We start from the raw sequence: 114469 nt of genomic DNA on the forward strand, positions 1-114469 counted from the left end.
CGGCGGCTCGCCCCATGCCTCCAGCATCCCGTCGCGCAGCTCGGGCGCCAGCTTGTCGAACCAGGCGCGGTAGTCGGCGAGCGGCACGCGCGCGGGCGCCGACGCCAACTGGTCCTCGGTGAGCCACTCGACGTCGTGGCCGCCCGCCTCGATGAGCCGGTGGATCAGCTCGTCACCGTTGTCGGGGTAGCCGTGGACTCCGTAACCGGCCTCGCGCAGCGCGTCCAGGACGCGGACGGCGGAGGCCGGCGTGTCGAGGCCCACCGCGTTGCCGACCCGCGAGTGCTTGGTCGGGTAGGCCGTGAAGACGACGGCGAGCTTCTTCTCGCCGTTCGGCTTGTGGCCGAGACGCGCGTGGCGTACGGCGATTCCGGCGACGCGCGCGGCCCGCTCGGGGTCGGCCGCGTACACCGGGACGCCGTCGGGGCCCTCCTCCTTGAAGGAGAACGGCACGGTCACGATCCGGCCGTCGAACTCGGGGATCGCGACCTGCATCGCCGCGTCCATCGGCGACAGGGCGGCGTCCGACGCCTCCCAGGCCGCCTTCGACGACGTGAGGCAAAGACCCTGCAGGACGGGGATGTCGAGGTCGGCGAGCGCGCCGATGTCCCAGGCCTCCTCGTCGCCGCCCGCGGACGCCTGCGAGGCGTGCGTGCCGCCCGCCGCGAGCACGGTCGCGACCAGGGTGTCGGCCTCGCCGAGCAGCTCGTACAGGCCGGGGTCGGCGCCGCGCAGCGAACCGCAGTACACCGGAAGGGCGTTGACGCCGCGCGCCTCGATCGCGTCGCACAGCGTGTCCACGAACGCGGTGTTCCCGGACAGCTCGTGGGCGCGGTAGAAGAGCACGCCGACCGTCGGGCGGCCCTCGACGCGGGCACGGCGGCCGTGCACCCCGTATTCGGGCATCTTCTGCGGCTCGGCGCTGTGCCGCTCCTGCGTGCTCCCGGCCCGGCCGTGCCCGCCCCGCAGCACGTCCTGGACGAGGAAGCGGGCCAGCTCGACGAGGTTGCCGGGACCGCCCTCGACGAGATAGCGCAGCGCCTCGGCCACGGCGCCCGCGTGCACGGTCGACTCGGCCATCAGCTCCGCGTCCGGGACGCTCTCGCCGCCGAGCAGGACCGTCGGTACGCCGGACGCCTTCAGCGCCGCGAGCCCGTCCTCCCAGGCGCGCTTGCCGCCGAGGAGCCGTACGACGGCGATGTCCACGCCGTCGAGCAGCTCCGGCAGCTCGCTCTGCACGTCCACGCGGGTCGGGTTCCCGATCCGGTAGGGGGCGCCGGAGGCCCGGGCCGCCAGCAGATCGGTATCTGCGGTCGACAACAACAACACTGTGCTCATGCGGGCGCTCCCGGTGGAATGAAAGGCAGTCCTGACGGAGCGCCGGACTCGATGAGCCGCCACAGCGCGTCCGTGTCCGCGTGTTCTTCGATCAGATCGCCGAGCCGGTCGAGCTGCTCCTCGCGCAGCGCGCCGAACGACGTGTCGGGCGCCGGTACGAAACGGCGGCCCGCGGCGGCCGCGACCTCGCGCAGGAACGCCCGGCGGAAGCCGTCCGCCTCCAGCGAGCCGTGCCAGTGCGTGCCCCAGACGGAGCCGACGCGGCATCCGTCCAAGAAGGCTTCTCCGCCGGTGACCTCGGCGACCCCGTGATGGATCTCGTAACCGTCGACGCGCTCGCCGAGCGCCTCGCCGACGGGCCGGGCGAGGGTCTTCTCGCGCTCGAACCGCACCCGTACGGGCAGCAGTCCGAGCCCGTCCACGGCGCCCAGGCGCGACTCGACGTCGTCCTCGATGCGCTCGCCGAGCACCTGGAAGCCGCCGCAGATCCCGAGGACCGGCCGGCCCTCGGCGGCCCGGCGCGCGAGGGCGTCGGCGAGGCCGCGCTCGCGCAGCCACTGAAGTGCCTTGACGGTGCCGCGCGTTCCCGGCACGACGACCAGGTCCGCGTCGACGAGCTCCTCGGCCCGGTCGACGAACCGCACGACGACGCCCGGCTCCGCGGCCAGGGCGTCCACGTCGGTGAAGTTCGACATCAGCGGGACGGCGCAGACGGCGACGCGCAACACGTCCTCGCCGACCGGGGCCGCGGTCTGCGACTCGCGCACGGAACCGCGCAGCGACACGCGCAGCCCGTCCTCCTCGTCGATGCCGAGGCCGTGCTGGAAGGGGAGAACCCCGTACGTGGGGCGCCCGGTCAGATCCTTGAGCATGTCGAGGCCGGGCTCGAGGAGCGAGACGTCCCCGCGGAACTTGTTGACCAGATAGCCGGCCAGCAGCTCCTGGTCCTCGGGAGCGAGCAGCGCCGTCGTGCCGAAGAACGACGCGAAGACGCCGCCGCGGTCGATGTCGCCGACCACGAGCACGGGCAGCCGCGCGGCCCGGGCGATCCCCATGTTGACGATGTCGGTGCGGCGCAGGTTGATCTCGGCGGGAGAGCCCGCCCCTTCACAGATCACGGCGTCATAGCTGCCCCGGAGTTCCTCCAGGCATCCCACGACGGTGTCCAGAAGTGCCGCCTGCCGTCCCCCGTGCAGCGCCTTCCCGGGGGACGACCCCCCGGACCCCCCGAAGAACCCCCGGGCACTCAACTCGCCCACCGGCTTGCCCATGAGCACCACCTGGCTGCTCCGGTCACTGCCCGGCTTCAGCAGCACGGGGTTCATCAGGGCGCTCGGCTCGACGCGGGCGGCCTGCGCCTGCATGGCCTGCGCCCGCCCGATCTCGGCGCCCTCGCGCGTCACGAAGGAGTTGAGGGACATGTTCTGCCCCTTGAACGGCGCGACCTTCACCCCCTGCCGCACCAGCCACCGGCAGATCCCCGCGGTGACGACGCTCTTCCCGGCATCGGACGTGGTCCCTGCCACCAGCAGTCCGCCACCACTCACGACTTTCCCCTCCGCAACAGTGCCCGCCCCGCGACACACACGCCGAGGGCCAGCCAGCTCACGCGCCGCGAGAGCCGCGCCGCCCGCTCGACGTCGGCGGTCTCCACGGCCCGGCCCGACGCGTTCAGTACGGGCCGGTGCTCGACCCGCCCGCCGTACGACAACGTGCCCCCGAGCCGCACTCCGAGCGCCCCCGCGAACGAGGCCTCGACGACACCGGCGTTGGGGCTCGGGTGCAGCCGCGCGTCCTCGCGCCACGCCGTGAGCGCGCCGCGCGGACGGCCGCCCGCGACAGCGGCGAGCACGCCGGTCAGCCGCGCCCCCGGCCAGCCCGCCACGTCGTCGAGGCGCGCGGAGGCCCAGCCGTAGCGGCGGTACCTGGCCGACTTGTGCCCGACCATGGCGTCCAGCGTGTTCACGGCGCGGAACGCGACGAGCCCGGGGATGCCGGCGACGGCGCCCCACACGAGCGCGCCCACGACGGCGTCGGAGGTGTTCTCGGCGACGGACTCGACGACGGCCCGCGCGATCCCGTCCGCGTCCAGGGCCTGCGGGTCGCGCCCGCACAGATGCGGCAGCCGCTCGCGCGCCGCGTCCACGTCACCGGCGGCCAGCGCGCCCCCGATGGCGCGCGCCTCGCGGCCCAGCGACGTACCGCCGACGACCGCCCAGGTGGCGGCGGCGGTCAGCGCGATGGAGGCGGCGGGGGAGCGGCGCACGGCGCGCGCGGCGAGGCCACCGGCGACGGCGGCGCCTCCGGCGCACACAGCGGTGTGCACGGCGCCCCACCCGCGGTGGTCACGCCACAGCACGCGCTCGACGGCGCCCGCGGCCCGCCCGAACGCGGCGACCGGATGCCCGCGGCGCGGATCGCCGATCAGGAGGTCACCGAGGAGTCCGGCGGCGCTGCCGTACGCGAAGACGCGCTCGGCCCGCACGGTCAGCCCGCCGCTACGGCGAGGGGAACCCTTGTACTCGTTCTCGGCGGGAGCACCCGCAACTGGCAGCCGCGCATGGCGATATGTCCTCACTCAGGGTGTCCACGCCCTGGTTGGAAGAGACCGGCGGCGAGAGTTCCTGGCTCGCGGGGATCACTCCCCGGTGACAGTGGCGGGACCGCGCCGGATTCGCACCGGCTTCCTCTCCTGCTGCCGTAGATGGCCCCGGAAGTCCACCACGCCCCGCGAACGCCCGTCAACTTGCCGTTGACCTGCGAAGGGAGAGTGTGCTGAGGCCCACACGAAGCGGGGTGCGGGACGCCTTCGCGTCCCGCACCCCGCACTCCTGCCGGTTACCTCCGGTCAGGCGACGATCAGGAAGATCCCGTACCCGACGGCCGCCGCGCACAGGGCGAAGCAGGCGTACGCGCCGGAGACGGCCAGCGCCGCCGAGTTGCCCTGGGCCGCCGCCGACTCCCGCTTGGTGAGGCCGACGATGCCGAGGGTGAACAGGCCCACGAGGGCCACCGTGATCACGAGGCTGACTCCGAACACGGAGCCGAGTGCTGCCCAGTCGATGTGCATAGCGCTGCTGCTTCCTTAGACCGTGGCCGGGCGCGCGGGCTCCGCCGAGGGCGGGGCGGGCGAGGCGGGGATGGTGGTCTTCACGTCGGTGGCCAGGTCCGCGACCGTGCCGGCGGGCGGCGGGGTGACGGCCGCGATCGCGGTGGTCACGACGCCGGCGGGCTCGTCCGGGACGTCGACGCCGTCGATGTCGTCGTCCGTGACGTTCGTGTGGTCGATCGAGTTGCGCCGGGACAGCGCCCAGATGGTGCCCGCGCCGGCGATCAGGAGCAGCGCGGTGACGGCGACGCCCCACGAGCCCTGCTTGGTGAGGAACTCGGCGCCCGCGCCGACCAGACCGGCGGCCGGCAGGGTCAGGCCCCAGGCGATGAACATGCGGGTCGCGGTCGACCAGCGGACGACGCCGCCCTTGCGGCCGAGGCCCGAGCCCATGACGGCGCCGGAGCAGACCTGCGTCGTGGAGAGCGAGAAGCCGATGTGTGAGGAGGCGAGGATCGCGGTCGCGGCGCTGGTCTGGGCGGCGAAGCCCTGCTGCGGCGCGAGGTCCGTGAGGCCCTTGCCCATGGTGCGGATGATGCGCCAGCCGCCGAGGTAGGTGCCGAGCGCGATGGCCGCACCGGCCGAGACGATGACCCACATCGGGGGGTTGGCGCCGGGGCTGAGGACGCCGCCCGTGATCAGGGCGAGCGTGATGATGCCCATCGTCTTCTGCGCGTCGTTCGTGCCGTGCGCCAGCGAGACCAGGCCCGCGGAGGCGATCTGCCCGGCGCGGTAGCCCTTGGCGGTCGCCTTCTGGTCGGTCTTGCTGCCTATCCGGTACGTGAGCCGGGTGGCCAGCATCGCGGCGATGCCCGCCACGAGCGGCGCGGCGACGGCCGGGAGCAGGATCTTCGTGACGACGGTGCCGCCGTTGATCGACGACCAGCCCATCGACATCACGGCGGCGCCGATGAGGCCGCCGAAGAGCGCGTGGGACGAGCTGGAGGGGAGGCCCACCAGCCAGGTCAGGAGATTCCAGAGGATGGCGCCCACCAGCGCCGCGAAGATGACCTCGGTCTTGAGTCCGTCCTCGTTGATGATGCCGCCGGAGATCGTCTTGGCGACCTCCACGGAGAGGAAGGCTCCGACGAGGTTCAGCACGGCGGACATGGCCACCGCCGTCTTGGGCTTGAGAGCGCCGGTCGAGATGGTGGTGGCCATCGCGTTGGCTGTGTCGTGGAAACCGTTCGTGAAGTCGAACACGAGAGCGGTAACGATCACGATCCCGAGGAGAAGCGTGATGTGTTCCATTTACCCAGGCTTCTGTTGGACGTCAGTGGCTCGGCGACCGTAGGCAATCTGAGTGAACGGAAGATGAACTGGGGCGGGCGGTGCGGTGACTCGAAGCGGAGTGCCGCCACTCCGTTGGAAACGGGGTGGCGGCGCGGGGTCGTTCGCGAAGCGGAACGGTGGCTCAATCAAGCGGAAGTAAGCCTTCCGCTAGCCGCGGGCGAACCTCCGCAACTGCGTCTGTGAACCGTTGAAGAGATTCTGGTCACCCGGCAGTCCGCCGCTGTTGTCGTACTGCCAGAACGTCCAGTACGACCAGCCCGACGGCAGCGCCCCGGCGGACTCGTCGTAGCGGGCGAGCCATAGCGCGTGGTTGCCCGCGAAGGCCGTGCTGTTGCCCGTGCAGTTCTTCCACCAGCGGTAATTGGTGTAGATCACCGGCCGGCGGCCCGTCCTGCGCCGCACCTCGTCGCTGAACGACCTGATCCAGGAGATCATCTTCCCCTTGCTCAGGCCGTAGCACTTCTTCGAGCTGTACGGGTTGTACTCGATGTCGAGCGCCGGCGGCAGCGTCCAGCCGTCCGCCCGCCACCCGCCCCCGTTGCGCACGAAGTACGAGGCCTGCGTCCGGCCGGACGACTTGTTCGGGAGCGCGAAGTGGTACGCGCCGCGGATGATGCCCGCGCTGCGCGCTCCGTTGTACTGCCGGCTGAAGTAGGGATTGCGGTAGGTGGTGGACTCGGTCGCCTTGACGTAGACGAACCGTGCGCCCTTGCTCTTGGCCTTCTGCCAGTCGACGTTCTTCTGGTGCGACGAGACGTCGTGCCCCTTGGTGCCGCCCGCCGCGGACGCCGGAGCCTGTGCGAGAGCGGTCCCCCCGAACGTCAGGGCGGCGAGTGATGTCGCGGCCGCGATGTGCGCGCGGCGACGGGACGGTTTGTGACCACGAGCCATATTTCCCCCCGGAATGGCGACGTGCATGACAAATCCCACCGGAGGCTACCGGAAGATCCCTCTGAGCCCGTCGGTCTCCAGCCAATCGTTTCCAGGCGGGCATTCATGCCCATTCGTGCGCTTCCGGACTCCTCGGATCCGCACTGAAGTGCCCAGGCGCCACGATCCGCGCGGGCCCGCCGAGCGGCTGGCAGGATGCGGGCATGGCGCAGGAACCGGGCGAGGCAGGGCAGGGCGCGGACGGACTCGCGCAGGCGTGGAGCGCGCTCGTGGCGACGGCCCGGCGCACCGTCACCGACGGACTCGTCGTCGGGACCTCGGGAAACGTCTCGGTGCGCATCGGCGACACCGTCCTCGTCACGCCCAGCGGGGTCCCCTACGACGAGCTCGCCCCGGACGACCTCGTCGCCGTCGGCCTCGACGGCGGGCAGCGTGCCGGAACCCTGACCCCGACCAGCGAACTCCCGATGCATCTGGCGGTCTACCGCGCGACGCCCGCCCGTGCCGTCGTCCACACCCACGCGGTCCACGCCACCGCCGTCTCCACCCTCGTGCCCGAGCTCCCGCTCATCCACTACATGGCCGCGGCCCTCGGCGGACCCGTCCGGGTTGCCCCCTATGCGACGTACGGCACCGAGCGGTTGGCCGAGAACGTGCTCGACGCTCTCAAGGGGCGGACAGGCTGCCTGCTCCAGAACCACGGCACCCTCACCTACGGCGACACCCTCGCCGCCGCCTACGACCGCACGGCCCAGCTCGAATGGCTGTGCCGCGTCTGGCTCACCGCGAGCGCCCATCCCCACCACACGCCGACGCTCCTCACCCGCGACCAGGTGCGCGAGGTGGAGGAGAAGCTGCGGGGGTACGGGCAGCCGGGCTGAACCGGCATCCGGCGGCCCCCGGCCTCGCCCCACTGGCCGGTCGGAGCCCGGGCGCGGACACTGGGACGGTGCGCACCGCCAGAGCGACGGCCGCTGCCGTCACCGCAGTCATCGGTGCCGGCGCGGCCGCGATCGCGGCCGGCCGGTTCGCCAGCGATGCCGCCCTCAAGGCGCCCGCGGGCAGGCCCCTGCCCACCGAGCCACGCCTGACCGTCCACGCCACCGCCGCGGGCCAGATCACGCTCACCCGCGACCTGGCCTCCCTGCGCCCGGGCACGTACGGCCTGAGCGGCGACGGATTCCACGCCGTGGTCGGGCCCGTACTCGAGTCCGCCCCGCACGCGGCGGACGCCGTCGTACGCCGCCTGGAGCGCGTCACCCACGGCTCCCTCGAACCCGGCGCCAAGGCATGGCTCACCCCCCAGGTCCACATCGGCGACCCCAAGGCGGCACTCGGCCTCGACCACGCCGACATCGACATCCCCGGCGAACTGGGTGCGCTCCCCGCCTGGTTCGTCCCCGGCGCCCGCGACACCTGGATCATCACCGTCCACGGCCTGGGCACCACGCGCGAGCACCCCATGGTCCTCATGGACTTCCTGCACCGCCACCGCTTCCCCGTGCTGGACCTCGCCTACCGCGGCGACCTCGGCGCCCCCCGCTCCCCGGACGGCCTCGGCCACCTCGGCGAGACGGAGTGGCGCGACCTGGACGCCGCGATCCGCTATGCCGTGCGCTACGGCGCGCAACGCGTCATCGTGCACGGCTGGTCGACCGGCGCCGCCATGGCCCTGCACGCGGCGGCCCATTCCGCTTTGCGGGACCGCATCTCCGGGCTCGTCCTCGACTCACCCGTCCTCGCCTGGGACGTGACGCTGCGTGCCCTCGCCGAGGCCCGCCGCATCCCCCGGCCCCTGCTCCCCCTCGCGGTCCGCGCCGCCCAGGGCCGCACCGGGCTGCACGGCGACCGCCTCGACACCGCCGCCCACCCCGAGGCGCTCAAGGTGCCCACGCTCCTGATGCACGGCCCCGACGACGAGATCGCCCCCTGGGCCCTGTCCCGCGAACTGGCCGCCCGGCGCCCCGACTTGGTCTCGCTGCACACGGTGGACAACGCCCCGCACGGAGCCATGTGGAACGCCGACCCGCAGACGTACGAGGAGACGCTCCGCCGCTTCCTCACCCCCCTCATGTAGCTCCGCACGGCTCCGTCATACGCACGGGACAGATGTGCAGGAAGGCCCGCGTAGACCCCCGGCGCACGCCGGTCCGCGGACCCTCCCGCGGCGCCCGCAAAGAGCCCCGAAACGATTCCGTTTGGGTTTTCGGACCGTCAACCGGAAGACTGCCCCCGTGACGTCCCGTATCCCGCGCGACTCCAGGCTCCGACTCGTCCGCCCGCGCACCCTCGCCGCCGCCCCCGTGCGGACCGACGGAGTGGTGACCCAGGCACGCCCGCCCCGCCCGGCGCCCCGCCCGCCGGAGGGCACCCCACCCCCGGCGGAACTGGCCCGCATGGCCCGCCGCGGCCTCGCCGACGCCGTCCGCGTGGCCCGCTGGGCCGACGCCGTCCTCAGCCCCGGCAGCGGCCACGGCACCCCCGACGGCAGGGGCGCCCTGTCCCCACCCACCGCCGAACGCGCGGCGGCCGACCTGGACCTGACCCCGCGACAGGTCCGCGCGGACTGGGACACCGCACGCCTCGCGGGCCTCGTCGAGGTGCACGGCGACAGCGCGCGCCCCGGCTGGCGCCTGCGCGCCTGGGACCGTGACGACACCGCCGTGCTGCGCGGCTGGGTCGCGCTCTTCGACGCCTGGTCCCTGGCCCACCCCGCCGACAAGAGCCTGGAGGCCGCCGCGGTCGCCGAGGTCGTCGAGGCGATGCCCCAGGTGCTCTCCCTCCTCCAGCTCTCGGCCGGCCCGGTCCCCGTACCGCAGCTCCTCGATCTGCTCGGCCAGCGCGTCGAGGAACTGCGCACGGAACGCTGCGAGATCCCCTACGGCCCGCAGCCCGAGCCCACCGACACCGCGACCGCCACCACCGGCACCACCCTCCCCCCGCTCCTCGACTGGGCCCTGCACGGCCTCGCCGCCGTCGGTGCCCTCACCTACGCCGACAGCCAGGCCACCCTCACGCCGCTCGGCAGCTGGGCGGTCTGGGTCAAGCTGGAGCAGATCTGCGTGGCCGCCCAGTCCCCGGCGGGCAACATCGAGCAGTCCGCCGATGCCATGCTCAGAGGCTGCGCACGGCTGCGCCCGAACGCGGCCCGCGCCGAATACCGCGCCTGGCTCGCCGCCCGCCCCGTCGGCAGCGCCGTCACCGAGCTGATCGCCGCCGCCCGCGGCGAGGACGCCCTGCTGCGCGGGCTCGCATTCGAGGCCCTGCGCGTCGTCGGAGCCCCCGCCGAGCCCGTCGTCCGGGCCGTCGCCGACGAGCCGCCCCTGCGCCCCTACGCGCTGCTGTGGCTCGCCGAGTACGAGGGAGCCGATCCCGAGGACGTCCACATGGTGCTGACCCGCGAGGAGACGACCTGGCTGTGGGTGGACACCGCGGCGGCCGTCGCGGACCACGGCGAGGCCCAGCTCCTCGTACGCCACCTGGAGTCCGCCGTGCAGCCCACCGTGCCGGCCCTCCTCGACGAGGTCCGGGCGGCCGGGCACCCGCGCACTGTCCAGGTCCTCGTCGCGCTGGCCGCCGCGCACCCGGACCCGGCGCTCGCCAAGGCCGTCCGCCGGGCCGCCTTCCAGGTGCACACCGGAGGCGCGTGACGCCGCGCCCCTGCGATCAGGCCGGTATCTGCGGCGCGTACGTCCCGAAGCTCCACACGTTGCCCTCGGCGTCCTTGGCCATGTAGTCCCGGGAGCCGTAGTCCTGGTCCGTCGGGGGCATCAGGATCTCCACGCCGTGCTCGACGGCCCGGCGGTGATGGGCGTCGACGTCGTCCACGACGACATAGATCCCGGTCGGGCCCGCGCCCTTCATGGCCTCGTCGAAGCGGCCGCCGCGGCCCTTCGAGCCGAGCATCACCGCGCCGTTCCCGTAGGTCAGCTCGGCGTGCATCACCGAGCCGCCCTCGCCCTCGTGCACGGCCGCGGCGGTGAAGCCGAACGCCGAGGTCAGCTGCTCGATCGCGGCCTTCGCGTCGGCGTACAGCAAGGACGGGTAGAAACTCGCGCGCCCCTCCCCCTTCGTACCGCTCACTGTGCTCACTCCTTCTTCGCCGGTCGGGACTGTGCTGCCGAATCCAGACTGGCACCCGGCACTGACAATCCGCCCGGCGAGCCGGCCGCGCTCACCGGAACGTGTTGCACCGCGCCATGTCGCCGGTGCGGTAGCCCTCGTAGAACCACTCCTGGCGCTGCTGGGCCGAGCCGTGCGTCCAGGACTCGGGCGTCACCCGGCCCTGGAACTTCTCCTGGATCCGGTCGTCGCCGACGGCGGCCGCCGCGTCCAGGCCGTCGCGGATGTCCGCGTCGGTGAGGTTCGTGATCAGCGGCTTGCCCGTCTTGTCGTCGGGCGTCGTCGTCGCGTGGTGCGCCCACACCCCTGCGTAGCAGTCCGCCTGGAGCTCGACCCGCACCGCGTTGCTGTTCTGGCCCGTACGCCCGTCCTGGGAGCGCTGGAGCGTCCCCATCAGGTTCTGGACGTGGTGTCCGTACTCGTGCGCCACCACGTACGCCTGCGCGAAGGGTCCGCCGCTGGAGCCGAACTTGGTGCGCAGGTCGTTGAAGAAGCCCAGGTCCAGATAGACCTTGCGGTCGCCCGGGCAGTAGAACGGCCCGACCGCCGAGGTCGCCGTGCCGCACGCCGTCTGGACCTGGCCGGTGAAGAACACGGTCTGCGCGGGGGAGTAGGTGCCCCTGCGGTCGCGGAACTCCTGACGCCAGTAGTCCTGGACGCTGTTGACGACCGCCACGATGCGGCAGTCCTCCTTGCTGTTCGCGTCCTGGCCCGTACGGCAGTCCTGGCTCACCTGGGCCGCGGACGAGACGGTGGTGTCGGGTTCGCCGCCGCCGGAGGACAGGCCGAATTCGTCGGTGCCGAAGAAGAGGCCGACCAGAAGGGCGAGCAGCCCCGCGAGGCCGCCGCCGATGGTCCGCCGGCCGCCGGGGACCCGGCGCCTGTCCTGGACCTCGGAGGTGTCCAGGTCGGCGTCGTCGTCGAACTGCATGGCCGCACCGCCCTCTGCCGCACGTCAGGGGCGGCGGCCGCCGCCCAACGCCCACTATCAGACACTTCGTGGCGGTCTGCCCCTCGGCCCCGGAACAGCACGGCGGAAACCTGTTTGCATCGTCCCGTTAGACTTGGCCCATGGCCATTCTCCGCACGCACTAGACGGCTCATCGCCCTCAGTAGCCCTTCCGCCGTCCATTCCCTGCTCAGGAGTCTGTCCGTGATCACCGCTTCGGCCATCGAGTTGCGCGCCGGCGCTCGCATCCTCATCGAGAACGCCACCTTCCGTATCGCCAAGGGCGACCGCATCGGCCTGGTCGGACGCAACGGCGCTGGCAAGACGACCCTCACCAAGTGCCTCGCCGGTGAGGGCACCCCGGCCGGCGGCACGATCGCCCGCTCCGGAGAGGTCGGCTACCTCCCGCAGGATCCCCGCACCGGCGACCTCGACGTCCTGGCCCGCGACCGCATCCTGTCCGCGCGCGGCCTGGACACGCTGATCCAGAAGATGCGGGACAACGAGCAGCGCATCGCCAACGGCACGGGCGCCACGCGCGCGAAGGCCCTCAAGCAGTACGAGCGCCAGGAGACGGAGTTCCTCACCAAGGGCGGATACGCCGCCGAGGCCGAGGCCGCCACCATCGCCGCCGCGCTCAACCTGCCCGACCGCGTGCTCGGACAGCCCCTGCACACGCTCTCCGGCGGTCAGCGCCGCCGTATCGAGCTGGCCCGCATCCTCTTCTCGGACGCCGACACCCTGCTCCTCGACGAGCCCACGAACCACCTCGACGCCGACTCCATCGTCTGGCTGCGCGACTACCTCAGGACGTACCGCGGCGGCTTCATCGTGATCTCCCATGACGTCGACCTCGTCGAGACGGTCGTCAACAAGGTGTTCTACCTGGACGCGAACCGCTCCCAGATCGACGTCTACAACATGGGCTGGAAGCTCTACCAGCAGCAGCGCGAGGCCGACGAGAAGCGCCGCAAGCGCGAGCGCCAGAACGCCGAGAAGAAGGCCGCGGCCCTCAACTCCCAGGCCGACAAGATGCGCGCCAAGGCGACCAAGACCGTCGCCGCGCAGAACATGGCCAAGCGCGCCGACCGGCTGCTCGCCGGGCTCGACGCGGTCCGCGTCTCCGACAAGGTCGCCAAGCTGCGCTTCCCCGAGCCCTCCCCGTGCGGCAAGACACCGCTGATGGCCGAGGGCCTGTCGAAGTCGTACGGCTCCCTGGAGATCTTCACCGACGTCGACCTGGCCATCGACAAGGGCTCGCGCGTCGTCATCCTCGGCCTCAACGGCGCCGGCAAGACCACCCTGCTCAAGCTGCTCGGCGGCGCCGAGAAGCCGGACACCGGCGAGATCATCGAGGGCCACGGCCTCAAGCTCGGCTACTACGCGCAGGAGCACGAGACCCTCGACCCCGAGCGCACGGTCCTGGAGAACATGCGCTCCGCCGCCCCCGACCTGGACCTGGTCGAGGTGCGCAAGACGCTGGGCTCGTTCCTGTTCTCCGGGGACGACGTCGACAAGCCGGCCGGTGTCCTGTCCGGCGGCGAGAAGACCCGCCTCGCGCTCGCGACGCTCGTCGTGTCCTCCGCGAACGTGCTGCTCCTCGACGAGCCCACCAACAACCTCGACCCGGCCAGCCGCGAGGAGATCCTCGGCGCGCTGCGCACCTACAAGGGCGCCGTCGTCCTCGTCACCCACGACGAGGGCGCCGTGGACGCGCTCCAGCCGGAGCGGATCATCCTGCTGCCCGACGGCGTCGAGGACCTCTGGGGCCAGGACTACGCGGATCTGGTCAGCCTCGCCTGACCCGCCCGCGTCCGCTTCTGCGCCCCCTTCCGGGCGCGCACGATCACGGTCGGCCGTCAGCACGGCTTGATCGAAAGCCTGATCCACTCGGTATGGATCATTCGGCCGATCCGTGATCCATCATCTGAGTGAGATCTCCTCGTACCGCGGTGTGTCCTACACGCATTTTGTCGCCGCACCCCCGCCGGGGTCCTTGTGCCGCCTGGCAAGGCGCTGACCTGGCCCTTCGCGGGGAACCCCGTTTCCGGCCCCGCCCGGGTGCGCCCGGAACCTTCCGTTCCACTCGTGTCGGCCGCTTCCCGACCGCACAAGCTCGTCGTACGGACCTTGCCGAATGGGTGGCCAGGAAGCCCGGGAGGGGTGATCATGAGAAGTCCAGAGCGCACTTCCCATGAGGAGGCACGGGTGGCCGAGACTCTGAAGAAGGGCAGCCGGGTAACCGGCGCCGCGCGCGACAAGCTCGCGGCAGACCTGAAGAAGAAGTACGACTCCGGTGCGAGCATCCGAGCGCTGGCCGAGGAAACCGGCCGCTCGTATGGGTTCGTGCACCGGATGCTCAGTGAGTCGGGAGTCACGCTGCGAGGTCGCGGCGGGGCTACACGCGGCAAGAAGGCGACCGCGGCCGGCTGACCCGGGCAGTGCACAGGCTTCGATGGTGACCACCCGGTCGGTCCGCCGACCGGCCGGTTGGTTACTGTGCAGTAGTTTCGAGGGCGTCGAAACGTCCTCGACCGACTGCGCACACCATCGGAGGCACACATGGCTTCGCCCGACAGCGGATCCGGCTCGCTCGCGCCGGTACTCGACAAGGACGGGGTCCGCCTCACCGTCGACGGCTCCATCGCCACGGTGACGCTGACCAACCCGGACAAGCGCAACGCCCAAAGTCCCGCTCTGTGGCGGGCGTTGGCCGACGCCGGGAAGTCCCTGCCGGGCAGCGTGCGCGTCGTCGTACTGCGCGCGGAGGGACTCTCGTTCTCCGCGGGCCTCGACCGTCAGGCGTTCACGCCCGAGGGTTTCGACGGCGAGCCGTCCTTCATCGACCTGGCGCGCGGCTCCGACGACGTGCTCGACGACACCATCGCCGAGTACCAGGAGGCGTTCACCTGGTGGCGGCGCAGCGACCTCATCACGGTCGCCGCGGTGCAGGGACACGCGATCGGTGCCGGCTTCCAGCTCGCCCTCGCCTGCGATCTGCGGATCGCGGCCGAGGACGTGCAGTTCTCCATGCGCGAAACCAGCCTCGGTCTGGTGCCCGACCTCACCGGCACGCACCCCCTCGTCTCCCTCGTGGGATACGCGCGCGCCCTGGAGATCTGCGTCACCGGCCGCTACGTCCACGCCGACGAGGCCGGCCGCATCGGCCTGGCCAACCTCGTCGTGCCCGCCGACCAGCTCGACGCCGCCGCGCACGACCTCGCCGGCGCACTCGTCGCCGCGCCCCGCGACGCCGTCATCGAGACCAAGGCCCTGCTCCAGGGCGTCTCCGGACGCTCGTACGAGGAGCAGCGCACCGCCGAGCGCGCCGCACAGGGACGCCGGCTCCGGGACCTCGCGGGCCTCGGCGACTGACGCGACCCACGCATGCCCCGGGCCGGACGGCCCTCAGCTCACGGCGGTCACCAGAACGGCCACTGACGGATCATCCGCCAGGGCCTCGGTGACCGCCGTCCGCACGTCCCGCGCCACATCGAGCACCCGCCGCCCGCCCGACACGGCCAGTTCGATCCGCACATGGCGGCGCGGCAGCGTGGCCGCACCCTCGGGACGCTCCCCGATGTGCACCGCGCGCCCCAGGCCGCCCAGCGAACCGGTCAGCCGCGCCACCCCCGGCACGGAGAGCGCGGCCTGTCCGGCCCGTTCCTCGTCACTGTCGGCCTTCGCCTGCCCGCCGTCCGCGATATCTGGCTCTGAATGTCCTGGGGCGGCCTCGGCTTCCGGGCCGTCGTCGAGCAGCGCCGTCACCCGCAGGTCCACCTCCGCCACCGCGAGCCCGAGCCCGTCGGACGCCGCGCCGCTCAGAGCCGCCCGCAGCCGGGACGCGGCCGTGGGCAGCGGTTCGTCCGGCGCCGCCGCACACTCCGCGACAATCCTCAGCGGCCCCGGCGGCAGGGCACTCGGCGGCGCGGGCACCGCGGACTCGTAAGAACCGTCGGGGTCGGCGAGCTCGACGCGCAGGCTTCCCAGCCGCACCCCGTGCACCGATTGGACTGCCTGGCGCAACGCCGACCGCGCCGCCGACTCGGCCAGCCAGCACCCGTCTCGCGGCCCTCCGAGCGGTACCAGCCTGCCGAGTCCGAGCTGGTGCCGTACTGCCTGCGTCCATCGGTCAGCGCTCATTGCCCCAGCCTGCCGTATCCCTGGCGCGCGACCGGGCAACCGCACTTAGTGTGGGCGAAAGAGCAGTGACTCCCAGAGAACGGCCTGAGAGAACCTCTTCGAAAGGGACGACCCGCGATGAGCGACACCGTAGAGAAGCCGGGCGAAGCGACCGGGGGCAGGACCAGTGTGACCAAGCGGGGCGGGGGATCCGCCGGGGCGCGAGGGCGCACCACCATCGCCGACGGTGTGGTGGAGAAGATCGCCGGCCTCGCGGCGCGGGACGTCATGGGCGTGCACGCGATGGGCAGCGGCCTGTCCCGCACCTTCGGAGCCGTACGCGACCGGGTGCCCGGCGGCACCAAATCCGTGTCGCGCGGGGTGAAGGCCGAGGTCGGCGAGGTACAGACGGCGCTCGACCTGGAAATCGTCGTGGAGTACGGGGTGTCGATCGCCGACGTCGCCCGCGACGTGCGCGAGAACGTGGTCGCGGCCGTCGAGCGCATGACCGGCCTCGAGGTCGTCGAGGTCAACATCGCGGTGAGCGATGTGAAGCTGCCCGACGAAGAGGACGAGGAGCCGGAGTCCCGGCTTCAGTAACCATCCGCTCGCGAGCTTGCCCTTGAGGAGGAGCGCTCGATGAACCTGGCCGTGATCGGCATGATCGCCGGAATGGCTCTCGGATTCGCCGGATACTTCGGCGGCTTCGGGGCCTTCCTGCTGGTGGCGGCGCTCGGCGCCGTCGGCTTCGTCGCCGGCCGGTTCCTCGAGGGGGACCTGGAACCCGGCGACTTCTTCCGCACGCGCGGCGACCGGCGGCGGTGACCGGTGGCGACGCAGGTCGCGCCCGCCGAGCGCGGCGCGACCCGGATCGCCGACCGGGTCGTCGCGAAGATCGCCGCACAGGCGGCGCGTGAGGCGCTCCCCGCCGTTCCCACGGGCGGCAGCGCCCCGCACGCCACCGTCTCCGTGCGCCACGACATCGCCCATGTGCGCATCAGTCTCGAGCTGGACTACCCCGGCGACATCGGGACGCAGTGCGGTGCCGTGCGTCGCCAAGTCGCTGAGCGGGTAAAGGCGTTGGCGGGGATGGAGGTGCCCGAGGTGGCCGTCCAGGTGGAGCGGCTGCACTCGGAGCACGATCGCGGCGCGGCACAGCGGAGGATCCGATGAGCGAGCCCACACAGCCCCTGCCCGTCGTCGAACGCGGGCAGGGCGAGCTCGACCAGTTCGGCCAGTCGGGGTCTGCGGCCACGTACAAGGCGCTGCCCACGCCGGAGGGCGGGCACGGCAACGGCCGCTTCTGGTCGCCGCGCCGTATCCCCGCCGCACTGGTCGCGGTCGTCCTCCTCGGTGCCGCCGGGATTCTGCTGTACGACATCGCCGCCGTGCGCGCCGGTCACTCCGCGATGCACTGGCGGCGCGCCCTCGCCCGTGAGCTCGCCGAGCGGCCCCTGGACAACGTGTGGGTGCTGGTCGGCGCCGGGGTGGCCGTCGCGCTCGGGCTGTGGCTGATCGTGCTCGCCGCGACGCCCGGCCTTCGCGCCGTCCTGCCGATGCGCCGCACCCACACCGACGTACGCGCCGGACTGCACCGCGACGCGGCCGCCATGGTCCTGCGCGACCGGGCCATGGAGGTGGCGGGTGTGCAGTCCGTACGCGTCCGGATGAAGCGCTCCAAGGTCGAGGTGCGGGCCCTCTCGCACTTCCGTCAACTCGACGACGTGCGCGCCGACTTGGACACCGTGATCGGCGAGGCCGTCAAGGGTCTCGGTCTCACCTCCACGCCCGGCCTCTCCGTGCACGTGGCGCGGCCCGGAAAGAAGGGATGAGCCCCGTGCTCAGGACCGTGAACCGGGTCGTCGTCGGCCTCGCCGGACTGATCCTCGTCGTGATCGGAGGGTCCGTACTCGCCGTCGGACTCGGCGCGCCCCCGCCGTCCTGGTGGATCTACGACGGCCGGCACGACGTGCTGCTGAGCAAGGCGGACCGCTACCGGTGGCGCGACGACGGCTGGTGGTGGCCGGTCGTCATCGCCGCGCTCGCCGTCTGCGTGCTGCTCGCCCTGTGGTGGCTGGTCGCCCAGCTGCGCCGGCGCCGGCTCACCGAGGTCCTCGTCGACACCGGGGACGGCGAGGGTGCGCTGCTGCGCGGCCGCGCGCTCGAAGGGGTCCTCGCCAGTGAGGCGGAGTCGCTCGACGGCGTGGAGCGCGCCGGGGTCGTGCTGACCGGGCGGCGCTCTTCACCCCAGGTACGCATGGGCCTGCTCCTCGAACCGCACGCGGAGCCGGGAGCGGCGCTCCAGCAGATCAGCGAGGAGGCCCTGGGGCACGCGCGGGACTCCGCCGGGCTCGCCGCCCTGCCGGCCGAGGTGCGGCTCCGCGCGGTGAAGCACCGCGCGGAGCGCGTGAGCTGACCCCGTGACTCAGAGCCCGTGACTCAGACCCCGTGACTCAGAGCCCGACTGCTCAGAAGCCGTGTCGGGAGCCGCCATCCACCGGGAGCATCACGCCCGTGAGGTACGACGCGGCGGGCGAGAGGAAGAACGCGGCGGCGCGGCCGAACTCCTCCGGCCGGCCGTAACGGCGCAGCGGGATGCGCGCCTCGTTGGCGGCGCGGGTCGCCTCCGGGTCGGCGGACAGGCCGTCGAGCTCGCGGACCCGGTCCGTGTCGATGCGTGCCGGGAGCAGCCCGACGACGCGGATGCCGCGCGGACCCAGCTCGTCCGCGAGGGACTTCGCGAAGCCGGCGAGCCCGGGCCGCAGACCGTTGGAGATGGTCAGGCCGGGGATCGGCTCGTGTACGGAGCCGGAGAGCACGAAGCCGATGACACCGCCCTCACCGAGCTCGGCCGCGGCCGAGCGGGCGAGCCGCACGGCGCCGAGGAAGACCGACTCGAAAGCCGACTCCCACTGCTCGTCGGTGTTGTCCGCCAGGAAGCCGGGGGCCGGCCCGCCGACGCTGATCAGTACGCCGTCGAAGCCGCCGAAGTTCTCGCGCGCGGCCTCGATCAGGCGCCGCGCGACGTCGGGGTCGGCGTTGTCGGCGGCGACGCCCACGGCGTTCTCGCCGAGCGCTTCGGCGGCCTCGGCCACCCGCTTCTCGTCCCGCCCGGTGATGATCACCTTCGCGCCGTCGGCGACGAGCTCACGCGCGGCGGCGTTGCCCAGGCCACGGGTGGCTCCGGTGACGACGTAGACACGGTCCTTCAGTCCAAGATCCATGGGTCCTATCCTGCCTCGCCGGTCCCGAACAGCGTGAGGGCGGTCCCCACCAGGCCGATATGGCTGAACGCCTGCGGGAAGTTCCCGAGCTGGCGCCCCGACAGGGGGTCGTACTCCTCGGCGAGCAGCCCCAGGTCGTTGCCGACCCCGCAGAGCTTGTCGAACAGCTCGCGGGCCTCCTGCGTACGGCCCGTCAGATGCAGCGCGTCGGCGAGCCAGAACGAGCAGACGAGGAACGTGCCCTCGCGGCCGGGGAGGCCGTCGAGGCCGCTCGCCTCGGCGCTGTAGCGGCGCACGAAGCCGTCGTGGGAGAGCTCGTCGCGGACCGCCTTGACGGTGCCGACGACGCGCGGGTCGTCGGGCGGCAGGAAGCCGACGCGGGGAATGAGCAGCAGCGAGGCGTCGAGCGAGGTCGAGCCGTAGTACTGGGTGAACGTGTTGCGTTCCGGGTCGTATCCGCGCGCCAGCACGTCACGGTGGATGTCGTCGCGCAGCCGCCTTATGGCGTCGAGATCGCCCAAAAGACCGGGCTCGTCCTCCAGGGCGCTGACGATACGGTCGGCGGCCACCCATGCCATCACCTTGGAGTGCACGAAGTGCCGGCGCGGGCCGCGGACCTCCCAGATTCCCTGGTCGGGCTGGCGCCACGCGGTGCTCAGAAACCCCACGAGGGCCAGCTGCAGCCGCCATGCGTGCGGTTCGGACGGCATGCCCGCTTTCCGCGCCAGGGCGAGCGAGTCGATCACTTCCCCGTACACGTCGAGCTGGAGCTGGTGCGCGGCGTCGTTGCCCGAGCGTACGGGGACGGAGTGGCTGTATCCGGCCAGCCACGGGAGTTCGATCTCGGGCAGCCGGCGCTCGCCCGAGAGTCCGTACATGATCTGCAGGTCCGCGGGATCGCCCGCGACCGCGCGCAGCAGCCAGTCACGCCACGCCTCGGCCTCGTCCAGATAGCCCGCCGACACGAGCGCGCCCAGCGTGAGCGTCGAGTCGCGCAGCCAGCAGTAGCGGTAGTCCCAGTTGCGCACGCCACCGAGCTCCTCCGGCAGCGATGTCGTCGGCGCGGCGACGACCCCGCCGGTCGGCTCGAACGTGAGCGCCTTCAGGGTGAGCAGGGAGCGCAGGACCGCGTCCTTGTGCGGGCCCTCGTAGCGGCACTGCGCCGACCACTCCTCCCACTCCTCCTGGGAGCGGCGCAGGGACTCGAACGGGTCGATGAGGCCCGGGCGCGGCTCGTGCGACGGGTGCCAGGTCAGCACGAACGCGACGGACTCACCCTCCTCGACGGTGAACTCGGAGTGCGTGGTGAGGTCCTTGCCCCAAGTGTGCACGGGGGGTTCGCTGCGCAGCCACATCGAGTCGGGCCCCGCGACGGCCACGCGGTGGCCGTCGGACCTGCGCACCCACGGCACGATCGACCCGTAGTCGAAGCGCAGACGCAGCGTGCTGCGCATCGTGACGCGGCCTCTGAGTCCCTCGACGAGGCGTACGAGGTCGGGGGCCTTGTCGCGCTGCGGCATCAGGTCGGTGACCCGGACACTGCCCTCGTCGGTGTCCCATTCCGAGTCGAGGATCAGGGTGCCGGGGCGGTAGGAGCGGCGCCTGCAGTCGCCCCCGTCCTTCGGGCCGAGCTGCCAGTGGCCGTTGTCCTCCTTGCCCACGAGCGCCGCGAAACACGCCGCCGAGTCGAAGCGCGGGAGGCAGAGCCAGTCGACGGAGCCGGCACGGGAGATGAGGGCGGCCGTCTGCTGGTCGCCGATGAGCGCGTAGTCCTCAAGGGGTCGGTGCACGTGAGCCGGGTTCCCGGCGGACGGGGCCGCCAATCCCACCGGGGGCCGGGCGGGTGAGGGCGAATGCGCGTGCGGTGGTGGCCCGGGCCTACACGGTGGCGGGCTCGGGGCCCGCCGGGGTCTCTTCCGCCGTCGCCGCCTCGGCGCGGTCGCGGCGCTCGCGCCGGACAAGGACGACGAAGCCGACGGGCACGGCCGCGGCGAACAGCCACCACTGGACCGCGTACGCCATGTGTGGCCCGATGTCGCTGTGGTTGGGCGTCGGAATCAGCTGGGGGGTGTTGTGCTTCGGCTGGGGCGACGTCTGCTCGATGAAGCCGCCGAGGACCTGCTTGCCGAGCGCCTTGGCCTGCTGGCCGCTGCTGATCAGCATGATCTGACGGTCCGGCAGGCCCTTGATGTCCTTGATGCCGCTCGCGGCGGTCGTCTCGTCGGCCATGAGGCGGCCGGTGACGGTGATCTCGCCGCGCGCGGGCGCCGGGATCTTCGGGAACGCGGTCTGCGCGCCGTCGGCCGGGATCCAGCCGCGGTTGACCAGGAGCACCTTGCCGTCGTCGAGGACGAACGGGGTCAGGACATGGAAGCCGACCTCGTCGTCGGTGTTCGTACGGCGCCGCACGACGACCTCGTGCGCGGTGTCGAACGTCCCCTTCGCGGAGACCCTGCGGTGGATCTCGGCCTTGGGAACGGGCTTCCCGGGGGAGGTGAGCTGCTCGGCGGGCAGCGGCTTCGCGGCGAGCGCGGCACCGATCTGGTCGTTCTGCGCGACGCGGTGCTCGTGACGGTGCAGCTGCCAGAAGCCCAGCTCGATCATCGTGGGGATGAGGAGAAGGGTGATGAGGGTGAGGATCACCCACTGCCGGGACAACAGGAAGCGGTACACCCCACGACCGTACAACTCGGTCGTGGGGCGACATCACGGGGGTGTGCCCGGTGGGTCAGACCTTGTCGACGATCCCCACCTTCCCCTCCGCGCGGGAGCAGTGCGCCCCGCAGTACCAGTGCCCGTCGACCTCTACTCCCTGCCCGACGATGCGGCACCGGCAGTGCTCGCAGATCGGTGCCATGCGGTGGATGGCGCAGGAGAAACAGTCGAAGACGTGCACCGCGCCCTGCGCGTGCACCTCGAAGGACATTCCGTAGTCGTTTCCGCAGACCTCACAACGTGCCATGCGCCACAGGGTGGGCGTCGCGGTCGCGCGGGGCGAGCGGTGGGCGGGCGAGTCGCCGCGCAATCACCCGTCTGACGCCGGGGCCACGTCCCGCAGGAGCTGACCGAAAGCCGCCTCGTCGATGACCGGTGTCCCGTACTGCTTCGCCTTGACGGCCTTCGACGTGTAGGAGTCGGGGTCGTTCGTGACGAGGACGCTGGTGAGCCGGGACAGGCTGGTCGCGATATGCAGTCCGGCCTCGACGGCGCGGTCCTCCAGGAGTTCGCGGTCCACCGAGGTGTCTCCGGAGAACGCCACCCGCATGCCCTGCTTGAGCTGTTTGCCCGGTTCGTACCGTCCGGGGTTCGGGTACGGGCACGGCTGCCGCTTGCGCGAGGGGCGCCACGTCCCGCCGCCCCCGTACGAGGACGACGACGGGGCCGAGCCCTGGCGGCCGATCCGTGCCGCGCCGTCCGTCCACTCCGTGAGCGGCCTGCACTCGAGCAGGGGCAGACGCACCCCGCCGCTCGCGGCGGCCCGCAGGCTCGGCCGGAACGCCTCGGCGAGCACGCGCGCGTCGTCGAGGGCGTGGTGCGCGTTGCGCTGGACGACGCCGAAGTGTGCGGCGAGGGACTCCAGCTTGTGGTTGGGCAGGGGGAGTCCGAGCTCCTTGGACAGCGCGATGGTGCACAGGCGCTGGCGGACGGGGGCGGTGCTCTCCGCGCGGGCGTACTCGCGGGCGATCATCGACCAGTCGAAGACCGCGTTGTGCGCGACGAGGACGCGGCCGTCGAGCCGGGTCGCGAACTCCTCGGCGATGTCCTTGAAGAGGGGTGCGCCTTCGAGCGCGTCGTTCGTCAGGCCGTGGATCCAGACGGGTCCCGGGTCGCGCTCGGGGTTGACCAGCGTGTACCAGTGGTCCTCGACTTCGCCCCGCGCGTCGAGCCGGTAGACGGCTGCGGAGATTATCCGGTCGTCCCGGGAAAGGCCGGTGGTCTCCACGTCGACGACCGCGTATCCCTGCGGATACGTGGCCGGCCACGGAGCGGCGGACGCGGCGGTCGTCTGGTCTTCGAGCATGGTCCATGAGGATACGGGCCACGACTGACACCTCCGTCGCCCGGCCCCGCGGCTGCGTCCGTTATGTCCGCAACAGGCCTGACACCAGAGCTCTGACGGAGACGTCGAACACCTTCTCCGGGTCGGCCGGAAGGCTGAGCGCGCGGGCCAGAGTGGCGTCGCCCTCCGCCGTCCGTGCGCCCCACAGCTCCTCCTCGCCGGGCCGCTGCACGGGCGCGCGCTCGCGTTGACGCTCCACCAGGACATGGCCGACGACGTGGAACTGCACCGCCCGTACGACCCCGGCGGCGCGGGTCCCGCGCAGGCCCGCGGCGTGCACCTCGCGCACGAGGACCTGTTGTGCGGGCAGGAACATCCGTTCGGTCAGGCCGCGTTCGTGGACCATCGCGACGAGGTAGGGATGGTCGCGCAGCTGCCGGCGCAGGGCGCGGGCGACGGAGACGACACGCGCCTGCGGTGTGGCGCCGCGGGGGCGGATCTCGCCGAGGTCGGCGACGGTGCGCTCGACGAGGGCTTCGAGCAGCGACTCGCGGTTGCCGACGTGCCAGTAGATGGAGGTGACGGCGGTACCGAGCTCGGCGGCGAGCTTGCGCATCGTCAGGGACTGCGGGCCCTGCTGTTTCACCAGCTTCGAGGCGGCGGCGAGGACCTGTTCCCGGTCGAGATGTGTGCGCGTGTCTTTACCCTTCACGGAAGCTGTTGTAACTGTGTTACAGAGCATCCGCAAGTGCACGCCCGTCCACGCAAGTCCGCGCCGACGAAGGGTGGTACGACATGGCACGCATTCGATACGGAGCACGCACGGAGGCGGAGATCTCCGCCGCGCGCACCGCGAGCTCGAAGCTCCCCGACATCTGGTCCACGGGGGTGGTGGCCGTCTGGGAGAGCGACCCGGACGCGGTCGCCGCGGTACTTCCGCCCCCGCTCAAGCCCACCGAACGCCCGCTGGTGCGGGCCAACATCAGCAAGGTCGACCTGCCCGGCTACCCCCTGGGCGCCGGCTCCGTCGCCGTCGCCGCCGAGCACGGCGGCGTCGAGGGCTGGTATCCGCTCGTCATGCCGATGACGCACGAGCGCGCCCTGGTCGGCGGCCGTGAGGTCTTCGGCGAGCCCAAGAAGCTCGGCGAGGTGAGCGTCGAGCGCGACGGCCTCGTGGTGCGCGCGGTGCTCGCCCGGCACGGCATCGCCTTCGTGGAGGTGCGCGGCGCGGTGAGTGGCGCGCTGCCGCTGCCCGAGCCGGCGCTGAAGACGGATTTCTACTTCAAGTTCCTTCCCGCGGTGGATGGTTCGGGCTTCGACGTGGAGCCGGTGCTCGTGCACTGCCAGCGCAACGAGAAGGTCCGCAAGCTGGAGCGGATCATCGGGGACGTGGTCCTGCGGGAGTCGATGTACGACCCGGTCGCCGACCTGCCGGTGCGTGCCCTCGTCGAGCTCACCATCGGCGAGAAGACCACCGACCAGAAGGGCCGGGTCGTCGAACGCGTCAGCGCGCAGGCCCTGCTGCCGTACATCCACCAGCGCTACGACGACCCGCAGCAGATCCTCGACGGGCCACCCGAGGGGAGCGTCTGATGCGGCTGGAGCCGGGACAGGTCGCCGTCGTCACGGGCGCCGCGAGCGGCATCGGCCTTGCCATGGCACGGCGGTTCGCGGCCGACGGCCTGAAGGTCGTGCTCGCGGACGTCGAGGAGTCCGCCCTGGAGAAGGCCGCCGCCGGCCTGCGTGAGGACGGCGCCACCGTGCACGCGCGCGTGGTCGACGTCGGGGACCGCGGCCAGGTCTTCGCCCTCGCGGACGCGGCGTACGAGAGGTTCGGCGCCGTCCATGTCCTGTGCAACAACGCGGGCGTCGGCTCGGGCGCCGAGGGCCGCATGTGGGAGCACGAACCGAACGACTGGAAGTGGGCCTTCGCGGTCAACGTGTGGGGCGTCTTCCACGGCATCCAGGCCTTCGTGCCGCGCATGATCGAGGGAGGCGCGCCCGGCCACGTCGTCAACACGTCCTCCGGCGACGGCGGCATCGCCCCGCTGCCCACCGCCTCCGTGTACGCGGTCACCAAGGCGGCCGTCGTGACGATGACCGAGTCCCTGTACGCGCACCTGAAGGCGGAGCACGCGCGCGTGGGCGCCTCCGTGCTCTTCCCCGGACCCCACATGCTGCGCACCGGGCTGTGGGAGTCGCACCGCAACCGGCCCGAGCGGTACGCCAAGGAGAGGCCGCGCAGGACCCCGTACCGCAGCCTCGGCCAGTGGGAGTCCGCGATGAAGGAAGCGGGCCAGGAGGTGGCGTTCACGCCGGTCGAGGAGGTCGCGGACTTCGTCGCCGAGGGCATCGCGGCCGGCCGCTTCTGGCTGCTGCCCGAGAGCGAGCACAGCGACCGGCAGATCAAGGCCAGGTCCGCCTCGATGCTGGAGCGCGCGAACCCGGCGTACCTGGAGAGCTTCATTCTGGACTGAAGGGCATGTGATGACCGACCAGGATCCCTACCTGATCATCTCCTCCGACTGCCACGCCGGGCTGCCCACCGAGGAGTACCGGCCCTATCTGGACAGCCGCTTCCACCGCGCCTTCGACGAGTTCCTCGGCGAGCGGGGCGCCCGCCAGGAGGAGGCGACGCGGCTCGGCATCCGCAACGACGCGTTCGCAGCCAAATGGTTCGCCGACAACTCAGAAGGTCTGCGCGGCGGTTGGGACTCCGCGCAGCGCCTCAAGGAGCTGGACGGCGACGGAGTGGCCGCCGAGGTCGTCTTCCCCGACGCGGACGCCGTGGACAGCCGGACGGCGGCGCCTTTCGGCGTCGGGCTCGGGCTCTCGGGTGACCAGGATCCCGAGCTCGGCATGGCGGGCGCCCAGGCGCACAACCGCTGGCTCGCCGACTTCGTGTCCGAACACCCCGAACGGCACTGCGGCGTCGCCCTGTTGCCCATCACCGGCGAGGTCGAGCGCGTCGTCGCGGAGGTCCACCGCGCCAAGGAGTCCGGGCTCGGCGCGCTGATGATTCCCTCCATGTGGGTCGACAAGGCGCCCTACCACGACCGGCGTTACGACCCCGTGTGGGCCGCGGCGGCGGAGTGTGCGATGCCTGTGGTCACGCACTCCGGGGCGGCGCCCCGCCACGAGTACGGCGACCACCTCGGGATCTACGTCTCCGAAGTGACGTGGTGGCCGGCGCGACCACTGTGGTTCATGCTCTGGTCGGGCGTCTTCGAGCGCCACCCGGGCCTGAAGTTCGGCGTCGCCGAGTCGGGCTGCTGGTGGCTGCCCAACCTGCTGTGGTTCATGGACCGCCTCTACCTGGGCGCGCACGGCGGCAAGAAGCTCTCGCCGTTCGCCGAGCTCAAGCGCTCCCCGCACGAGTACCTGGACCGCCAGGTGTTCATCTGCGCCACCAACACCAAGCGCCGCGAACTCGCCCAGCGCTACGAGATCGGCGTCGACAACATCCTCTGGGGCAGCGACTTCCCGCACCCCGAGGGCACCTGGCCCGACACGCGCACGTGGCTGAAGAAGACCTTCCACGACATCCCGGTGTCGGAGACCCGGCGCATGCTGGGCCTCGCCGCCGCCGAGGTCTTCGGCTTCGACACCGGGAAGCTGGCCCCGCTGGCCGCCCGCATCGGCCCGACCCCCGCCGAACTCGGCCAGGACACCGACCAGTCGGCCGTCGAGGCCTCCTGGGCGCGCTCGCGCGAGGTGGGCCGTCACTGGCTGACCGACCACGACTTCCCCACCCTGGGGGTGAACTCATGAGCGAGCGCTACACCGTGATCTCCGCGGACTGCCACGCGGGAGCCGATCTCCTCGACTACCGGCCCTACTTGGAGTCCCGCCACCACGACGCGTTCGACGCGTGGGCGGCGAGCTACGTCAATCCGTACGCCGACCTGCTCGCGGACACCGCCGACCGCAACTGGAACTCGGACCGGCGCATCGCCGAGCTCGAACAGGACGGGATCGTCGCGGAGGTCGTCTTCCCGAACACGATCCCGCCGTTCTTCCCGTCCGCGTCCCTGATGGCCCCGGCCCCGACCCGCGAGGAGTTCACGCGGCGCTGGGCGGGGCTGCGTGCCCACAACCGCTGGCTCGCCGACTTCTGCGCCGCCGCTCCGGGGCGCAGGGCGGGCGTCTTCCAGATCCTCCTCAACGACGTCGACGAGGCCGTCAAGGAGATCAGGTGGGCGGCTGCCGCCGGGCTCAAGGGCGGCCTGCTGCTGCCCGGCACACCGCCGGGCTCGGGCCTTCCCGAGCTGTACTCGGCAGCGTACGACCCGATCTGGGCCACCTGCGCCGAGCTCGGTGTGCCGGTCAACCACCACGCGGGCTCGGCGTCCCCGCCGCTCGGCGACGAACCGGCGGCGCGCGCCGTGTTCATGGTGGAGACGACGTGGTTCTCGCACCGGGCCCTGTGGCACCTGGTGTTCGGCGGCGCGTTCCGCCGCCACCCCGGCCTGAAGCTGGTCCTCACCGAGCAGGGCTCGGGCTGGATCCCCGGGGTCCTGGACATGCTGGACTACTACCACGGGCGACTCGTGGCGGCGGCGACGCGGGCGAACACGGCGGAGTCCAAGTTCGGTGCGGGGCTGGCCGATTCGATGGGCAAGGGGCCGTCCGAGGTGTGGCGTGAGAACTGCTACGTGGGGGCCAGCTTCATGCGCCCGCACGAGGTGCCCCTGCGCGACCGCATCGGCCTCGACAAGATCATGTGGGGCAGCGACTACCCGCACGACGAGGGCACGTACCCGTACACGCGCGAAGGGCTGCGGATCGCGTACGCGGGGCTGCCGCGCGACGAGATCGCCGCGATGGTCGGCGGCAACACGGCCCGTGTCTACGGCTTCGACCTCGGTCTGCTCGACCCGATCGCGGCCCGCGTCGGACCGACCGTCCAGGAACTGGGCGAACCCCTCGACGAGGCGCCGAAGGACGCGACAAGTCCGGTGTTCGCCCGGGGAGGGTCGGTCCGGATCTGGTGACCCAGGTGCGATGCTCGTCGGGTGACTGACGATGTGCAGGACGCACCGCACGAGGAGTCCCACGGCGGCGCGCTCGGAGCGCGGCTCAACTGGCTGCGCGCCGCCGTGCTCGGCGCCAACGACGGAGTGGTGTCCACCGCCGGGCTGGTCGTCGGCGTGGCCGGCGCCACCGAGGACCGCAGCACGCTCCTGACGGCGGGCCTCGCCGGGCTGCTCGCCGGCTCCATGTCGATGGCCGCGGGGGAGTACGTCTCCGTGTCCACGCAGCGCGACTCGGAGAAGGCGGCGCTCGCGCAGGAGAGGCGGGAGCTCCGCGAGTACCCGGAAGCCGAGCTCGTGGAGCTGACGGGGCTGCTCGAGGACCGAGGGCTCAGCCCCGAAGTGGCGCGGGAGGCCGCGGAGCAGCTCACCTCGCGTGACGCGCTGCGGGCGCACGCGCGCGTGGAGCTCGGCATCGACCCCGACGACCTCACCAACCCGTGGCACGCCGCCTGGGCGAGCTTCCTCGCCTTCACCGTGGGCGCGCTGCTCCCGCTGCTCGCGATCGTCCTGCCGCCCAGCGCATGGCGGCTGCCCGTCACCGTGGTCTCCGTGCTCGCGGCGCTCGCCCTCACCGGCTGGAGCAGCGCCCGGACGGGGTCGGCGGCGGTGCGGCCCGCGGTGTGGCGGAACATGGCGGGCGGGGCGCTCGCGATGGCCGTGACGTACGGGGCGGGGTCGCTGCTGGGGGCGGCCGGGGTCTGAGCGAACGCGCGGGAACCGGCGGAGATCAATGGGGGAAGGCACCAACAACGAGAGTCTTACCACCAGTAATACTTGTCGGTAACAACGTCTAGCCGTGGCCCGTCCGTGGCTCTACGGTGCAGGCATGTCGCCGAACCTGCCCGATGTCGTGCTCTGGTCGATCCCGGCCTTCGTGCTGCTCACCGTCGTCGAGATCGTGAGCGTGCGCATCCATCCCGATGACGACGCCGCAGGCTACGAGACCAAGGACGCCGCGACGAGCATCGGCATGGGACTCGGCAGCCTCGTCTTCGACTTCCTGTGGAAGATCCCGATCGTCGCGATCTACACGGCGGTCTACGAGCTGACGCCGCTGCGCGTGCCGATCCTGTGGTGGACGATCCCGCTGATGCTCCTCGCGCAGGACTTCTTCTACTACTGGTCGCACCGCGGACACCATGTCATCCGCATCCTGTGGGCCTGCCACGTCGTGCACCACTCCAGCCGCAAGTTCAACCTGTCGACCGCGCTGCGCCAGCCGTGGACGAGCCTGACGGTGTGGCCGTTCTACCTGCCGCTCATCGCGTGCGGCGTGCACCCGGCCGCGCTCGCGTTCTGCTCTTCGGTGAACCTCGTCTACCAGTTCTGGATCCACACCGAGCGCATCGACAAGCTGCCGCGCCCCTTCGAGTTCGTCCTCAACACGCCCTCCCACCACCGCGTCCACCACGCTTCCCAGGGCGGCTACCTGGACCGTAACTTCGGCGGCATCCTGATCGTCTGGGACCGCCTCTTCGGGTCGTTCGTGGCCGAGGTCGAGCGCCCGGTGTTCGGCCTGACCAAGAACATCAGCACGTACAACCCGCTGCGGGTCGCCACGCACGAGTACGCGGCCATCGCCAGGGACCTGAAGGCGGCCGGCAGCTGGCGCGAGCGGGGCGGCAGGGTGTTCGGCGGGCCGGGGTGGCAGCCGAAGGACGGGACCGTGCCGACCCTGGCCCCCACCGCGGGCCAGACCACGGAGAAGGCCACTGAGGGCGCCGCGTGACGCCGACTCCGGCCCCGGCGCCTGGGGAGGTGCCGGCACCCGCTCGTGACCGCGCGGCCCGCCTCCTGCTCGCTGCCTTCGCGGTGGCGACCGCCGTCGACCTGATCGCCCTGCTCGCCGGGACCGGCCTCCTACACACCGTCGCCAAACCGCTCCTCATGCCGCTGCTCGCCGCGTCCGTCGTCGTGCGCGGCGGCCCGCGGCTCCTGACCGCCGCGCTGCTGTTCGGGTGGGGCGGCGACCTGCTGCTGCTCTTCGACGCCGATGTCGCGTTCCTCGCGGGCATGGGGTCCTTCGCCGCCGGGCACGTCTGCTACCTCGTGCTCTTCAAGCGCGCGGGCACGCCACGCGCGCGTGGCGGGCTGCTCGCGGCCGCGTACGGCATCGCGCTCGTGACGACCGTGGCGCTCCTGTGGCCCGACCTGCCGGCCGACATGCGCGGGCCCGTCGCCGGTTACAGCCTGCTCCTGACCGCCATGGCGTACGGCTCCTCGCGCATGGGCCGCACGGCGGGGTGGGGCGGCGCGCTCTTCCTGCTGTCGGACACGCTCATCGCGACGGGCGTCGCCGACTGGCCGCAGCTCCCGCGGCCCGACTTCTGGGTGATGCTCACCTACGTGGCCGCCCAGTACCTGCTGGCGCGCGGCGTGCTCGGACACCCCCTCGATGCGCGGGCGACACCGGCGGCGGCGTACCGTGAAAGGCGTACGACCACCTCCTGAGGCGCCCCGCACGCGATCCGTCAGCGGCGCCTGTGACCAGCACGAAGGACCCCCAGTCATGCGCGCCACCACCATCCATGCCCCGTTCGACATGCGCGTGGAGGACGTGCCGGAACCCGTCGTCCAGCTCCCCACCGACGCCGTCGTCAGGGTCCTGCGGGCCTGCATCTGCGGCAGCGACCTGTGGGCGTACCGCGGCGAGGCGGCGCGCCAGCCCGGCCAGCGCATCGGACACGAGTTCCTCGGCGTCGTCGAGGACACCGGCTCCGAGGTGACCGGCGTCCGGCGCGGCGACCTGGTCGTAGCCCCCTTCATGTGGTCGGACGGTGTCTGCGACTACTGCACCGAGGGCCTCACCACCTCCTGCGAGCACGGCGGCTTCTGGGGCGCGGTCGGTTACGACGGCGGCCAGGGCGAAGCGGTCCGCGTCCCGTACGCCGACGGCACCCTCGTCCAGCTGCCCGCCGACGCCGCCTCCGACGACCACCTCCTGACCGCGCTGCTCACGCTCTCCGACGTCATGGGCACCGGCCACCACGCCGCGCTCGGCGCCGGTGCGCGCGCGGGCGCCACGGTCGCCGTCGTCGGTGACGGCGCCGTCGGCCTGTGCGCCGTCCTCGCGGCCAAGCGGCTCGGCGCCGAGCGGATCATCGCGCTCGGCCGCCACCAGGTCCGTACCGACATCGCGCGCCGCTTCGGCGCCACCGACGTCGTCGCCGAGCGCGGGGACGCGGCGATCGAGGCCGTCCGTGAGCTGACCCGCGGTCAGGGCGCCCACGCCGTGATCGAGGCCGTCGGCACCGAGCAGTCCATGAGCACGGCCGTGAACATCACCCGTGACGGCGGCGCCATCGGCTTCGTCGGCGTGCCGCACGGCAGCGGCACCGGTCTCGACCTCAGCGTCATGTTCGACCGGAACATCGCCCTGCGGGGCGGCGTCGCGCCCGTGCGCACGTACATCCCGCAGCTGCTGCCCGACATTCTCGACGGCAAGATCGACCCGTCGCCCGTCTTCGACCTGACCGTCGGCCTCGAAGGTGTCCCGGACGGCTACAAGGCGATGGACCAGCGCACCGCGCTCAAGGTGCTCGTCACCAACTGACGCCCCGCGCGCGGGGGTTCACGACCAGCGGATCGGGAGCGGCAGCGCGGTCAGGACGGCCGACACCGCGACCACCACGCCCAGGATTGCCACCTCCGCGCGCGCGGGCGCGTACGCGGCCCCCAGGCCGCCATCGCGCTGGCGGCCCCGCGCGACCAGGGCGAGCACGGAGACGACGGCCACGAGGATCACTTTCGCCAGCAGGGCGCGCCCGTAGGCCGTCGTCACCAGCTGATCGAGGACCGTGCTCACCGGCATCCGCCGCAGCGTGCTGCACACGCCCGTAGCGGTGATGGCGGCGAGCAGAACGGCCGCCACACGCACGTAGAGCCCCAGCAGCGCGGCCCCCGCCTCAGGAGCCGTCGTACGCCAGCGGCGCAGCGTCCGCAGGACGTGCAGCAGACCGCCCACCCACAGCGCGGCACACGTCAGATGGACCAGGGTCAGGGCCGAGCCCAGGTACGCCGTGTGCTCGGCCGGCGGGTGGGTGCGCAGCGCCTCGCCCACCACGACGGCGGCCAGTGGCGCGAGTGCGGTCGCCGGGCGGCGTGAGCGGGCGCACAGGGCCGCCACCACGAAGGCGTTGACCTCAAGGAGGGCGAGGGTGCCGTCCCTGGTCCCGTAGAGCCCGGCGATGTCCAGGTCGGAGAGCGCATGCGGCACGAGGTTGCCGTTCGCCACGATCGACGCGAGTCCCAGCGCGGCCAGGAACCCCGCCCAGGGCGCGTACGCCGACCAGCTGCGCGGTCCGTCCCCGGGCGGCGCCCCGGGCACCCGCCGGGTGAGCCGCGCCGCGAACACCTCGCCCAGCTGCACACAGAGGGCGGCGAACAGGAGCGTTCGAAGGAGCGCCACGCCGGTGACCCCGGGCGCCGCCGCCTCACCCGTGCCGTCGAGGACGGCGGAGGGCCCGAGCAGGGGGATCACCGCGGCGGCGGCCACGAGGACGAGCACGGCGACGGCCCGCCCGGTGGCGGGCCGTCGGGCGTGAGGGGCGGTGTCGTCCCCGCCGGGACCGGGTGCCTCGGTGGTCGGTCGTATGGAACTCACTTCGAGATCTTCACCAGCTGTGACAGATCCGGGCAAGGCCGGGAAAACAACTGGCGCAGTGGCATTCCGCCTGAGCGGCCGGCTTCAGCCATGGCGCCACTCGGGCGAGTCGGTACCCCAAAGCCCGGACGGGCGGGCCCAGTTGACGGGCCCTCCGGCGAAACCGGCCGGCGGCAGCGCGTGGCGCAGCCGCCCCGCGGGACTGTCGGTCTCCGTGAGCCAGCGCGCCGGGTCCTCGGCGTCGTACGTCTCCGTGGCCGCGGTGGCCCCGTGCTGGAGCTCCCGCGTCAGCCAGTGCGCGGTCCGGGCGAGCGCCAGCCGCAACGCGCGCGTGCCGCCCTCGTCCAGCTGCTCGGTGACGGCGCGCAGGACGGCCGCCGCGAGGAGATAGCCCGTGCCGTGGTCCAGTGCCTGCGCGGGCAGCGCCCCCGGCCGCCCCCCGGACCCCTCGACGGCCGCGATGCCCGTGGCCACCTGCACCACGCTGTCGAAGCCGCGCCGCTCGCCCCACGGCCCGTACGCGCCCCACGCGGACAGCTGCGCCACCACGAGCCCGGGCCTGCGGGAGGCCAGCGCCCCGGGAGCGAGGCCGAACCGGTCGAGCGCGCCGGGCCGGTAGCCGGTCACGACGACGTCCGCGCCCGCGAGGAGGTCGTCGAAGGCGCGCCGGTCCGCCGCACCCGTCAGATCGAGCCGCGTGGACCGCTTCCCGAATCCGGTGTCCGCGTGGGCCTCCGGATCCTCCGGCAGCTGCGGGGCGTCGACGCGCAGCACGTCCGCGCCGAACAGCGCGAGGGTGCGGGTGGCGACGGGACCGCCGGTGACCCGCGTCAGGTCGAGGACGCGCAGCCCGGACGCGGGCAGCAGCGGGTCTCCCGTGAGCGGGGACAGCGACCGCGGCGCCGCGTCGTCGAGCCGTTCCCGGTCGAGCAGCGGCCGTCCGGCGACCGCCTCCCCTTGCGGGTGCGCGGCCCACTCCTCCATGGTCCGCAGGGCGACGGCCAGGCCACCGGCGGCATACACGGTCTCCTCTATCTCGGCGGCCGACCGCTCCGCGAACAGCGCGGCGACCCGCTCCACGGACGCGTCGTCGCCGAGCCCGAGCGCGGCCAGCAGGCGCGCGCGGTGGTGCGGATAGTTGGCGTGGGTGCGCAGCCATCCGTCCGCCGTGCGCCAGAACCGGGACAGCGGCGCGAAGTTGACCGTCGCGCGCCCGTCGATCAGCAGATGCCGCTCGCTGACGAACGCGGTGGCCAGTGCCCCGTCGTCGAGAACCACGCGCGGCAGTGGCCGCCCGGCGCGCCGCGCGGCCAGCTCGGCCGCGGCCAGCGAGCACGCGCCCACGCACGCGCGCGCCAGGTCGATCACGGGCAGCCTCGCGGGCAGTGCCCCTTCGCGTACGACGGACGCGATGTTCGAGGTCAGGGCCGGGTCGCCGCCGAGAGCCGCCCAGGCCGTCCGCGTTCCCTCACCCACCGGTGCATGTGTCATGCAGGCACTATCGCGCACGGTCCGCGGAACGAAACAGGTGGGCCGGACGCAGCCGCCCGGCCCACCTGAACTGCTCTGCTTACGCGGTTACTTGGTCACCGCGTCCAGGGCGTCGGCGATGCCGTGCCCGTAGAAGCCGTTCTTGTTCTTGCCGCCCTCGCACACCGCGTCGACCTTGCCGTCGCCGTCGATGTCGTACGGGTCGGTGCACGGCGTGGCGTCGGCCTGCGCGTACAGGAGCGCCTTCACGGCAGCCGCGGACGCGTGCGGGTGCGTCGACTTGATCAGCGCGGCGACACCGGCGACGTGCGGGGACGCCATCGACGTACCGGCCATGTAGCCCCACTTGCCGCCGGGCAGCGGGCCGAGGATCAGGCCGCTCGTGGCGGGCGGCGCCGGCGTCTGGTACGCCGTCGAGTCGCCGCCCGGGGCCGCGATGTCGATGATGCCCCGGCCGTAGTTGGAGAACGACGACTTGAGGCCCTTGGCCCCGGTCGCCGCGGTCGTGACGACACCCGGCAGCTGCGTCGGGATGTCGAAGCACTTGGACGGGTCGACGACCCGGTCGCCCGGCGTCGTGTCGTTCGGGCTCGACGGGTCGGTGATCTCGTCGGACGCCAGGTCGTAGCGCTCGTTGCCCGCCGCCGCGACGTTCACGGCGCCCTTCTTCTCCGCGTACTGCGAGGCCCGCGCGACGGCCTTCACCAGGGCCTTCTGGTCCGGGTCGTCGGTGCAGTTGAAGTACCACGGGTCGGTGTAATAGCTGTTGTTGGTGACGTCCACGCCGTGCTCGGCCGCGAACACGAAGCCGCACACCACGGCCTCCGTGTAGAAGAATCCGTCCGGGTTGCCCACCTTGATGCCCGAGACCTTCACACCGGGCGCGACACCCGTGATGCCGAGGCCGTTCTTGGCGCCCGCGATCTCACCCGCGACATGCGTGCCGTGCGGGCTCTCCGAGGCGCTGGGACGCCACGAGCCGTCTGTCGTGTCCGGCTTGCCCGACACACAGTTCGCGGACGCGCCGCGGTCGAAGTTCGGCGCGATGTCCGGGTGGGTGTCGTCGACGCCGGTGTCGATCACGGCGACGGTGACCTTGCTGCTGCCGAGCGACTTCTCGTGCGCCTTGTCCGCCTTGATGGCGGGCAGGTCCCACTGCAACGGCTCCAGCGGGTCCTGTCCGGCGGCTGCCTGGCCGGCCGTGGCGGCCAGCTGGGCGGCGGTCAGCGCCTTCGGGGTGCCGAGGTCGGCCGTGGACTGGGCGGGCAGCGGAGCGGTGCGCGTGGCACCCGCCGAGTCGACCCCGCGGGCCTTGCGGATCGTCTTCGCGAAGTCCGGGTTCGAGGAGTGCGCGACGATGACACCGATCTTGTCGTACGCGACGACGACGGTGCCGCCGGCCTTGGTGATCTCCTTCTGGACGGCGCCCGAAGCGCCGTGTCCCGAGCGCACGTTGACGACATAGCTGAGCGACGGGCCGTCCGTGGCGACCGGCGTCTGAGGGGCCTGCGGGGCCTGTCCTGCGGCCGACGCGGTGACGTTCGGCAGGAACGCGAGAGCCGTGGCCATGGCCATCCCGGCCGGGACGGCTATCGAACGGCGGATGGAGCGGGAGCGCGCGAGGGGCGCCGTCATGATGTCTCCTGGGGTCGTTGCGTTCGGGATGCGTGGAGCGGCAGGCAGCCGTAGCCACCCCAAGTGCCTCTGATGCAGGGCTGCTTGACGGTTCGCGTCCCCGTCACTTCTTGACGGCGTCGAGCGCGTCGACGATGCCGAAGCCGTAGAAGCCGTTGACGCGCTTCCCGCCCTCGCAGGTGGCGTCGACGACACCGTCGCCGTCCCCGTCGTACGGGTCCGACGGGCAGCCCGGGTTGTCGGCCTCGGCCTTGAGGAGCGCCTGGAGCTGGGCCGGAGTGGCCCTCGGGTGGGCCGACTTGAGCAGCGCGGCGACACCGGCGGCGTGCGGCGACGCCATCGACGTGCCCTGGAGGAAGCCGTACTGGCCGCCCGGCATCGTCGAGAGGATGCGGCCGTTCTTCGACGGGGTGTCCGGGAACTGGAACTTGTCGCCGCCCGGCGCCGCGATGTCGATGACACCCTTGCCGTAGCTGGAGTAGTACGACTTGGCGCCCGTCGGGCCCGAAGCGCTGACGGTGACGACGCCCGGCAGCTGCGTCGGGATGTCGAAGCACTTGTGCGGGTCGATCGTGCGGTGGACCGGCGTCGAGTCGTCGGGGCTGGAGTCGTCGACGAGCGCGTCCGAGTCCAGGTCGTCGTTGGAGTTACCGGCCGACGCCAGGTTGAGCGTGCCCTTCTTCTGGGCGTACAGCTGGGCCCGGTTGACCGCGTCGACGATGGCCTTCTGGTCCGGGTCGTCCATGCAGTTGTAGAGCCAGGGGTCCACGTAATAGCTGTTGTTGGTGACCTCGACGCCGTGGTCGGCGGCGAACACGAAGGCGCAGACCACGTTCTCCGGGTAGAACAGGCCGTCGTTGGGGTCGCTGACCTTGATGCCCGCGACCTTCACACCGGGAGCGACCCCGGCGACGCCTATGCCGTTGCGGGCCGCGGCTATCTCACCGGCGACGTGCGTGCCGTGGTAGTCCTCGGCCGGGTCGTAGGGGCGCCAGGCGCCGGGCGAGGTGTCCGCCTTGCCGCCGACACAGTTCGCGGACTGCGACGCGGAGAAGTTGGGGGCGAGGTCCGGGTGGGTGTCGTCCACGCCGGTGTCGATGACACCGACCGTGACGTTGCGGCTGCCCGGATTGATCCTCGCGGCCTGGTCGGCGCCGATCGCCCGCAGGTCCCACTGGTCGGCCTCGAGCGGCTCGGTGCCCGAAGTGGCCTGGGTAGCAAGGGACTTGGCCTGTGCCTTCGACAGGACCTGGGCGCCGCCCTCGTCCGTGGTGCCGGCGGCGACCAGCGGTGACGTACGCGTGGCGCCTGCCGACTGCACGCCCTTGACGGCGCGGATCCGCTTGCCGAAGTCCGGGGTGGACGCGTGGACGACGATCACGCCGATCCGGTCGTACGAGGCGACGACGGTCCCGCCGGCCTCGGTGATCGCCCTCTTCACGGACGCGAGGGTGCGGTGGTCCGTCCTGGTGTTCACGACGTACGCGAGTGCCCCGGCGTCGGCGGTGGCCGAACCGGCCGTGGCGGCGCGGGAGTCGGCGGGTGCGGCCGACGCGGCGCCGGGCAGGAAGCCGAGGGACGCGGTGAGCGCGAGGCCGAGCGGCAGGGTGAGCGCCAGCCGGCGTCTGGAGCGCAGATGAGCCATGGGATCTCCACATCATCCGTCGTATATGGAAAAGCCCGAACACAGTTGGTGCCCGGGCAGGTACATGACGCGTGGTGCTCGGGTGAACGTATCCCGGGTCCTCGCAGGCCAGCAATGAAATCCCAAAGAAAACGCATGACTGGGCAACGCAGTTGAACCGGTGCGCACGGTCCCCCGTGACGTTGAGCAGGGGGCATGCGCACGATCCCCGCCCCCTGTCGGATCACGCCGGGTGGCCCTACCATCGCCTCCCGGCCCAGGTGATCCAGATCACTGTGAGGTCTGAGAACCACATGTCCGTTTCACCCGCCGCACCCGCACCGCGAGGAGACTCCGTGGCCACCGATGCACCGCCACCGCAGAAAAGCGGCTCCCGCAACCAACCCGCACCGCCCTCCACGGAGGAGTTCATCGCGGAGCAGGAGAGCGCGGAGTTCGCCGAACTGCGCCACGCGCACCGCTCGTTCGCCTTTCCCCTGACCGTCGCCTTCATCGCCTGGTACCTGCTGTACGTACTGCTGTCGAACTACGCGGGCGACTTCATGGGCACCAAGCTCTTCGGCAACATCAATGTCGCGCTGGTCCTCGGCCTCGCTCAGTTCCTGACCACGTTCCTCATCGCCTGGTGGTACTCCCGCCACGCCGCCACCAAGCTCGACCCCAAGGCCGAGGCGATCAAGTCCCGGATGGAGGGCGGCGCATGAGCTCCGCAGTCACGCAGGTAATCGCCGCGGGTGAGGCGAGCGAGCACCGGCCGCTGATCATCTCCCTGTTCGCGGTGTTCGTCCTCGCCACCCTGGTGATCACCGTCTGGGCGGGCCGCCAGACGAGGAGCGCCTCCGACTTCTACGCGGGCGGGCGCCAGTTCACCGGCTTCCAGAACGGACTCGCGGTCTCCGGCGACTACATGTCCGCGGCCTCGTTCCTCGGCATCGCCGGAGCCATCGCGCTCTTCGGCTACGACGGATTCCTCTACTCCATCGGCTTCCTCGTCGCCTGGCTCGTCGCCCTGCTCCTGGTCGCCGAGCCGCTGCGCAACTCCGGCCGCTACACGATGGGCGACGTCCTCGCGTACCGGATGCGCCAGCGCCCGGTCCGCACCGCCGCCGGCACCTCCACGATCGTCGTCTCGATCTTCTACCTGCTCGCGCAGATGGCGGGCGCGGGCGTCCTCGTCTCGCTGCTCCTCGGCATCACGTCCGACGCGGGCAAGGTCGGCATCGTCGCTCTCGTCGGCGTCCTGATGATCGTGTACGTCACCATCGGCGGCATGAAGGGCACCACCTGGGTCCAGATGGTCAAGGCGGTGCTCCTGATAGCGGGCACGATACTGCTCACCTTCCTGGTCCTCCTGAAGTTCAACTTCAACGTCTCCGACCTGCTCGGCAAGGCGGCCACCAACAGCGGAAAGAGCGCCGCGTTCCTGGAGCCCGGACTCAAGTACGGCGCCACGTCGACGTCGAAGATCGACTTCATCTCGCTCGGCATCGCGCTCGTCCTCGGCACCGCCGGACTGCCGCACATCCTGATCCGCTTCTACACGGTCCCCACCGCCAAGGCCGCCCGTAAGTCCGTGAACTGGGCGATCGGCATCATCGGCGCGTTCTACCTGATGACGATCGCGCTCGGCTTCGGCGCCGCTGCCCTCATCAAGCCGGACGAGATCATCGCGTCCAACCCGGCGGGCAACACCGCGGCGCCGCTGCTCGCGCTGCACCTCGGCGGGGTCGACTCGTCGTGGGGCGCGATCCTCCTCGCGACCATCTCGGCGGTCGCCTTCGCCACGATCCTCGCGGTCGTCGCGGGCCTGACCCTCGCCTCGTCCTCCTCGTTCGCGCACGACATCTACGCGAACGTCATCAAGAAGGGCAAGGCCTCCGAGAAGCAGGAGATGAAGGCGGCCCGCTGGGCGACCGTCTTCATCGGCATCGTCTCCATCGGGCTCGGCGCACTCGCCCGCGACCTGAACGTGGCCGGCCTGGTCGCCCTCGCCTTCGCGGTCGCCGCCTCCGCCAACCTGCCGACGATCCTCTACAGCCTCTTCTGGAAGCGGTTCACCACGCAGGGCGCGCTCTGGTCGATCTACGGAGGCCTCTTCACGGCGGTCTTCCTGGTGCTGTTCTCGCCGGTCGTCTCCGGCAACCCGAAGACGTCCATGTTCAAGGGCGTCGACTTCCACTGGTTCCCGCTGGAGAACCCGGGCATCATCTCGATCCCGGTCGGCTTCATGCTCGGCTGGCTCGGCACCGTCCTGTCCAAGGAGAAGGCGGACGCCGGCAAATACGCGGAGCTCGAAGTCCGCTCCCTCACCGGTACGGGAGCCCACTGACCTCGGGATTCGGACGGCCGCGTCGCAGATCCTCGTATGGATCTACGATGCGGCCGTCCCGCTCCCGTGGGATCGGGAGCCCGCTGATGTCAGGCCCATCACGTAGGCTCGCACTATCAGATCCGCATCGGAGAGGGGGCCCACGTGCTGATCGACACTTATGGCCGAGTGGCCACCGACCTCCGCGTCTCGCTGACCGACCGGTGCAATCTCCGGTGTACGTACTGCATGCCCGAAGAGGGCCTTCAGTGGCTGGCCAAGCCCGACCTGCTCACGGACGACGAGATCGTCCGGCTCATCCGGATCGCCGTCACCCAGCTCGGCATCACGGAGGTCAGGTTCACCGGCGGCGAGCCCCTGCTGCGCCCCGGCCTCGTCGGCATCGTGGAGCAGGTGGCCCAGCTGGAGCCCCGCCCCCAGATGTCCCTGACGACGAACGGGATCGGACTCAAGCGCACCGCCGCCGCCCTCAAGCAGGCCGGCCTCGACCGGGTCAACGTCTCGCTGGACACCCTGCGCCCCGACGTCTTCAAGACGCTCACCCGGCGTGACCGCCACAAGGACGTCATCGCCGGCCTCGAAGCCGCAAGCGAAGCCGGACTCACCCCCGTCAAGGTCAACTCCGTACTGATGCCGGGGCTGAACGACGACGAGGCACCCGACCTCCTCGCCTGGGCCGTCGAGCACGACTACGAGCTGCGCTTCATCGAGCAGATGCCGCTGGACGCCCAGCACGGCTGGAAGCGCGACGGCATGATCACCGCCGGTGACATCCTCGCGTCCCTGCGCACGCGCTTCGACCTCACGGCCGAGGGCTCCGACGAGCGAGGTTCCGCCCCTGCAGAGCGCTGGCTCGTGGACGGCGGACCGCAGCGTGTCGGCGTCATCGCCTCCGTCACCCGCCCGTTCTGCTCGGCCTGTGACCGCACCCGGCTCACCGCCGACGGACAGGTGCGCACCTGCCTGTTCGCCAGTGAGGAGACGGACCTGCGCGCGGCCCTGCGCTCGGACAGCGGGGACGAGGAGATCGCCCGCATATGGAAGCTCGCCATGTGGGGCAAGAAGGCCGGCTCGGGCCTGGACGACCCGAAGTTCCTCCAGCCCGAGCGCCCGATGTCCGCGATCGGCGGCTGACCCGGGGCGCTCAGCCCTCGCGGTCCCCGGACTCCCAGTCCTTCAGCGCGACGACGTCCTTCAGGAAGCCGCGCACACCGAGGAACTGGGAGAGGTGCTCGCGGTGTTCGTCGCACGCGAGCCACGTCTTGCGCCGCTCCGGCGTGTGCAGCTTCGGGTTGTTCCAGGCGAGCACCCAGACCGCGTCGATACGGCAGCCCTTGGCGGAACAGATCGGGTTTTCGTCACTCACAGGTACCGCCCCAAACACTTACGCGCCCAAACAAAGGCGACGCCGAGCAGCCACGGGGGGAGCTGCCCGGCGTCGGTCCGTCGCTCCGACGGGGGATGCGGAGCGCGTACGAAGTATGTCATGGGGGACCGGCCGCCCGGCACCGGAACTACATGATTGATCTGAGCTTTTCTTGAGCTTTGCGGATCGCCGGTGGTCAGCCGCGGTCACCCAAGTGCTCGCGCCGCTCCTCGTCGTGCGCACCGGTGTTGTCCTTCGGAACGGATTCCGCGGGGGCGGTGGCGGCGGGCGGTGCGAGCATCGGCCGCATCGGCGCGGTGACGAACGTCGACGGCAGTGAAGGGACGTTCTCCCGGCCCGCGTTGGCGATGACCACGGCGACGTAGGGGAGCAGCAGACCGAGCACCAGGGCCACGATCGCGACCGGGCGTTCCACGTTCCACAGGGCCGCGCCGAGGATCACGGCGAGAGTGCGGACCGACATCGAGATGACATAGCGGCGCTGCCTGCCGCGGACGTCGTCGGCGAGGCCCTGCCTCGCCCCGGTGATCCGGAAGACCTCACTGCTGCTCTGCTTCCGCATCACATTCCACCGCCTGCCTGCCATGCCGGACTCTCCCCGGTCCGGACTGCCTCCACGGTACGCCCGGCTTCCTCCGTGTTCGAGACCGGGGCGGGCCCGTCCTGCGCGTACTTGCTGCGCCGTACCGCGTATGGATGCGCCCGACATGCGCCGTATGGCGGACAAGCCGAGACTGGGCGCAGATGCGCACAGAGCGCCACAGAGGAGGCGACGACATGAGCTGGTTGTGGGCGATCATCGTGGGTCTGGTGCTCGGACTGATCGCGAAGGCGATCCTTCCGGGCAAGCAGCAGATCCCTCTGTGGCTGACGGTGGTCTTCGGGATCATCGGCAGCGTCTTGGGCAACTCGGTCGCCACCTGGATCGGCGTCAACGACACCAAGGGAATCGACTGGACCCGGCACCTGCTCCAACTGGCCGGAGCCGTGGTCATCGTGTGGCTGGGAGACATGGCCTGGGTGGCCATGCGAGGCAACAAACAGCGAGCCTGACACAGCCGGAAGGGCGGCCCCGCACCAGGTGCGGGGCCGCCCTTCCGGCTGTGATTTCAGTCCTGCGCGCTCAGGTGCCGACGACCTCGATCGCCGCCAGGTTCTTCTTGCCGCGGCGCAGCACGAGCCAGCGCCCGTGCAGCAGCTCGTCCGCGGTCGGCACCGCGTCCTCGGCGGCGACCTTCACGTTGTTCACGTACGCGCCGCCCTCCTTCACCGTGCGCCGGGCGGCCGACTTGCTCGCCACGAGGCCGACCTCGGCGAGCAGGTCCACGACCGGGCCGAGCGTGTCGACCTTCGCGTGCGGCAGCTCGGAGAGCGCGGCCGCGAGGGTCGCCTCGTCCAGCTCACCCAGGTCGCCCTGCCCGAACAGCGCCTTGGACGCGGCGATGACGGCGGCGCACTGGTCGGCGCCGTGCACCAGCGTCGTCAGCTCCTCGGCGAGGGCCCGCTGAGCGGCGCGCGCCTGCGGCCGCTCCTCGGTGACCTTCTCCAGCTCCTCCAGCTCCTCGCGGGACTTGAAGGACAGGATCCGCATGTACGTCGAGATGTCCCGGTCGTCCACGTTCAGCCAGAACTGGTAGAACGCGTACGGCGTCGTCATCTCCGGGTCCAGCCAGACGGCGCCGCTCTCGGACTTGCCGAACTTGGTGCCGTCCGCCTTCACCATCAGAGGCGTCGCCAGCGCGTGCACCACGGCGTCCGGCTCCATGCGGTGGATCAGGTCGATGCCCGCGGTGAGGTTGCCCCACTGGTCGCTGCCGCCCTGCTGGAGCGTGCAGCCGTAACGCCGGTACAGCTCCAGGAAGTCCATGCCCTGCAGGAGCTGGTAGCTGAACTCCGTGTAGCTGATGCCCTCCTGGGACTCCAGGCGGCGGGCCACGGAGTCCTTGGTGAGCATCTTGTTGACGCGGAAGTGCTTGCCGATGTCACGCAGGAACTCGATCGCGGACAGGCCCGCGGTCCAGTCCAGGTTGTTCACCATCGTCGCGGCGTTCTCGCCCTCGAAGGACAGGAACGGCTCGATCTGGGAGCGCAGCCGGGACACCCAGTTCGCGACGGTCTCCGGGTCGTTCAGCGTCCGCTCGGCGGTCGGCCGGGGGTCACCGATCTGGCCGGTGGCCCCGCCCACGAGCGCCAGCGGACGGTGACCCGCCTGCTGGAGCCTGCGGACGGTGAGCACCTGGACCAGGTGGCCGACGTGCAGGGAGGCCGCGGTCGGGTCGAAGCCGCAATAGAACGTGACGGGACCGTCCGCGAGCGCCTTGCGCAGTGCATCTTCGTCGGTGGACAGGGAGAAGAGTCCCCGCCACTTCAGCTCGTCGACGATGTCCGTCACGGTCGTGTGTCTCCTTGAACAGTGCTGATGGGTCAAACAGTGCTGGTGAGTACTCGCCAGTGTATGGGCGAGTCTATGGGGGTCAGACGCCCTGGCTGACCGAGCTCATGTTGAAGTCCGGCACCCGCAGGGCCGGCATGGCCGCCCTGGTGAACCAGTCGCCCCACTCCCTGGGCAGCGTTTTTTCCGTCCGCCCGGCCTCCACCGCGCGCCCCAGCAGGTCGACGGGCGACTCGTTGAACCGGAAGTTGTTCACCTCGCCCACCACCTCGCCGTCCTCCACGAGGTACACCCCGTCCCGGGTCAGACCGGTCAGGAGAAGTGTCGCCGGATCGACCTCGCGGATGTACCAGAGGCAGGTCAGGAGCAGCCCGCGCCCGGTGGCCGCGACCATCTCGTCCAGGGAGCGGTCCTCGCCCCCGTCCAGGATCAGGTTGTCGATCGCCGGCGCCACCGGGAGGCCGGTGAGGCCCGCGCTGTGCCGGGTCGTCGTCAGATGGGCCAGCTCGCCCTCGCGCACCCAGTCCGTCGCCGTCAGCGGAAGACCGTTGTCGAAGACGGAGGCGCTGTCGCCCGAGGCATGGGCGAGGACGAACGGCGCCGACTCCAGGCCCGGCTCGTTCGGGTCGCTGCGCAGCGTCAGCGGCAGCTCCGTCAGCCGCTCGCCGACGCGCGTGCCGCCGCCGGGCTTGCTGAAGACGGTCCGGCCCTCGGCGGCGTCCCGGGCCGCGGCCGACCACAGTTGGTAGATCAGCAGATCGGCGACCGCGGTCGGCGGCAGCAGCGTCTCGTAGCGGCCGGCGGGCAGCTCGATGCGGCGGCGCGCCCAGTCGAGGCGCTGCGCCAGCTCGGCGTCCAGCGCGCCCGGGTCGACGTCCTTGAAGTCGCGCGTCGAGCGTCCGGCCCACGCGGAACGCGTCCGGTCCGGCGACTTCGCGTTCATCTCCAGCGTCCCGTTCGGCTGGTCGTGCCGCAGGCGCAGGCCCGTCGACGTACCGAGATAGCTGGATACGAGCTCGTGGTTGGCGAAGCCGTACAACTCGCGGCCGCCGGCCCGGGCGCGGGCGAACGACTCGCCGAGGGCGGGCGCGAAGTCCGCGAAGACGGCCGACGAGGTTTCGGCGGGCGCGTCCGTGAAGTCGCCGGAGTGCGGCACTCCGGACACCAGCGGCCCGGCGTCCTCCGCGGGCGCCGCGTCCCGAGCCGCGGCCTCGGCGGCCCGCACCAGGGGTTCGAGGTCGGCCGCGGTCACTCCCGACCGCGAGACGACTCCCGAGGCCGTGCCCTCCTTGCCGTCGACCGTCGCGATGACGGTGAGGGTGCGCCCGCGCGTCACACCGTTCGTCGTGAGCGCGTTGCCCGCCCAGCGCAGATTCGCGGTGGACGTCTCGTCGGCGATGACCACGCAGCCGTCCGCCGAGGACAGCGCGAGGGCACGCTCGACGATCTCGTGCGGCTTGTTCGTCCGAGGGCTCATCGACCGGCCTCCTGCGTGGTGTTCAGAATGTTCACGCCCTTGAACAGGGCGGACGGGCAGCCGTGCGACACCGCCGCGACCTGCCCCGGCTGGGCCTTTCCGCAGTTGAACGCACCGCCCAGCACGTACGTCTGCGGGCCGCCGACCGCCGCCATCGAACCCCAGAAGTCGGTGGTCGTGGCCTGGTAGGCGACATCGCGCAGCTGTCCGGCGAGCCGTCCGTTCTCGATGCGGTAGAACCGCTGCCCCGTGAACTGGAAGTTGTAGCGCTGCATGTCGATCGACCAGGACCGGTCGCCGACGACGTAGATCCCGCGGTCGACGCCCCCGATCAGGTCCTCGGTCGACAGGCCGCCCGGGTCCGGCTGCAGCGACACGTTCGCCATGCGCTGGACGGGCACATGGCCGGGGGAGTCCGCGTAGGCGCACCCGTTCGACCGGTCGAAGCCCGTCAGCTTCGCGATACGGCGGTCCAGCTGATAGCCGACGAGCGTCCCGTCCCTGACCAGGTCCCAGGACTGCCCGGCCACGCCCTCGTCGTCGTACCCGATGGTCGCGAGGCCGTGCTCGGCGGTGCGGTCACCCGTCACGTTCATGATCTCGGAGCCGTACTTGAGCTTCCCGAGCTGGTCGAACGTGGCGAAGGAAGTGCCCGCGTACGCCGCCTCGTAGCCGAGCGCACGGTCCAGCTCGGTCGCGTGGCCGATCGACTCGTGGATGGTCAGCCACAGGTTGGACGGGTCGACCACGAGGTCGTACAGGCCGGCCTCGACGCTGGGCGCCCGCATCTTCTCGGCGAGCAGCTCCGGGATCTCGGCCAGCTCGCGGTCCCAGTCCCAGCCGGTCCCGGTGAGGTACTCCCAGCCGCGGCCCACCGGCGGCGCAAGGGTCCGCATCGAGTCGAACTCGCCGCTCGTCCCGTCCACGGCGACGGCCGTCAGCTGCGGATGCAGCCGGACGCGCTGCTGCGTCGTCACCGTCCCCGCCGTGTCGGCGTAGAACTTGTTCTCGTGCACGGTGAGGAGTGAGGCGTCCACATGGTCGACGCCGTCCGCCCCGAGCAGCCGCGCACTCCAGTCGGCGAGCAGCCCCGCCTTCTCCTCGTCCGGCACGCGGAACGGATCGATCTCGTACGAGGACACCCACGTCCGGTCCTCGTGCACCGGCTCGGCGGCCAGCTCCACTCTCTCGTCCGAACCCGCGGCCTTGATCACCTGAGCAGACAGCTTCGCCATCGCGACGGCCTGCGACGCCACCTTCGCGGCCGCGTCCATCGTCAGATCCACGCCCGATGCGAAGCCCCATGTGCCGCCGTGCACGACGCGCACCGCGTACCCCAGGTCCGTGGTGTCCGACGAGCCCGCGGGCCGCGCGTCCCGCAGCCGCCGTTCCGCGCTGCGCACCCGCTCCAGGCGGAAGTCCGCGTGGTCGGCGCCGAGAGCCCGCGCGCGGGCCAGCGCGGCATCGGCGAGGGCCCGCAGCGGCAGCGCCGTGAAGGCTTCATCGATCGAATGGGGCACGGATGTTCTCCCTGCTGTCGGAGACGCTGTCGTCAGCGCTGTCAGGAGCCTCGGGCACCGGCCGCTCCCGGGTGCGGGCACGAGCCAGCCCCGATCATGTCGCGTCGGCGGCCCCGCGGCCACACCTTTCTGTAGGGACCCGACAGCGACTCTCCTGCGCCACTGTCGGTGGTCGATTCTCCGTATCCAGGGCGGTACCGATAGGTTTTCGAGGTACCAGACCGCTATGGAAAGGGTGATCCGTTGAGCCGCTCGGTTCTCGTCACCGGAGGAAACCGGGGCATCGGCCTCGCCATCGCCCGTGCATTCGCCGACGCCGGCGACAAGGTCGCGATCACATACCGCTCGGGCGACGCGGCCGAGCTGGAGAAGGCCGGCTTCCTCGCCGTCAAGTGCGACATCACCGACAGTGAGCAGGTGGAGCAGGCCTACAAGGAGATCGAGGAGAAGCACGGTCCCGTCGAGGTCCTCGTGGCCAACGCCGGCGTCACCAAGGACCAGCTCCTCATGCGCATGTCCGAGGACGACTTCACGTCGGTCCTCGACACCAACCTCACCGGCACCTTCCGCGTCGTGAAGCGTGCCAACCGCGGCATGCTGCGAGCCAAGAAGGGCCGCGTCGTGCTGATCTCCTCCGTGGTCGGCCTCCTCGGCTCCGCGGGACAGGCGAACTACGCCGCGTCGAAGGCGGGTCTGGTCGGTTTCGCGCGCTCCCTCGCCCGTGAGCTCGGGTCGCGCAACCTCACTTTCAACGTCGTCGCGCCCGGTTTCGTCGACACCGACATGACCAAGGCGCTCACCGACGAGCAGCGCGAGGGCATCGTGAAGCAGGTGCCGCTGGGCCGTTACGCGCAGCCGGAGGAGATCGCCGCGACGGTGCGGTTCCTCGCCTCGGACGACGCCTCGTACATCACTGGAGCCGTCATTCCCGTTGACGGCGGACTGGGAATGGGTCACTGAACACCATGGCTGGAATCCTCGAGGGCAAGAAGATCCTCATCACCGGTGTGCTGATGGAGTCCTCCATCGCCTTCCACACCGCGAAGCTGGCCCAGGAGCAGGGCGCGGAGATCATCCTCACCGCGTGGCCGCGGCCGACGCTCACCGAGCGCATCGCCAAGAAGCTGCCCCAGCCCGACAAGGTCAAGGTCCTGGAGCTCGACGTCTCGAACGACGAGCACCTCGCGCGCCTGGAGGGCCAGGTCCGTGAGCACCTCGGCGACCGGCTCGACGGCGTCGTGCACTCCATCGGTTTCGCGCCGCAGGACGCGCTCGGCGGCAACTTCCTGAACACGCCGTTCGAGTCCGTGGCCACCGCCATGCACGTCTCCGCCTTCTCCCTGAAGTCGCTGACCACCGCGCTGCTGCCGCTGATGACCGAGGGCGGTTCCGTCGTCGGCCTCACCTTCGACGCGCAGTTCGCCTGGCCGCAGTACGACTGGATGGGCCCGGCCAAGGCCGCGCTGGAGGCCACCAGCCGCTACATGGCGCGTGACCTGGGCAAGCAGGACATCCGCTGCAACCTGATCTCGGCGGGCCCGCTCGGCTCCATGGCCGCCAAGTCCATCCCGGGCTTCAGCGACCTGGCCGCCGTCTGGGACAGCCGCTCCCCGCTGGAGTGGGACCTCAAGGACCCGGAGCCGGCCGGCAAGGGCATCGTCGCCCTCCTGAGCGACTGGTTCCCGAAGACCACCGGCGAGATCATCCACGTCGACGGCGGTCTGCACGCGATCGGCGCCTGATCACCCGTACGTGGCCGACGCCCCGTTCCCCGCAGCGCGCGGGGGGCGGGGCGTCACCCGTTCGGCCCACTGGCCGGGCGGGCGCGACGGGTGAGCGCGCAGGCTGAGAAGGCGTTCGTTCCCCCTCTCCCGTACGGCCGAGGAGGTCCCCTTGTGCGCCTTTCCCAGCGCGGTACCCCGGTACTCGCAGCCCTCGTACTCCTCTTCGCGGTGCCGTACGACGCCGCTTCCCACCCCGTCCGGACCGCGCCCCACGCGCGCGTGCCGGACAGCGGGGACGACCGCAGGACCGAACCCTTCGGAGCGGACTGCCGGGTGACTGTCGCCGGTTCGGACGTGACGGCGTACTGCCACAACCCGTATCCGGCGACCGACGCGGTCAGCCTCCACGTCGAGTGCGACCGCTGGTGGGACATAGACAGCGACGGCGGGCAGGTCCCGGCCGAGGCAGCCGAGACCGTGCGGCTCACCGGCCGGTGCTGGAAAGAGGTCCGCTCGGCCTGGATCAGCCACGCCAAGGTCGACAGCTGAGCGCTGGGCCCCGGCTCGGGTTTCTCCTCAGTGCCTGCCGGGCCGGCCCGGCAGGCACAGGAACGGATAGCGTGCCGCCTCCGCCGCGGCGGCCTCCGCGTCACCCACGCGGATCGCGTCGAGCAGACCCGCGTGGTCCATGTGGTTCTCGGGCCTCAGCTCATCGCCCACGTCCACGCGCAGGACGTCCCGCAGGACCTCGCCGAGGTCCGCGTACATCGCTGTCATGACGTCGTTGTGGGACGCGGCCACGACCGCCAGGTGGAAGGTCGCGTCGGCGGCCACGAACGCCTCCGCGTCGCCCGACGCCCACGTGTCCTCCCGGCGCACCATCAGCGCGTCGAGCTGCTTGAGATCGCGCTCCGTACGGCGTTGTGCGGCGAGGCTCGCGGCGCTGGACTCCAGGGTCGAACGCAGCTCTGCGATGTGCCGGGGGTCGGCGTCGGCGAACCTGCGCTGCATCACGCCCGCCAGCTCGCTGGTGGCGACGACGTAGGTGCCCGAGCCCTGCCGGATGTCGAGCAGGCCGTTGTGGGCGAGCGCGCGCACGGCCTCGCGCACCGTGTTGCGCGCGACGCCGAGCTGCTCGACCAGCTCGGGCTCGGTCGGGATGCGGGAGCCCACCGGCCACTCGCCCGACGAGATCTGGGCGCGCAGCCCGGCGATGACCTGTTCGGAGAGAGCCGAGCGCCTGGGGGAGGTCAGCGGCATGACGGTCCTTGGTTCGATGACTGGGGCGGGCGGGGAACGGGCGCGGGCGGTGCGTCGCGCCAAGTGTGACGCAAACCGATTGGACAGCCAATCATCCCATGATTCTAAGATGGGGTCATGGCCAGTGAGGAAACCCCGACGATGACGCAGACCCCGATACGTACTGAGAGCGCACCCGAAGCGAAAACAGCCCCCACGCGCGCGTGGGCCGTGCGCCTGATGATCGTGGGCATCGTCCTCGCGGCTCTGAACCTGCGCCCCGCCATCACCAGCCTCGGCGCCCTCCTCGAAGAGGTGCGCGACGGGCTCGGCATGAGCGGCAGCGTCGCCGGCCTCCTCACCTCCGTACCCCCGCTCTGTTTCGCGATCTTCGGAGTGATGGCGCCCCGGCTCGCCCGCCGCTTCGGTCCCGGCGCCGTGGTGTGCGCCGGCATGGCCGCGATCGCCGCCGGTCTGGTCATCCGCCCGTTCACCGGCAGCACCGTCGGCTTCCTCGTCGCCAGCGCCCTCGCCCTCATGGGCATCGCGGTCAGCAACGTCCTCATGCCGGTGATCGTCAAGCGCTGGTTCCCCGACCGCGTGGGCTCCATGACCGGCCTCTACTCGATGGCCCTCGCGCTCGGCACCTCCCTCGCGGCGGCCGTGACCGTGCCCATGACTGACGCGCTCGGCGGCAGCTGGAAGACCGGACTCGCCCTCTGGGCCGCGCTCGCCGTGGCCGCCGTCGTCCCGTGGGTCCCGCTCGCACGCGAACGGAGCACCGAGGGCGGCAACACCGCCGGCACTCCGCAGCGGGACGACGGCCTGCGCATCACCCGCAGCCGCACCGCCTGGGCGCTCGCCGTCTTCTTCGGCCTCCAGGCCACCGCGGCCTACATCACCATGGGCTGGATGGCGCAGATCTTCCGCGACGCCGGCGTCTCCGCGGGCACCGCGGGCGTGCTGCTCGCCGTCACCATGGCGATGGGCGTACCGCTCGCCTTCGTCATCCCGCGCCTCGCCACGCGCCTGCCCAGCCAGGGCCCCATCGTGATCGCCCTCGGCGTGTGCGGTCTCGCCGGTTACGCGGGCCTCTACTTCGCCCCGTCCGGCGGCGCCTGGGCGTGGGCCGTCCTCCTCGGCATCTCCAACTGCGCCTTCCCGCTCGCCCTGACGATGGTCGGCATGCGGGCGCGGACCGGGACGGGCGTCGCCAAGCTCTCCGCCTTCGCCCAGAGCACCGGCTATCTGATCTCGATCCCCGGCCCGCTGCTCGTCGGTGTGCTCTACCAGCACAGCGGCGGCTGGGGCGTCCCGATCGCGCTCATGGCGGCGCTGATGGTGCCGCAGATCGTGGTGGGCGTCATCGCGGGACGCAACCGTACGGTCGAGGACGAGGCCGCTCCGGCAGCGGCGGTCTGACATCGGCCCATGGCCCACCCCGGCTCCGCGAGCCGGGGCAAAGGGTGCGAGACTGACCGCATGTCGCCTGTGCTCGACCCGAACCCCCAGAACGGCCAGAAGAAGCTCCTCATCGTGCTCGGCTCGATGCTGGCCATCACCGTGATCATCGCGGTCATCGCCTCGATCGCCTCACCGTGACCATGGCCGCCATCGTGGTTGTCGCCTCACCGTGACAGCGGTCCCCGGCCTGTTCGCGGCCGGGGTCGGTGGTGCTAGCACCCCCAACCCCTAGGGGGTCAGTGTCAGGGTCAACTGGGTGGATCACCGGATGGGTTGAGGGCCCGACCTTCCGTAAATTCGAGATGTGACCGCGAGCACCGCGGACCACGGCACCGAGCATCTCGAGGACCCCGGAGGCGTCATGTCGGCCCCTACGCACACCAGGCCCCACCCGGCCCCAGCGGGCGGCGTCGACGTCAGGCTCCCGTGGTGGGCGATCGCCCTGCCCGCGATCACCTTCGCCGTGCTCCTGCTCCTGATCATCAACCCGGCCGACGCCCACGCCGCGACCGGCGACCCGGCGGTCGGCCAGCTCCTCGACCGCATCCAGCAGGCGGTGCTGCACACAGCCCCGTGAGCAGGCCGCACGGCGCGTCACCCGTGCCGGTCGAGCCCGTCAACTCCCTGCGCCCCGTGGCCGGTTTCATGCGAAGCTGGGACCCATGAGCGTCGCAGAACCCCGCAGGATTGTCCTTTTCCGGCATGCGAAGGCGGACTGGCCCCAGGTCTCCGACCACGAGAGGCCGCTCGCCGAGAGGGGCCGAAAGGACGCCCCCGTCGCCGGCCGCAAGCTCGCCGACTCCGGTATCGACCTGGACCTGGCCCTGTGCTCGACCGCCGCGAGGACCCGCGAGACGTGGAAGCTCGCCGTCCACGAGCTGCCCCACCGGCCCAGGACGGTGTACGAGGAGCGGATCTACGAGGCCTCGCCCGGTGAGCTCATCGCCGTGCTGAACGAGACCCCGGACGACGTGCGGAGCGCGGTGCTGGTCGGCCACAACCCCGGGATCCAGGGCCTCGCCGAGATCCTCTCCGGGCAGGTCGAGGGCGACGCGGGGGAGCGGATGGCCCGGCGCGGCTTCCCGACCTCCGCCTTCGCGGTCCTGTCCTTCACCGGCTCCTGGAAGTCCCTCGAACCGGGCACCGCCACCCTCATCGACTACTGGGCACCGTCCAAGTGACCCGTCGGCCGGCGGCCGGACCCTGATACGCCGACGGGCCCCGGTACCGCATGGGTACCGGGGCCCGCCGCCGCATCCGTAACTGTCCGCGTCGACCGGAGTCAGTCGTCGTGGGCGTCCGCCGCCTCGACCTCTTCACGGGTGATGCCGAGGAGGTAGAGAACGGTGTCGAGGAACGGCACGTTCACCGCGGTGTGCGCGGCCTCGCGGACCACGGGCTTCGCGTTGAAGGCCACGCCGAGCCCCGCCGCGTTCAGCATGTCCAGATCGTTGGCGCCGTCACCGATCGCCACGGTCTGCGCGAGCGGCACCCCGGCCTCCGCGGCGAACCGGCGCAGCAGCCGCGCCTTGCCCGCGCGGTCCACGATCTCGCCGGTGACCCGGCCGGTCAGCTTGCCGTCGACGATCTCCAGGGTGTTGGCCTGGGCGAAGTCGAGCCCGAGCCGGTCCTGCAGATCGTCCGTGACCTGGGTGAACCCGCCCGAGACGACGCCCACTTGATAGCCGAGCCGCTTCAGCGTGCGGATCAGGGTCCGCGCGCCGGGCGTGAGCCGCACCTCGGTGCGGACCTTGTCGACGACCGACGCGTCGAGCCCGGCGAGCAGCGCGACCCGCGCGTGCAGCGACTGCTCGAAGTCCAGCTCGCCGCGCATCGCCGACGCGGTGACCTCGGCGACCTTGTCCTCGCAGCCCGCGTGCGCCGCGAAGAGCTCGATGACCTCGTCCTGGATGAGGGTCGAGTCGACGTCCATCACGACGAGGCGCTGGGCGCGCCGGTGCAGCCCGGCCGCGACGACCGCGACATCGACGCCGAGCGCCGCCGACTCCGTCGCGAGCGCGGTGCGCAGGGGCTCGGTCTCGGCGCCGGAAACGGCGAACTCGACTGCGGTGACGGGGTACTTCGCGAGCCGGAAGATACGGTCGATGTTGCCGCCGGTGCCGGTGATCCTGGCGGCGATGGCGGCCGTCGTCTCCGCGGTCAGCGGGTGGCCGAGCACGGTGACGAGGGAGCGGCCGAGCCCGCGCGGACGGTTGTCGCCGATGCCCGAGATGATCTCGGCCTGCATCCGCATGGACTCCGCCCAGCTGTGGACGGTGGACCGCAGATCGCCCTCGAGACCGGGGGGCGGCTCCGTCACCAGGGCGCACAGCACGATGCGTCCCCGGGTGACGACCTGCTCGATGTCGACGACATCGACGGAGTAGGCGGCGAGGGTGTCGAAGAGCCCGGCGGTGATGCCGGGGCGGTCCTTGCCGAATATCTTGACGAGGAGCGTCGGGACGTCGTCCGGAACTGCGACCGGGACATCAGCGGGGTGGCGGGGCTGCGAAGCACTCATGGTGGTCCCACGTTATCCGGCCCGCGTCGCGCGGCGCGGCGGTGGTCCGCGTGGCGGACATGTGCGACGCGCACTCCGACCGGCCGGTTCGCCGTCCACCGCCCGCACTCGGCTCAGCGGCGCGGGCCCCTGCGCGGTGGCGGCGGCCCTTCTTCCTCCGGCGGCGATGGCGACGACGGCGACGGCGACGGCGCGTGCGGAAGTGGTGGTGGGGGAGGAGGCGGTGGCGGCACGGGCCATCCGCCCTTGCCGGACCCGGACCCGGGCCGCCCCCGCGGACGAGGCGGCACCGGGGGCCTGACCGGCCCCACCATCGTCGGCGCCCCGTACAAATCGTCCGGCAGATCATCCGGCCGATCGCCCGCCCGTTCGTCCGACGGCTTCAGATAAGGGTTGGTCCCGTCCGGCGCCCCCCGGTACGGAGTACTCGGCCGATACGGCCCTGCCTCCTGAGGCGGGACGGGCCGGACGGCACCGCCCACCGGCGCCCCGCCCTCCACCCGCCCCTCCGGCTCCACGCCGCCCCCGCCCAGCGCAGCCGGAGCGGCTCGCCGCCCCGCCGCCCCCGCCCCGTGAGCGAGCAGCGCCCCCACCGCTCCCGCCCCCGCCCCCCAAGCGGCCCCGAGCAGCAGTGCCATGCCGAGATGTCCGTGCAGCTCGATCCCGGCCCCGAAGGCGTCGAAGCCGAGTACGGACAGCGAGGCGTCCGCCGATACGTCCGTCAGCCGCACGAGCAGCGGCAGGCCGAGCGCCGTGACGGCCCCGAGCCGCAGCGCGCACCTCCCGGCGAAGCCGACGACCCCCATCGGCGGCGACCCGGGCCCGCCGGTCACCGCAGGTGTCCGCACGGCGGTCAGCACGCCCGCGAGCACCATCATCAGAACCATCGCGAAGGCCAACAGCCATACCCTGCCGTCCAGTTCGGCAAGACGGCTCAGAGTCACCGGCTCGTTCGCGCGCATCCGCAGCAGTTCGTCGACCGGATGGGGAAGGGCCTGCGCGAGTGCGCCCGTCGCCTTGCCGTCCCAGGGGACGAAGAGGCCGAGGGGAATGCCCAGCCACACCCCGTTGGGCGCCCCGAGCAGCGCGGCGCCCACGATCCGCCGCGGATGGTCGTCGCCGATCACCGCGTACGCCGCCGCCGCGAGCCCTGCGGCGACAGCCACCAGTAACACCGTGACCAGCGACGAAGCAGCGGGACGGACCACCCGGTGCACCGCGTCCAGGGAGCGCGGGAGCGGAGTACGTCGCGACGCGAGCAGCGCGATCAGCAGGACGCCGATCACCCACGCGGCGCCGCCCAGCAGTGAGGCCCCGGTCTCGACGGTGAACCCGACGGTCGCCTTCGCGTCCACGAGGCCGCCGATGTGGTCCGGCAGGAGCCCTCCGAGGTCGAGGCCGCCCGGCAGCTTGTCCTTGATGCCGCCCGGCAGATCCCCGTCCGGTATCCGGTCGAGCCCGAGCTTCCCGCCGTCAATCGTGATGAGGTCGTGACCAGCCCAGGCGAGCCCTGCGAGCATCGCCAGAAACAGCGCGACCACGCTCCCCACGCGCGCCGCGAGTTCGGCCGGCGTGACCTCAACTCCCGCCCCACGCAGGGAACGCAGGAAGAGCCGGCTGAGCAGCAGCGCGCCCGTGAGAGCCACGCCGAGCGGCGCGATATCGATCGCGGTGTGGGGCCTGTGCGCCCTCCAGTCCAAAGGCTGAGACGTCTCCCGACGGCGTGACTTTCCCACCTGCCCCAAGTACCACCACAGCGGCCGTCATCGGGCCGAGCGGGCCCGCGGAATCCGCACCGAGCAGATGGAGGCCGGCCGCGGCGACCGCCGCCATCCCGATGAACGCCCAGCTCACGGAGGCGACCGCGGAGAGCAGTACGTCGCCCCAGCGCACGCCCTCGCGCCCGCTCCGCCGCACAACGGTCTCCATCAGGGCCCCCGATCCGTACGGTGATGTATCGGATGTCCCATTCGCGCATGATCCGTAGGCACTTGTGGGTGCTTACTACTCTCCGGGGCTGTTTCTGCGCCGTCAACGGGGCGGGCGCGAGGGCGCGTAGACAGTCTTCACAAGGCCCGCCGCAAGGCCCGACTTTCGGTCAGGGGGCTCCGCCTGAAATAGTTCCCCACGAAGTTCGACATCCCTAGACTCCCCAAGATGGGGGCTAGCTCGGGGGACAACTCAGTGGGGCATGGAGTGCCGGAACTCGTACTGGAATTGAATGGAAGGACCTGGACGCTCGACCCGTCCAGGCCATACACCCTCGGACGTGATCCGCAGGGGGACGTCGCGATCGACGATGCCAGGGTGTCCTGGCGACACGCCACGATCAGCTGGGGCGGCCGGAGTTGGGTCATCGAGGACCACGGCTCCACCAACGGCACGTTCGTGCAGGGCCAGCGGATCCATCAGATGGAGATCGGCCCGGGCTCGACGCTGCACCTCGGCAACGCGACGGACGGTCCGCGGGTCAACCTCTCGGGCAGCGCCTCCGGCGCGGCCGTGCCCGCGGCCCAGCAGGCCCAGCAGCAGGCCCACCCGCAGCAGGCACCGGTCCAGAAGCAGCAGGGCGGTGACCCCGGCTGGGCGCACAACGCGCCGCCGCAGCAGCAGGTGCCCGCCCAGCAGAGCTGGCAGCAGCCGCAGCAGGCGCAGAACATCCCGCCCCAGCAGGGGCCCGGCGGTGTCGCGGGGGCTCCGCCGGTCTACGGCGACCGCAGCCCCACCACGTTCCACCAGCTGGCCCTCGGCCGTGTGATGCGGATCGGCCGTGCGCTCGAGAACGAACTGGTGGTCTCCGACCTCCAGGTCTCGCGCCTGCACGCCGAGTTCCACGCGACGCCCGACGGCCGCTACGAGATCCGCGACCTCGGCTCGCACAACGGCACGTACGTCAACGGTATGCCGATCGCCAAGGGCGGCTCCGGGCTGCTCGGCCCGAACGACATCGTCGGCGTCGGCCACTCGACGTTCCGCCTCGTCGGCGACCGCCTCGAGGAGTTCGTCGACACCGGTGAGGTCTCCTTCTCCGCCCGTCATCTGACGGTGACGGTCGACGGCGGCAAGGACATCCTCAAGGACGTCTCCTTCGGCGTCCCGGAGAAGTCGCTCATCGCGGTCATCGGCCCCTCGGGTTCCGGCAAGTCCACCCTGCTCAAGGCGCTCACCGGCTACCGGCCCGCCAACAAGGGCGACGTGCTCTACGACAACCGGAACCTGTACAAGCAGTTCGCCGAGCTGCGCCAGCGCATCGGTCTGGTCCCGCAGGACGACATCCTGCACAAAGAACTGACCGTCAAGAAGGCCCTCAAGTACGCGGCCAAGCTGCGCTTCCCCTCGGACACCAGCGAGCAGGAGCGCGAGCAGCGCATCGACGAGGTACTGCGCGAGCTCAAGCTGGACATCCACAAGGAGAAGAAGGTCACCTCCCTCTCCGGTGGCCAGCGCAAGCGCGTCTCCGTCGCCCTGGAGCTGCTCACCAAGCCGTCGCTGATCTTCCTGGACGAGCCGACCTCCGGTCTCGACCCGGGCATGGACCGCGACGTCATGCAGCTCCTGCGCGGCCTCGCCGACGACGGCCGCACGGTCCTCGTCGTCACGCACTCGGTCGCCGAGCTGGCGATCTGCGACAAGCTCCTGGTGATGGCGCCCGGCGGTTCGGTGGCGTACTTCGGTCCGCCCGAGGAGGCCCTGAACTTCTTCGGCTACAGCACCTGGGCCGACGTCTTCTCCGCCTTCGAGAACTACCGCGACTACGACTGGGCGGGCCGCTGGAAGGGCTCGCAGCACTACCAGATGTACGCCGCGGACATCGACGCCGTCGCCGCACAGTCCGTACACATGCCGCCACCGCAGGCGATGAAGCCGCCCAAGCCGCAGGGCTGGGGCTCGCAGCTGTGGACCCTGATCCGCCGCTACACGTCGGTGATCGCGTCCGACAAGGGCTTCCTGGGCCTGATGGTGATCCTGCCGGCGGTCCTCGGCGTGGTCAGCACGGTGATCCCGGCCGACTTCGGCCTGGCCCCACCCAAGCCGCCGTCCCGGTTCAACGGCGACGCCGGCACGATCATGCTGATCCTCGCGGTCGGCATGTGCTTCTCGGGCGCGGCCAACTCCGTACGTGAGCTGATCAAGGAACGCGTCATCTACGAACGGGAGCGGGCCACCGGCCTCTCCCGCTCGGCGTACCTGATGTCGAAGGTGATCGTCCTCGGCGTCGTCACGGCCATCCAGGGCGTGATCATCTGCGCCATCGGCTTCTTCCCGCGCGACCTGCCCGCCGAGGGCCTGATGATGCCGCCGGCCGTCGAGCTGTGCATCGTGATCATCGCGCTGGGCTTCACGTCGATGATGTTCGGCCTGGTCATCTCCTCGCTGGTGAAGACCGCCGAGAAGACGATGCCGCTCCTGGTCATGTTCGCGATCGTCCAGGTCGTCTTCACCGGCATCCTGTTCCAGGTGTACGGCTCGCCGGGCCTGGAGCAGTTCGCGTGGCTGATGCCGTCGCGCTGGGCCATCGCCGGCGCCGGTTCGACGCTGGACCTCGCGCACCTCATGCCGCCGTGGGACCAGGCGCACCCGAACGACCTGGACCCGCTGTGGGAGCACTCGGTGAGTCAGTGGGGCATCAACCTCGCGATCCTGATCGCGCTCGGTGTCATCTGCGGCTTCGCGGTCGCGCGCCTGCTGCGCCGCCACGAGCCCGAGGTCATGCGCAAGTAGCGTGACCCGCGCACGGATGAAGGGCGGCACCCCGCACGGGGTGCCGCCCTTCGGCGTTCACAGAGACCCTGAGGTCCAGGGAGAGTCTCAGTAAGCGCTGTTCACGTTGTCCATCGAGCCGTACTTGTCCGCGGCGTAGTTCGCGGCAGCGGTGATGTTGGCGACCGGGTCGTAGATGTTCCACGAGGTACCGGGGACGTGGTACGCGGTGAAGGTCGGCGGGATGACCTGCAGCAGACCCTTCGAGGGGATGCCGTTGATCGCGTTGATGTCCCAGTTGTTGATCGCCTTCGGGTTGCCGGAGGACTCGCGGATGATGTTGCGGTGCAGACCCTCGTAGGAGCCGGGTATGCCCTTGGACTTCATGATGTCCAGGGACTGGCGGATCCAGCCGTCCAGGTTGTTCGCGTAGACGGGCTTGCGGGCGGCGGCGCGGCTGGCGGCCTCCTTGACCGCACGGTACTTCTCGGTCTTTGCCTTGGCCTCGGCCTTTGCGGCTGCGTCGACCTTGGCCGCGGCGCTCTGCGCGGCCTTCAGCTTCGCGGCCGCGTTCTTGGCCTGCTGGTCGGCGGTGGCCAGCTGGTTGGTGACGCTGGCGTGCACGTCCTTGATCTGGGGCTTGCCGGCGGCCACCTCGAAGGCGACCGGAGCCGCCGAAATCGTCTCGGCCTCCGCGTTGGAATTGCCCGGCACCAGCGTGAACGCGAGGGCAGCGGCGCCGAGCGTGGCGATACCGGCGATCGAGTACTTGTGGGTCTTCGTCAGGGGACTATGACCGGAGAAGCTGAGCTTGGACATGGAGGACCTCTTCGAATCGGGGAAGTCGCTCACCGGTCCAAAGCAGGACCGCTCATGTTTCGGTCATGAACGCTGTGGGTACAGGCCCACGCTGTCGAGCAACGAGAGCCATTGTTAGCGGCCGCAAAATCCCGTCGCAACGATGTGACGTACGAAGCCAGGTAGTGGATCAGGCCCCCCGTCGAGGTCCGTTTCGCCCCTCCTGCCCCGGCGTCGCCGCCCACAGCTCATTCCTAGCCGCCTTCGTACGTGACGTGCGTCCTATGCGCGGGCTCACATCGGGCACGCAGCAAACTCACCTAGCGTTGCCATTGCAACGCACTGTGTGACCGGATTCGTCAGGAAGTATCAGGTGGACGTCCCCGAACTCATGCCACAGGTAAAAATGTCCCAATGCTTCCGCATATGTGCTGGTAATTGCCTCGGCTCCTGCTACGGCCTCCAGCATCAGCACGTGCGATGCCTCCGGCTCGTGCAGCCCGGTCAGGAGGCCGTCCACCACCCGCACCCCCCGCTCGGGCGTCACCACGAGGTCCGTCCAGCCCGAGGCCGCCCGCACCACCCCGTCGGACCCCGCGGCCGACTCCACGGCCCGTACGGCCGTCGTACCGACCGCCACCACCCGCCCGCCCCCGGCCCTCGCCGCGTTGATCAGCCGTGCCGACGCCTCCGGCACCTCGAACCGCTCCGGATACGGCGGCTCGTGCGACTCCGCCGACGCCACCCCCGTATGCAGCGTGATCGGCGCGAACTGCACCCCCCTGCTGACGAGCTCCGCCACGAGCCGCGCCGTGAACGGACGCGCCGCACTCGGCATCTCCGCACTGCCCGCCCCGTCGGCGTACGGCAGCGCGAACACCGTCTGATAGACGGAGAGCGGCTGATCGCGCTCCGTATAGGAGTAGCGGATGGGTCTGCCGTGGCGCCGCAGCAGCGCGGGCACGTCCCCCGCGACCCGCACCCACCACAACCGCGCCCCGCCGCCCGCCGGCGGCTCCTCCCAGATGAGACGTACGCCCCCGGGGAGCACAGCCACCGTCCCCTCCGGACCGCCCGCACGCGGGCGCGTGGTGCCATGCCCGTCCGGGTCCCGCAACTCGACGGCCCAGCGACCGTCATCGCCACGCGTGGAGAAGTGCACCACCACGCGCGCGTGCCCGATCCGCCCGTCGACCGCCGCGGCCAGCGTCGGTGACGTATTGACCACGAGCAGATCCCCGGCCCGCAGCTCACCCGGAAGCTCGGCGAAGTCCCGGTGCGTGACGTCCGTGCCGCGCGAGACGAGCAGCCGCACCGCGTCCCGGTCCAGGCCGGGCCCACGCTGCTCCGCCGGCACCCGGGCCGAAAGCTCCGCCGGCACCCGCACCGCGACCGTCATCGTGCCTCCAGAAGAAGAGAGGGGGCGGCATACCGCCCGCTGTCCGGCCGCTCGTCGAGCAGCCGCAGGAACGCCGGCACCACCGTCTCCGGCAGCGGCCGGTCCGAGTCGTCGTCGAGGGGCGCCGCCGCCCGATAGAGATCCGTGCGCATATCGCCCGGATCCACCGCCCACACCCGCAGCCCCGGCTCCTCCACCGCGAGGACCGCCGACAGCTGGTCGAGCGCGGCCTTCGAAGCGCCGTAACCGCCCCACGTCTCGTACGCCTCCGCCGACGCGTCCGAGCTCACCGACACGACCGCGCCCCCGGCAGACCCGCGCAGCAGCGGCAGCGCCTCCTGCACCAGGCCGAGCGCCGCCACGACATTGACCTCAAGGGCACGCCGCAGCCCCTCCACCGGCAGGGCATCAAGACGCACCAGCGGCTCGGCCCCCAGCGCGCTCGCGTTGTTCACCACCAGATCGAGACCCCCGAGACCGCGCGCCGCGGCCACCAGCTCCGCGCGGTGCGCCGTATCCGTGACATCCCCGGGCAGCGCCTCCACCCTCGTCCCGTACCTCCCCGCCTCGTCCGCCGCCTCCCGCAGCACCGCCCCGGACCTGGCGTCGAGCACCAGATCCCAGCCGCGCCGCGCGAGAGCCACGGCGAGCGCGCGACCGAACCCCTTCGAAGCCCCCGTGATGATCGCCACCGGCATGACATCCGTCCCCTCGGGCCCGTCGGGCCGCCCTATTGCCTACGTGCTTCGATCCGCCTCCAACGTAGGAACCGACCTGCCCCCGGCGCCTCGTCCGCGGGCCGCACCTCACGAGGGCCCTTCGCCCTACGTCCACCGGACCAGAAGGCGGCCGCCACAGGCCCGATACGCACTGTCACACCCCGCCGGTACCTTGAGGTCATGAGTCACGGCCCACGATCCGGCCTCTCCGCGGTGAGTTCCGCGCTGCTGGCCATGAGCAGACACCTCGAGGTGCGCGACGTCCTCAAGACGATCGTCGCGTCGGCCCGCGAGCTGCTCGACGCCGAGTACGCGGCCCTCGGAGTGCCGGACGACCACGGAGGCTTCGCCCAGTTCGTCGTCGACGGTGTGAGCGACGCGCAGTGGAAGGCCATCGGCCCGCTCCCGCGCCAGCACGGCATCCTCGCCGCGATGCTGCGCGACGCGAAGACCGAGCGCCTGGGCGACGTGCGCGAGGACCCGCGCTTCGAGGGCTGGCCGTCCGCGCACCCCGACATGTCGGACTTCCTCGGCCTGCCCATCCGGGACGGGGACGAGGTCATCGGCGCCCTCTTCCTCGCCAACAAGAAGTGCCCGAAGCCGCAAGGGGGTTGCGGCTTCACCCTGGAGGACGAGGAGTTGCTGACGATCCTCGCCCAGCACGCGGCCATCGCCCTGACGAACGCCCGTCTGTACGAGCGCAGCCGCGAGCTCACCATCGCCGAGGAGCGCTCGCGCCTCGCCCATGAACTGCACGACGCCGTAAGCCAGAAGCTCTTCTCCCTGCGCCTGACCGCCCAGGCCGCCGCGGCCCTCGTCGACCGCGACCCGTCCCGCGCCAAGGGCGAGTTGCAGCATGTGGCCGAGCTGGCCGCCGAAGCCGCGGACGAACTGCGCGCCGCGGTGGTCGAGTTGCGCCCCGCAGCGCTCGACGAGGACGGCCTGATCGCCACGCTGCGCACGCAGATCCAGGTCCTCGACCGCGCCCACTCGGCCCATGTCACCTTCGACTGCGGCGGCATCCGTGCCCTGCCCGCCGCCCAGGAGGAGGCCATGCTCCGCGTCGCCCAGGAGGCGCTGCACAACGCGCTGCGCCACTCGGGAGCCGAGCACGTCCGCGTGACGCTCGACAAGCGAGGCCCCGGAGCCGTCCTGCGCGTCACCGACGACGGCAGCGGCTTCGAACCCAAGGCAGTCCGGCACGCGGGACGCCACCTCGGCCTGGTCTCGATGCGCGACCGGTCCAGTGGCGTCGGCGGCCGTCTGACGGTGGAATCGGAGCCCGGCAAGGGCACCACGATCGAGATGGAGGTCCCCGGTGGCTGACAACAGGATCCGGGTGCTGCTGGTCGACGACCACCAGGTCGTCCGCCGGGGGCTGCGCACGTTCCTCGAGGTCCAGGACGACATCGAGGTCGTGGGGGAGGCGTCCGACGGCGCCGAGGGCGTCGCCCTCACCGAGGAGCTGAAGCCCGACGTCGTCCTGATGGACGTCAAGATGCCCGTCATGGACGGCGTGGAGGCCCTGCGCAAGCTGCGCGAGCTCGCCAACCCCGCGCGCGTGCTCATCGTCACCAGCTTCACCGAGCAGCGCACCGTGGTCCCCGCCCTGCGCGCGGGCGCCGCCGGGTATGTCTACAAGGACATCGACCCGGACGCCCTGGCCGGCGCCATCCGCTCGGTGCACGCCGGACATGTGCTGCTCCAGCCGGAGGTGGCCGGCGCCCTGCTCTCGCAGGAGGAGGCCAATGGCGGGCAGGGGAGAGGAAATTCCCTGACCGAGCGGGAGCGCGAGGTGCTCGGCCTGATCGCGGACGGCCGCTCGAACCGCGAGATCGCCCGCGCCCTCGTCCTCTCCGAGAAGACGGTCAAGACCCATGTGTCCAACATCCTGATGAAGCTCGACCTGGCGGACCGCACCCAGGCCGCCCTGTGGGCCGTACGCCATGGGGCGGCCGGCTGAACCGTGCCGCGGCTGCGGGACGGTGTGCGGCTCCGCCGGGCCGGACGAGAGGGGACGGCAATTCGGATGGTTCCGCTCCGGGCCGAGATTCATACTGTCGTGTGTATGTCCCCCGGATGGCGCATCCTGCGCGAGGCTCCGGCGTTCTCCAGTGCGTGCTGCGGCGGCTCGTCGCAGTGATCGCCTAGGAGGGTCAAGAAGTGAAGAAGCTGAAGAGGGTCGCGGCCGTATCGATGGTTGCCGGTGGGCTCGTCGCCGCCGGTGCCGGTATGGCCTCCGCCACCGACGCGCACGCGGACGGCCAGGCTGTGCACTCGCCGGGCGTCGTCTCCGGGAACGTGATCCAGGCTCCGGTCCACGTCCCGGTCAACGTCGTCGGCAACACCGTGAACGTCATCGGTGTGCTCAACCCGGCCTTCGGCAACCTCGGCGTCAACCACTGACGTACGCCTCAGGTCCACCAGTGACCACCGGCCCCCGGGTATCCCCGGGGGCCGGTCCCGTTTCCGGCCCGCCGGGGGCCAGCTGATCCGTACGTGCGCACCGCCGTGGCTGGAGGAATGCTTCTCACGAACATCGCCAAGAAGGCCGCCCCGACCTTCGCCGTCGAGAGTCTCGCCGCGGGCGCTTGTGTCGGAGCCGCTTTCGCGGACGCGGACGCCGACGGCCAGGCAGCCAACTCCCCGGGTGTGGGCTCGGGCAACCCGGTCCAGGTCCCGGTCAACGCCACCGGAAACAGCGTCAACGTGATCGGCCTGCTGAATCCGACGTTCGGCAACGCCTCCGAGAACAGCTGACACACCCCCAGGAAGGGCCCCACGGACACGGATCCGCGGGGCCTTTCCGGCGAGTTACGCGACTCCGGAGCGGCCTGAGCCGCGGGGCCCCCAACTCAGGCTCGTGTTACGCCGCTACCGAGCTCCGGCGCTCCGGCGTCCCCGGCTCCGGCGCTCCGGCGCGCATCTCGCTCCCGCGCACCGACGCTCTGCGCCCCGTCCCAACGCACACCCGCACCTCACCGCCCCCCGCGCTCCCGCTCCTCCACGAACGCGTTGTACGCCGCGACCTGCGCCCGACGGGCCGTCCGCTCCACCGGACGCAGCGCCTCCGACCGCGCCGCCATCTCCGAGGCACTCATGGCCCCGCCGTGCCCGCTCTCGTACGCCACCGAGATCAGCAGCCCGACGCGCTGTGCCAGCTCCAACACCCTTACCGCGCGCGGCGGATAACCCGGCGCGAGGACCTCGCGCCCCCGCTCCGCCCGCGCCCGGTACGCGTCCACCGCCGCCTCGGCCACCGGCCCCGACCCGGCCACGTCGAGCCGCGAGAGCACAGCCGTGGCGTCCCGCAGCGCCTCCGCGAGCTCCCGCTCGGCCTCACCGAGCGAGGGCACATCCGCAGGGGGCGCCTCCCGCACGGGAAGGCAGTGCCACAGGACGTCGACATGGACGTCGCCGGCGGGCCCGGCCTCGTACACCTCGGGCACGAGCCCGAGCGCGGCCCCCTGGCACACGACGGCCTCCTCCGCGTCGAGGGCGCGCGCGTTGAACTCGGGAGGACCGCTCAGGCCCAGCGGATGGCCGGGCGCGGGCAGCGCCACCCGCAGCCCCGTCGCCCCCAGCGTGCGCAGCCGCCCCAGGGCGAGCGTCAGCCCCACCGGCGCCGACTCGCCCGGCAGCCCCTCCACCCGGTGCACCGCATCCTCACCGACTATGGCGAGCGCAGCGTCATCAGGAGCAACAAACCCGGCCAAAAGGGAATTTCCCCATGAGGCCAGCCGACCTGAACGTGGTTCCGAAAGCATGGGCTCCACCCTAAAGACCGGCCGATGGATTGGACCGGTCGACCGGTGGCGTAGGTTTTCCCATGGGGATGCGTCCACAAGACGCACGCGACTGCCGAGACTGCAATGGGAGACAACGCGCTCATGAGCGATGTACTGGAGCTGGTGGACGTATCCGTGGTCCGCGAGGGCCGGGCTCTGGTGGACCAGGTCTCCTGGTCGGTCAAGGAAGGTGAGCGCTGGGTCATCCTCGGCCCGAACGGCGCCGGCAAGACGACCCTCCTGAACGTCGCCTCCAGCTACCTCTTCCCCAGCCAGGGCACCGCCACGATCCTCGGCGAGACCCTCGGCAAGCCCGGCACCGACGTCTTCGAGCTGCGTCCGCGCATCGGCGTCGCCGGCATCGCGCTCGCCGAGAAGCTCCCCAAGCGCCAGACGGTCCTGCAGACGGTCCTCACCGCCGCGTACGGCATGACCGCCGGCTGGCACGAGGACTACGAGGACATCGACGAGCAGCGCGCCCGCGCGTTCCTCGACCGCCTCGGCATGAGCGACTTCCTGGACCGCAAGTTCGGCACGCTCTCCGAGGGCGAGCGCAAGCGCACCCTGATCGCCCGCGCCCTGATGACCGACCCCGAGCTCCTCCTCCTCGACGAGCCCGCCGCCGGTCTCGACCTCGGCGGCCGCGAGGACCTCGTACGCCGCCTCGGCCGCCTCGCCCGCGACCCGATCGCCCCCTCGATGATCATGGTCACGCACCATGTCGAGGAGATCGCCCCCGGCTTCACGCACGTCCTCATGATCCGCCAGGGCAAGGTCCTCGCCGCGGGCCCGCTGGAGCTGGAGCTGACCTCCCGCAACCTCTCCCTCTGCTTCGGCCTCCCGCTCGTCGTCGAGCAGCGAGGCGAGCGCTGGAGCGCGCAGGGCCTCCCGCTCGGCTGACCCGGCGCGGGCCGCCCCCACGGCACCCTGTCCCCGGAGGTGACCCCGGTCCTACCATGACCATGTGGCAGACATCGACGCATGGGTGTGGTGGCTGATCGGGGCGGCCGCGCTCGGAATCCCCCTCGTCATCACCGCGATGCCCGAATTCGGCATGCTCTCCGCCGGCGCCGTCGCGGGCGCCGTGACCGCCGGCCTCGGCGGCGGGATGGTGATGCAGGTTCTTGTCTTCGCCGCGGTCTCGGTCGCGCTCATCGCCGTCGTACGGCCCATCGCGGCCCGCCACAGCGCCGGGCGGCCCGTGCTCGCCACCGGAATCGAGGCCCTGAAGGGCAAACAGGCCGTCGTCGTCGAACGCGTCGACGGCAGTGGTGGCCGCATCAAGCTGGCCGGAGAGATCTGGTCCGCCCGCTCACTCGACGATTCCGAGAGCTACGAGCCGGGCCGTCAGGTCGACGTCGTCGACATCGAGGGAGCCACCGCGATCGTTGTGTGATCATGGTGACTTGATCGGGGAGGTGGCACGAACTCCCCACGCTGCAGGGCCCGTTCTGACAGACTCGACCAGCAAGATCCTCAAGATCTTCCGGCGGGACCCGCCGGAACGACGACGGCACGAAGGGCACGGGAGACGCGATGTCAGCGATCATCATCGTCCTGATCATTCTGGTGGTGCTGGTCTTCATCGCCCTGATCAAGACCATTCAAGTCATCCCGCAGGCAAGCGCTGCGATCGTCGAACGCTTCGGCCGCTACACCCGCACACTGAACGCGGGCCTGAACATCGTCGTCCCGTTCATCGACTCGATCCGTAACCGCATCGACCTGCGCGAACAGGTCGTGCCCTTCCCGCCCCAGCCGGTGATCACCCAGGACAACCTGGTCGTGAACATCGACACCGTCATCTATTACCAGGTGACCGATGCCCGCGCCGCGACCTACGAGGTCGCCAGCTACATCCAGGCCATCGAGCAGCTCACCGTCACCACCCTGCGCAACATCATCGGCGGCATGGACCTTGAGCGGACCCTGACCTCCCGCGAAGAGATCAACGCGGCCCTGCGCGGCGTCCTCGACGAGGCCACCGGCAAGTGGGGCATCCGCGTCAACCGAGTCGAGCTCAAGGCGATCGAGCCGCCCACCTCCATCCAGGACTCGATGGAGAAGCAGATGCGCGCCGACCGCGACAAGCGCGCCGCGATCCTCACCGCCGAAGGTATCCGCCAGTCGCAGATCCTCACCGCCGAAGGTGAGAAGCAGTCCGCGATCCTGCGTGCCGAAGGTGAGGCCAAGGCCGCCGCCCTGCGCGCAGAGGGCGAGGCCCAGGCCATCCGTACGGTCTTCGAGTCCATCCACGCCGGCGACGCCGACCAGAAGCTCCTCGCCTACCAGTACCTCCAGATGCTCCCGAAGATCGCCGAGGGCGACGCCAACAAGCTCTGGATCGTGCCCAGCGAGATCGGCGACGCACTCAAGGGACTCTCCGGCGCCATGGGCAACTTCGGCCCGATGGGCGGCGGTTCGGCCCCCGCGGGTGCCGAGCGCCGCGAACAGCCGCCCATCGACTGACCCGCCCCGCACATGAAGAAGCCCGCCCCGGCACCCCGGAGGCGGGCTTTTCCGTGCGTCACCGCGTCCCGGGCTACGCCGCCGTACGCGCCAGCCAAGCCGGCAGCGCGTCCCGCTCGGACTGCCCGAGTGTCAGCAGCATCGCGTCGGCCGGCGTGGGCTCGAACGGCTCCCGCAGCAGCGGCATCCCCGCCTGCTCCGGAGTCCGGTCCGCCTTGCGGTGGTTGTCCTCCGCGCACGAGGCGACCGTATTCAGCCAGGAGTCCGCACCACCCCGCGACCGCGGCACCACGTGGTCCACAGTCGTCGCCCGCCGCCCGCAGTACGCGCACCGGTGCTGGTCACGCACCAGCACACCCCGCCTCGACCACGGAGCCTGTCTTCGGAAAGGCACCCGTACATACCTGCAGAGCCTGATCACCTGCGGCACCGGTATGTCCACGGCGGCCGCACGCACACGGAGTCCGGGGTGGGCCTGCTCGACGACGGCCTTGTCCTGCAGCACCAGCACGACGGCCCGGTTGAGCGTCACCGTCGACAACGGCTCGAAGCTGGCGTTCAGTACCAGCGTGTCCCGCATCTCGCCCACCTCCCGTACGTCCCCGGCCCACCCCCGTGGCGGGCTTGGATCAACTCTGGCCGGGCGCGCCGAGATGGACAACGCAATAAAAATGCCCGTCCCCGATCACTTCCATGACCGGGGACGGGCAAACAGACGATGAACGCTAGCTATCCGCGGAAGCCGCGTACTCAGCGATCACCTGCGCACGCGCCAGCGTGTGAAAGCGCAGGTTGAACCCGACGACAGCCGGCGAGGCGTCCGAGTCGGGACCCAGCTTCTCCTGATCCACCGCGTACACGGTGAAGACGTAACGGTGGGCCGGGTCACCGGGCGGCGGCGCGGCGCCCCCGAAGTCCTTCGTCCCGTAGTCGTTGCGCACCTGCACCGCACCGGCGGGCAGCCCCTCGAACTTGCCGCTGCCCGCGCCGGCCGCCAGCTCGGTCACCGCAACCGGGATGTCGAACACGGTCCAGTGCCAGAAACCACTGCCCGTAGGGGCGTCCGGGTCGAAACACGTCACCGCGAAGCTCTTCGTCTCGGCGGGGAAGCCCTCCCACCGCAGCTGCGGCGAGGTGTTCCCGGCCGCGTAGACCTGAGCGTCCTTGAGTACCGCGCCCGGCTCGAAGTCCTCGCTCGCCACCGTGAACGACGGCACCTGCGGATGGAAATCATGGGGAAGCGGCGGCCTCTTGAGGTCGGTCACGTCGGCACCTCCTGATCGGCGAAAACTCTCGGTGCCGAGCCTATGCCCTGCCCGGCCGGCGGCGGACGGCGCCGCCACCGGCCGCCGCACAGGGGTCAGAACCAGTTGCGCTTGCTGCCGACCTCGGACAGCCACTGGTGCAGATACGCCGACCAGTCCGTCCCCTGGAAGTCGTTGTGCCCGACGACGAACGACCGGAACGTGTCACTGCTCTCGCTGAAGAGCCCCGGCTTCTTGTCCATCTCCAGGACGACGTCCATCTCGCGGTCGTCCGCCACGAAGCTCAGCTCGACCTGGTTGAGCCCGCGGTACTGCTGCGGCGGGAAGAACTCGACCTCCTGGTAGAACGGCAGCTTCTGCCGCGTCCCCCGGATGTGCCCGCGCTCCATGTCGGCGTTCTTGAACCGGAAGCCCAGCCCGATGAACGCGTCCAGGATCGCCTGCTGCGACGGCAGCGGGTGCACGTTGATCGGGTCGAGGTCACCGGAGTCCACGGCGCGCGCGATCTCCAGCTCCGTCGTCACACCGATGTTCATGCCGCGCAGCTGCTGCCCGTCGATCGTGGTGACCGGCGTCTCCCACGGGATCTCGAGCCCGAACGGCACCGCGTGCACCGCGTTCGCCTGCAGCTGGAACGCCCCGCCGAGGCGCAGCTTCGTGAACTCGATGTCCTGCTTGGTCTCCTGGTCGGCGCCCTCGACCTCGACGCGCGCCTGCAGACCGACCGACAGACCCTCGATGTCCTGGTCCACGGACCCGCCCTGGATCCGCACCTCACCCTGGACGACGCCACCCGGCACCACATTGACCTCGGTCAGCACCGTCTCGACCGACGCACCGCCCGCACCGAGACTCGCCAGCAGCCGCTTGAACCCCATGACTCCACTCCTCCCCGTGCCACACCCGTGGCCCGTGTCTTCCTGTCGCGATCCTTGATCTCTACCAACGCGATAGACCGGTGACCGGTTCCGCGCGGTTCACCCTGGCAAGCAACGAAGCCCTAGGGCTACCCGTCCACGCCGATTCGCCGCACTTCTCGGTCACTTCTCCGTTGGACTACGCTCGTCCGCCATGATCGCGGCCCCTGACCGTACGCCCCTCCCACGGGAGTTCTTCGACCGGCCCGTACTGGAGGTCGCTCCCGATCTCCTCGGGCGCGTCCTCGTCCGCAACACCGCGGAAGGCCCGATAGAGCTACGCCTCACAGAGGTGGAGGCCTACGACGGCCCGAACGACCCCGGCTCCCACGCGTACCGCTCCCGCACCGCCCGCAACGACGTGATGTTCGGTCCGCCAGGACACGCCTACGTCTACTTCACCTACGGCATGTGGCACTGCCTCAACCTGGTGTGCGGCCCGGAAGGCACCGCGAGCGGAGTCCTGCTCCGCGCCGGCGAGATCACGAAGGGCGCCGACCTCACGCGCAAACGTCGACTATCGGCCCGCAACGACAAGGAACTGGCCAAAGGCCCGGCACGCCTGGCCACGGCCCTGGACGTGGACCGCGCGCTGAACGGCACAGACGTCTGCGCCTCTCCGGACTCCCCCCTCGCGATCCTCGCCGGCACCCCCACGCCACGCGACCAGGTACGGAACGGTCCCCGCACGGGCGTGGCCGGCGAGGGAGGCGTCCATCCCTGGCGCTACTGGACCGTCAACGACCCGACGGTGAGCCCATATCGGCCGCATGCGCCACGCCGCCGTTCAACTTGACTCGCCCCTGAGGGATCCGTAATGTAGCCCGAGCCGCTTGACCCGGTTACGGCAATCTGCCAGCAGCCGAAGGCGGCCAAACCACTACCTACGACTTCCCCTCAGCGGGGGCTTATTCGGCGTGCCTGCACGCCCGAATTCGAATCCGCGGGACTCGATTATGAGCCTCAAGGGAAATCCGCTAACGTAGTGGACACGCCGAAAGGCAGCCGAAAGGCAAAGGCCCCCAACGGCCACCGGAAATGAATACCGAACCGGAAACGGAACGGAAATCGGATCTGGTAGAGTTGGAAACGCAAGACCGAAGGGAAACTGCCCGGAGGAAAGCCTGAGAGATTCTCTCGGGTGAGTACAAAGGAAGCGTCCGTTCCTTGAGAACTCAACAGCGTGCCAAAAGTCAACGCCAGATTGACAACCCCGGCCCACCTTTGGTGGGTTGGAGGTTCCTTTGAAAAAGTCCTCACTCCCACACCGGGGTGAGGCGCACTAGCGAGGACGCAGTGAATCGTGGGGATTATTCCTCCCGACGGTTCCGCTCTCGTGGTGTAGTCCCGATTACGGGAAAACATTCACGGAGAGTTTGATCCTGGCTCAGGACGAACGCTGGCGGCGTGCTTAACACATGCAAGTCGAACGATGAAGCCCTTCGGGGTGGATTAGTGGCGAACGGGTGAGTAACACGTGGGCAATCTGCCCTGCACTCTGGGACAAGCCCTGGAAACGGGGTCTAATACCGGATAACACCCCCTCTCGCATGGGAGGGGGTTGAAAGCTCCGGCGGTGCAGGATGAGCCCGCGGCCTATCAGCTTGTTGGTGAGGTAGAAGCTCACCAAGGCGACGACGGGTAGCCGGCCTGAGAGGGCGACCGGCCACACTGGGACTGAGACACGGCCCAGACTCCTACGGGAGGCAGCAGTGGGGAATATTGCACAATGGGCGAAAGCCTGATGCAGCGACGCCGCGTGAGGGATGACGGCCTTCGGGTTGTAAACCTCTTTCAGCAGGGAAGAAGCGAAAGTGACGGTACCTGCAGAAGAAGCGCCGGCTAACTACGTGCCAGCAGCCGCGGTAATACGTAGGGCGCAAGCGTTGTCCGGAATTATTGGGCGTAAAGAGCTCGTAGGCGGCTTGTCACGTCGGTTGTGAAAGCCCGGGGCTTAACCCCGGGTCTGCAGTCGATACGGGCAGGCTAGAGTGTGGTAGGGGAGATCGGAATTCCTGGTGTAGCGGTGAAATGCGCAGATATCAGGAGGAACACCGGTGGCGAAGGCGGATCTCTGGGCCATTACTGACGCTGAGGAGCGAAAGCGTGGGGAGCGAACAGGATTAGATACCCTGGTAGTCCACGCCGTAAACGGTGGGAACTAGGTGTTGGCGACATTCCACGTCGTCGGTGCCGCAGCTAACGCATTAAGTTCCCCGCCTGGGGAGTACGGCCGCAAGGCTAAAACTCAAAGGAATTGACGGGGGCCCGCACAAGCAGCGGAGCATGTGGCTTAATTCGACGCAACGCGAAGAACCTTACCAAGGCTTGACATATACCGGAAAGCATCAGAGATGGTGCCCCCCTTGTGGTCGGTATACAGGTGGTGCATGGCTGTCGTCAGCTCGTGTCGTGAGATGTTGGGTTAAGTCCCGCAACGAGCGCAACCCTTGTTCTGTGTTGCCAGCATGCCCTTCGGGGTGATGGGGACTCACAGGAGACTGCCGGGGTCAACTCGGAGGAAGGTGGGGACGACGTCAAGTCATCATGCCCCTTATGTCTTGGGCTGCACACGTGCTACAATGGCAGGTACAATGAGCTGCGATGCCGCGAGGCGGAGCGAATCTCAAAAAGCCTGTCTCAGTTCGGATTGGGGTCTGCAACTCGACCCCATGAAGTCGGAGTTGCTAGTAATCGCAGATCAGCATTGCTGCGGTGAATACGTTCCCGGGCCTTGTACACACCGCCCGTCACGTCACGAAAGTCGGTAACACCCGAAGCCGGTGGCCCAACCCCCTTGTGGGGAGGGAGCTGTCGAAGGTGGGACTGGCGATTGGGACGAAGTCGTAACAAGGTAGCCGTACCGGAAGGTGCGGCTGGATCACCTCCTTTCTAAGGAGCACTTTGGCTGCCGGGTTCTGCCTGGTGGTCCAAGAGCCATTTCGTCGGCAAACGTCCGGCGGTGGTTGCTCAAGGGTGGAACGTTGACTATTCGGCGCACTCGATCATGTTTCTTCTCCTAGTACTGCCTTCGGGCGTGGAAAAGAGGAGGAAGTGGCGAGGGTGTCGGGCACGCTGTTGGGTGTCTGAAGGTACGGGCTGTGAAGCCTGTCCTTCGATGCCGACCCCGGTAAAAATCTGCTTCGGTGGGTTGTGACGGGTGGTTGGTCGTTGTTTGAGAACTGCACAGTGGACGCGAGCATCTGTGGCCAAGTTTTTAAGGGCGCACGGTGGATGCCTTGGCACCAGGAACCGATGAAGGACGTGGGAGGCCACGATAGTCCCCGGGGAGCCGTCAACCAGGCTTTGATCCGGGGGTTTCCGAATGGGGAAACCCGGCAGTCGTCATGGGCTGTCACCCGCTGCTGAACACATAGGCAGTGTGGAGGGAACGCGGGGAAGTGAAACATCTCAGTACCCGCAGGAAGAGAAAACAACCGTGATTCCGGGAGTAGTGGCGAGCGAAACTGGATGAGGCCAAACCATATGCGTGTGATACCCGGCAGGGGTTGCGCATGTGGGGTTGTGGGATCTCTCTTCTGTCGTCTGCCGGCGACAGGACGAGTCAGAAACCGTTGATGTAGGCGAAGGACATGCGAAAGGTCCGGCGTAGAGGGTAAGACCCCCGTAGTCGAAACATCAGCGGCTCGTTTGAGAGACACCCAAGTAGCACGGGGCCCGAGAAATCCCGTGTGAATCTGGCGGGACCACCCGCTAAGCCTAAATATTCCCTGGTGACCGATAGCGGATAGTACCGTGAGGGAATGGTGAAAAGTACCGCGGGAGCGGAGTGAAATAGTACCTGAAACCGTGTGCCTACAAGCCGTGGGAGCGTCGCTGTATGTGCTTGCACATGCAGTCGTGACTGCGTGCCTTTTGAAGAATGAGCCTGCGAGTTTGCGGTGCGTTGCGAGGTTAACCCGTGTGGGGAAGCCGTAGCGAAAGCGAGTCCGAATAGGGCGATTCAGTAGCGCGCTCAAGACCCGAAGCGGAGTGATCTAGCCATGGGCAGGTTGAAGCGGAGGTAAGACTTCGTGGAGGACCGAACCCACCAGGGTTGAAAACCTGGGGGATGACCTGTGGTTAGGGGTGAAAGGCCAATCAAACTCCGTGATAGCTGGTTCTCCCCGAAATGCATTTAGGTGCAGCGTCGTGTGTTTCTTGCCGGAGGTAGAGCACTGGATAGGCGATGGGCCCTACCGGGTTACTGACCTTAGCCAAACTCCGAATGCCGGTAAGTGAGAGCACGGCAGTGAGACTGTGGGGGATAAGCTCCATGGTCGAGAGGGAAACAGCCCAGAGCATCGACTAAGGCCCCTAAGCGTACGCTAAGTGGGAAAGGATGTGGAGTCGCACAGACAACCAGGAGGTTGGCTTAGAAGCAGCCACCCTTGAAAGAGTGCGTAATAGCTCACTGGTCTAGTGATTCCGCGCCGACAATGTAGCGGGGCTCAAGCGTACCGCCGAAGTCGTGTCATTGCGATATATACCCCCAACGGGGATCGTGATGGGTAGGGGAGCGTCGTGTGCCGGGTGAAGCAGCCGCGGAAGCGAGTTGTGGACGGTTCACGAGTGAGAATGCAGGCATGAGTAGCGATACACACGTGAGAAACGTGTGCGCCGATTGACTAAGGGTTCCTGGGTCAAGCTGATCTGCCCAGGGTAAGTCGGGACCTAAGGCGAGGCCGACAGGCGTAGTCGATGGATAACCGGTTGATATTCCGGTACCCGCTGTGAAGCGTCAAACATTGAATCAGGCGATGCTAAGTCCGTGAAGCCGTTCCGGACCCTTCGGGGAAAGGAAAGTGGTGGAGCCGACGGACCAGACTTGTAGTAGGTGAGTGATGGGGTGACGCAGGAAGGTAGTCCAGCCCGGGCGGTGGTTGTCCCGGGGTAAGGGTGTAGGCCGTGTGATAGGTAAATCCGTCACACATTAAGGCTGAGACCTGATGCCGAGCCGATTGTGGTGAAGTGGATGATCCTATGCTGTCGAGAAAAGCCTCTAGCGAGTTTCATGGCGGCCCGTACCCTAAACCGACTCAGGTGGTCAGGTAGAGAATACCGAGGCGTTCGGGTGAACTATGGTTAAGGAACTCGGCAAAATGCCCCCGTAACTTCGGGAGAAGGGGGCCATCACTGGTGAGGAGACTTGCTCTCCGAGCTGGGGGTGGCCGCAGAGACCAGCGAGAAGCGACTGTTTACTAAAAACACAGGTCCGTGCGAAGCCGTAAGGCGATGTATACGGACTGACGCCTGCCCGGTGCTGGAACGTTAAGGGGACCGGTTAGTGCACTTTCGGGTGTGCGAAGCTGAGAACTTAAGCGCCAGTAAACGGCGGTGGTAACTATAACCATCCTAAGGTAGCGAAATTCCTTGTCGGGTAAGTTCCGACCTGCACGAATGGCGTAACGACTTCTCGACTGTCTCAACCATAGGCCCGGTGAAATTGCACTACGAGTAAAGATGCTCGTTTCGCGCAGCAGGACGGAAAGACCCCGGGACCTTTACTACAGTTTGATATTGGTGTTCGGTTCGGCTTGTGTAGGATAGGTGGGAGACTTTGAAGCGGCCACGCCAGTGGTTGTGGAGTCGTCGTTGAAATACCACTCTGGTCGTGCTGGATGTCTAACCTGGGTCCGTGATCCGGATCAGGGACAGTGTCTGATGGGTAGTTTAACTGGGGCGGTTGCCTCCTAAAGAGTAACGGAGGCGCCCAAAGGTTCCCTCAGCCTGGTTGGTAATCAGGTGTTGAGTGTAAGTGCACAAGGGAGCTTGACTGTGAGACCGACGGGTCGAGCAGGGACGAAAGTCGGGACTAGTGATCCGGCGGTGGCTTGTGGAAGCGCCGTCGCTCAACGGATAAAAGGTACCCCGGGGATAACAGGCTGATCTTCCCCAAGAGTCCATATCGACGGGATGGTTTGGCACCTCGATGTCGGCTCGTCGCATCCTGGGGCTGGAGTCGGTCCCAAGGGTTGGGCTGTTCGCCCATTAAAGCGGTACGCGAGCTGGGTTTAGAACGTCGTGAGACAGTTCGGTCCCTATCCGCTGTGCGCGTAGGAATATTGAGAAGGGCTGTCCCTAGTACGAGAGGACCGGGACGGACGAACCTCTGGTGTGCCAGTTGTCCTGCCAAGGGCATGGCTGGTTGGCTACGTTCGGAAAGGATAACCGCTGAAAGCATCTAAGCGGGAAGCCTGCTTCGAGATGAGTATTCCCACCCCCTTGAGGGGTTAAGGCTCCCAGTAGACGACTGGGTTGATAGGCCAGATCTGGAAGCCCGGTAACGGGTGGAGGTGACTGGTACTAATAGGCCGAGGGCTTGTCCTCAGTTGCTCGCGTCCACTGTGTTTGTTCTCAGATAACGAACAGTTGTGTCGGCTGAACGGCTGCACTACTTAATTGAAGAGTGTGCTTGTTCGCTGCCTTGTTCGGGAACCCGTTTCCTTGAAACGGGACACTGATAGGGTTTCGGTGGTCATAGCGTGAGGGAAACGCCCGGTTACATTCCGAACCCGGAAGCTAAGCCTCAAAGCGCCGATGGTACTGCAGGGGGGACCCTGTGGGAGAGTAGGACGCCGCCGAACAATTTTTAGAGGACCCCTGGTCCCAGCACACACGCTGGGACCAGGGGTCCTTTTTGTTTTGTCGAGGCGCGCCGGCTACCCGGCTGCGCGAGAATGACTGCGGTACCGAAGACAGGAGTCACCCATGTCCACCAACTCTCCGGACGAGCGACCGGAACGCGACCAGCGACGCCGGGACAGTGGTGACCGGGACCGGGGCGGATACCGAGGCGGACCGCGACGCGACAACGACCGTGGCGGCTCCGCGCCCCGCCGGGACGACCGCGATCGCGGCGGCGACCGGGACCGTGGCGGCGATCGCGACCGTGGTCCCCGTCGTGACGGCGACCGTCCCCCCTTCCGTCGCGATGACCGCGGTGGCGACAACCGTGGTGGCGGTTTCCGTCGTGACGACAGCCGCGGTGGCGACAACCGTGGCGGCGGCTTCCGTCGCGACGACCGCGGTGGCGACAACCGTGGAGGTGGCGGTTACCGCCCGCGCGACGACCGCGACCGTGGTCCCCGTCGTGACGGCGACCGTCCCCCCTTCCGTCGCGATGACCGCCGTGACGACAACCGGCGAGACGACCGTCGTGACAGCGACCGCGGCGGATACCGTCCCCGCGAGGACCGTCGTGACGACCGCCGCGATGACAACCGTGGCGGCGGATTCCGCCGCGATGACCGCGGTGGTGACAACCGTGGTGGCGGTTTCCGTCGTGACGACAGCCGCGGTGGCGACAACCGTGGCGGCGGCGGTTTCCGCCGTGACGACCGTGGCGGTGACAACCGTGGTGGCGGTTTCCGCCGTGACGACAGCCGTGGTGGCGACAACCGTGGCGGTGGCGGTTTCCGTCCGCGTGACGACCGTGACCGTGGACCGCGTCGTGATGGCGACCGTCCCGGTGGCGATCGCCCCGCCTTCCGACGTGACGACCGTGGTGGCGACAACCGTGGTGGTGGGTTCCGCCGTGACGACCGTCGTGATGACCGCGGTGGTGACAGCCGTGGTGGCGGTTTCCGTCCGCGTGACGACCGTGACCGTGGACCGCGTCGTGATGGCGACCGTCCCGGTGGCGATCGCCCCGCCTTCCGACGTGACGAGCGTCGCGACACCGACCGCGGTGGGTTCCGTCCCCGTGACGACCGGCGCGATGACCGGCGCGATGACCGTCGTGACGACCGCCGCGACGACAGCCGTGGTGGCGGCTTCCGTCGCGACGACCGGCGTGATGACCGTCGTGATGACAGCCGCGGTGGTGGCTTCCGGCGCGATGACAGCCGCGGTGGTGGGTACCGGCCGCGTGACGACCGCGACCGTGGGCCGCGCCGCGACGACCGTGGTGGGCGTCCCGGCGGCTTCCGTGGGCGTGACGACCGTGGGGGCGACGACCGCCGTGGTGGCGGGCGCTACCGCGACGAGCGTGACCGCGACCGCGAGCCCATCCGTCGGCTGCCGATCCCCGAGGACGTCACCGGCGACGAGATCGACAAGGACGTGCGGCAGGAGCTCCAGAGCCTGCCGAAGGGCCTGGCCGAGGACGTCGCCAAGAACCTGGTGATGGTCGCCAAGCTGATCGACGAGGACCCCGAGCAGGCTTACGAGTACTCGAAGATCGCGCTGCGGCTCGCCTCCAGGGTCGCCGCCGTGCGCGAGGCCGCCGGCTTCGCCGCGTACGCGAACCAGAAGTACAGCGAGGCGCTCGCCGAGTTCCGCGCCGCCCGGCGCATGACCGGCAACGTCGAGCTGTGGCCCGTCATGGCGGACTGCGAGCGCGGTCTCGGGCGGCCCGAGAAGGCCCTCGACATGGCCGGTGCGCCCGAGGTGGCCAAGCTGGACAAGTCCGGACAGGTCGAGATGCGGCTCGTGGCGGCCGGTGCCCGGCGTGACATGGACCAGCTCGACGCGGCCATCGTGACGCTGCAGGGCCCCGAGCTCGCCTCGAACTCCGTACAGCCGTGGACCGCGCGTCTGCGGTACGCGTACGCCGATGCGCTGCTCGCGGCCGGTCGTAAGGACGAGGCGCGCGAGTGGTTCGCGAAGGCCGTCGAGTCCGACCGGGACGCCAGCACCGACGCGTCCGACCGGCTCGCCGAGATGGACGGGGTCGAGTTCGTCGACGCCTTCGAGGACGAGTCCGTCGAAGCGCCCGCCGCAGCCGCGGGGCCCAAGGCTCCCGCGGGTGACGACGACGAGCCCTGGGTCGAGGACGACGAGGACGTCGAAGAGTTCTACGACGAGGACGACGAGGAGTTCGAGCCCGAGAACGACAAGGGCTGAACTCGGCGCTGTGAGCGGCTGACCGACGGCCGCGCATGACGCAGCACGACGAACGGGCGGGATCCCAGTGATGGGGTCCCGCCCGTTCGTCGTATCCGCCTACGGCCTACGCGCGCGTGCCTCGCGGTCAGTCCGCGAGCGTGCGCAGCACCAGGCCGGTCGCCGGCTTCGGGCCGAACGACGTCGACTTGCGGGGCATCGTCACGCCCTGCCGTGCCAGGTCGCGGACCACTTCCTCGCGGACCGGGTGCATGAGGACCGCCGTTCCGCCGTCACGTTCCGCCTTCGCGACCGTGGCGGCCGCGTCATGGATGTACGCGATGTGCTCCGGCGCGTCCTCGGGGATGCCCCAGACATGGTCCAGGAGCGTGGAGTGCAGGACCGTCGCGTCCAGCGTGCGCCAGGCCTCCGGGCGGTCGGCAGGGATCGTACGGGCCAGGAGGTCCGGGGACGGGGCGTCCGCGAGGTGGAAGGAGCCGGCCCCGGCGAGGAGGAACGCGTTGCCGTGGGCGGCCGCGTCGGCGAGGGCGCCCAGGGCGTGCGACAGCGGACCGGGGACTTCGCGCAGGCGGAAGGAGTTCTTCAGGGCGGCCAGGGCGTCCGGGACCGCGAGGCGGTGCAGGAGGCGATGGATGGCGCGGACGCGCAACGGGTAGCGGGCCGTGTCCACGAGGAGGACCAGGCCGAAGTCCCACGGGGAGGGGGACGGCTGTTCGGAGCGCAGGCGCAGATACGTCGCCCAGCGGTGGTGGCCGTCCGCGATCAGGGCCTGGTGGTGGGCGAGGTCCGCGCGGATCTCCGCCAGCTCGGCCGGGTCGGTGACCGACCACATGCGGTGGGCGAAGCCGTCCTCCGTGGTCGTCGCGAGGAGCGGGGGGCGCTTGACCGTGCGTTCGACGACCGCGGTCGTGCCGGTCGCGTTGCCCTCGCTGCGGTAGGTGAGGAGCAGGGGTTCGAGGTTGGCGGCCGTGGCGCGCATCAGGCCCGCGCGGTCGGCGACCACGTGCGGCATGACGTCCTCGTGGGGCAGGACGACCCCTTCGGACGGCTCGGACAGGCGCAGGGCCCCGATGACGCCGCGCTGGAGGTGATCGCCGTCGCGCTGCTCGTAGACGTACAGCGCGGGTGTCTCGTCGGGGGCCAGGACGCCCTCGGAGAGCCAGAGGCGCAGGGTGTCGGCCGCGAGGGCGTTGCGGGTGTCCGGGGAGACGGCCTGCGGGAGGATCAGGCGGACGATGTTGTGCGGGTCCGCGGACTCCAGGTGGTGCAGACCGTCGGGGCGTACGACCACGTCGTACGGCGGTGACGTCACGGCGGCGAGGCTGCCCACGCGCTCGGGGACGTACCGCACACCCCTGAACGGGATCAGGTCGAGGCCGTCGCTGTCTGTCGGACCTGGGGGACCTGCAGTGTTCATTGCTGCATCGTATGTGTGTCGGTGGCATGAGCGATGATCGGGGGAGTGGGATCGAACGAGGAGCGATGTGTAATGAGCCAGACCGTCAGGACGCGGCCCGAAAGCAGTGAGCGGGCGCTGAACGAGGCGTACGACACGGCGCTGCTCGACCTCGACGGGGTGGTGTACGCGGGCGGTGACGCCATCGCGCACGCCCCCGAGTCGCTCGCTGTGGCGCGCGGCGCGGGCATGGGTCTCGCGTATGTCACGAACAACGCGCTGCGTACGCCGGACGCGGTGGCCGAGCATCTGACGGAGCTGGGAATTCCGACGGAGGCCGCGGATGTCATCACGTCGGCGCAGGCCGTGGCGCGCCTGATCAGTGAGCAAGTGCCGGACGGGTCACGGGTGTTGGTGATCGGCGGGGAGGGGCTGCGGGTCGCGCTGAGAGAGCGCGGGCTCGAGCCGGTGGACTCGGCCGACGACGAGCCGGTGGCGGTGGTGCAGGGGTATGGCGGACCCGACCTGGCCTGGGGGCGGTTCGCGGAGGCCTGTTACGCGATCGCGCGTGGCGTGCCGTGGTTCGCGTCCAATACAGACCTGACCATTCCGAGCGCGCGCGGCATCGCTCCGGGCAACGGCGCGGCGGTCGAGGTCGTCCGAATCGCGACGGGTGCGCAGCCGCAGGTGGCCGGCAAGCCGCTGCCTCCGATGCACCGCGAGACGATCCTGCGGACCGGCGCGGAGCGGCCGTTGGTGATCGGCGACCGCCTCGACACGGACATCGAGGGCGCGTTCAACGGGGAGGTGGACTCGCTGCTCGTCCTGACCGGCGTCACCGACGGCGCGCAGCTGCTCGCCGCGCCGCCCCAGCATCGGCCCACGTATGTCGACGTCGACCTGCGGGGCCTGCTCACCGGGCAGCCGGATGTCGTGGCGCAGGGGGACGGGTTCGCGTGCGGGGGCTGGCTCGCGATCGCGCGGGGCGAGCATCTCGAACTGGAGGGGGACGGCGAGGCGATCGACGGGCTGCGTGCCCTGTGCGCGGCGGCGTGGACGGCGGCCGGGGACGGGACCTGCGGGCTCGACGGGGCGAAGGCGCTGGCGCGGCTGGGCGTTTGAGGCGGCGGGGCGGGGAGGGGAGGCGTGCCGGTGGGTGCGGCTTTTCCCGCGCCTTCCCGCTTCTCTGCTTCCCCGCGCAGGTCCCGTCGGCAGCGATGCCGGTAGCGACCTCGAAGAGGATGGGGAGGGTAGGCTAACCTAACCACGTGTTGGTCGACAGTCCTCCCGAACAGCGCGCGGACACCGCCGCCGCGCCCCCGAACCGCTGGGCGATACGTACGGTCGGGCTCCTCGGAGCCGTCGTCGTACTGCTCGTACTCCTGGTCGTGAGCATCGCGATCGGGGCGAAACCCCTGTCCGTGGACCAGGTGTGGCACGGCCTGTTCGACGACACCGGGACGTTCAGCGACGTCGTGGTCGGCGAGCGGCTCGCGCGTACGCTGCTCGGGCTCCTCGCCGGTGTCGCGCTCGGACTCTCCGGCGCGGTCCTCCAGGCGCTGACCCGTAACCCGTTGGCGGACCCCGGACTCCTCGGCATCAACATGGGCGCCTCGGCGGCCGTCGTCACCGCCATCAGCTTCTTGGGCGTCAGCTCGCTGACGGGCTATGTGTGGTTCGCCTTCCTCGGGGCCGCGGCCGTGGGTGTTCTCGTCTACGTCCTCGGGGGGACCCGCAGCGCGACACCGGTGCGGCTCGCGCTCGCCGGGACCGCGATCAGCGCCGCGCTCTACGGCTATCTCCAGGCCGTGATGATCATGGACAACGCGGCGCTCGGCAAGATGCGCTTCTGGACGGTGGGTTCGCTCGTCTCCGCCGACATGTCGACGATCCGGCAGGTGCTGCCGTTCATCGCCGTCGGTACGGTGCTCGCCCTCGCGCTGGCGCGGCCGCTCAACGCCATGGCGATGGGCGATGACACGGCCCGTGCCCTCGGTGCGAACCTGAACAGGACGCGCGCGCTGTCCATGGCGGCCGCCACGCTGCTGTGCGGCGCCGCGACCGCCGCCTGCGGGCCCATCGTGTTCGTCGGTCTCATGGTGCCGCACGTCGTGCGCTCCTTCACCGGCCCCGACCTGCGCTGGATCCTGCCGTTCTCGGCCGTCCTGTCGCCCGTACTGCTGCTCGGCGCCGACGTCGTCGGCCGGCTCGTGGCACGGCCCGCCGAGATCCAGGTCGGCATCGTCACCGCGATCATCGGCGGCCCGGTCTTCATCTACCTCGTGCGCCGGCGGAAGGTCACCCAGCTGTGAAGGCGATCCGTACCCGGGGCGGTATCTCCCTGCGCCTCGACATCCGCGCGTTCGTCGTCGTCCTCGTGCTGCTGTGCGCCGCGCTCGCCGCGAGCGTCGTGCTGATCGGCACCGGCGACTTCCCCATCTCCGCCACCGACGTGATCCGTACGCTGCTCGGCAACGGTGACCCGGGGCAGGAGTTCATCGTCAACGACCTGCGGCTGCCCAGGGTCCTCGTGGGCCTCCTCGTGGGTGCGGCGCTCGCGCTCGGCGGCGCGCTCTTCCAGGCCATCTCCCGCAATCCGCTGGGCAGTCCGGACATTCTGGGCCTCGGCCAGGGTTCCACGGCCGGTGCGCTCGTCATGATCGTGCTGTTCTCGGGGGGAGCCGCCCAGGTCGCACTCGGGGCGCTCGTCGGCGGTCTGGTGACCGGGTTCGGCATCTATCTGCTCGCCTGGAAGCGCGGCGTGCACGGATACCGGCTCGTCCTGGTCGGCATCGGAATGTCCGCCATCATGACGGCGGTCAACGGCTATCTGCTGACCAAGGCCGACATCGTCGACGCCGCCCGCGCGACGGTCTGGATGACGGGATCCCTCGACGGCCGCGACTGGAAGCAGGTCTGGCCCCTGCTCGCCCTGTGCGCCGTCCTCGTACCCGTGGTCCTCACGTACGCGCGTCCGCTGCGCATGCTGGAGATGGGCGACGACGTGGCGAACGCGCTCGGGGTGCGGGTCGAGCGGACGCGGCTCGTCCTGCTCGTGGCCGCCGTGCTGCTCACCGCCGCGGCCACCGCCGCCGCGGGACCCGTCGGATTCGTCGCGCTGACCGCCCCCCAACTGGCCCGGCGGCTGACCCGCTCGCCCGGACCGAACGTCGTGGCGTCCATGTGCATGGGCGCGGCCCTGCTCGTCACCGCCGACTGGATCTCGCAGCGCGCCTTCGGCGCCGACCAGCTGCCCGTCGGAGTGGTCACCGGAGTCGTCGGCGGTGTCTATCTGCTGTGGCTCCTGGTCTCCGAGCGGAAGGCCGGCCGGATATGAGCGACAGCAACCCCAGCCAGAGCAACAAGCGGAGGAGCAACACCGTGAACCGACTGTCCGCCGAGAACGTCACCCTGGGCTACGACCAGCGTGTGATCGCGTCGGAGCTCTCGGTCGAGATCCCCGACAACTCCTTCACCGTGATCGTCGGCCCGAACGCCTGCGGCAAGTCCACGCTGCTGCGCGCGCTGTCGCGGATGCTGAGGCCCTCGTCGGGCCGGGTGCTCCTCGACGGGCAGGCCATCCAGTCGATGGCGGCGAAGAAGGTGGCGCGCACGCTCGGGCTCCTGCCCCAGTCGTCGATCGCGCCCGACGGCATCACCGTCGGCGACCTCGTCTCCCGCGGCCGCTACCCCCACCAGGGCCTGCTGCGCCAGTGGTCCAGCGAGGACGAGCGGATCGTGCAGGAGTCGATGGCCTCCACCGGAGTCGCCGAACTGGCCGATCGCTTTGTCGACGAACTGTCCGGCGGCCAGCGCCAGCGCGTATGGATCGCGATGGCGCTCGCCCAGCAGACCCCGCTGCTCCTCCTCGACGAGCCGACCACGTATCTCGACATCCAGCACCAGATCGACGTGCTCGACCTCTGCGCGGAGCTGCACGAGGAGCAGGGGCGCACGCTCGTCGCGGTCCTGCACGACCTCAACCACGCGGCCCGTTACGCCACCCACCTGATCGCCCTGCGCGGCGGCGAGGTCATCGCCGAGGGAGCGCCGGGCGACATCGTCACCGCGGGCCTCGTCGAGCGGCTCTTCGGGATGAAGTGCCAGGTCATCGATGATCCGGAGACCGGTACTCCGCTGGTGGTGCCGGCCGCGCGGAAGGCCAGGAAGGGTCTGGTGCGGGACGCGGAGGCGCCCGCGAAGGCGGTGGCTAAAGCAGCGTCCTGAGCCGCAGCAGGTCGCGGAAGCCGGCCTCCAGCCTGATCCGGCCGGAGGCCCAGGCCTTCGCGAAGTTCAGCCTGCCGTCGACCATCGCGACCAGGTCGTCGCCGGTCATCGCGAGCCGGATCTGCGCCCGGTCGGGCGGCGGTCCGTCGACCGTGTCGAGCACCTCGATCCGGCCGTTCTCGAGCCGGCCCGTGAACGTGATCTCGAGGTCCGTGACATGGCAGCTCAGAGAGCGGTCGAGCGCAGCAGCGCTGCGTACCCCGCCCTCCGCGCCCGCCAGATTGTCCGAGAGTTTGTCGAGTGCGGCACGGCACTCCTGCGTCGTCGCCATCGCGGTCGACCGTACCCCAGTGCTACGGGGTAGCGTCGTGGCATGAACGACTCTCATCCGGACCCCGACCAGGTGCCGGACCAGGCGGCCGGGGCTCCGGAGGTCCAGGACGAACCGTCGTACGAGCCTGCGGCCCCGGCCGCTCTCGGGGTCCCGCGCACCCCCACCGGCAACGTGGACGTGGACACCGGGCTCGACCGGCTCGCCGATGTCGACCACCTCACTGCCGACGGACACATCGAGGTGTACGAGGATGTACACCGGGGCCTGCGTGACGCGCTGACCGCGCTGGACGCACGCCCCGAGCCCTCACCCTTGAACCGACACAGGAGCTGAACCGAACGTGGCAGGAGTGGCACGACGCCGCCTCGACGCCGAGCTCGTCCGCCGGAAGCTCGCCCGCTCGCGCGAGCACGCGAGCCAGCTGATCGCCGCGGGGCGCGTCACGGTCGGCAGGACCACCGCGACCAAGCCCGCCACGCAGGTGGAGACGGCCGCCGCGATCGTGGTCACGCAGGACGACAGCGACCCCGACTACGTCTCGCGCGGCGGCCACAAACTCGCGGGGGCGCTCGCGGCCTTCGTGCCGCAGGGGCTCGCCGTCGAGGGACGCCGCGCGCTCGACGCGGGGGCGTCCACGGGCGGGTTCACCGACGTACTGCTGAGGGCCGGCGTCGCCCATGTCGTCGCCGTCGACGTCGGGTACGGGCAGCTCGCCTGGTCGCTGCAGAGCGATGAACGCGTCACCGTCAAGGACCGTACGAACGTACGCGAGTTGACGCTGGAGGCGATCGATGGAAAACCCGTGGACCTGGTCGTCGGAGACCTGTCCTTCATCCCGCTCGGCCTGGTGCTGCCCGCCCTCGCGCGGTGCGCGGCGCCCGACGCGGACCTGGTGCTCATGGTGAAGCCGCAGTTCGAGATCGGCAAGGAGCGGCTCGGCAGCGGCGGTGTCGTGCGGAGCCCGGAACTGCGGGCCGAGACGGTGCGCACGGTGGCCCGGCAGGCGTTCGAACTCGGCCTCGGCGTACGGGGTGTGACGGCGAGCCCGCTGCCCGGGCCGTCCGGAAACGTCGAGTATTTTCTGTGGCTCCGCGCCGGTGCGCCCGAACTCGACCCGGCGGACGTTGACCGTGCAGTGGCGGAGGGGCCGCGTTGACACAGACCCGAGCTCGAACTGTTTTCCTGCTCGCGCACACCGGGCGGCCCGCCGCCATCCGGAGTGCCGAACTCGTCGTCGAGGGGCTGCTGCGCAGCGGCATCGGCGTGCGGGTCCTGGAGTCGGAGGCGGCGGACCTGCCGCTCCCGGCGTCGGTGGAGCTCGTGAAGGAGGCGACTCCGGAGTGCCTCGACGCCTGTGAGCTGCTCGTCGTCCTCGGCGGCGACGGGACGCTGCTGCGCGGCGCCGAGTTCGCCCGCGCCTCCGGCGTCCCGATGCTCGGGGTGAACCTCGGCCGCGTCGGCTTCCTCGCCGAGGCCGAGCGCGACGACCTCGACAAGGTCGTCAACCGCGTGGTCACCAAGGCGTACGAGGTCGAGGAGCGCATGACGATCGACGTCGTCGTGCACAGCAACGGCGATGTCGTGCACCGCGACTGGGCGCTCAACGAGGCCGCCGTGCAGAAGATGTCGGCCGAGCGGATGCTCGAGGTCGTCCTGGAGATCGACGGGCGTCCCGTCACCGGCTTCGGCTGCGACGGCATCGTGTGCGCGACGCCCACCGGCTCCACGGCCTATGCGTTCTCCGCCGGCGGGCCCGTCGTGTGGCCCGAGGTCGAGGCGCTCCTCATGGTGCCGATCAGCGCGCACGCCCTGTTCGCCAAGCCGCTGGTCACGTCGCCGGACTCGGTGCTCGCCGTCGAGGTGCAGCAGCACACTCCGCACGGCGTGCTGTGGTGCGACGGGCGGCGGACCGTGGAACTGCCCGCGGGGGCGCGCGTCGAGGTGCGGCGCGGGGCGGTGCCGGTGCGGCTCGCGCGGCTGCACCACGCCTCGTTCACGGATCGACTTGTCGCCAAGTTCGCGCTGCCCGTCTCCGGCTGGCGCGGTAAGCCCCACTGAGTACGCGGGTGATCACGTCCGTACGACGGTGATCGCGCGGTGGCGCATCACCGACCGCACCGGGACACCGGTCGCGAGCAGCGTCAGCAGGAGCGTGCCCGCGACCGTCCCGGCCGCCAGGGTCCAAGGGACGTACGGCACGGGGGAGCCGAACGCCGTGTCGAGGATCGGCGCGAGCGTGACGAGCGCGATCAGGGCGCCGAGCAGCAGCGCCGTACCGGCGACGACGACGGCCTCCCACGCGGCCATGGAGCGCACCTGGCCGCGCTGGGTGCCGACCACCCGCAGCAGGGCCACATCCCGTCGCCGCTCGAACGAGATCATGGCGAGCGTGTTGGCCGCGGCGATGGCGGCGAACCCCGCGTACAGCGCCGTACCCATGTAGTCGAGCCATACTTCGCCGGTGCTGCCCGCCGAGCCCGTGCGGTGCTGCGCCGTCGTGTGCAGCGCCACCTTGGTGAGGCCGAAGCCGACGACGAGGACGAGCGGGACGACGGCGGCCGAGAAGCGGCGGGGCTGTGAGCGGACGTTGAGCATCGCGAGCCGCGCACTCGCGCCGAAGCGGCCCACGAGCGCCGAGACCAGCCAGGCCGCGGGGCCCACGATGCGCGGGCCGAGCAGGCCCACTCCCACGCAGAACAGGATCAGGACGAGGAACGCGCCCTGGCCCGCCTCTTCGGCGTCCTGCCGGGACAGCAGCACCGAGAGGAAGCACGCCCCGGCCACCGCGACCAGGCCGAGCGGTGCCCTGAGCAGGCCGAGGCGCCGTCTGCCCGCCGCCGCCTCGGACAGCGCGCGGGCGGGCCGCAGGAGCGAGAACCGCAGCGACGAGAGCAGCGCGGCGGCCGTCGACGTCACCACGGCCACCCCGAGACAGACCGGCAGCGCGACCCAGCTGAAGCGGAACGGCACCCCCGGCGGGATCAGGCCGTGCGTGACCATGCCGGAGAACCAGGCCCTGGCGAGCAGCCCGCCCGCGGCGAAACCCGCGAGCGCCGCGGGGACGGACGCGGCGAGGGCCTGCCGCGCCACAGCGCGGCGCACCTGACGCGGGCGGGCCCCGATCGCGCGCACGAGGGCGAGCTCGCGGTGCTGCTGCGTGACGGCCGTACCCATCGTCGAGACGACCACGAAAATCGACATGTAGATCGAACCGATGAGAAGGACGGCCGCGATGTCGCCGACGCCGCTCTCCGTGATGCGGTGGGGTGCGCCGGCCGGCAGTCCGTCGGTGCTCGTGGCGAGCAGCACCGTCGTCGACGCGCTCACCACCGTCGCCGCGAACAGTGCGGCGACCGCCGTGCCGACGAAGGCGGGACGGTGTGCGGTCAGGGCTGCCCTGGCCAGTCCGGTAGTCATGGGATCCAGGGTGCGGGCGCCCGGGGCGCGGGCACCATACGGCGGGCGTCCGCTCCGGCAGGGGGATATCCCCACCCTCGCGGGTGACAACGGATGACAAAAGGGCCGGACGCAGCCGCTCACGACCTGCGAATTCGGTCCATGGGGAGGGAACCGGGGCAGGGCCCGTCGCACACATGGCCCGCGACCTCGTAAGGTCGTGTCCGTGTTGGAGGAGATGCGGATACGGTCGCTCGGAGTCATCGACGACGCGGTGGTCGAGCTGTCGCCGGGATTCACCGCCGTGACCGGCGAGACCGGTGCGGGCAAGACGATGGTGGTCACCAGCCTCGGCCTGCTGCTCGGCGGGCGCGCGGACCCAGCCCTCGTGAGGATCGGCGCCAAGGCGGCGGTCGTCGAGGGCCGGATCACCGTGCCCGAGGGCACCGCGGCGATCGTGCGCGCCCAGGAGGCGGGCGCCGAGCTCGACGACGGGGCGCTGCTCATCAGCCGTACCGTCTCGGCGGAGGGGCGCTCACGGGCGCATCTCGGCGGGCGTTCGGTGCCGGTGGGCATGCTGACCGAGCTCGCCGACGAACTCGTCGCCGTGCACGGCCAGACCGACCAGCAGGGGCTGCTCAAGCTGTCCCGGCAGCGGGGGGCCCTCGACCGGTACGCGGGAGACGCGGTCGCCGTGCCGCTCACCAAGTACCAGGCCGCGTACCGTCGGCTCCGGGCCGTCAGCGCCGAGCTCGACACCATCGTCACCCGCGCGCGTGAACGCGCTCAGGAAGCCGATCTGCTGCGTTTCGGACTCGACGAGATCGCGGCCGTCGAGCCGCGCGCCGGCGAGGACGTCGAGCTGTCGGCGGAGGCCGAGCGGCTCGGTCACGCGGAGGCGCTCGCCTCGGCCGCCTCCGCCGCGCACGCCGCGCTCGCGGGCAACCCCGAGGACCCCGAGGGCGTCGACGCCACCACCCTCGTGGGCGGCGCGAACCGGGCGCTCGACGCCGTACGTTCGCACGACCCGGCCCTGTCCGCGCTCGCCGACCGGATCGGCGAGATCGGCATCCTCCTGTCCGACGTGGCGGGAGAACTCGCCGGATACGCCGACGACCTCGACGCCGACCCGCTGCGGCTCGCCGCGGTCGAGGAGCGGCGGGCGGCGCTGACGCAGCTGACGCGCAAGTACGGCGGGGCGGGCGGGAGCACGGACGAGGTGCTCGCCTGGGCCGAGCAGGGGTCCGCGCGGCTGCTCGAACTCGACGGCGACGACGACCGGATCGGTGAGCTGACCGCCGAGCGGGACGGGCTCCGCGGTGAACTGGGCGTCCTGGCACAGGCGTTGACGGACTCCCGCACGGAAGCGGCGGCACGCTTCGCCGCGGCCGTCACGCAGGAGCTGGCCTCGCTCGCCATGCCCCACGCGCGCGTGTCCTTCGACATCCGCCGCACCGACGACCCGGACGGTGTCGAGCTCGACGGGCGCACGGTCGCGTACGGCCCCTCCGGCGTGGACGAGGTCGAGCTGCTGCTCGCCCCGCACCCCGGCGCCCCGCCGCGGCCGATCGCCAAGGGGGCCTCGGGCGGTGAACTGTCCCGCGTGATGCTCGCCGTGGAGGTCGTGTTCGCCGGTACCGATCCCGTGCCCACGTATCTGTTCGACGAGGTCGACGCCGGCGTCGGCGGCAAGGCCGCCGTGGAGATCGGCAGGCGTCTCGCCAAGCTCGCCAAGTCGGCGCAGGTCGTGGTCGTCACGCACCTTCCGCAGGTGGCGGCGTTCGCCGACCGGCAGCTCCTCGTGGAGAAGACGAACGACGGGACCGTGACCCGGTCCGGCGTCACCGTCCTCGAGGGCGAGGACCGGATCCGCGAACTGTCCCGGATGCTGGCGGGCCAGGAGGACTCCGAGACGGCGCGCGCGCACGCGGAGGAACTGCTCGCCACCGCCCGAGCGGACGCGTAACCGCCCGTGGAAAAGCGTGTGGTGGGCCGGTTCGCGGCCCTCGCGGCCGGTGCCGTCGTGGCCCGGGCCGGGTTTGCGGCGCTGCGGCGGGCCAGGCCGGGTGGGCCGGGCCTGTGGGAGCGGACGAACTTCGCGGGCCGGGCCGTCGACCTGTGCGCCGGGCCGGCCGTCGTGGCCGGGGCCGTCGCCGGTGCGGCCGCCGCCACCTCGGGTCGGGATCGCCGTGCCGCGGTCCTGGCCGTGCTCGCCGCCGGGGCGTGCGGCGCGTACGACGACGTGGCGGGTGCCGGTGATCCGCGCAGCGGGTTCCGGGCCCATCTGTCGGCGCTGCGCGACGGTGAACTGACCAGCGGGGCCGTGAAGTTGATCGGTATCTCCGCCGCGGGGCTCGCCGCGGGTTCGCTGCTCGAGGAACGGATCGTGGACAAGGCGCTCGCCGGTGTCGTGATCGCCGGCGCGGCGCACTTCGTGAACCTGGTGGACGTACGGCCCGGGCGGGCGGCAGCGGCCGTGCTCGCGCTCGGGGCGCCCGGACTGCTGAAGGGGGCCGTCGCCGCGGCCCCCATGGGCGCGGTGGCCGCCGTCCTGCCGGAGGACCTCGACGGGCGCACCATGATCGGAGACACCGGGGCACACGCCCTGGGCGCGGCGCTCGGCGTCGCCGTCGTCGCGGGGAACGGGCGCGCCGGACTCCTCGCACACGCGGCCGGACTGGTCCTCGCCGCGGCATACGGGGATAAAGTGACCGCATTGGCCCGCGGGGCGGAGTCAGTTCAACACGCCTGAATTCACGCGTGTGAGTGATCCCGTACGACGTGTTGCCCACTCCGACACGGTGGGGACTCCGGGCCGGTGCCGGAACGCCCGTACGGGCTGGCATCCTTGGCCCAGACCGTTACGGCGCGACATCCCGCGCGTCCCGCACCGACCGACCCAGGAGTCCCGGCCACGTGAGTCACGTGAGCAGCCAGCCAGCGCACGGTCCGTCACCGCTGCGCACCGTGCAAGTGCTCGGCGGCGGCAGCGCCGGAAGCAGCACGCACGTCAGGTCGCTGGCCGCCGGGCTCGTCGCCAGAGGAGTACGCGTCACGGTGTGCGCACCCGTCGAGGTCGCACACGTCTACGGCTTCGCGGACGTCGGCGCGCAGCACGTCACCGTGCCCCGCAGCAGTGACCCCGGGTCCGTCGCGGCGCTCCGGGTCGCCTGCGCCGACGCCGACCTCGTCCACGCGCACGGGCTGCACGCCGCGCTGCGGGCCTCCCTCGCACTCAGCGGCAGGACCACGCCCCTCGTCGTCACCTGGCACACCCGCTCCCACGCCGAGGGCGCCCGCGCCCATCTGCTGCGTCTGCTCGAACGGCGCGTGGCCAGGGCCGCGTCCGTGGTCCTCGGCACCTCGTCGGACCTCGTCGAGCGGGCCCGCGTCCGCGGCGCCCGCGACGCAAGGCTGGCCGCGGTCGCCTTCCCGGCGCCGCGCCGCCCCGATGCATCGGAAGCCGCGCCGGTGCCGGGACCCGAGGGGCCCGAGGACCCGGAGCGCCTGCGGCACAAGTCACGGGCCGAACTCGGCGCTGTGGAACGGCCGTTGCTGATGGCCGTCGGCAGCCTCGTGAAACACCGCGGGTACGGGACGCTGCTGGACGCCGCGCGCACCTGGCGCCATCTCGACCCGGTGCCGCTGCTCGTCATCGCGGGCGAGGGGCCGGAGCGGGGCGCGCTCCAGCGCCGCATCGAGAGCGAGCAGCTGCCGGTACGGCTCGTGGGGCGCCGTGACGACGTCTCCGAGCTGCTCGCGTCCGCCGATGTGGCTCTGCTGACCAGCAGTTGGGAGTCCCGGTCGATCCTCGCGCAGGAGGCGCTCCACGCGCGCGTGCCGCTCGTCGCGACCGACGTCGGCGGCATCCCCGAACTCGTCGGCGACGCCGCGGAACTCGTCCCTTACGGCGACGCACGCGCCCTCGCCGACACCGTCACCCGCCTCCTGTCCGACCCCGCGCGCCGTGACCAACTCAGGGAGCGCGGCGCCGTACAGGCGGCGTCGTGGCCGACGGAGGACGAGACGGTGGCCCAAGTGCTCAGCGTCTACGACGAGTTGACGGGTGCGGGGGCGTAGGACCGACCTGCTTCAGTCCTGGCGGCACGCTCACCCCACATGCCTGCGCGCCCGCAGCGCGAGGCTCAACGCGAGCACCGTCTGCGGGTCGTCGAGATCCGTGCCGAGCAACTCGCTTATGCGGGCGAGGCGGTTGTAGAGCGTCTGGCGGTTCAGATGGAGTTCGCGGGCCGTCTCCGCCTTGCGGCCCGCGTGCGCCAGATACGTCTGGAGCGTGGGAAGCAGCGGGGGCTTGGCGCGGCGGTCGTGGGCCTGGAGGGGGCCGATCGCGCGCTCCACGAACGCCGCCAGGTCCGGATGGTCCCGCAGCCGCCACAGCAGCAGGTCGATGTCGAGGCGCCGCGCGTCGTACCAGGGCCGGTCCGACAGCCCCTGCGCCGCCGTGGCCGTCTCGGCCGCGTGCCGCAGGCCGGCCGCAGCCGCGGCCCAGCCGCCCGCGCCGCCGACCACGACGACCGGCGGCTGCGTCCCGGCGCGCTGCATGCCCGCCCGCTCGACCCCCGCCCGCAGCGCCGCGGCCACCCGGTCCGCGACCGCCGTGCGCTCCGAGTCCGACCGCAGCCCGAGCAGTAGGGGAACGCGCCCCTCGACGGGCCGTACGCCGAGCAGGACCGGAACGCCCACCGCGGCCAGCTCCTCGGCGACCGCCCTGGCGAGGACCGCCCAGCCGCCGCCGGGGGAGAGGCCCACCGAGCCCACCGACGCCTCGGGCAGCCGCATCACGACCGGCAGCAGCGGCCCCTGGCCACCCGGCTTGAACCCGAGGACGCGCGCCTGCGCCGGGGCGTCGTCCGGCGTGATCCGGCCCTCCGCGAGATCCGTGAGGAAGTCACCGCGGCCGCGCGCCGCCAGCTCCTCCTCCTGGCGGGCCTGCATCAGCACGACGGCGAGGCTGCTCGCCGCCCGTTCCGCCGCGATCCGGTGCACGGGCGCCAGCGGTGCCGCGACCGGCAGCAGCACGAGGCGTGCCCGCACGGACCCGGTGCCGGGCCCGCCGCCGGGCACGTCGACGAGCACGGCTCCGGCGGGAGGCTCGTCCCGGTCGGCGGGCTTGCCGCGCATCCCCTCCCACACCTGGAGCGGGTCGGCGACCTCGGGCTCGCCCCCGGCCGCGTACAGGAGCTGCCCGTCGGCCGTCTCCAGGAACACCGGGTTGCCGCTGAACTCCGCGAGGATGCGCAGGACTTGGGGCACTCCGCCGCCGCCGAGGAGGGCCTCGGTGCAGCGCCGGTGCACCTCCTCGGCGCGCTGGAGGAGCGCGTAGTGCCCGTTGACGATCTCGGTGTGGACCTCCTCGGTGACCGTCACGAACGGCACCTCGCGGTGCAGCTGCACCAGGGGGAGGCCGGCCGTGCGCGCGGTCTCCACGAGTGCGGCGGGCAGCCGTGCGAAGCGCTGGCCCAGCTCGATGACGAGGGCGGAGATGCCGCGGTCGGCGAGCTTGCGGACGAAGGCCCGCTGCTCGGCGGGGCGCGTGCCGATGCCGAACCCGGTGGTCAGGAGCAGCTCGCCGCCCTTGAGGAGCGAGGCGATGTTGGGCACCTCACCCGCGTGCACCCAGCGCACCGTGCGCTGCAGCCGGTCCGCGCCCGCCACCACCTCCGGGAGCCCGCTGCGCAGACCTGGCAGTTCCAGGGCCCGCTGCACGGTGATGCCGCCCTGGGTGCCGGGCGCGCTGCTGTGGGGGGCCTGAGTGTCCATGGTGCGGACGCTACCTGCGCGCACGTTCCTGGAAAACCTCCGGCCACCAGGCAGGACGCGCTGAAGCCGCCGGCGGCGCGTCCGCAGGGGGAACGCGCCGCCGGAAAGGTGATCAGGGAGCCGGGCTAGCCGCCGTACGCCCCCGAGGCCGTCAGCCGCAGTGCCGTGTCGATCAGCGGCACGTGGCTGAACGCCTGCGGGAAGTTGCCGACCTGGCGCTGCAGACGCGAGTCCCACTCCTCGGCGAGCAGCCCCAGGTCGTTGCGCAGCGACAGGAGCTTCTCGAAGAGCGTGCGGGCCTCGTCCACGCGGCCGATCATCGCCAGGTCGTCGGCCATCCAGAACGAGCAGGCGAGGAACGCGCCCTCGTCGCCCTCCAGGCCGTCGACGCCCGCGTCCTCGCCCGTCGTCGGGTACCGCAGGATGAAACCGTCCGGCGTCGAGAGCTCCCGCTGGATCGCCTCGATCGTGCCGATGACGCGCTTGTCGTCGGGCGGCAGGAAGCCCATCTGCGGGATCAGGAGCAGCGAGGCGTCCAGCTCCTTCGAGCCGTACGACTGGGTGAACGTGTTGCGTTCCTTGTCGTAGCCCCGTTCGCACACGTCCCGGTGGATGTCGTCGCGCAGCCTGCGCCACTTCTCCAGCGGCCCGTCCGCGTCACCCGACTCGATCAGCTTGATCGTGCGGTCCACGGCGACCCACGCCATCACCTTCGAGTGAACGAAGTGCCGGCGCGGCCCGCGAACCTCCCAGATGCCCTCGTCCGGCTCGTCCCAGTGCTTCTCCAGGTAGCGGATCAGCTTGAGCTGGAGCAGGGACGCGTAGTCGTTGCGGGTCAGGCCCGTCATGTGCGCCAGGTGCAGCGCCTCGGTGACCTCGCCGTAGACATCCAGCTGGAGCTGGTGCGCCGCGCCGTTGCCGACCCGCACCGGCGCCGAGTTCTCGTAGCCGGGCAGCCAGTCGAGCTCCGCCTCGCCCAGCTCGCGCTCGCCCGCGATCCCGTACATGATCTGCAGGTTCTCGGGGTCGCCGGCGACCGCGCGCAGCAGCCAGTCACGCCAGGCGCGGGCCTCTTCGCGGTAGCCGGTGCGCAGCATGGACGAGAGGGTGATCGCCGCGTCGCGCAGCCAGGTGTAGCGGTAGTCCCAGTTGCGGACACCGCCGATCTCCTCGGGCAGCGACGTCGTCGGCGCGGCGACGATGCCGCCGGTCGGCGCGTACGTCAGTGCCTTCAGCGTGATCAGCGAACGGACCACAGCCTCGCGGTAGGGCCCGTGGTACGTACAGTGCTCGACCCACTCGCCCCAGAACTCCTCCGTCGCCTCAAGTGACCCCTCGGGGTCGGGGAGGGCCGGAGGCTTCTGGTGTGAGGGCTGCCACGAGAGGGTGAACGCGATCCGGTCACCCGGCGCCACCGTGAAGTCCGAGTACGTCGTCAGGTTCTTGCCGTACGTCTCCGTGGACGAGTCGAGCCACACGGAGTCGGGGCCCGCGACAGCGACCGTGCGGCCGTCGACCTTGTGCACCCACGGCACGATCCGCCCGTACGAGAAACGCATGCGCAGCGCCGAGCGCATCGGGACGCGGCCGCTGATGCCCTCCACGATCCGGATCAGCTGCGGTGCGCCGTCACGCGGCGGCATGAAATCGGTCACTCGAACCGTGCCGCGGGGGGTGTCCCACTCGGATTCGAGGATCAGTGAATCGCCGCGGTACGTCCGGCGCGCCGCGGTCGGCGGTTCGGCCTCCGCGGCGTGCGCCGGTCCCAGCCGCCAGAAGCCGTGTTCCTCCGTGCCGAGCAGGCCGGCGAAAATGGCATGCGAGTCGAAGCGTGGGAGGCACAGCCAGTCGACTGTTCCGTCCCGGCAGACCAGGGCAGCGGTCTGCATGTCTCCGATGAGTGCGTAGTCCTCGATGCGCCCGGCCACGTGCATCTCCAGTCGAACGGCCACGTACGCCCCCGGAAGGGCGATCGCTCTGCGGTCTCTGCGGTCAAGGGTTCGTGTTGGTGCGTCGTCGTAAAAACGAACTGACGAGCTCTTGTTCCGGGAGTAACGGGCGGGGGTAGTGCCGTTTGCCGGCCTGGCTCGGCAGCGAGTGTCCGAGCAGGATACGACGCAGCGCAGTGATCCGCGCGCCCGTCCCGGCAACCGAGGTGGGCCGAAAGAGTGAGCGATGGGTGAGGTTTCGGTGATGCTGTGGTGAGGCATGTGCGGAGCGTGGCCGGAAGCGGCCTCGCCCACTCGCTGTTACCCTGGTAGCCCGTGGACCGGTGCGCTTCTGCAAGCAGTCGAAGCCCCCGAACCGCAGCGACGGCACCCCCGGAAATCTCCGGACCAGGCAAGCCGGTACGCATTCCAGACCGCGACCACGGGAGCCCCCTCTTGGCCATGACGCCCAAATCCACGACGACCAAGCACATCTTCGTCACCGGGGGTGTCGCCTCCTCCCTCGGCAAGGGGCTGACGGCCTCCAGCCTGGGTGCGCTCCTCAAGGCGCGTGGTCTGCGGGTCACGATGCAGAAGCTCGACCCGTACCTGAACGTCGACCCCGGCACGATGAACCCCTTCCAGCACGGTGAGGTGTTCGTCACCAACGACGGCGCCGAGACCGACCTGGACATCGGCCACTACGAGCGCTTCCTCGACGTGGATCTGGACGGCACGGCCAACGTCACCACCGGCCAGGTCTACTCCCAGGTGATCGCCAAGGAGCGGCGCGGCGAGTACCTCGGCGACACCGTCCAGGTCATCCCGCACATCACGAACGAGATCAAGCACCGCATCCGCCGCATGGCGACGGACGACGTCGACGTCGTCATCACCGAGGTCGGCGGCACGGTCGGTGACATCGAGTCCCTGCCGTTCCTGGAGACCGTCCGCCAGGTCCGCCACGAGGTCGGTCGCGACAACGTCTTCGTCGTGCACATCTCGCTGCTGCCCTACATCGGCCCCTCAGGCGAGCTGAAGACCAAGCCGACCCAGCACTCGGTCGCCGCCCTGCGCAACATCGGTATCCAGCCGGACGCGATCGTCCTGCGCGCCGACCGCGAGGTGCCCACCGCGATCAAGCGCAAGATCTCCCTGATGTGCGACGTCGACGAGGCGGCCGTCGTCGCTGCCATCGACGCCCCGTCGATCTACGACATCCCGAAGGTCCTGCACACCGAGGGCCTGGACGCCTATGTCGTGCGCAAGCTGGACCTGCCGTTCCGCGACGTGGACTGGACGACCTGGGACGACCTGCTCGACCGCGTCCACAACCCCGACCACGAGATCGTCATGGCGCTCGTGGGCAAGTACATCGACCTGCCCGACGCCTACCTGTCGGTGACCGAGGCGCTGCGCGCCGGCGGCTTCGCCAACAAGGCCCGCGTCAAGATCAAGTGGGTCGCGTCCGACGACTGCAAGACCGCGGCCGGCGCCAAGAAGCAGCTCGGCGACGTGGACGCGATCTGCATCCCCGGCGGCTTCGGCGACCGCGGCGTGTCCGGCAAGGTCGGCGCGATCCAGTACGCCCGCGAGAACAAGATCCCGCTGCTCGGCCTCTGCCTCGGCCTGCAGTGCATCGTGATCGAGGCCGCGCGGAACCTGGCCGACATCCCCGACGCGAACTCCACCGAGTTCGACGCCGCCACCGCCCACCCGGTCATCTCTACGATGGCCGAGCAGCTCGACATCGTCGCCGGTGAGGGCGACATGGGCGGCACCATGCGCCTGGGCATGTACCCGGCGAAGCTCGCCGAGGGCTCCATCGCGCGCGAGGTGTACGACGGCAAGGAGTACGTCGAGGAGCGCCACCGTCACCGCTACGAGGTGAACAACTCCTACCGCGCCGAGCTGGAGAAGAAGGCCGGTCTGCAGTTCTCCGGCACGTCGCCGGACGGCAAGCTCGTCGAGTACGTGGAGTACCCGCGCGAGGTGCACCCTTACCTGGTCGCGACCCAGGCGCACCCCGAGCTCCGCTCCCGCCCGACCCGCCCGCACCCGCTCTTCGCGGGCCTGGTGAAGGCGGCCGTCGAGCGCAAGACCGGCGGCGCGGCGAACGGCAAGAAGGCCAAGTAAGCCATGTAGGACAAGGGTTGTACGGTTGCCGGGGTGCGTGCCTTTTGGGGTGCGTGCCCCGGTTTCTGTTTACGTGCGTAGGAGGACGTGTCGACATGACGACGATCAAGGACACCGCCGAGGAGTGGGAGGTCCGGGCGACCGCGACCCCCTTCGTCGGGAACAAGACCTCTGTGCGCACCGACGACGTGGTCATGCCCGACGGCTCGGTCGTCCGCCGCGACTACCAGGTCCACCCCGGCTCCGTCGCCGTCCTCGCCCTCGACGACCACGGCCGCGTCCTGATCCTCAAGCAGTACCGCCACCCCGTGCGGCACAAGCTCTGGGAGATCCCGGCCGGACTGCTCGACATCCCCGGCGAGAACCCGCTGCACGCGGCCCAGCGCGAGCTCTACGAGGAGGCGCACGTCAAGGCCGAGGACTGGCGCGTCCTCACCGACGTCTACACGACCCCCGGCGGCTGCTCCGAGGCCGTGCGCATCTTCCTGGCCCGCGACCTGTCCGAGGCGGAGGGCGAGCGCTTCGAGGTGGAGGACGAGGAGGCCGACATGGAGCTGGCCCGCGTCCCCCTGGAGGAGCTCGTACGCGGCGTGCTGGCCGGCGAGCTGCACAACAACTGCCTGGTGGTGGGGGCGCTCGCGCTGACCGCCGCGCAGGCCGGTGGCGGCCTGGAGTCGCTGCGGCCGGCCGAGGCTCCCTGGCCCGCCCGTCCGTTCGAGGCGTAGGCGCGGGCTGTGCACCGGAGGGGCCGATTCCCGTCGGCCCTTCCGGTCACACCATCCGCTGATCCGATTGAGGGACATCCCCGCGCCGCCCGCCAGGGAACGCCGTTCCGCCTGAACTAGGCTCTCAAAGCGTCCCGCCCGAACCCCCGGCGGGTTCGGCACAGGTGGACGGAGCGTGGCCCGTGACGGATCAGGCGGTCGAATCGAAGGACGGACTGAAGAACAGTCAGTTCCTGGGCCGCAGCCGTGAGTTGAAGGAACTGCGCGCCGACATCGAGCGCGCGGGACTCGACACGATCGCCGGACGCAAAGCGCCACGCGCGCGCGTGCTGCTCATCGCGGGCCGCCCCGGATCCGGTCGCACCGCGCTCGCCGAGGAACTCCTGAGCCAGGTCGCCGCCGGCTACCCGGACGGCATCCTGCGGACCCGCCTCACCGCCCCGGACGGCACCCGCGTCCCCACCGAACGCACCGCGCGCGAACTCCTCGACAGCCTCGACCTCCCGGCGCCCCCCGGCGAGGGCGAGGACGACCTCGCCGAGCGGCTGCGCGAAGGACTCTCCGTACGCCGGGCCGTGCTTTTCCTCGACGACGCGGCGGACGCCGAACAGGTCGACCCGCTGCTCCCGGAAACCCCCGACTGTCTGGTCGTCGCCGTGTCCGAGGGGCCGCTGACCGGAATCTCCGACGTACGGCCCTGCACGCTCGGCGGCCTCGACACGAAATCCGCCCTCGAGCTGCTCGGCCGGCACACCGGATCGGTCCGCATCACCGTCGACCCGCGCTCCGCGGAGTCCCTCGTCGAGGAGTGCGGGTCCCAGCCCGCGGCGCTGATGCTGGCGGGCGGCTGGCTCGCCGTACGTCCCAAGGAGGCCGTGGCGGACCTGGCCAAGCAGCTGCACGCCCAGGCCGACGACGGGCCCGCGCTCGCCCGCGTCTTCCAGCACGCCTACGCGTCCCTGCCGGTGCCCGCCGCCCGGATACTGCGCTACCTGTCCCTCGCCCCCGAGGGCCATGTCGACCCGCACACCGCGTCCGCGCTGGCGGGCTGCTCCGTCTCCGCCGCCCGGACCACCCTCGACGACTTCACCGTGCTGGGCCTGATCGGGCGCATCGACTCCGAGCTGCCGCAGTACGAGGTGCCCGGCTGCCTGATGCCGCTGCTGCGGGGCCTGACCGAGGCCCACGACCGGCCCGGCGAGGTGCAGCTCGCCCGCGCCCGGATGCTGGAGCGCACGGTGCGCCTGCTCCAGTCCTGCCGCGCGATCACCGAACCGGAAGGCTCGCCCGCCCGCAAGAAGCTCGCGGGGCTGCCCCGCGCCCTGCGCTTCCCGAATCCCGCTGCGGGCGCCGAGTGGCTGCGGGTCCGGCGGCCCGCGCTCCTGGCCGCCGCCCGCCTCGCCGTCGCCGACGGGGAGCTCGACACCCTGGCCAGGCGCCTGATGGCGGCCCTGACGCGGGCCCTGGCCGTCCACGTCGGCACCGAGGCCGCCGCCCCCGACCTCTACGGCATCCACCGCCTTGTCCTCGACGTCGCCGAGCGCAGGAAGCTGCCCCGTGAGAAGGCCGCTGCCCTCCTGAACCTCGCCGACCTCGACGCGCGGACCGGCCGCACCCAGGAGGCGCTCACCCGCTACCGGGCCGCTCTGGACGCCGGACGCGAAGCCAGGGACCCGTACGCGACCGGCCGCGCGATGGAATCCGTAGGCGGCACGTACCAGGAGCTGGGGGACTGGCACCGGGCTGCCGACTGGTACGGGCGCGCCCTCGCCCAGCGGCTCACCCGCGGCGAGCGCGCCGACGCCGCGCGGCTGCACGGACGCATCGGCACGGTGAACACGTACGCGGGCCGCTACGGCGACGCGCTGCGCAGCTGGCGCTCGGCCGCCGCCGGGTACCGCAAGGAGGGTGATGTCGCAGCTCAGGCGCGGGCGTTGAGCGAGATGGCGCGTGTCCAGGAGTACGCGGGCCGGCCCGAGGAGTCGCTGCGCACCTGCCATGAAGCGGTCGAGTGGGCGCGCCAGGCCAAGGACGTGCGACTGCAGGCCGCGCTGCAGCTCCGCCTGGCCGACACGCTCGACCGGCTCGGCGATCCCGCGGCCGCCAAACTGCACCGTGGTGCGGCCGAGCGCATGCTGGGAGAGGAGCTGCCGATCGAAGGAAAGACCCCAGAACAGGGCGCTGACACCTACGAAATCCGCAGTGCATCCGAGGAAGATTGATGCTTTGAAAGGCTAGACAGCTAGAAATCCTTCATTAGACTGGCTCCGCCGCGTACTTCCGTGGTGTCTCCCGGTGCGCCCCCTGACGCGCTGGTATGTAGTGCATTGCCCGAGAAATCCCTGAGCCAAGGACCGTGATCGACGATGAAGGTCGGCATCCCCCGCGAGGTCAAGAACAACGAGTTCCGGGTGGCCATCACCCCCGCTGGTGTGCACGAGCTCGTGCGCAACGGCCACCAGGTCTTCGTCGAGCAGAACGCCGGCGTCGGCTCCTCGATCACGGACGACGAGTACGTCTCGGCCGGTGCGCAGATCCTCGGCACCGCCGACGAGGTCTGGGCCACCGCTGACCTGCTCCTGAAGGTCAAGGAGCCGATCGCGGAGGAGTACCACCGCCTCCGCAAGGACCAGACGCTCTTCACCTACCTGCACCTCGCCGCCTCCAAGGAGTGCACGGACGCGCTCCTCGAGTCCGGCACCACGGCCATCGCCTACGAGACGGTCGAGACCCCGAACCGCGCGCTCCCGCTGCTCGCCCCGATGTCCGAGGTCGCGGGCCGCCTGGCCCCGCAGGTCGGCGCCTACCACCTGATGGCCGCCAACGGCGGCCGCGGTGTCCTGCCGGGCGGTGTCCCGGGCGTGCTCGCCGCCAGGGCCGTCGTCATCGGCGGCGGCGTCTCCGGCTGGAACGCCGCGCAGATCGCCATCGGCATGGGCTTCCACGTGACCCTGCTCGACCGCGACATCAACAAGCTCAAGGAAGCCGACAAGATCTTCGGTACGAAGATCCAGACCGTCGTCTCCAACGCCTTCGAGCTCGAGAAGGCGTGCCTCGAGGCGGACCTCGTCATCGGTGCCGTCCTCATCCCGGGTGCCAAGGCCCCGAAGCTGGTCACCAACGAGCTCGTCTCCCGCATGAAGCCGGGAAGTGTCCTTGTCGACATCGCGATCGACCAGGGCGGCTGCTTCGAGGACTCGCACCCGACGACGCACGCCGAGCCGACCTTCCCGGTCCACAACTCGGTCTTCTACTGCGTCGCCAACATGCCCGGCGCCGTGCCCAACACGTCGACGTACGCGCTGACGAACGCCACGCTGCCGTACATCGTCGAGCTCGCGAACCGTGGCTGGGTCGAGGCCCTGCGCCGCGACCCGGCGCTCGCCCTGGGCCTCAACACCCATGACGGCAAGGTCGTTTACCGCGAGGTCGCCGAGTCCCACGGCCTCGAGTACACCGAGCTGGAGTCCCTCCTCGGCTGACGCCGACGACTCATCGACCACTTTCGTCAACGGAAGTCGTCAATCTCACGCCTGCGGCCGGACCTTGTGAGGGGTCCGGCCGTATGCGTATCACTTACGCATCAATGCGGACTTGGTCAACTCGCCTCGAACGTAACCCTTTAACCGATTCGCGCACCCGCGAAACGCTTCGAACCGACGCCGTGCACCCTTGACACAAGGGTGTTCCGTTGCCGACACATCGGGCCGGGTAAGGCGGATTGTGTTGCTGCGGACCGGTGACACGCCATAGAGTCGCCAACCGTCGGCATGGTGCCACGCTGACCTATCTAGAAGTTTCCTGGTCACCAAGGAGGTAAGACGACTTGTGAATGAGTCGACATTTACTCCCGGGGGTGGTCAACCAGGAACGGTTGCGAGGGAGCAAGGTCCCGCGGGGCTCGAGGCTGTCGGCTCCGTCGCGGTCCGTACCTTTGCCGCCCGTCAGAGCAGCCCCCTGCAGACGCAGACAGCACCCCAGAGCATGGATGGCCATCACGTGAACGCCATGGCCGGCGACCGAAGTGGCGAACGCACCCACTTCGCCGACTACGACGAACTGCCCGAGGGGCACTTCTACGACCCCGACGCCGAGTACGAGCCGGACCCCGAGTACGCGGCCACGCTCGCGCCCGACGCTGCCCGTCAGCGCCGCGAGCGTGTGGGCCCGACCGGGCGCCCGCTCCCGTACTTCCCGATCCCAGGCCCGCTGACCGACCACGGCCCCGCGAAGATCATCGCGATGTGCAACCAGAAGGGCGGCGTCGGCAAGACCACGTCGACCATCAACCTGGGTGCCGCGCTCGCGGAGTACGGACGCCGGGTCCTGCTCGTCGACTTCGACCCGCAGGGCGCGCTCTCGGTCGGTCTCGGCGTGAACCCGATGGAACTCGACCTGACGGTCTACAACCTGCTCATGGAGCGGGGCATGGCCGCGGACGAGGTCCTCCTGAAGACCGCGGTTCCGAACATGGACCTGCTGCCGAGCAACATCGACCTGTCCGCCGCCGAAGTGCAGTTGGTGAGCGAGGTCGCGCGCGAGTCCACGCTCCAGCGGGCGTTGAAGCCGCTGATGGCCGACTACGACTACATCGTGATCGACTGTCAGCCCTCGCTCGGCCTGCTCACCGTGAACGCCCTGACGGCGGCTCACAAGGTGATCGTGCCGCTCGAATGCGAGTTCTTCGCGCTGCGCGGTGTCGCGCTGCTCACGGAGACCATCGAGAAGGTCCAGGAGCGGCTCAACCCCGACCTGGAGCTCGACGGCATCCTCGCCACGATGTACGACTCCCGCACGGTGCACAGCCGTGAGGTGCTCGCGCGTGTGGTCGAGGCGTTCGACGATCACGTCTACCACACCGTGATCGGCCGGACCGTGCGCTTCCCGGAGACCACGGTCGCCGGTGAGCCGATCACGACGTACGCCTCCAACTCGGTCGGCGCGGCCGCCTATCGCCAGCTCGCCAGGGAGGTGCTCGCCCGGTGTCACGCCGAGTGAGTCTGCCGGGGGCCGACGAACTGTTCCGTACGACCGGGGGGATGGGGCTCCAGGCCTCCTCCCCGAGGCGCCCGGTCAACGGTGAGGCACGGGTGCCCGCGCCGGCGGGTGAGAGCGACGCCGTCGCCGCCGAGGAGAAGCAGCGCGGCGAGGGCGGTGAGAGCGCCGAACACGCGGCGGCGGACGACGAGTCGGGCGAGTCCCGCAGCCGTGCCACCGAGGGCGACAAGCCCGCGGGGCGCCGCCCGCCGCAGGGGCAGGAAGGTTCTGCCTCCGCGGGGTCGTCGCGCAAGCGCTCCCGGGCGGCCGCCAACCGGCGGCCCAGCGGGCGTGAGCGGCACGACGAGAAGATCACGGTGTATGTCTCCGCCGAGGAGCTGATGGACCTCGAGCACGCGCGCCTCGTGCTCCGCGGGGAGCACGGGCTCGCCGTGGACCGTGGCCGCATCGTCCGCGAAGCGGTCGCCGTCGTGCTGGCCGACCTCGAATCGCGCGGAGACGCGAGCATTCTCGTACGCCGACTGCGCGGGCGGTAGCGATAACGTCCGCCTGATGCCCGGATACGACGACGACTCCTCCACGCCCGGCCGGGGCGCGCGGCGACGCGCGCTGGGCCGGGGGCCGGGGACGACGCGGCTGCCGGCACCGGAGCCGGAGCTTGTTCCTGAGCCGGAGCTTGTTCCTGAGCCGGAGCTTGTTCCTGAGCCGGATGCCGTCCCTGAGTCGGAAGTTCAGGAGCTTGCGGGTCCCGGCCCGGATCTGGAGATTCAGGAGCCCGCGGGCTCCGGCCCGGAACCGGAACTTGAGCAGCCTGTGCCCGATGACGGGCGGTTCAAGGTACGGCTGGCGAACTTCGAGGGGCCCTTCGATCTGCTCCTCCAGCTGATCTCCAAACACAAGCTGGACGTCACCGAGGTCGCCCTGTCCAAAGTGACCGACGAGTTCATGGTGCACATCCGCGCCATGGGGCCCGAGTGGGATCTCGACCAGACCACCGAGTTCCTCGTCGTCGCCGCCACGCTCCTCGATCTCAAGGCCGCCCGGCTGCTGCCGACCGCCGAGGTCGAGGACGAGGCCGACCTCGCGCTCCTCGAAGCGCGTGACCTCCTGTTCGCCCGGCTGCTCCAGTACCGCGCGTACAAGAAGATCGCCGACATCTTCAGCGAGCGGCTCGACGAGGAGGCGCGGCGCTATCCGCGGACCGTCGGTCTGGAGCCGCACCACGCCGAGCTGCTGCCGGAAGTCGTCATCAGCATCGGGGCGGAAGGATTCGCCCGGCTCGCAGTGAAGGCCATGCAGCCCAGGCCGAAGCCCCAGGTGTACGTCGACCACATCCACGCCCCGCTGGTCAGCGTGCGCGAGCAGGCCGGGATCGTCGTGGCGCGGCTGCGGGAGCTGGGCGAGGCGAGTTTCCGGGTGCTGGTGGAGGACACCGACGACACCCTGACCGTCGTGGCCCGCTTCTTGGCGCTCCTGGAGCTGTACCGGGAGAAGGCCGTGAGCCTGGAGCAGGAGGAGGCCCTGGGGGAGCTTCTCGTGCGCTGGACCGGCGGGGAGAGCGAGGGGGAGCCGACCGTCACGGACGAGTTCGACAGGCCTCCCGAGACGGCCGGCAAAGACGGTGGAGAGACGAAGGCCGAGCGGGGCGGGGCGGAGGAGGAGCAGGCATGACGGGCATGAGCGGGCAGGAAGTCGTCGCCGGGGCCGACCGGGTCGCCGAGCTGGATCTCAGGCCGGCCCTGGAGGCCGTACTGATGGTCGTCGACGAGCCGGCGACCGAGGAGCACCTCGCGAAGATCCTGGACCGGCCCCGAAGGGCCGTGGCGGACGCCCTGCGGGCGCTGGCGGACGAGTACACGGTTCAGGGCCGCGGCTTCGAGCTGAGGCTCGTGGCGGGCGGCTGGCGGTTCTACACCCGGCCGCAGTACGCGGCGGCCGTGGAGCGCTTCGTGCTCGACGGGCAGCAGGCCCGGCTCACCCAGGCTGCCCTGGAGACGCTCGCGGTCGTCGCGTACCGCCAGCCGGTCAGCCGCTCGCGGGTCTCCGCGGTGCGCGGGGTGAACTGTGACGGCGTGATGCGGACCCTCCTCCAGAGGGGCCTCGTGGAGGAGGCGGGCGCGGAACCCGAAACAAGTGCGATCCTGTACAGGACGACGAACTACTTTCTGGAGCGGATGGGCCTGCGCGGCCTGGACGAGCTCCCGGAACTCGCGCCCTTCCTTCCGGAGGCGGACGCGATCGAGGCCGAGACGCAGGAAGGGGTCCCGTCGTTCGACCCGGACGCACCCGATGCGCCGGGTTACGAGGACGCAGACGACTAGACGGAACTTTTGATGCGAAGCAGCAGCAGCGGCAGGAACAGCAGCGGAAACAACGGCGGGAGCCGTGGTGGCAACAGCGGCGGCCGCGGCAGCAGTGGCGGCGGTGGCGGTCGCGGCGGCAGCACCGGCGGCGGTGGCCGCGGTGGCAGCGGCGGTGGCGGCGGTGCTCGCGGCGGCAGCACCGGCGGCGGTCGCGGGAACTACCGGGGTGCCGGCAACGACCGTGACGAGAAGCAGGGCCGGCCGAGCAAGCCGCGTCCCGAGGAGCGTCGCTACGACGTGAGCCCCGGCGACAGCGGCGGTGCCGGGCCGAGGAAGGGCCGGGGCGCGGCAGCGCGCGGCGGTGCCAAGGGCGGCCCCCGTGCCTCTCAGGGCACCGGTGCCCGCGGCAGCGGTCGCGGCGCCCCGTCGACCTCTCGGGAGTACGACGCCCGGCAGGAGGAGCGCAACCGCGACCGTTACGCGGGCAGGCCCACCGTCAAGACCCCCAAGACCTTCCCGGGCGCCGAGCAGGAGGGCGAGCGGCTCCAGAAGGTGCTCGCGCGGGCCGGTTACGGCTCCCGGCGCGCCTGCGAGGAGCTCGTCGAGCAGGCCAGGGTCGAGGTCAACGGCCAGATCGTGCTCGAGCAGGGCCTGCGCGTCGACCCCGAGAAGGACGAGATCAAGGTCGACGGCCTGACCGTGGCCACGCAGTCGTACCAGTTCTTCGCGCTGAACAAGCCGGCCGGTGTCGTCTCCACCATGGAGGACCCCGACGGCCGCCAGTGCCTGGGCGACTACACGAACAACCGCGAGACGCGGCTGTTCCACGTCGGGCGGCTCGACACCGAGACCGAGGGCATCATTCTGCTCACCAACCACGGAGAGCTGGCCCACCGCCTCACGCACCCCAAGTACGGCGTGAAGAAGACCTACCTCGCGCACATCGTGGGCCCGATCCCGCGCGACCTGGGCAAGCAGCTCAAGGACGGCATCCAGCTGGAGGACGGGTACGCGAAGGCGGACCACTTCCGCGTCGTCGAGCAGACCGGCAAGAACTACCTCGTCGAGGTCACCCTGCACGAGGGCCGCAAGCACATCGTGCGGCGCATGCTCGCCGAGGCCGGGTTCCCGGTCGACAAGCTGGTGCGGGTGTCCTTCGGGCCGATCGCGCTGGGCGACCAGAAGTCGGGCTGGCTGCGGCGCCTGTCCAACACCGAGGTCGGCATGCTGATGCAGGACGTCGACCTGTAAGCGGTCTCCTGAAGCGCCCGAGCCCGCCGCTTCGGCGGTGCCTGGCTCTTGTGTGTGCCACCCCCCTCTCTTTATAGTCGGTAAGACCATAAAGAGAGGGGGGTGGTGTGCGTGCAGGGCTATGACAAGTACGCCTTCGAGCCCTTCGCCGTCACCGTCGATCTGGCCGTATTCACGATCCGGGACGGCGCGCTGAGGGTGCTGCTGGTCGAGCGGGGACAGGACCCGTACGCGGGACGCCTGGCGCTGCCCGGCGGTTTCGTCCTGCCCGACGAGTCCGCGGAGACGGCGGCGGCGCGCGAACTGGCCGAGGAGACCGGCCTGTCCGACGTCACCGGACTGCACCTGGAACAGCTGCGCACCTACAGCGACCCGGACCGCGACCCCCGCATGCGGGTCGTCTCCGTCGCGTTCGCGGCCCTGGTGCCCGATCCGCCCGAGGTGCGCGGGGGCGGTGACGCCGCCCGCGCGGACTGGCTGCCGTACGGCACGGGCGCGTACGGCCCGCTCGCCTTCGACCACGACCGGATCCTCACCGACGCGCACGACCGCGTCGGCGCCGGCATCGAGAACACCTGCCTGGCCACGGCCTTCTGCCCGCCCGAGTTCACCCTCGGCGAGCTGCGGGGTGTCTACGAAGCGGTGTGGGGCGCCGGCCTCGACCCCGCCAACTTCCGGCGCAAGGTCCTCGCCACCCCCGGCTTCGTCGAACCGGTGCACGGTGCCGCCCGGCTCACCGGCGGCCGCGGGAAACCCGCCGCGCTCTACAAGGCAGGGCCCGCCACCGCCCTGCACCCGCCCTTGCTCAGGCCCCCCGCGGAAGGACGACCCTCATGACGAAGCGTGCGGCGACCGGCTCTCTCATAGGGCTCGCCCTGGGGGACGCGCTCGGCTTCCCGACCGAGTTCAACGACGTGCCGTCGATCCTCGCCAAGTGCGGGCCCTGGCGGCAGATGGCCCTGACCAGGCCCGCGATCGTCAGCGACGACACCCAGATGACGCTCGCCCTCGGGCGCGGCCTGCGCACCTCGATGGACCGCGGCGTGCTCGCGCCGCTGCGCATGACGCGGCCCGTGCGCGAGGAGTTCATCGACTGGTACCAGTCGCCCGAGAACAATCGCGCCCCCGGCAACACCTGCCTCCAGGCCTGCGACCTCCTCACGCGCGGCAAGCCCTGGCAGGAGGCCAGCCGCATCGGGTCCAAGGGCTGCGGCGCCAACATGCGCGTCGCGCCGGTCGGCCTCGCCCCCGGCCTCAGCGACGAACAGCGCGCGGGCGCCGCCCAGTTGCAGTCCGGACTCACCCACGGCCACCCCACGGCCCTCGCCGCGTCCGACCTCACCGCGCACGCCGTCCACCTCCTCGCCCAGGGCGCGGAGCCGACAGGCCTCGTCGGGATGCTGCGCTCGTACGCGTACGAGAACCGGCAGAAGTACCACGAGGCCTGGCTCGGCGACCTGTGGGCGCACGCCGCCGATCCGGACCCGGAGCACTTCATCGCCCGCGGCTGGGACGACTGCCTGGCCGCGCTCGAACGGCTCCAGGCGGCGCTGGCCTCGCCGTCGCCCGAGACCGACCCGTGCCTGGCCACCGGGGCGGGCTGGATCGCCGAGGAGGCGCTCGCCACCGGCCTGCTCTGCTTCCTGCTCTTCGTCGACGAACCCGTCACCGCCCTGCGCCGCGCCGCCTGTACCTCGGGCGACTCGGACTCGATCGCCTGCCTCACGGGGGCTTTCGCCGGGGCGTACCTGGGCGACGAGGTGTGGCCGGCGGACTGGTCGGAACGGATCGAGTACCGGAGCGACCTGCTGTCGCTCGGCGCGCTCTGGGACGGTTGATCGATGACGACCGACGAAGCCACGACGACGTACGGGTCCCCGCCGGCGGGCGACACGGGCGCCCTGCGTGCCGCGGGCGTGCCCGACGCCGAGCTCGGGCGGATCGTCGCCGAGCAAGCCGACCCCCTGCTGTTCGCGACGGTCTCGGGGGCGCACCTCTACGGGTTTCCCTCCCGGGACTCCGACATCGACCTGCGCGGTGTCCATCTGCTGCCCGTCGAGGCGCTCGTCGGACTGCGCGAGCCGGAGGAGACCCGGACCCGGATGTGGGACACCGACGGTCTCGAGATGGACCTCGTCACCCATGACCTGCGCAAGTTCGTCCGCCTGCTCCTCCGGCGCAACGGTTACGTGCTGGAGCAGCTGCTCTCCCCGCTCGTCGTGCACACCACCGACGCCCACGCCGAACTCGCGGCGCTCGCGCCCGGTGTCCTCACCCCGCACCACGCCCACCACTACCGGGGCTTCGCCAACACCCAGTGGCGCCTGTTCGACAGGACGCAGGAGCTCAAGCCGCTGCTGTACACGTTCCGGGCGCTGCTCACCGGCATCTTCCTGATGCGCACCGGTGAGGTGCAGGCTCATCTGCCCACGCTCCTGGGCGAGTTGGAGGCGCCCTCATATCTGCCGGAGCTGATCGCGGCGAAGGCGGAGGCAGAGCACGGGGCGGCCGACGTCGGCCACGCGCGCGTGGCCGACGACATAGAGGCGCTGCACGCCGTCCTCGACGCCGCGCAGGAGGGCTCAGCGCTGCCGGACGCCCCGACCGTCCACGACGCCCTGCACGACCTCGTCGTACGGCTCCGGCTGAAGGGCTGACGCCCGCCGGACCTCGAACAGGAAGTCCGCCACCCGCGCCCGGTCCGGCTCGGCCGGCAGCGGGGTGCGGACGGCGGCCTCCTCCGCCTCGGCGCCCAGGCGCGCCATCCGGGCCACCACGTCGTCCCAGGAAACCTCGCCCCGCTTCACCGCGAGCAGCGCCGCACGGTCATCACCCACGTCGAGGGTCAGCCGGCCGGTGCGGAGCAGATCGCGGCAGGAGGCGAGGAGCCGCAGCAGATGCATCGCGTGCTTCCAGCGCGGAGCGCCGTACTGGCGGACATCGGCGTCGAGCTTCTTGCGCTGGCCCAGCGCGTAGCCCGTGAACGTGGCGTGGACCTGCTGGGACAGGAACGCCTCACGCAGGTCGAGCAGTTCGCGACCGGTGTCGGTGACGTGCTCGACGAGCGGTGAGTGCAGGCACTCCAGGATGTTCGGATTGGCCCGCAGGGCGAGCTCGCAGAAGCGCTCAAGTTCCCAGGAGAACTGCTCGTCCGCCGGACCGTCGGCATGCGTCGGCGGCTTCTCGAACCGCCAGAACATCGGCGTCGGTGCCACGAAGACGCCCCGGCGGTCGGTGTCGCTGCCGTCCGTGGCCAGGCCGAACGCCCGCGACCCCATCACGCAGGAGTAGATCGTGTGGTCGCGTACCAGGTCGAGGGCCTCTGCCATGGACGGAGCGTACGGGCTGCGCCCGGCCGGGACGGAGCGAATTTCCGGCGTCCGTGATCTTCGGGAGAGCGGGGGCCGCCTGAGTGGCGACCGAGTGTGGTTCGGGTCACATTGGCAGGGTTCGTGGACTCCAGAAGCGGGCCCACGCAAGACTCCAAGAACCTCCCGAAAGGCGTGACCATGGCGGGTAACAACGATCTGGGAAGCCTGCTCAGCGGCCTCCTCGGTGACAAGGCGGGCGGCTCGGCGGGCGGGGTCCTGACCTCGCTCCTGGCCGCGTTCGCCAAGAGCCAGGGCGGCTCGGCGGGCGGCAACTCGCTGGGCGGCCTCCTGGAGACACTCGCCAAGTCGGGCCTCGGCGGGCAGGCGCAGTCCTGGGTCGGCACCGGCTCGAACGAGCAGCTGACCCCGGACCAGGTCAAGGAGGCCCTGCCGGACGCCACGCTCCAGAAGGTGGCGGCCGAGTCGGGCGTCAGCCCGGACCAGGCGGCGCACGACATCGCGAGCGCCCTGCCCACGGCCGTCGACAAGCTGACCCCGCAGGGCGAGGTGCCGAGCGTCTCGCTCGACGAGCTGGTCAAGGCGCAGAAGCTCTGAGGCAGCGCACCGCATCGCACCCCAGCGCGGCGCCCCGTCTCGGCAGGCGGGCGCCGCGCGCCGGTGTCCGGGGGGCTGGCTAGGCTTGGCACCTCATCAGCCTGTACGTACGCGAGCAAGGAGCGACACCGTGGCGGTACGAGCGGTCCGGGGCGCCGTCCAACTCGAACGGGACGAAGCCGGACACATGGACGAGCAGGTCAGCGAGCTGCTCACCGCCATCCTCGAGCGGAACGCGCTGACCTCCGACGACCTGATCTCGATCTGGTTCACGGCCACCCCCGATCTGCACTCCGACTTCCCGGCCGCCGCTGCGCGCAAGCTGGGCATCGTCGACGTGCCGCTGATCTGCGCGCAGGAGCTCGACATCGAGGGAGCGCTGCCGCGCGTCGTGCGCGTCCTCGCCCATATCGAGTCCGAGCTGCCGAAGTCCGGGATCGCGCACGTGTACCTCGGTGCCGCGGCCGCCCTGCGCAAGGACATCGCCCAGTGAGAACCGCCCTCGTCATCGGCACCGGTCTCATCGGTACCTCCGCCGCCCAGGCGCTCGCCTCGCGCGGCGTGCACGTCCACCTCGCCGACCACGACCCGACGCAGGCCCGCACCGCCGCCGCACTCGGAGCCGGCACCGACGAGGCGCCCGAGGGACCCGTGGACCTGTGTCTGGTGGCCGTGCCGCCCGCGCACGTCGCGACGACCCTGGCCGACGCGATGCGGCGCGGAGTGGCCCGCGGGTACCTCGACGTCGCCAGCGTCAAGGGCGGCCCGCGCCGCGATCTTGAGGCACTCGGCCTGGACCTCAGCCCCTACATCGGTACGCACCCCATGTCGGGCCGCGAGCGCAGCGGGCCCCTGGCGGCCACCGCGGATCTCTTCGAGGGCCGCCCCTGGGTGCTGACCCCCACCCGCGACACCGACACCGAGGTCCTGAACCTCGCGCTGGAACTGGTCGCGCTGTGCCGGGCCGTCCCCGTCGTCATGGACGCGGACGCCCACGACCGCGCCGTCGCCCTCGTCTCCCACATGCCGCACCTGGTCTCCAGCATGGTCGCGGCGCGCCTTGAGCACGCCGAGGAGTCGGCCGTACGCCTGTGCGGCCAGGGCATCCGGGATGTGACGCGCATCGCGGGTTCCGACCCCCGCATGTGGATCGACATCCTCTCCGCGAACCCGGGCCCGGTCGCCGACCTGCTCTCCGCGGTCTCCGCCGACATCGACGAGACGGTGAGCGCCCTGCGCTCCCTCCAGTCCTCGGACGAGGCGAAGCGGAGCGAGGGCGTCACCGGCATCGGGGAAGTCCTGCGCCGCGGGAACGCGGGCCAGGTCCGCGTCCCCGGAAAGCACGGCGCGGCCCCGGCGGCGTACGACACCGTGGCGGTCCTCATCTCCGACCAGCCCGGCGAGCTGGCCCGGATCTTCGCCGACGCGGGCGCCGCGGGCGTCAACGTGGAGGACGTCCGCATCGAGCACGCGACCGGCCAGCAGGCGGGCTTCGTCCAGCTGCTGGTCCAGCCGGCCGCGGCCCCGAAACTGACGGCCGCGCTGCGCGACCGCGGCTGGGCGATGCGCCAGTAGGGCCTGTCGTCAGGGGCTGTAAGGGCAGGGTGCCTGAGCCAGTAACCTTGTGCGGGGCGCCTTTGCGCCCCGCCTCCCTGTCCCGTGCACTGAGAAAGGTGTCCGCAGCCCCGTGGAAACCGCCGCAACCGCCGCAAGCGCCGCCCCGGCAGCAGTGATCGTCGCCATCGACGGCCCCTCCGGCACGGGCAAGTCGAGCACCTCGAAGGCCGTCGCCGCCCAGCTCGGGCTCAGCTACCTGGACACCGGCGCCCAGTACCGGGCGATCACCTGGTGGATGGTGAACAACGGCATAGACCTGACCGACCCGACGGCCATCGCCGCCGTGGCCGGCAAGGCCGAGATCGTCTCCGGCACCGACCCGTCCGCCCCGACGATCACGGTCGACGGTGTCGACGTCGCCGCTCCCATCCGCACCACCGAGGTCACCTCGAAGGTCAGCGCCGTCAGCGCCGTCCCCGAGGTGCGTGCCCGCATCACCGAGCTGCAGCGCTCCATCGCCGCCTCGGCGGAGCTGGGCATCGTCGTCGAGGGCCGTGACATCGGTACGACCGTCCTGCCCGACGCCGACCTGAAGATCTTCCTCACCGCGTCGCCGGAGGCCCGCGCGGCCCGCCGCAGCGGTGAGCTCAAGGGCGCCGACGTGAAGGCGACCCAGGAGGCCCTGATCAAGCGGGACGCCGCGGACTCCAGCCGCAAGACGTCCCCGCTGGCCAAGGCCGGCGACGCCGTCGAGGTGGACACCTCCGAGCTCACGCTCCAGCAGGTCATCGAGTGCGTCGTCACCCTCATCGGGGAGAAGCGGGCAGCGAAGTGACCGCGGCTTCCCCCTCGGAAAGAGGCGCGGAGGTCGGCCGCCGCATCGGGGTCGGCCTCATGTACGGGCTGTGGAAGCCCCGCGTCCTCGGCGCCTGGAAGGTCCCCGCGACCGGCCCGGTGATCCTGGCCGTCAACCACGCGCACAACGTCGACGGGCCGATGGTCATGGGCGTCGCGCCCAGGCCGACGCACTTCCTGATCAAGAAGGAAGCGTTCGTCGGACCGCTCGGCACGTTCCTGGGCGCCATCGGCCAGGTCGAGGTGGACCGGTCGACGGCGGACCGTACGGCGATCACGCGTGCGCTGAGCGTGCTCGACGAGGGGGGAGTCCTCGGGATCTTCCCGGAGGGCACCCGAGGGGGCGGCGACTTCGCCTCCCTGCGGGCCGGTCTCGCCTACTTCGCCGTGCGCAGTGTGGCGCCCATCGTGCCGGTGGCGGTCCTGGGAAGCACGAGGGGGCGCGGCCGGTTGATAAAGGCGCTGCCGCCACTGCGCAGCCGCGTCGACGTCGTCTTCGGGGACCCGTTCCCGGCGGGCGACGGCAGCGGGCGGCGTACGCGCAAGGCGCTGGACGAGGCGACCGTGCGCATCCAGGAGCGGCTCACCGCCCACCTGGAAAACGCCAGGCGCCTCACCGGCCACTGAGCCAGACTTTCAGTAGTGGACCGCCGTAAGCGATCAGACGGTCCACCGATCACCACGATGAACGACGAGGTACGGACTTCATGAACGACCAGATCCAGCCGGAGGGCTCGGCCGAGCACGAGCACGGGGCCCTTGGCGACGCGGAGTACGCGGAGTTCATGGAGCTCGCCGCGGTAGAGGGCTTCGACATCGAGGACGTCGAGGGCGCGATCGAGGAGGCGGGCCACGGCCCGCTGCCCGCGCTCGCCGTCGTCGGCCGCCCCAACGTCGGCAAGTCGACCCTGGTGAACCGCATCATCGGCCGCCGCGAGGCCGTCGTCGAGGACAAGCCGGGCGTCACCCGCGACCGTGTCTCGTACGAGGCCGAGTGGGCGGGCCGCCGCTTCCGGCTCGTCGACACGGGCGGCTGGGAGCAGGACGTCCTCGGCATCGACGCGTCCGTGGCCGCGCAGGCCGAGTACGCGATCGAGACCGCCGACGCGGTCGTCTTCGTCGTCGACGCGACGGTCGGCCCGACGGACACCGACCTCGCGGTCGTACGGCTGCTGCGCAAGGCCGGCAAGCCGGTCGTGCTGTGCGCCAACAAGGTGGACGGGCCGAGCGGCGAGGCGGACG

Annotated in this window: 108 protein-coding genes, 3 rRNA genes, 1 pseudogene and 1 riboswitch (2 of these 113 only partly in view); of the genes and pseudogenes, 72 read left to right on the forward strand and 40 right to left on the reverse strand. The window is 70.7% G+C overall.

Annotation, left to right across the window (positions count from 1 at the left end):
* The 6 genes from cobN to OG574_RS34550 all read right to left on the reverse strand — a co-directional run.
* On the reverse strand, positions 1-1338 hold the 5' end (the start) of the coding sequence (cobN, locus tag OG574_RS34525) for a cobaltochelatase subunit CobN (protein WP_326776397.1). The gene continues 2343 nt to the left of window position 1, outside the view; 1338 of the gene's 3681 nt are visible here — the first part of the coding sequence; its start codon is at positions 1336-1338; its stop codon lies beyond the left edge, outside the window.
* Positions 1335-2885 (reverse strand): cobyric acid synthase, encoded by a 1551-nt coding sequence (locus OG574_RS34530; RefSeq protein ID WP_326776398.1) that lies wholly within the window; start codon positions 2883-2885, stop codon positions 1335-1337. Before OG574_RS34530 ends, cobN begins: the two co-directional genes overlap by 4 nt.
* Positions 2882-3823: a cobalamin biosynthesis protein gene (locus OG574_RS34535; protein ID WP_326778725.1), complete on the reverse strand. Its 942-nt coding sequence runs from the start codon at positions 3821-3823 to the stop codon at positions 2882-2884. The genes OG574_RS34530 and OG574_RS34535 overlap by 4 nt, the downstream gene beginning before the upstream one ends.
* Before the next feature lie 111 nt (positions 3824-3934).
* Positions 3935-4076: riboswitch (cobalamin riboswitch) on the reverse strand.
* A 110-nt stretch (positions 4077-4186) separates the two neighbouring features.
* Positions 4187-4408: a hypothetical protein gene (locus tag OG574_RS34540; RefSeq protein WP_100592482.1), complete on the reverse strand. Its 222-nt coding sequence runs from the start codon at positions 4406-4408 to the stop codon at positions 4187-4189.
* Positions 4409-4423: 15 nt separating this feature from the next.
* The gene (locus OG574_RS34545; RefSeq protein ID WP_326776399.1) at positions 4424-5698 is read right to left on the reverse strand and encodes an inorganic phosphate transporter; all 1275 of its coding nucleotides are present in this window, start codon (positions 5696-5698) and stop codon (positions 4424-4426) included.
* Between the two features lie 189 nt (positions 5699-5887).
* Positions 5888-6631, reverse strand: coding sequence for a lysozyme (locus OG574_RS34550; RefSeq protein ID WP_326776400.1), 744 nt, complete (start codon positions 6629-6631; stop codon positions 5888-5890).
* A gap of 203 nt (positions 6632-6834) precedes the next feature.
* Here OG574_RS34550 and OG574_RS34555 point away from each other — a divergent pair, with 203 nt between their 5' ends.
* The 3 genes from OG574_RS34555 to OG574_RS34565 all read left to right on the forward strand — a co-directional run bounded on the left by OG574_RS34555 (position 6835) and on the right by OG574_RS34565 (position 10281).
* Positions 6835-7512, forward strand: a complete 678-nt coding sequence (locus OG574_RS34555) for a class II aldolase/adducin family protein (protein WP_326776401.1) — start codon at positions 6835-6837, stop codon at positions 7510-7512.
* Positions 7513-7580: 68 nt separating this feature from the next.
* Complete coding sequence (locus tag OG574_RS34560; RefSeq protein ID WP_326776402.1) at positions 7581-8708, forward strand: alpha/beta hydrolase; 1128 nt, start codon at positions 7581-7583, stop codon at positions 8706-8708.
* Positions 8709-8865: 157 nt separating this feature from the next.
* Positions 8866-10281: a hypothetical protein gene (locus OG574_RS34565; protein ID WP_326776403.1), complete on the forward strand. Its 1416-nt coding sequence runs from the start codon at positions 8866-8868 to the stop codon at positions 10279-10281.
* Positions 10282-10297: 16 nt separating this feature from the next.
* Here OG574_RS34565 and OG574_RS34570 read toward each other — a convergent pair whose 3' ends face one another.
* The gene (locus tag OG574_RS34570; protein WP_398374488.1) at positions 10298-10714 is read right to left on the reverse strand and encodes a VOC family protein; all 417 of its coding nucleotides are present in this window, start codon (positions 10712-10714) and stop codon (positions 10298-10300) included.
* Positions 10715-10805: 91 nt separating this feature from the next.
* Positions 10806-11684 carry a KPN_02809 family neutral zinc metallopeptidase gene (gene ypfJ, locus OG574_RS34575; protein WP_326776405.1) on the reverse strand — a complete coding sequence of 293 codons (879 nt, stop codon included), beginning with the start codon at positions 11682-11684 and terminating at the stop codon, positions 10806-10808.
* Between the two features lie 222 nt (positions 11685-11906).
* Here ypfJ and OG574_RS34580 point away from each other — a divergent pair, with 222 nt between their 5' ends.
* From OG574_RS34580 to OG574_RS34590, 3 genes are all read left to right on the forward strand, one after another.
* Positions 11907-13505 (forward strand): ABC-F family ATP-binding cassette domain-containing protein, encoded by a 1599-nt coding sequence (locus OG574_RS34580; RefSeq protein WP_326776406.1) that lies wholly within the window; start codon positions 11907-11909, stop codon positions 13503-13505.
* 405 nt (positions 13506-13910) lie between these two features.
* Entirely contained in the window at positions 13911-14135 is a 225-nt protein-coding gene (locus OG574_RS34585) for a helix-turn-helix domain-containing protein (protein WP_189492003.1), read from the forward strand.
* 129 nt (positions 14136-14264) lie between these two features.
* The gene (locus OG574_RS34590) at positions 14265-15077 is read left to right on the forward strand and encodes an enoyl-CoA hydratase/isomerase family protein (RefSeq protein WP_326776407.1); all 813 of its coding nucleotides are present in this window, start codon (positions 14265-14267) and stop codon (positions 15075-15077) included.
* 33 nt (positions 15078-15110) lie between these two features.
* Here OG574_RS34590 and OG574_RS34595 read toward each other — a convergent pair whose 3' ends face one another.
* Positions 15111-15845 carry a nucleopolyhedrovirus P10 family protein gene (locus OG574_RS34595; RefSeq protein ID WP_326776408.1) on the reverse strand — a complete coding sequence of 245 codons (735 nt, stop codon included), beginning with the start codon at positions 15843-15845 and terminating at the stop codon, positions 15111-15113.
* A 117-nt stretch (positions 15846-15962) separates the two neighbouring features.
* On the opposite strand from OG574_RS34595, the gene OG574_RS34600 reads away from it, so the two are divergent.
* The 5 genes from OG574_RS34600 to amaP are packed head-to-tail and all read left to right on the forward strand — an operon-like array spanning position 15963 to position 18240.
* Positions 15963-16424: an Asp23/Gls24 family envelope stress response protein gene (locus tag OG574_RS34600; RefSeq protein WP_326776409.1), complete on the forward strand. Its 462-nt coding sequence runs from the start codon at positions 15963-15965 to the stop codon at positions 16422-16424.
* Positions 16425-16463: 39 nt separating this feature from the next.
* Positions 16464-16649, forward strand: a complete 186-nt coding sequence (locus OG574_RS34605) for a hypothetical protein (protein ID WP_100592493.1) — start codon at positions 16464-16466, stop codon at positions 16647-16649.
* A 3-nt stretch (positions 16650-16652) separates the two neighbouring features.
* Positions 16653-16997, forward strand: coding sequence for a hypothetical protein (locus OG574_RS34610; RefSeq protein ID WP_326776410.1), 345 nt, complete (start codon positions 16653-16655; stop codon positions 16995-16997).
* Positions 16994-17656 (forward strand): DUF6286 domain-containing protein, encoded by a 663-nt coding sequence (locus OG574_RS34615; RefSeq protein ID WP_326776411.1) that lies wholly within the window; start codon positions 16994-16996, stop codon positions 17654-17656. The genes OG574_RS34610 and OG574_RS34615 overlap by 4 nt, the downstream gene beginning before the upstream one ends.
* Positions 17653-18240 carry an alkaline shock response membrane anchor protein AmaP gene (gene amaP / locus OG574_RS34620; protein WP_326776412.1) on the forward strand — a complete coding sequence of 196 codons (588 nt, stop codon included), beginning with the start codon at positions 17653-17655 and terminating at the stop codon, positions 18238-18240. Before OG574_RS34615 ends, amaP begins: the two co-directional genes overlap by 4 nt.
* Positions 18241-18292: 52 nt before the next feature.
* Here the strand turns inward: amaP and OG574_RS34625 are convergent, their stop codons facing one another.
* The 6 genes from OG574_RS34625 to OG574_RS34650 form a co-directional block, all read right to left on the reverse strand.
* Positions 18293-19048 carry an SDR family oxidoreductase gene (locus tag OG574_RS34625; RefSeq protein ID WP_326776413.1) on the reverse strand — a complete coding sequence of 252 codons (756 nt, stop codon included), beginning with the start codon at positions 19046-19048 and terminating at the stop codon, positions 18293-18295.
* 5 nt (positions 19049-19053) lie between these two features.
* On the reverse strand, positions 19054-20838 hold the full coding sequence (locus OG574_RS34630; protein WP_326776414.1) for a glycoside hydrolase family 15 protein: 1785 nt from the start codon (positions 20836-20838) through the stop codon (positions 19054-19056).
* A gap of 88 nt (positions 20839-20926) precedes the next feature.
* Positions 20927-21721 (reverse strand): SURF1 family cytochrome oxidase biogenesis protein, encoded by a 795-nt coding sequence (locus tag OG574_RS34635; protein WP_326776415.1) that lies wholly within the window; start codon positions 21719-21721, stop codon positions 20927-20929.
* A gap of 55 nt (positions 21722-21776) precedes the next feature.
* Positions 21777-22010, reverse strand: a complete 234-nt coding sequence (locus OG574_RS34640) for a hypothetical protein (protein WP_100592621.1) — start codon at positions 22008-22010, stop codon at positions 21777-21779.
* Between the two features lie 63 nt (positions 22011-22073).
* Positions 22074-23069: a DEDDh family exonuclease gene (locus OG574_RS34645; RefSeq protein ID WP_326776416.1), complete on the reverse strand. Its 996-nt coding sequence runs from the start codon at positions 23067-23069 to the stop codon at positions 22074-22076.
* 61 nt (positions 23070-23130) lie between these two features.
* Positions 23131-23760: a TetR/AcrR family transcriptional regulator gene (locus OG574_RS34650; RefSeq protein ID WP_326776417.1), complete on the reverse strand. Its 630-nt coding sequence runs from the start codon at positions 23758-23760 to the stop codon at positions 23131-23133.
* Positions 23761-23843: 83 nt separating this feature from the next.
* On the opposite strand from OG574_RS34650, the gene OG574_RS34655 reads away from it, so the two are divergent.
* The 8 genes from OG574_RS34655 (at position 23844) to OG574_RS34690 (ending at position 31637) form a co-directional block, all read left to right on the forward strand.
* Positions 23844-24641, forward strand: a complete 798-nt coding sequence (locus OG574_RS34655; protein WP_326776418.1) for an acetoacetate decarboxylase family protein — start codon at positions 23844-23846, stop codon at positions 24639-24641.
* Positions 24641-25525, forward strand: coding sequence for an SDR family NAD(P)-dependent oxidoreductase (locus OG574_RS34660; protein ID WP_326776419.1), 885 nt, complete (start codon positions 24641-24643; stop codon positions 25523-25525). Before OG574_RS34655 ends, OG574_RS34660 begins: the two co-directional genes overlap by 1 nt.
* A 10-nt stretch (positions 25526-25535) precedes the next feature.
* Positions 25536-26819, forward strand: coding sequence for an amidohydrolase family protein (locus tag OG574_RS34665; protein WP_326776420.1), 1284 nt, complete (start codon positions 25536-25538; stop codon positions 26817-26819).
* Positions 26816-28042, forward strand: coding sequence for an amidohydrolase family protein (locus OG574_RS34670; RefSeq protein ID WP_100592505.1), 1227 nt, complete (start codon positions 26816-26818; stop codon positions 28040-28042). Before OG574_RS34665 ends, OG574_RS34670 begins: the two co-directional genes overlap by 4 nt.
* Before the next feature lie 21 nt (positions 28043-28063).
* A complete protein-coding gene (locus tag OG574_RS34675) occupies positions 28064-28786 on the forward strand; it encodes a VIT1/CCC1 transporter family protein (RefSeq protein ID WP_326776421.1) in 723 nt (240 codons plus the stop codon).
* Between the two features lie 124 nt (positions 28787-28910).
* Positions 28911-29813, forward strand: coding sequence for a sterol desaturase family protein (locus tag OG574_RS34680; RefSeq protein ID WP_326776422.1), 903 nt, complete (start codon positions 28911-28913; stop codon positions 29811-29813).
* Positions 29814-29842: 29 nt separating this feature from the next.
* On the forward strand, positions 29843-30535 hold the full coding sequence (locus tag OG574_RS34685) for a lysoplasmalogenase (RefSeq protein WP_326776423.1): 693 nt from the start codon (positions 29843-29845) through the stop codon (positions 30533-30535).
* Positions 30536-30593: 58 nt separating this feature from the next.
* Complete coding sequence (locus OG574_RS34690; protein ID WP_326776424.1) at positions 30594-31637, forward strand: zinc-dependent alcohol dehydrogenase family protein; 1044 nt, start codon at positions 30594-30596, stop codon at positions 31635-31637.
* Between the two features lie 18 nt (positions 31638-31655).
* On the opposite strand, the gene OG574_RS34695 is transcribed toward OG574_RS34690, so the two are convergent.
* The 4 genes from OG574_RS34695 to OG574_RS34710 form a co-directional block, all read right to left on the reverse strand.
* Positions 31656-32687, reverse strand: a complete 1032-nt coding sequence (locus tag OG574_RS34695) for a CopD family protein (protein WP_398374494.1) — start codon at positions 32685-32687, stop codon at positions 31656-31658.
* Between the two features lie 84 nt (positions 32688-32771).
* A complete protein-coding gene (locus tag OG574_RS34700; RefSeq protein WP_326776425.1) occupies positions 32772-34178 on the reverse strand; it encodes a CoA transferase in 1407 nt (468 codons plus the stop codon).
* An 87-nt stretch (positions 34179-34265) separates the two neighbouring features.
* Positions 34266-35813 (reverse strand): S8 family serine peptidase, encoded by a 1548-nt coding sequence (locus tag OG574_RS34705; RefSeq protein ID WP_326776426.1) that lies wholly within the window; start codon positions 35811-35813, stop codon positions 34266-34268.
* Between the two features lie 103 nt (positions 35814-35916).
* On the reverse strand, positions 35917-37458 hold the full coding sequence (locus OG574_RS34710; RefSeq protein ID WP_326776427.1) for a S8 family peptidase: 1542 nt from the start codon (positions 37456-37458) through the stop codon (positions 35917-35919).
* A 335-nt stretch (positions 37459-37793) separates the two neighbouring features.
* On the opposite strand from OG574_RS34710, the gene OG574_RS34715 reads away from it, so the two are divergent.
* From OG574_RS34715 to moaA, 3 genes are all read left to right on the forward strand, one after another.
* Positions 37794-38162: a DUF485 domain-containing protein gene (locus OG574_RS34715; RefSeq protein ID WP_326776428.1), complete on the forward strand. Its 369-nt coding sequence runs from the start codon at positions 37794-37796 to the stop codon at positions 38160-38162.
* Positions 38159-39787 carry a solute symporter family protein gene (locus tag OG574_RS34720; protein ID WP_326776429.1) on the forward strand — a complete coding sequence of 543 codons (1629 nt, stop codon included), beginning with the start codon at positions 38159-38161 and terminating at the stop codon, positions 39785-39787. Before OG574_RS34715 ends, OG574_RS34720 begins: the two co-directional genes overlap by 4 nt.
* A 144-nt stretch (positions 39788-39931) precedes the next feature.
* Positions 39932-40921, forward strand: coding sequence for a GTP 3',8-cyclase MoaA (gene moaA, locus OG574_RS34725; protein ID WP_100592514.1), 990 nt, complete (start codon positions 39932-39934; stop codon positions 40919-40921).
* 10 nt (positions 40922-40931) lie between these two features.
* Here moaA and OG574_RS34730 read toward each other — a convergent pair whose 3' ends face one another.
* Positions 40932-41153, reverse strand: coding sequence for a hypothetical protein (locus OG574_RS34730; RefSeq protein WP_326776430.1), 222 nt, complete (start codon positions 41151-41153; stop codon positions 40932-40934).
* Between the two features lie 196 nt (positions 41154-41349).
* A complete protein-coding gene (locus OG574_RS34735) occupies positions 41350-41736 on the reverse strand; it encodes a DUF3099 domain-containing protein (RefSeq protein ID WP_326778727.1) in 387 nt (128 codons plus the stop codon).
* A gap of 215 nt (positions 41737-41951) precedes the next feature.
* Here OG574_RS34735 and OG574_RS34740 point away from each other — a divergent pair, with 215 nt between their 5' ends.
* The gene (locus OG574_RS34740; protein WP_100592517.1) at positions 41952-42227 is read left to right on the forward strand and encodes a GlsB/YeaQ/YmgE family stress response membrane protein; all 276 of its coding nucleotides are present in this window, start codon (positions 41952-41954) and stop codon (positions 42225-42227) included.
* A 70-nt stretch (positions 42228-42297) separates the two neighbouring features.
* On the opposite strand, the gene tyrS is transcribed toward OG574_RS34740, so the two are convergent.
* The 3 genes from tyrS to OG574_RS34755 form a co-directional block, all read right to left on the reverse strand.
* Positions 42298-43566: a tyrosine--tRNA ligase gene (gene tyrS, locus OG574_RS34745; RefSeq protein WP_326776431.1), complete on the reverse strand. Its 1269-nt coding sequence runs from the start codon at positions 43564-43566 to the stop codon at positions 42298-42300.
* Positions 43567-43648: 82 nt separating this feature from the next.
* The gene (locus tag OG574_RS34750; RefSeq protein ID WP_326776432.1) at positions 43649-45043 is read right to left on the reverse strand and encodes a metallopeptidase TldD-related protein; all 1395 of its coding nucleotides are present in this window, start codon (positions 45041-45043) and stop codon (positions 43649-43651) included.
* The gene (locus OG574_RS34755) at positions 45040-46563 is read right to left on the reverse strand and encodes a TldD/PmbA family protein (protein ID WP_326776433.1); all 1524 of its coding nucleotides are present in this window, start codon (positions 46561-46563) and stop codon (positions 45040-45042) included. Before OG574_RS34755 ends, OG574_RS34750 begins: the two co-directional genes overlap by 4 nt.
* A 243-nt stretch (positions 46564-46806) precedes the next feature.
* On the opposite strand from OG574_RS34755, the gene fabG reads away from it, so the two are divergent.
* The 3 genes from fabG to OG574_RS34770 all read left to right on the forward strand — a co-directional run bounded on the left by fabG (position 46807) and on the right by OG574_RS34770 (position 48836).
* Entirely contained in the window at positions 46807-47523 is a 717-nt protein-coding gene (fabG, locus tag OG574_RS34760) for a 3-oxoacyl-[acyl-carrier-protein] reductase (RefSeq protein WP_116502852.1), read from the forward strand.
* A gap of 5 nt (positions 47524-47528) precedes the next feature.
* Positions 47529-48305: an enoyl-ACP reductase FabI gene (gene fabI / locus OG574_RS34765; RefSeq protein WP_326776434.1), complete on the forward strand. Its 777-nt coding sequence runs from the start codon at positions 47529-47531 to the stop codon at positions 48303-48305.
* Between the two features lie 153 nt (positions 48306-48458).
* Positions 48459-48836, forward strand: a complete 378-nt coding sequence (locus OG574_RS34770; protein ID WP_326776435.1) for a hypothetical protein — start codon at positions 48459-48461, stop codon at positions 48834-48836.
* A 27-nt stretch (positions 48837-48863) separates the two neighbouring features.
* On the opposite strand, the gene OG574_RS34775 is transcribed toward OG574_RS34770, so the two are convergent.
* Positions 48864-49547: a FadR/GntR family transcriptional regulator gene (locus OG574_RS34775; protein ID WP_326776436.1), complete on the reverse strand. Its 684-nt coding sequence runs from the start codon at positions 49545-49547 to the stop codon at positions 48864-48866.
* Between the two features lie 117 nt (positions 49548-49664).
* Between OG574_RS34775 and OG574_RS34780 the strand changes: the two genes are divergently transcribed.
* From OG574_RS34780 to OG574_RS34795, 4 genes are all read left to right on the forward strand, one after another.
* Complete coding sequence (locus OG574_RS34780) at positions 49665-50948, forward strand: CynX/NimT family MFS transporter (protein WP_326776437.1); 1284 nt, start codon at positions 49665-49667, stop codon at positions 50946-50948.
* Between the two features lie 60 nt (positions 50949-51008).
* Positions 51009-51128, forward strand: coding sequence for an SGM_5486 family transporter-associated protein (locus tag OG574_RS34785; RefSeq protein ID WP_264484672.1), 120 nt, complete (start codon positions 51009-51011; stop codon positions 51126-51128).
* Positions 51129-51351: 223 nt separating this feature from the next.
* The gene (locus OG574_RS34790) at positions 51352-51567 is read left to right on the forward strand and encodes a hypothetical protein (RefSeq protein ID WP_326778728.1); all 216 of its coding nucleotides are present in this window, start codon (positions 51352-51354) and stop codon (positions 51565-51567) included.
* An 85-nt stretch (positions 51568-51652) separates the two neighbouring features.
* The gene (locus OG574_RS34795; RefSeq protein ID WP_326776438.1) at positions 51653-52171 is read left to right on the forward strand and encodes a SixA phosphatase family protein; all 519 of its coding nucleotides are present in this window, start codon (positions 51653-51655) and stop codon (positions 52169-52171) included.
* A gap of 101 nt (positions 52172-52272) precedes the next feature.
* Here OG574_RS34795 and serB read toward each other — a convergent pair whose 3' ends face one another.
* Both serB and OG574_RS34805 read right to left on the reverse strand, forming a co-directional pair.
* Positions 52273-53511: a phosphoserine phosphatase SerB gene (serB, locus tag OG574_RS34800; protein ID WP_100592527.1), complete on the reverse strand. Its 1239-nt coding sequence runs from the start codon at positions 53509-53511 to the stop codon at positions 52273-52275.
* A 113-nt stretch (positions 53512-53624) separates the two neighbouring features.
* Positions 53625-55440 (reverse strand): annotated as a pseudogene (locus OG574_RS34805) (streptophobe family protein).
* Positions 55441-55707: 267 nt separating this feature from the next.
* On the opposite strand from OG574_RS34805, the gene OG574_RS34810 reads away from it, so the two are divergent.
* Positions 55708-58233 carry an FHA domain-containing protein gene (locus OG574_RS34810; RefSeq protein ID WP_442816942.1) on the forward strand — a complete coding sequence of 842 codons (2526 nt, stop codon included), beginning with the start codon at positions 55708-55710 and terminating at the stop codon, positions 58231-58233.
* A gap of 87 nt (positions 58234-58320) precedes the next feature.
* Here the strand turns inward: OG574_RS34810 and OG574_RS34815 are convergent, their stop codons facing one another.
* The 3 genes from OG574_RS34815 to OG574_RS34825 form a co-directional block, all read right to left on the reverse strand.
* Positions 58321-59031, reverse strand: coding sequence for a transglycosylase SLT domain-containing protein (locus tag OG574_RS34815; RefSeq protein ID WP_326776440.1), 711 nt, complete (start codon positions 59029-59031; stop codon positions 58321-58323).
* Positions 59032-59326: 295 nt separating this feature from the next.
* Positions 59327-60409 (reverse strand): S-adenosylmethionine:tRNA ribosyltransferase-isomerase, encoded by a 1083-nt coding sequence (locus OG574_RS34820; protein ID WP_326776441.1) that lies wholly within the window; start codon positions 60407-60409, stop codon positions 59327-59329.
* Positions 60406-61107, reverse strand: a complete 702-nt coding sequence (locus OG574_RS34825; RefSeq protein WP_326776442.1) for an SDR family NAD(P)-dependent oxidoreductase — start codon at positions 61105-61107, stop codon at positions 60406-60408. Before OG574_RS34825 ends, OG574_RS34820 begins: the two co-directional genes overlap by 4 nt.
* Before the next feature lie 201 nt (positions 61108-61308).
* On the opposite strand from OG574_RS34825, the gene OG574_RS34830 reads away from it, so the two are divergent.
* The 4 genes from OG574_RS34830 (at position 61309) to OG574_RS34845 (ending at position 63888) form a co-directional block, all read left to right on the forward strand.
* Positions 61309-62454, forward strand: a complete 1146-nt coding sequence (locus OG574_RS34830) for a GAF domain-containing sensor histidine kinase (protein WP_326776443.1) — start codon at positions 61309-61311, stop codon at positions 62452-62454.
* Positions 62447-63091, forward strand: a complete 645-nt coding sequence (locus OG574_RS34835; protein ID WP_326776444.1) for a response regulator transcription factor — start codon at positions 62447-62449, stop codon at positions 63089-63091. Before OG574_RS34830 ends, OG574_RS34835 begins: the two co-directional genes overlap by 8 nt.
* A gap of 200 nt (positions 63092-63291) precedes the next feature.
* Positions 63292-63534, forward strand: a complete 243-nt coding sequence (locus tag OG574_RS34840; RefSeq protein ID WP_100592533.1) for a chaplin — start codon at positions 63292-63294, stop codon at positions 63532-63534.
* Positions 63535-63651: 117 nt separating this feature from the next.
* Entirely contained in the window at positions 63652-63888 is a 237-nt protein-coding gene (locus OG574_RS34845) for a chaplin (protein ID WP_326776445.1), read from the forward strand.
* A gap of 218 nt (positions 63889-64106) precedes the next feature.
* Here the strand turns inward: OG574_RS34845 and OG574_RS34850 are convergent, their stop codons facing one another.
* Positions 64107-64895 (reverse strand): hypothetical protein, encoded by a 789-nt coding sequence (locus OG574_RS34850; RefSeq protein ID WP_326776446.1) that lies wholly within the window; start codon positions 64893-64895, stop codon positions 64107-64109.
* A gap of 123 nt (positions 64896-65018) precedes the next feature.
* Here OG574_RS34850 and OG574_RS34855 point away from each other — a divergent pair, with 123 nt between their 5' ends.
* The 3 genes from OG574_RS34855 to OG574_RS34865 all read left to right on the forward strand — a co-directional run bounded on the left by OG574_RS34855 (position 65019) and on the right by OG574_RS34865 (position 67385).
* On the forward strand, positions 65019-65816 hold the full coding sequence (locus OG574_RS34855; RefSeq protein ID WP_326776447.1) for an ABC transporter ATP-binding protein: 798 nt from the start codon (positions 65019-65021) through the stop codon (positions 65814-65816).
* 64 nt (positions 65817-65880) lie between these two features.
* Positions 65881-66312 carry an NfeD family protein gene (locus tag OG574_RS34860; protein WP_326776448.1) on the forward strand — a complete coding sequence of 144 codons (432 nt, stop codon included), beginning with the start codon at positions 65881-65883 and terminating at the stop codon, positions 66310-66312.
* A 140-nt stretch (positions 66313-66452) separates the two neighbouring features.
* Positions 66453-67385, forward strand: coding sequence for an SPFH domain-containing protein (locus OG574_RS34865; protein WP_100592537.1), 933 nt, complete (start codon positions 66453-66455; stop codon positions 67383-67385).
* Between the two features lie 73 nt (positions 67386-67458).
* On the opposite strand, the gene OG574_RS34870 is transcribed toward OG574_RS34865, so the two are convergent.
* From OG574_RS34870 to OG574_RS34880, 3 genes are all read right to left on the reverse strand, one after another.
* Positions 67459-67965, reverse strand: a complete 507-nt coding sequence (locus OG574_RS34870) for an HNH endonuclease (RefSeq protein ID WP_100592538.1) — start codon at positions 67963-67965, stop codon at positions 67459-67461.
* Positions 67966-68110: 145 nt separating this feature from the next.
* Positions 68111-68650 carry a YbhB/YbcL family Raf kinase inhibitor-like protein gene (locus OG574_RS34875; protein WP_326776449.1) on the reverse strand — a complete coding sequence of 180 codons (540 nt, stop codon included), beginning with the start codon at positions 68648-68650 and terminating at the stop codon, positions 68111-68113.
* Between the two features lie 95 nt (positions 68651-68745).
* On the reverse strand, positions 68746-69528 hold the full coding sequence (locus OG574_RS34880) for a sporulation protein (protein WP_326776450.1): 783 nt from the start codon (positions 69526-69528) through the stop codon (positions 68746-68748).
* A 193-nt stretch (positions 69529-69721) separates the two neighbouring features.
* Between OG574_RS34880 and OG574_RS34885 the strand changes: the two genes are divergently transcribed.
* From OG574_RS34885 to OG574_RS34910, 6 genes are all read left to right on the forward strand, one after another.
* Positions 69722-70363, forward strand: a complete 642-nt coding sequence (locus OG574_RS34885) for a DNA-3-methyladenine glycosylase (RefSeq protein WP_100592541.1) — start codon at positions 69722-69724, stop codon at positions 70361-70363.
* A gap of 568 nt (positions 70364-70931) precedes the next feature.
* Positions 70932-72459 (forward strand): 16S ribosomal RNA (locus OG574_RS34890).
* A gap of 315 nt (positions 72460-72774) precedes the next feature.
* Positions 72775-75897: ribosomal RNA gene (locus OG574_RS34895) — 23S ribosomal RNA — on the forward strand.
* Positions 75898-76037: 140 nt separating this feature from the next.
* Positions 76038-76154, forward strand: a 5S ribosomal RNA gene (rrf, locus tag OG574_RS34900).
* Together the 16S, 23S and 5S rRNA genes form the textbook arrangement of a ribosomal RNA operon.
* Positions 76155-76336: 182 nt before the next feature.
* Positions 76337-77695 (forward strand): hypothetical protein, encoded by a 1359-nt coding sequence (locus OG574_RS34905; RefSeq protein ID WP_326778854.1) that lies wholly within the window; start codon positions 76337-76339, stop codon positions 77693-77695.
* Positions 77587-78414, forward strand: coding sequence for a hypothetical protein (locus OG574_RS34910; protein WP_326778729.1), 828 nt, complete (start codon positions 77587-77589; stop codon positions 78412-78414). Before OG574_RS34905 ends, OG574_RS34910 begins: the two co-directional genes overlap by 109 nt.
* Positions 78415-78541: 127 nt before the next feature.
* Here OG574_RS34910 and OG574_RS34915 read toward each other — a convergent pair whose 3' ends face one another.
* Positions 78542-79831: a DUF1015 domain-containing protein gene (locus OG574_RS34915; RefSeq protein WP_326776451.1), complete on the reverse strand. Its 1290-nt coding sequence runs from the start codon at positions 79829-79831 to the stop codon at positions 78542-78544.
* A gap of 72 nt (positions 79832-79903) precedes the next feature.
* Between OG574_RS34915 and OG574_RS34920 the strand changes: the two genes are divergently transcribed.
* From OG574_RS34920 to OG574_RS34935, 4 genes are all read left to right on the forward strand, one after another.
* Positions 79904-80932: an HAD hydrolase-like protein gene (locus OG574_RS34920; protein ID WP_326776452.1), complete on the forward strand. Its 1029-nt coding sequence runs from the start codon at positions 79904-79906 to the stop codon at positions 80930-80932.
* A 146-nt stretch (positions 80933-81078) separates the two neighbouring features.
* The gene (locus OG574_RS34925; RefSeq protein ID WP_326776453.1) at positions 81079-82122 is read left to right on the forward strand and encodes a FecCD family ABC transporter permease; all 1044 of its coding nucleotides are present in this window, start codon (positions 81079-81081) and stop codon (positions 82120-82122) included.
* Complete coding sequence (locus OG574_RS34930; protein ID WP_326776454.1) at positions 82119-83147, forward strand: FecCD family ABC transporter permease; 1029 nt, start codon at positions 82119-82121, stop codon at positions 83145-83147. Before OG574_RS34925 ends, OG574_RS34930 begins: the two co-directional genes overlap by 4 nt.
* Positions 83144-84037, forward strand: a complete 894-nt coding sequence (locus OG574_RS34935; RefSeq protein ID WP_326776455.1) for an ABC transporter ATP-binding protein — start codon at positions 83144-83146, stop codon at positions 84035-84037. Before OG574_RS34930 ends, OG574_RS34935 begins: the two co-directional genes overlap by 4 nt.
* On the opposite strand, the gene OG574_RS34940 is transcribed toward OG574_RS34935, so the two are convergent.
* Entirely contained in the window at positions 84021-84368 is a 348-nt protein-coding gene (locus OG574_RS34940; RefSeq protein WP_326776456.1) for an SCP2 sterol-binding domain-containing protein, read from the reverse strand. The genes OG574_RS34935 and OG574_RS34940 overlap by 17 nt on opposite strands.
* A 42-nt stretch (positions 84369-84410) precedes the next feature.
* Here OG574_RS34940 and OG574_RS34945 point away from each other — a divergent pair, with 42 nt between their 5' ends.
* The 3 genes from OG574_RS34945 to OG574_RS34955 are packed head-to-tail and all read left to right on the forward strand — an operon-like array spanning position 84411 to position 86429.
* Complete coding sequence (locus OG574_RS34945) at positions 84411-84704, forward strand: hypothetical protein (RefSeq protein WP_326776457.1); 294 nt, start codon at positions 84411-84413, stop codon at positions 84702-84704.
* Positions 84705-84711: 7 nt separating this feature from the next.
* Positions 84712-85527 carry a TlyA family RNA methyltransferase gene (locus OG574_RS34950; protein ID WP_326776458.1) on the forward strand — a complete coding sequence of 272 codons (816 nt, stop codon included), beginning with the start codon at positions 84712-84714 and terminating at the stop codon, positions 85525-85527.
* On the forward strand, positions 85524-86429 hold the full coding sequence (locus tag OG574_RS34955) for an NAD kinase (RefSeq protein WP_100599020.1): 906 nt from the start codon (positions 85524-85526) through the stop codon (positions 86427-86429). Before OG574_RS34950 ends, OG574_RS34955 begins: the two co-directional genes overlap by 4 nt.
* 12 nt (positions 86430-86441) lie before the next feature.
* Here OG574_RS34955 and OG574_RS34960 read toward each other — a convergent pair whose 3' ends face one another.
* Positions 86442-87788 (reverse strand): FtsX-like permease family protein, encoded by a 1347-nt coding sequence (locus OG574_RS34960; protein ID WP_326776459.1) that lies wholly within the window; start codon positions 87786-87788, stop codon positions 86442-86444.
* A 217-nt stretch (positions 87789-88005) separates the two neighbouring features.
* On the opposite strand from OG574_RS34960, the gene recN reads away from it, so the two are divergent.
* From recN to OG574_RS34975, 3 genes are all read left to right on the forward strand, one after another.
* Positions 88006-89733, forward strand: a complete 1728-nt coding sequence (gene recN / locus OG574_RS34965) for a DNA repair protein RecN (protein WP_326778730.1) — start codon at positions 88006-88008, stop codon at positions 89731-89733.
* 6 nt (positions 89734-89739) lie between these two features.
* Positions 89740-90519, forward strand: a complete 780-nt coding sequence (locus OG574_RS34970; protein ID WP_326776460.1) for a hypothetical protein — start codon at positions 89740-89742, stop codon at positions 90517-90519.
* Between the two features lie 164 nt (positions 90520-90683).
* Positions 90684-91847: a glycosyltransferase family 4 protein gene (locus tag OG574_RS34975; RefSeq protein ID WP_326776461.1), complete on the forward strand. Its 1164-nt coding sequence runs from the start codon at positions 90684-90686 to the stop codon at positions 91845-91847.
* 30 nt (positions 91848-91877) lie between these two features.
* Here OG574_RS34975 and OG574_RS34980 read toward each other — a convergent pair whose 3' ends face one another.
* Positions 91878-93548, reverse strand: coding sequence for a PucR family transcriptional regulator (locus OG574_RS34980; protein WP_326776462.1), 1671 nt, complete (start codon positions 93546-93548; stop codon positions 91878-91880).
* A gap of 125 nt (positions 93549-93673) precedes the next feature.
* On the reverse strand, positions 93674-95482 hold the full coding sequence (locus tag OG574_RS34985; protein WP_100599014.1) for a glycoside hydrolase family 15 protein: 1809 nt from the start codon (positions 95480-95482) through the stop codon (positions 93674-93676).
* A gap of 456 nt (positions 95483-95938) precedes the next feature.
* Between OG574_RS34985 and OG574_RS34990 the strand changes: the two genes are divergently transcribed.
* From OG574_RS34990 to OG574_RS35045, 12 genes are all read left to right on the forward strand, one after another.
* A complete protein-coding gene (locus tag OG574_RS34990; RefSeq protein ID WP_326776463.1) occupies positions 95939-97612 on the forward strand; it encodes a CTP synthase in 1674 nt (557 codons plus the stop codon).
* A gap of 95 nt (positions 97613-97707) precedes the next feature.
* Positions 97708-98337: an NUDIX hydrolase gene (locus tag OG574_RS34995; RefSeq protein ID WP_326776464.1), complete on the forward strand. Its 630-nt coding sequence runs from the start codon at positions 97708-97710 to the stop codon at positions 98335-98337.
* Positions 98338-98519: 182 nt separating this feature from the next.
* Positions 98520-100559 (forward strand): tetratricopeptide repeat protein, encoded by a 2040-nt coding sequence (locus tag OG574_RS35000; protein WP_326776465.1) that lies wholly within the window; start codon positions 98520-98522, stop codon positions 100557-100559.
* A 144-nt stretch (positions 100560-100703) separates the two neighbouring features.
* Positions 100704-101819: an alanine dehydrogenase gene (ald, locus tag OG574_RS35005; protein ID WP_116502891.1), complete on the forward strand. Its 1116-nt coding sequence runs from the start codon at positions 100704-100706 to the stop codon at positions 101817-101819.
* Positions 101820-102165: 346 nt separating this feature from the next.
* The gene (locus OG574_RS35010) at positions 102166-103335 is read left to right on the forward strand and encodes a ParA family protein (RefSeq protein ID WP_100599009.1); all 1170 of its coding nucleotides are present in this window, start codon (positions 102166-102168) and stop codon (positions 103333-103335) included.
* Complete coding sequence (locus OG574_RS35015; RefSeq protein WP_326776466.1) at positions 103320-103871, forward strand: hypothetical protein; 552 nt, start codon at positions 103320-103322, stop codon at positions 103869-103871. Before OG574_RS35010 ends, OG574_RS35015 begins: the two co-directional genes overlap by 16 nt.
* A gap of 16 nt (positions 103872-103887) precedes the next feature.
* Positions 103888-105006, forward strand: coding sequence for a segregation and condensation protein A (locus OG574_RS35020; protein WP_326776467.1), 1119 nt, complete (start codon positions 103888-103890; stop codon positions 105004-105006).
* Positions 105003-105656 (forward strand): SMC-Scp complex subunit ScpB, encoded by a 654-nt coding sequence (gene scpB / locus OG574_RS35025; RefSeq protein WP_398377150.1) that lies wholly within the window; start codon positions 105003-105005, stop codon positions 105654-105656. Before OG574_RS35020 ends, scpB begins: the two co-directional genes overlap by 4 nt.
* 12 nt (positions 105657-105668) lie before the next feature.
* A complete protein-coding gene (locus tag OG574_RS35030; RefSeq protein ID WP_326776468.1) occupies positions 105669-106889 on the forward strand; it encodes a pseudouridine synthase in 1221 nt (406 codons plus the stop codon).
* A 105-nt stretch (positions 106890-106994) separates the two neighbouring features.
* On the forward strand, positions 106995-107726 hold the full coding sequence (locus OG574_RS35035; protein ID WP_100599034.1) for an NUDIX hydrolase: 732 nt from the start codon (positions 106995-106997) through the stop codon (positions 107724-107726).
* The gene (locus OG574_RS35040; RefSeq protein WP_326776469.1) at positions 107723-108727 is read left to right on the forward strand and encodes an ADP-ribosylglycohydrolase family protein; all 1005 of its coding nucleotides are present in this window, start codon (positions 107723-107725) and stop codon (positions 108725-108727) included. Before OG574_RS35035 ends, OG574_RS35040 begins: the two co-directional genes overlap by 4 nt.
* Positions 108728-108730: 3 nt before the next feature.
* A complete protein-coding gene (locus tag OG574_RS35045) occupies positions 108731-109546 on the forward strand; it encodes a nucleotidyltransferase domain-containing protein (RefSeq protein ID WP_326776470.1) in 816 nt (271 codons plus the stop codon).
* On the opposite strand, the gene OG574_RS35050 is transcribed toward OG574_RS35045, so the two are convergent.
* On the reverse strand, positions 109472-110218 hold the full coding sequence (locus OG574_RS35050; RefSeq protein WP_326776471.1) for a nucleotidyltransferase domain-containing protein: 747 nt from the start codon (positions 110216-110218) through the stop codon (positions 109472-109474). The genes OG574_RS35045 and OG574_RS35050 overlap by 75 nt on opposite strands.
* 180 nt (positions 110219-110398) lie before the next feature.
* Here OG574_RS35050 and OG574_RS35055 point away from each other — a divergent pair, with 180 nt between their 5' ends.
* The 6 genes from OG574_RS35055 to der form a co-directional block, all read left to right on the forward strand.
* Complete coding sequence (locus tag OG574_RS35055) at positions 110399-110815, forward strand: YidB family protein (protein ID WP_326776472.1); 417 nt, start codon at positions 110399-110401, stop codon at positions 110813-110815.
* 130 nt (positions 110816-110945) lie between these two features.
* Positions 110946-111308: a chorismate mutase gene (gene aroH, locus OG574_RS35060; RefSeq protein ID WP_100599003.1), complete on the forward strand. Its 363-nt coding sequence runs from the start codon at positions 110946-110948 to the stop codon at positions 111306-111308.
* Positions 111305-112390 carry a prephenate dehydrogenase gene (locus OG574_RS35065; protein WP_100599002.1) on the forward strand — a complete coding sequence of 362 codons (1086 nt, stop codon included), beginning with the start codon at positions 111305-111307 and terminating at the stop codon, positions 112388-112390. Before aroH ends, OG574_RS35065 begins: the two co-directional genes overlap by 4 nt.
* A gap of 112 nt (positions 112391-112502) precedes the next feature.
* Complete coding sequence (gene cmk, locus OG574_RS35070; protein ID WP_100599001.1) at positions 112503-113207, forward strand: (d)CMP kinase; 705 nt, start codon at positions 112503-112505, stop codon at positions 113205-113207.
* The gene (locus OG574_RS35075) at positions 113165-113854 is read left to right on the forward strand and encodes a lysophospholipid acyltransferase family protein (protein ID WP_442816865.1); all 690 of its coding nucleotides are present in this window, start codon (positions 113165-113167) and stop codon (positions 113852-113854) included. Before cmk ends, OG574_RS35075 begins: the two co-directional genes overlap by 43 nt.
* A gap of 80 nt (positions 113855-113934) precedes the next feature.
* On the forward strand, positions 113935-114469 hold the start of the coding sequence (gene der / locus OG574_RS35080; RefSeq protein WP_326776474.1) for a ribosome biogenesis GTPase Der. Its footprint extends 938 nt past the window's final position; only the first 535 of its 1473 coding nucleotides appear in the window; the start codon lies at positions 113935-113937; the stop codon falls past the right edge of the window.

Source organism: Streptomyces sp. NBC_01445, assembly GCF_035918235.1.
Classification (GTDB): domain Bacteria; phylum Actinomycetota; class Actinomycetes; order Streptomycetales; family Streptomycetaceae; genus Streptomyces.

Bases quoted from the DNA above. Each gene is read 5' to 3' on its own strand.
- scpB (WP_398377150.1), top strand. From the start codon at position 105,003: ATGACGGGCATGAGCGGGCAGGAAGTCGTCGCCGGGGCCGACCGGGTC.
- ypfJ (WP_326776405.1), bottom strand. From the start codon at position 11,684: ATGCAGTTCGACGACGACGCCGACCTGGACACCTCCGAGGTCCAGGAC.
- OG574_RS34680 (WP_326776422.1), top strand. From the start codon at position 28,911: ATGTCGCCGAACCTGCCCGATGTCGTGCTCTGGTCGATCCCGGCCTTC.
- OG574_RS34665 (WP_326776420.1), top strand. From the start codon at position 25,536: ATGACCGACCAGGATCCCTACCTGATCATCTCCTCCGACTGCCACGCC.
- OG574_RS34850 (WP_326776446.1), bottom strand. From the start codon at position 64,895: ATGCTTTCGGAACCACGTTCAGGTCGGCTGGCCTCATGGGGAAATTCC.
- OG574_RS34550 (WP_326776400.1), bottom strand. From the start codon at position 6,631: ATGGCTCGTGGTCACAAACCGTCCCGTCGCCGCGCGCACATCGCGGCC.
- OG574_RS34615 (WP_326776411.1), top strand. From the start codon at position 16,994: ATGAGCGAGCCCACACAGCCCCTGCCCGTCGTCGAACGCGGGCAGGGC.
- OG574_RS34750 (WP_326776432.1), bottom strand. From the start codon at position 45,043: ATGAGCCCTCGGACGAACAAGCCGCACGAGATCGTCGAGCGTGCCCTC.
- OG574_RS34540 (WP_100592482.1), bottom strand. From the start codon at position 4,408: ATGCACATCGACTGGGCAGCACTCGGCTCCGTGTTCGGAGTCAGCCTC.
- OG574_RS34670 (WP_100592505.1), top strand. From the start codon at position 26,816: ATGAGCGAGCGCTACACCGTGATCTCCGCGGACTGCCACGCGGGAGCC.
- OG574_RS34690 (WP_326776424.1), top strand. From the start codon at position 30,594: ATGCGCGCCACCACCATCCATGCCCCGTTCGACATGCGCGTGGAGGAC.
- OG574_RS34645 (WP_326776416.1), bottom strand. From the start codon at position 23,069: ATGCTCGAAGACCAGACGACCGCCGCGTCCGCCGCTCCGTGGCCGGCC.
- OG574_RS34960 (WP_326776459.1), bottom strand. From the start codon at position 87,788: ATGACTACCGGACTGGCCAGGGCAGCCCTGACCGCACACCGTCCCGCC.
- OG574_RS34735 (WP_326778727.1), bottom strand. From the start codon at position 41,736: ATGCGGAAGCAGAGCAGCAGTGAGGTCTTCCGGATCACCGGGGCGAGG.
- OG574_RS34825 (WP_326776442.1), bottom strand. From the start codon at position 61,107: ATGCCGGTGGCGATCATCACGGGGGCTTCGAAGGGGTTCGGTCGCGCG.
- OG574_RS34980 (WP_326776462.1), bottom strand. From the start codon at position 93,548: ATGGACACTCAGGCCCCCCACAGCAGCGCGCCCGGCACCCAGGGCGGC.
- OG574_RS35045 (WP_326776470.1), top strand. From the start codon at position 108,731: ATGACGACCGACGAAGCCACGACGACGTACGGGTCCCCGCCGGCGGGC.
- OG574_RS34700 (WP_326776425.1), bottom strand. From the start codon at position 34,178: ATGACACATGCACCGGTGGGTGAGGGAACGCGGACGGCCTGGGCGGCT.
- OG574_RS34605 (WP_100592493.1), top strand. From the start codon at position 16,464: ATGAACCTGGCCGTGATCGGCATGATCGCCGGAATGGCTCTCGGATTC.
- fabI (WP_326776434.1), top strand. From the start codon at position 47,529: ATGGCTGGAATCCTCGAGGGCAAGAAGATCCTCATCACCGGTGTGCTG.
- OG574_RS34600 (WP_326776409.1), top strand. From the start codon at position 15,963: ATGAGCGACACCGTAGAGAAGCCGGGCGAAGCGACCGGGGGCAGGACC.
- OG574_RS34945 (WP_326776457.1), top strand. From the start codon at position 84,411: ATGAACGACTCTCATCCGGACCCCGACCAGGTGCCGGACCAGGCGGCC.
- OG574_RS34595 (WP_326776408.1), bottom strand. From the start codon at position 15,845: ATGAGCGCTGACCGATGGACGCAGGCAGTACGGCACCAGCTCGGACTC.
- OG574_RS34995 (WP_326776464.1), top strand. From the start codon at position 97,708: ATGACGACGATCAAGGACACCGCCGAGGAGTGGGAGGTCCGGGCGACC.
- OG574_RS34590 (WP_326776407.1), top strand. From the start codon at position 14,265: ATGGCTTCGCCCGACAGCGGATCCGGCTCGCTCGCGCCGGTACTCGAC.
- OG574_RS34865 (WP_100592537.1), top strand. From the start codon at position 66,453: ATGTCAGCGATCATCATCGTCCTGATCATTCTGGTGGTGCTGGTCTTC.
- amaP (WP_326776412.1), top strand. From the start codon at position 17,653: ATGAGCCCCGTGCTCAGGACCGTGAACCGGGTCGTCGTCGGCCTCGCC.
- OG574_RS35040 (WP_326776469.1), top strand. From the start codon at position 107,723: ATGACGAAGCGTGCGGCGACCGGCTCTCTCATAGGGCTCGCCCTGGGG.
- OG574_RS34815 (WP_326776440.1), bottom strand. From the start codon at position 59,031: ATGTCCAAGCTCAGCTTCTCCGGTCATAGTCCCCTGACGAAGACCCAC.
- serB (WP_100592527.1), bottom strand. From the start codon at position 53,511: ATGAGTGCTTCGCAGCCCCGCCACCCCGCTGATGTCCCGGTCGCAGTT.
- OG574_RS34710 (WP_326776427.1), bottom strand. From the start codon at position 37,458: ATGGCTCATCTGCGCTCCAGACGCCGGCTGGCGCTCACCCTGCCGCTC.
- OG574_RS34830 (WP_326776443.1), top strand. From the start codon at position 61,309: ATGAGTCACGGCCCACGATCCGGCCTCTCCGCGGTGAGTTCCGCGCTG.
- OG574_RS34625 (WP_326776413.1), bottom strand. From the start codon at position 19,048: ATGGATCTTGGACTGAAGGACCGTGTCTACGTCGTCACCGGAGCCACC.
- OG574_RS34655 (WP_326776418.1), top strand. From the start codon at position 23,844: ATGGCACGCATTCGATACGGAGCACGCACGGAGGCGGAGATCTCCGCC.
- OG574_RS34545 (WP_326776399.1), bottom strand. From the start codon at position 5,698: ATGGAACACATCACGCTTCTCCTCGGGATCGTGATCGTTACCGCTCTC.
- OG574_RS34705 (WP_326776426.1), bottom strand. From the start codon at position 35,813: ATGACGGCGCCCCTCGCGCGCTCCCGCTCCATCCGCCGTTCGATAGCC.
- OG574_RS35020 (WP_326776467.1), top strand. From the start codon at position 103,888: ATGCCCGGATACGACGACGACTCCTCCACGCCCGGCCGGGGCGCGCGG.
- OG574_RS34555 (WP_326776401.1), top strand. From the start codon at position 6,835: ATGGCGCAGGAACCGGGCGAGGCAGGGCAGGGCGCGGACGGACTCGCG.
- OG574_RS34880 (WP_326776450.1), bottom strand. From the start codon at position 69,528: ATGGGGTTCAAGCGGCTGCTGGCGAGTCTCGGTGCGGGCGGTGCGTCG.
- OG574_RS34795 (WP_326776438.1), top strand. From the start codon at position 51,653: ATGAGCGTCGCAGAACCCCGCAGGATTGTCCTTTTCCGGCATGCGAAG.
- OG574_RS34845 (WP_326776445.1), top strand. From the start codon at position 63,652: ATGCTTCTCACGAACATCGCCAAGAAGGCCGCCCCGACCTTCGCCGTC.
- OG574_RS34985 (WP_100599014.1), bottom strand. From the start codon at position 95,482: ATGCACGTGGCCGGGCGCATCGAGGACTACGCACTCATCGGAGACATG.
- OG574_RS34785 (WP_264484672.1), top strand. From the start codon at position 51,009: ATGTCGCCTGTGCTCGACCCGAACCCCCAGAACGGCCAGAAGAAGCTC.
- OG574_RS35055 (WP_326776472.1), top strand. From the start codon at position 110,399: ATGGCGGGTAACAACGATCTGGGAAGCCTGCTCAGCGGCCTCCTCGGT.
- OG574_RS34940 (WP_326776456.1), bottom strand. From the start codon at position 84,368: ATGGCGACGACGCAGGAGTGCCGTGCCGCACTCGACAAACTCTCGGAC.
- OG574_RS34640 (WP_100592621.1), bottom strand. From the start codon at position 22,010: ATGGCACGTTGTGAGGTCTGCGGAAACGACTACGGAATGTCCTTCGAG.
- OG574_RS34775 (WP_326776436.1), bottom strand. From the start codon at position 49,547: ATGCCGCTGACCTCCCCCAGGCGCTCGGCTCTCTCCGAACAGGTCATC.
- OG574_RS34720 (WP_326776429.1), top strand. From the start codon at position 38,159: ATGAGCTCCGCAGTCACGCAGGTAATCGCCGCGGGTGAGGCGAGCGAG.
- OG574_RS34885 (WP_100592541.1), top strand. From the start codon at position 69,722: ATGATCGCGGCCCCTGACCGTACGCCCCTCCCACGGGAGTTCTTCGAC.
- OG574_RS34820 (WP_326776441.1), bottom strand. From the start codon at position 60,409: ATGACGGTCGCGGTGCGGGTGCCGGCGGAGCTTTCGGCCCGGGTGCCG.
- OG574_RS34935 (WP_326776455.1), top strand. From the start codon at position 83,144: ATGAGCGACAGCAACCCCAGCCAGAGCAACAAGCGGAGGAGCAACACC.
- OG574_RS34790 (WP_326778728.1), top strand. From the start codon at position 51,352: ATGTCGGCCCCTACGCACACCAGGCCCCACCCGGCCCCAGCGGGCGGC.
- OG574_RS34870 (WP_100592538.1), bottom strand. From the start codon at position 67,965: ATGCGGGACACGCTGGTACTGAACGCCAGCTTCGAGCCGTTGTCGACG.
- OG574_RS34990 (WP_326776463.1), top strand. From the start codon at position 95,939: ATGACGCCCAAATCCACGACGACCAAGCACATCTTCGTCACCGGGGGT.
- OG574_RS34915 (WP_326776451.1), bottom strand. From the start codon at position 79,831: ATGAACACTGCAGGTCCCCCAGGTCCGACAGACAGCGACGGCCTCGAC.
- OG574_RS34780 (WP_326776437.1), top strand. From the start codon at position 49,665: ATGGCCAGTGAGGAAACCCCGACGATGACGCAGACCCCGATACGTACT.
- OG574_RS35050 (WP_326776471.1), bottom strand. From the start codon at position 110,218: ATGGCAGAGGCCCTCGACCTGGTACGCGACCACACGATCTACTCCTGC.
- ald (WP_116502891.1), top strand. From the start codon at position 100,704: ATGAAGGTCGGCATCCCCCGCGAGGTCAAGAACAACGAGTTCCGGGTG.
- OG574_RS34660 (WP_326776419.1), top strand. From the start codon at position 24,641: ATGCGGCTGGAGCCGGGACAGGTCGCCGTCGTCACGGGCGCCGCGAGC.
- OG574_RS35030 (WP_326776468.1), top strand. From the start codon at position 105,669: ATGCGAAGCAGCAGCAGCGGCAGGAACAGCAGCGGAAACAACGGCGGG.
- OG574_RS34855 (WP_326776447.1), top strand. From the start codon at position 65,019: ATGAGCGATGTACTGGAGCTGGTGGACGTATCCGTGGTCCGCGAGGGC.
- OG574_RS34740 (WP_100592517.1), top strand. From the start codon at position 41,952: ATGAGCTGGTTGTGGGCGATCATCGTGGGTCTGGTGCTCGGACTGATC.
- OG574_RS34920 (WP_326776452.1), top strand. From the start codon at position 79,904: ATGAGCCAGACCGTCAGGACGCGGCCCGAAAGCAGTGAGCGGGCGCTG.
- recN (WP_326778730.1), top strand. From the start codon at position 88,006: ATGCGGATACGGTCGCTCGGAGTCATCGACGACGCGGTGGTCGAGCTG.